The organism is Peribacillus sp. B2I2 (assembly GCF_041261685.1).
Taxonomy (GTDB): domain Bacteria; phylum Bacillota; class Bacilli; order Bacillales; family DSM-1321; genus Peribacillus.
In genome coordinates this window covers 57672-173014 of record NZ_JBGCCB010000002.1, presented here as the reverse complement: position 1 = coordinate 173014, position 115343 = coordinate 57672, and the positions used below count along the sequence as shown (strand labels likewise).

Annotated in this window: 95 protein-coding genes, 4 pseudogenes and 1 riboswitch; of the genes and pseudogenes, 63 read left to right on the top strand and 36 right to left on the bottom strand. The window is 37.0% G+C overall.

All coding sequences use genetic code 11. The features are described 5' to 3' along the window. The first annotated feature begins 14 nt into the window (after positions 1-14). Positions 15-500, top strand: coding sequence for a hypothetical protein (locus tag ABIE66_RS28780; protein WP_289323160.1), 486 nt, complete (start codon positions 15-17; stop codon positions 498-500). Further along, a complete protein-coding gene (locus ABIE66_RS28775; RefSeq protein WP_370017248.1) occupies positions 500-2155 on the top strand; it encodes a helix-turn-helix domain-containing protein in 1656 nt (551 codons plus the stop codon). The genes ABIE66_RS28780 and ABIE66_RS28775 overlap by 1 nt, the downstream gene beginning before the upstream one ends. A gap of 296 nt (positions 2156-2451) precedes the next feature. Here ABIE66_RS28775 and ABIE66_RS28770 read toward each other — a convergent pair whose 3' ends face one another. From ABIE66_RS28770 to ABIE66_RS28760, 3 genes are all read right to left on the bottom strand, one after another. After that, entirely contained in the window at positions 2452-3042 is a 591-nt protein-coding gene (locus ABIE66_RS28770) for a hypothetical protein (protein ID WP_289323162.1), read from the bottom strand. Continuing rightward, positions 3029-3439, bottom strand: a complete 411-nt coding sequence (locus tag ABIE66_RS28765; RefSeq protein ID WP_370017247.1) for a hypothetical protein — start codon at positions 3437-3439, stop codon at positions 3029-3031. Before ABIE66_RS28765 ends, ABIE66_RS28770 begins: the two co-directional genes overlap by 14 nt. Positions 3440-3676: 237 nt before the next feature. Beyond that, a complete protein-coding gene (locus ABIE66_RS28760) occupies positions 3677-3976 on the bottom strand; it encodes a hypothetical protein (protein ID WP_370017246.1) in 300 nt (99 codons plus the stop codon). Between the two features lie 1303 nt (positions 3977-5279). Between ABIE66_RS28760 and ltrA (ABIE66_RS28755) the strand changes: the two genes are divergently transcribed. Continuing rightward, on the top strand, positions 5280-6542 hold the full coding sequence (gene ltrA, locus ABIE66_RS28755; protein ID WP_289323195.1) for a group II intron reverse transcriptase/maturase: 1263 nt from the start codon (positions 5280-5282) through the stop codon (positions 6540-6542). 285 nt (positions 6543-6827) lie between these two features. Here ltrA (ABIE66_RS28755) and ABIE66_RS28750 read toward each other — a convergent pair whose 3' ends face one another. From ABIE66_RS28750 to ABIE66_RS28740, 3 genes are all read right to left on the bottom strand, one after another. Beyond that, the gene (locus ABIE66_RS28750; protein WP_370017245.1) at positions 6828-7025 is read right to left on the bottom strand and encodes a hypothetical protein; all 198 of its coding nucleotides are present in this window, start codon (positions 7023-7025) and stop codon (positions 6828-6830) included. 500 nt (positions 7026-7525) lie between these two features. Continuing rightward, positions 7526-9430, bottom strand: a complete 1905-nt coding sequence (locus tag ABIE66_RS28745; protein ID WP_370017244.1) for a hypothetical protein — start codon at positions 9428-9430, stop codon at positions 7526-7528. A 335-nt stretch (positions 9431-9765) separates the two neighbouring features. Next, on the bottom strand, positions 9766-10395 hold the full coding sequence (locus ABIE66_RS28740) for a serine/threonine protein kinase (RefSeq protein ID WP_370017243.1): 630 nt from the start codon (positions 10393-10395) through the stop codon (positions 9766-9768). Between the two features lie 169 nt (positions 10396-10564). Here ABIE66_RS28740 and ABIE66_RS28735 point away from each other — a divergent pair, with 169 nt between their 5' ends. Together ABIE66_RS28735 and ABIE66_RS28730 are read left to right on the top strand one after the other, a co-directional pair. Further along, entirely contained in the window at positions 10565-11161 is a 597-nt protein-coding gene (locus ABIE66_RS28735; RefSeq protein WP_370017242.1) for an RIO2 family protein, read from the top strand. Positions 11162-11195: 34 nt separating this feature from the next. Then, a complete protein-coding gene (locus ABIE66_RS28730) occupies positions 11196-11765 on the top strand; it encodes a serine/threonine-protein kinase (protein ID WP_370017241.1) in 570 nt (189 codons plus the stop codon). A gap of 64 nt (positions 11766-11829) precedes the next feature. Here the strand turns inward: ABIE66_RS28730 and ABIE66_RS28725 are convergent, their stop codons facing one another. From ABIE66_RS28725 to ABIE66_RS28710, 4 genes are read right to left on the bottom strand one after another with little or no spacing between them, the layout of a single operon-like run. Beyond that, a complete protein-coding gene (locus ABIE66_RS28725) occupies positions 11830-12618 on the bottom strand; it encodes a HipA family kinase (RefSeq protein WP_370017239.1) in 789 nt (262 codons plus the stop codon). Between the two features lie 35 nt (positions 12619-12653). Continuing rightward, positions 12654-13520 carry a HipA family kinase gene (locus tag ABIE66_RS28720; RefSeq protein ID WP_370017238.1) on the bottom strand — a complete coding sequence of 289 codons (867 nt, stop codon included), beginning with the start codon at positions 13518-13520 and terminating at the stop codon, positions 12654-12656. A 1-nt stretch (position 13521) separates the two neighbouring features. Beyond that, positions 13522-14610 carry a glycosyltransferase gene (locus tag ABIE66_RS28715; RefSeq protein ID WP_370017237.1) on the bottom strand — a complete coding sequence of 363 codons (1089 nt, stop codon included), beginning with the start codon at positions 14608-14610 and terminating at the stop codon, positions 13522-13524. Then, on the bottom strand, positions 14610-15083 hold the full coding sequence (locus ABIE66_RS28710) for an NUDIX hydrolase (protein ID WP_289323177.1): 474 nt from the start codon (positions 15081-15083) through the stop codon (positions 14610-14612). The genes ABIE66_RS28715 and ABIE66_RS28710 overlap by 1 nt, the downstream gene beginning before the upstream one ends. 320 nt (positions 15084-15403) lie before the next feature. Here ABIE66_RS28710 and ABIE66_RS28705 point away from each other — a divergent pair, with 320 nt between their 5' ends. From ABIE66_RS28705 to ABIE66_RS28650, 12 genes are all read left to right on the top strand, one after another. Then, positions 15404-16000 (top strand): serine/threonine protein kinase, encoded by a 597-nt coding sequence (locus tag ABIE66_RS28705; protein WP_370017236.1) that lies wholly within the window; start codon positions 15404-15406, stop codon positions 15998-16000. A gap of 377 nt (positions 16001-16377) precedes the next feature. Further along, positions 16378-16752 carry a hypothetical protein gene (locus tag ABIE66_RS28700; RefSeq protein ID WP_370017235.1) on the top strand — a complete coding sequence of 125 codons (375 nt, stop codon included), beginning with the start codon at positions 16378-16380 and terminating at the stop codon, positions 16750-16752. Between the two features lie 646 nt (positions 16753-17398). Further along, a complete protein-coding gene (locus tag ABIE66_RS28695) occupies positions 17399-17629 on the top strand; it encodes a hypothetical protein (protein WP_370017234.1) in 231 nt (76 codons plus the stop codon). 78 nt (positions 17630-17707) lie between these two features. Continuing rightward, entirely contained in the window at positions 17708-18673 is a 966-nt protein-coding gene (locus tag ABIE66_RS28690) for a CgeB family protein (RefSeq protein ID WP_370017233.1), read from the top strand. A gap of 41 nt (positions 18674-18714) precedes the next feature. Further along, on the top strand, positions 18715-19683 hold the full coding sequence (gene pseB, locus ABIE66_RS28685) for a UDP-N-acetylglucosamine 4,6-dehydratase (inverting) (RefSeq protein ID WP_370017232.1): 969 nt from the start codon (positions 18715-18717) through the stop codon (positions 19681-19683). A 40-nt stretch (positions 19684-19723) separates the two neighbouring features. Beyond that, entirely contained in the window at positions 19724-20896 is a 1173-nt protein-coding gene (gene pseC, locus ABIE66_RS28680; RefSeq protein ID WP_370017231.1) for a UDP-4-amino-4,6-dideoxy-N-acetyl-beta-L-altrosamine transaminase, read from the top strand. A gap of 15 nt (positions 20897-20911) precedes the next feature. Next, entirely contained in the window at positions 20912-21682 is a 771-nt protein-coding gene (locus ABIE66_RS28675) for a cytidylyltransferase domain-containing protein (protein ID WP_370017230.1), read from the top strand. 2 nt (positions 21683-21684) lie between these two features. Further along, on the top strand, positions 21685-22779 hold the full coding sequence (pseG, locus tag ABIE66_RS28670; RefSeq protein ID WP_370017229.1) for a UDP-2,4-diacetamido-2,4,6-trideoxy-beta-L-altropyranose hydrolase: 1095 nt from the start codon (positions 21685-21687) through the stop codon (positions 22777-22779). Beyond that, positions 22772-23323: a UDP-4-amino-4,6-dideoxy-N-acetyl-beta-L-altrosamine N-acetyltransferase gene (gene pseH / locus ABIE66_RS28665; RefSeq protein ID WP_370017228.1), complete on the top strand. Its 552-nt coding sequence runs from the start codon at positions 22772-22774 to the stop codon at positions 23321-23323. Before pseG ends, pseH begins: the two co-directional genes overlap by 8 nt. Before the next feature lie 4 nt (positions 23324-23327). Further along, positions 23328-24377 carry a pseudaminic acid synthase gene (pseI, locus tag ABIE66_RS28660; RefSeq protein ID WP_370017227.1) on the top strand — a complete coding sequence of 350 codons (1050 nt, stop codon included), beginning with the start codon at positions 23328-23330 and terminating at the stop codon, positions 24375-24377. A 191-nt stretch (positions 24378-24568) separates the two neighbouring features. Next, positions 24569-25348, top strand: a complete 780-nt coding sequence (locus ABIE66_RS28655; protein ID WP_370017226.1) for a glycosyltransferase family 2 protein — start codon at positions 24569-24571, stop codon at positions 25346-25348. Beyond that, complete coding sequence (locus tag ABIE66_RS28650) at positions 25345-26748, top strand: capsular polysaccharide export protein, LipB/KpsS family (protein ID WP_370017225.1); 1404 nt, start codon at positions 25345-25347, stop codon at positions 26746-26748. The genes ABIE66_RS28655 and ABIE66_RS28650 overlap by 4 nt, the downstream gene beginning before the upstream one ends. A gap of 660 nt (positions 26749-27408) precedes the next feature. On the opposite strand, the gene ABIE66_RS28645 is transcribed toward ABIE66_RS28650, so the two are convergent. After that, entirely contained in the window at positions 27409-28608 is a 1200-nt protein-coding gene (locus ABIE66_RS28645; RefSeq protein ID WP_370017224.1) for a hypothetical protein, read from the bottom strand. A gap of 509 nt (positions 28609-29117) precedes the next feature. Between ABIE66_RS28645 and ABIE66_RS28640 the strand changes: the two genes are divergently transcribed. Continuing rightward, a complete protein-coding gene (locus tag ABIE66_RS28640; RefSeq protein WP_370017223.1) occupies positions 29118-29282 on the top strand; it encodes a hypothetical protein in 165 nt (54 codons plus the stop codon). A gap of 134 nt (positions 29283-29416) precedes the next feature. Here ABIE66_RS28640 and ABIE66_RS28635 read toward each other — a convergent pair whose 3' ends face one another. After that, the gene (locus tag ABIE66_RS28635) at positions 29417-30649 is read right to left on the bottom strand and encodes an IS110 family RNA-guided transposase (RefSeq protein ID WP_370014498.1); all 1233 of its coding nucleotides are present in this window, start codon (positions 30647-30649) and stop codon (positions 29417-29419) included. A gap of 419 nt (positions 30650-31068) precedes the next feature. Continuing rightward, a complete protein-coding gene (locus ABIE66_RS28630) occupies positions 31069-32307 on the bottom strand; it encodes an IS110 family RNA-guided transposase (protein ID WP_241594839.1) in 1239 nt (412 codons plus the stop codon). Positions 32308-32764: 457 nt separating this feature from the next. On the opposite strand from ABIE66_RS28630, the gene ABIE66_RS28625 reads away from it, so the two are divergent. Then, positions 32765-33856, top strand: coding sequence for a GerAB/ArcD/ProY family transporter (locus ABIE66_RS28625; RefSeq protein ID WP_370017222.1), 1092 nt, complete (start codon positions 32765-32767; stop codon positions 33854-33856). 325 nt (positions 33857-34181) lie between these two features. Here the strand turns inward: ABIE66_RS28625 and ABIE66_RS28620 are convergent, their stop codons facing one another. After that, positions 34182-35417, bottom strand: coding sequence for an IS110 family RNA-guided transposase (locus tag ABIE66_RS28620; RefSeq protein WP_370016450.1), 1236 nt, complete (start codon positions 35415-35417; stop codon positions 34182-34184). A 1190-nt stretch (positions 35418-36607) separates the two neighbouring features. Here ABIE66_RS28620 and ABIE66_RS28615 point away from each other — a divergent pair. The 3 genes from ABIE66_RS28615 to ABIE66_RS28605 all read left to right on the top strand — a co-directional run bounded on the left by ABIE66_RS28615 (position 36608) and on the right by ABIE66_RS28605 (position 38469). After that, positions 36608-37216 (top strand): DUF4352 domain-containing protein, encoded by a 609-nt coding sequence (locus ABIE66_RS28615; RefSeq protein WP_370017221.1) that lies wholly within the window; start codon positions 36608-36610, stop codon positions 37214-37216. Between the two features lie 70 nt (positions 37217-37286). Further along, positions 37287-37676 (top strand): restriction endonuclease, encoded by a 390-nt coding sequence (locus ABIE66_RS28610; RefSeq protein WP_370017220.1) that lies wholly within the window; start codon positions 37287-37289, stop codon positions 37674-37676. 73 nt (positions 37677-37749) lie between these two features. Further along, a complete protein-coding gene (locus ABIE66_RS28605) occupies positions 37750-38469 on the top strand; it encodes a hypothetical protein (protein ID WP_370017219.1) in 720 nt (239 codons plus the stop codon). A gap of 411 nt (positions 38470-38880) precedes the next feature. On the opposite strand, the gene ABIE66_RS28600 is transcribed toward ABIE66_RS28605, so the two are convergent. After that, positions 38881-39717 (bottom strand): permease prefix domain 1-containing protein, encoded by an 837-nt coding sequence (locus ABIE66_RS28600; RefSeq protein WP_370017218.1) that lies wholly within the window; start codon positions 39715-39717, stop codon positions 38881-38883. After that, entirely contained in the window at positions 39714-40055 is a 342-nt protein-coding gene (locus ABIE66_RS28595) for a PadR family transcriptional regulator (RefSeq protein WP_370017217.1), read from the bottom strand. The genes ABIE66_RS28600 and ABIE66_RS28595 overlap by 4 nt, the downstream gene beginning before the upstream one ends. Before the next feature lie 269 nt (positions 40056-40324). Here ABIE66_RS28595 and ABIE66_RS28590 point away from each other — a divergent pair, with 269 nt between their 5' ends. From ABIE66_RS28590 to ltrA (ABIE66_RS28580), 3 genes are all read left to right on the top strand, one after another. Beyond that, on the top strand, positions 40325-40588 hold the full coding sequence (locus ABIE66_RS28590) for a hypothetical protein (protein WP_370017216.1): 264 nt from the start codon (positions 40325-40327) through the stop codon (positions 40586-40588). Positions 40589-40853: 265 nt separating this feature from the next. After that, positions 40854-42029, top strand: a complete 1176-nt coding sequence (locus ABIE66_RS28585; protein ID WP_370017292.1) for a serine hydrolase domain-containing protein — start codon at positions 40854-40856, stop codon at positions 42027-42029. Between the two features lie 1084 nt (positions 42030-43113). Further along, positions 43114-44376 carry a group II intron reverse transcriptase/maturase gene (gene ltrA / locus ABIE66_RS28580; protein WP_370017215.1) on the top strand — a complete coding sequence of 421 codons (1263 nt, stop codon included), beginning with the start codon at positions 43114-43116 and terminating at the stop codon, positions 44374-44376. Between the two features lie 348 nt (positions 44377-44724). On the opposite strand, the gene ABIE66_RS28575 is transcribed toward ltrA (ABIE66_RS28580), so the two are convergent. Beyond that, positions 44725-45360, bottom strand: coding sequence for a hypothetical protein (locus ABIE66_RS28575; protein WP_370017214.1), 636 nt, complete (start codon positions 45358-45360; stop codon positions 44725-44727). A gap of 1246 nt (positions 45361-46606) precedes the next feature. Between ABIE66_RS28575 and ABIE66_RS28570 the strand changes: the two genes are divergently transcribed. From ABIE66_RS28570 to ABIE66_RS28550, 5 genes are all read left to right on the top strand, one after another. After that, on the top strand, positions 46607-46705 hold the full coding sequence (locus tag ABIE66_RS28570) for a YjcZ family sporulation protein (protein ID WP_370017213.1): 99 nt from the start codon (positions 46607-46609) through the stop codon (positions 46703-46705). A gap of 1060 nt (positions 46706-47765) precedes the next feature. Then, positions 47766-48449 (top strand): response regulator, encoded by a 684-nt coding sequence (locus ABIE66_RS28565; RefSeq protein WP_214793634.1) that lies wholly within the window; start codon positions 47766-47768, stop codon positions 48447-48449. A gap of 249 nt (positions 48450-48698) precedes the next feature. Further along, entirely contained in the window at positions 48699-49973 is a 1275-nt protein-coding gene (locus tag ABIE66_RS28560; protein ID WP_370017212.1) for an IS110 family RNA-guided transposase, read from the top strand. Between the two features lie 814 nt (positions 49974-50787). Further along, positions 50788-51057, top strand: a complete 270-nt coding sequence (locus ABIE66_RS28555; RefSeq protein WP_370017211.1) for a hypothetical protein — start codon at positions 50788-50790, stop codon at positions 51055-51057. Positions 51058-51082: 25 nt separating this feature from the next. Continuing rightward, positions 51083-51373 (top strand): hypothetical protein, encoded by a 291-nt coding sequence (locus tag ABIE66_RS28550; RefSeq protein WP_370017210.1) that lies wholly within the window; start codon positions 51083-51085, stop codon positions 51371-51373. A gap of 267 nt (positions 51374-51640) precedes the next feature. Here ABIE66_RS28550 and ABIE66_RS28545 read toward each other — a convergent pair whose 3' ends face one another. Beyond that, positions 51641-53071 (bottom strand): IS4 family transposase, encoded by a 1431-nt coding sequence (locus ABIE66_RS28545; RefSeq protein WP_370017209.1) that lies wholly within the window; start codon positions 53069-53071, stop codon positions 51641-51643. Between the two features lie 809 nt (positions 53072-53880). On the opposite strand from ABIE66_RS28545, the gene ABIE66_RS28540 reads away from it, so the two are divergent. From ABIE66_RS28540 to ABIE66_RS28525, 4 genes are all read left to right on the top strand, one after another. Beyond that, complete coding sequence (locus tag ABIE66_RS28540) at positions 53881-55254, top strand: MFS transporter (RefSeq protein WP_370017208.1); 1374 nt, start codon at positions 53881-53883, stop codon at positions 55252-55254. A 98-nt stretch (positions 55255-55352) separates the two neighbouring features. Next, complete coding sequence (gene hutH / locus ABIE66_RS28535) at positions 55353-56912, top strand: histidine ammonia-lyase (protein ID WP_370017207.1); 1560 nt, start codon at positions 55353-55355, stop codon at positions 56910-56912. Positions 56913-58063: 1151 nt separating this feature from the next. Further along, the gene (locus ABIE66_RS28530; protein ID WP_370017206.1) at positions 58064-60784 is read left to right on the top strand and encodes a DUF3289 family protein; all 2721 of its coding nucleotides are present in this window, start codon (positions 58064-58066) and stop codon (positions 60782-60784) included. 22 nt (positions 60785-60806) lie between these two features. Next, the gene (locus ABIE66_RS28525; RefSeq protein ID WP_370017205.1) at positions 60807-61298 is read left to right on the top strand and encodes a hypothetical protein; all 492 of its coding nucleotides are present in this window, start codon (positions 60807-60809) and stop codon (positions 61296-61298) included. Between the two features lie 222 nt (positions 61299-61520). Here ABIE66_RS28525 and ABIE66_RS28520 read toward each other — a convergent pair whose 3' ends face one another. Further along, positions 61521-61811, bottom strand: a complete 291-nt coding sequence (locus ABIE66_RS28520; RefSeq protein ID WP_125163413.1) for a DUF2533 family protein — start codon at positions 61809-61811, stop codon at positions 61521-61523. 112 nt (positions 61812-61923) lie between these two features. Between ABIE66_RS28520 and ABIE66_RS28515 the strand changes: the two are divergent. Then, positions 61924-62465: pseudogene (locus tag ABIE66_RS28515) on the top strand (recombinase family protein). Positions 62466-62747: 282 nt separating this feature from the next. Here ABIE66_RS28515 and ABIE66_RS28510 read toward each other — a convergent pair. Beyond that, complete coding sequence (locus tag ABIE66_RS28510) at positions 62748-63620, bottom strand: LysR family transcriptional regulator (RefSeq protein WP_264639613.1); 873 nt, start codon at positions 63618-63620, stop codon at positions 62748-62750. Between the two features lie 107 nt (positions 63621-63727). Between ABIE66_RS28510 and ABIE66_RS28505 the strand changes: the two genes are divergently transcribed. Both ABIE66_RS28505 and ABIE66_RS28500 read left to right on the top strand, forming a co-directional pair. Next, positions 63728-64114, top strand: coding sequence for a tautomerase family protein (locus tag ABIE66_RS28505; protein ID WP_264639612.1), 387 nt, complete (start codon positions 63728-63730; stop codon positions 64112-64114). A gap of 41 nt (positions 64115-64155) precedes the next feature. Then, the gene (locus ABIE66_RS28500) at positions 64156-64482 is read left to right on the top strand and encodes a carboxymuconolactone decarboxylase family protein (protein WP_264639611.1); all 327 of its coding nucleotides are present in this window, start codon (positions 64156-64158) and stop codon (positions 64480-64482) included. Between the two features lie 458 nt (positions 64483-64940). Here the strand turns inward: ABIE66_RS28500 and ABIE66_RS28495 are convergent, their stop codons facing one another. Beyond that, positions 64941-65663, bottom strand: coding sequence for an NADPH-dependent F420 reductase (locus ABIE66_RS28495; RefSeq protein ID WP_370017204.1), 723 nt, complete (start codon positions 65661-65663; stop codon positions 64941-64943). Between the two features lie 252 nt (positions 65664-65915). Here ABIE66_RS28495 and ABIE66_RS28490 point away from each other — a divergent pair, with 252 nt between their 5' ends. The 5 genes and pseudogenes from ABIE66_RS28490 (at position 65916) to ABIE66_RS28470 (ending at position 69435) form a co-directional block, all read left to right on the top strand. Then, positions 65916-66275: a winged helix-turn-helix transcriptional regulator gene (locus tag ABIE66_RS28490; RefSeq protein ID WP_101226146.1), complete on the top strand. Its 360-nt coding sequence runs from the start codon at positions 65916-65918 to the stop codon at positions 66273-66275. A 586-nt stretch (positions 66276-66861) separates the two neighbouring features. Then, a riboswitch (SAM riboswitch) is annotated at positions 66862-66972 on the top strand. 99 nt (positions 66973-67071) lie between these two features. Further along, positions 67072-67317: pseudogene (locus tag ABIE66_RS28485) on the top strand (ABC transporter permease subunit); the annotation flags it as partial. Between the two features lie 14 nt (positions 67318-67331). Continuing rightward, on the top strand, positions 67332-68171 hold the full coding sequence (locus ABIE66_RS28480) for a MetQ/NlpA family ABC transporter substrate-binding protein (protein WP_214796060.1): 840 nt from the start codon (positions 67332-67334) through the stop codon (positions 68169-68171). Positions 68172-68786: 615 nt separating this feature from the next. Further along, positions 68787-69032: an AbrB/MazE/SpoVT family DNA-binding domain-containing protein gene (locus ABIE66_RS28475; RefSeq protein WP_048689328.1), complete on the top strand. Its 246-nt coding sequence runs from the start codon at positions 68787-68789 to the stop codon at positions 69030-69032. Between the two features lies 1 nt (position 69033). Next, entirely contained in the window at positions 69034-69435 is a 402-nt protein-coding gene (locus ABIE66_RS28470; protein WP_370017203.1) for a type II toxin-antitoxin system death-on-curing family toxin, read from the top strand. 496 nt (positions 69436-69931) lie between these two features. Here ABIE66_RS28470 and ABIE66_RS28465 read toward each other — a convergent pair whose 3' ends face one another. After that, positions 69932-71077: a tyrosine-type recombinase/integrase gene (locus tag ABIE66_RS28465; RefSeq protein ID WP_370017202.1), complete on the bottom strand. Its 1146-nt coding sequence runs from the start codon at positions 71075-71077 to the stop codon at positions 69932-69934. Positions 71078-71439: 362 nt separating this feature from the next. Between ABIE66_RS28465 and ABIE66_RS28460 the strand changes: the two genes are divergently transcribed. The 3 genes from ABIE66_RS28460 to sigH all read left to right on the top strand — a co-directional run bounded on the left by ABIE66_RS28460 (position 71440) and on the right by sigH (position 74848). Beyond that, on the top strand, positions 71440-72690 hold the full coding sequence (locus ABIE66_RS28460; RefSeq protein ID WP_370017201.1) for a helix-turn-helix domain-containing protein: 1251 nt from the start codon (positions 71440-71442) through the stop codon (positions 72688-72690). Between the two features lie 124 nt (positions 72691-72814). Next, the gene (locus ABIE66_RS28455) at positions 72815-73522 is read left to right on the top strand and encodes a DNA alkylation repair protein (protein ID WP_370017200.1); all 708 of its coding nucleotides are present in this window, start codon (positions 72815-72817) and stop codon (positions 73520-73522) included. A gap of 675 nt (positions 73523-74197) precedes the next feature. Next, positions 74198-74848, top strand: a complete 651-nt coding sequence (gene sigH / locus ABIE66_RS28450; protein ID WP_370017199.1) for an RNA polymerase sporulation sigma factor SigH — start codon at positions 74198-74200, stop codon at positions 74846-74848. A gap of 728 nt (positions 74849-75576) precedes the next feature. Here the strand turns inward: sigH and blaI are convergent. Beyond that, positions 75577-75957, bottom strand: coding sequence for a penicillinase repressor BlaI (blaI, locus tag ABIE66_RS28445; RefSeq protein WP_370017198.1), 381 nt, complete (start codon positions 75955-75957; stop codon positions 75577-75579). Continuing rightward, on the bottom strand, positions 75938-77749 hold the full coding sequence (locus tag ABIE66_RS28440; RefSeq protein ID WP_370017197.1) for a BlaR1 family beta-lactam sensor/signal transducer: 1812 nt from the start codon (positions 77747-77749) through the stop codon (positions 75938-75940). Before ABIE66_RS28440 ends, blaI begins: the two co-directional genes overlap by 20 nt. Positions 77750-77979: 230 nt before the next feature. Between ABIE66_RS28440 and bla the strand changes: the two genes are divergently transcribed. From bla to ABIE66_RS28425, 3 genes are all read left to right on the top strand, one after another. After that, positions 77980-78924: a class A beta-lactamase gene (gene bla, locus ABIE66_RS28435; protein ID WP_370017196.1), complete on the top strand. Its 945-nt coding sequence runs from the start codon at positions 77980-77982 to the stop codon at positions 78922-78924. Between the two features lie 269 nt (positions 78925-79193). After that, positions 79194-80489, top strand: coding sequence for an IS110 family RNA-guided transposase (locus ABIE66_RS28430; RefSeq protein WP_370017195.1), 1296 nt, complete (start codon positions 79194-79196; stop codon positions 80487-80489). Positions 80490-80866: 377 nt separating this feature from the next. After that, a complete protein-coding gene (locus tag ABIE66_RS28425) occupies positions 80867-81229 on the top strand; it encodes a cupin (protein WP_370017194.1) in 363 nt (120 codons plus the stop codon). A 168-nt stretch (positions 81230-81397) separates the two neighbouring features. Here the strand turns inward: ABIE66_RS28425 and ABIE66_RS28420 are convergent, their stop codons facing one another. Then, positions 81398-82630 carry an IS110 family RNA-guided transposase gene (locus tag ABIE66_RS28420; RefSeq protein WP_370017193.1) on the bottom strand — a complete coding sequence of 411 codons (1233 nt, stop codon included), beginning with the start codon at positions 82628-82630 and terminating at the stop codon, positions 81398-81400. 693 nt (positions 82631-83323) lie between these two features. Between ABIE66_RS28420 and ABIE66_RS28415 the strand changes: the two genes are divergently transcribed. Next, positions 83324-84043, top strand: coding sequence for a UTRA domain-containing protein (locus tag ABIE66_RS28415; protein ID WP_144553238.1), 720 nt, complete (start codon positions 83324-83326; stop codon positions 84041-84043). Between the two features lie 39 nt (positions 84044-84082). Here the strand turns inward: ABIE66_RS28415 and ABIE66_RS28410 are convergent, their stop codons facing one another. Continuing rightward, positions 84083-85810 (bottom strand): amylo-alpha-1,6-glucosidase, encoded by a 1728-nt coding sequence (locus ABIE66_RS28410; protein ID WP_370017192.1) that lies wholly within the window; start codon positions 85808-85810, stop codon positions 84083-84085. Between the two features lie 110 nt (positions 85811-85920). Between ABIE66_RS28410 and ABIE66_RS28405 the strand changes: the two genes are divergently transcribed. The 3 genes from ABIE66_RS28405 to ABIE66_RS28395 all read left to right on the top strand — a co-directional run bounded on the left by ABIE66_RS28405 (position 85921) and on the right by ABIE66_RS28395 (position 89837). Beyond that, the gene (locus ABIE66_RS28405) at positions 85921-87405 is read left to right on the top strand and encodes a PTS transporter subunit EIIC (RefSeq protein WP_370017191.1); all 1485 of its coding nucleotides are present in this window, start codon (positions 85921-85923) and stop codon (positions 87403-87405) included. A 333-nt stretch (positions 87406-87738) separates the two neighbouring features. After that, positions 87739-88734 carry an endonuclease/exonuclease/phosphatase family protein gene (locus ABIE66_RS28400; protein ID WP_370017190.1) on the top strand — a complete coding sequence of 332 codons (996 nt, stop codon included), beginning with the start codon at positions 87739-87741 and terminating at the stop codon, positions 88732-88734. A 530-nt stretch (positions 88735-89264) separates the two neighbouring features. Continuing rightward, positions 89265-89837, top strand: coding sequence for a recombinase family protein (locus ABIE66_RS28395; protein WP_370017189.1), 573 nt, complete (start codon positions 89265-89267; stop codon positions 89835-89837). 159 nt (positions 89838-89996) lie between these two features. Here the strand turns inward: ABIE66_RS28395 and ABIE66_RS28390 are convergent, their stop codons facing one another. The 5 genes from ABIE66_RS28390 to ABIE66_RS28370 form a co-directional block, all read right to left on the bottom strand. Next, positions 89997-90272, bottom strand: a complete 276-nt coding sequence (locus ABIE66_RS28390) for a DUF4397 domain-containing protein (RefSeq protein ID WP_370017188.1) — start codon at positions 90270-90272, stop codon at positions 89997-89999. A gap of 422 nt (positions 90273-90694) precedes the next feature. Further along, the gene (locus ABIE66_RS28385; RefSeq protein ID WP_370017187.1) at positions 90695-92041 is read right to left on the bottom strand and encodes a gluconate:H+ symporter; all 1347 of its coding nucleotides are present in this window, start codon (positions 92039-92041) and stop codon (positions 90695-90697) included. A 122-nt stretch (positions 92042-92163) separates the two neighbouring features. Beyond that, the gene (gene pdxA / locus ABIE66_RS28380) at positions 92164-93177 is read right to left on the bottom strand and encodes a 4-hydroxythreonine-4-phosphate dehydrogenase PdxA (protein WP_370017186.1); all 1014 of its coding nucleotides are present in this window, start codon (positions 93175-93177) and stop codon (positions 92164-92166) included. 13 nt (positions 93178-93190) lie between these two features. Then, complete coding sequence (locus tag ABIE66_RS28375) at positions 93191-94477, bottom strand: four-carbon acid sugar kinase family protein (protein ID WP_370017185.1); 1287 nt, start codon at positions 94475-94477, stop codon at positions 93191-93193. After that, positions 94474-95247 (bottom strand): DeoR/GlpR family DNA-binding transcription regulator, encoded by a 774-nt coding sequence (locus ABIE66_RS28370; protein ID WP_370017184.1) that lies wholly within the window; start codon positions 95245-95247, stop codon positions 94474-94476. Before ABIE66_RS28370 ends, ABIE66_RS28375 begins: the two co-directional genes overlap by 4 nt. A gap of 415 nt (positions 95248-95662) precedes the next feature. Here ABIE66_RS28370 and ABIE66_RS28365 point away from each other — a divergent pair, with 415 nt between their 5' ends. The 3 genes and pseudogenes from ABIE66_RS28365 to ABIE66_RS28355 all read left to right on the top strand — a co-directional run bounded on the left by ABIE66_RS28365 (position 95663) and on the right by ABIE66_RS28355 (position 98311). Next, the gene (locus ABIE66_RS28365) at positions 95663-95926 is read left to right on the top strand and encodes a hypothetical protein (protein WP_370017183.1); all 264 of its coding nucleotides are present in this window, start codon (positions 95663-95665) and stop codon (positions 95924-95926) included. Between the two features lie 732 nt (positions 95927-96658). After that, a pseudogene (gene ltrA / locus ABIE66_RS28360) lies at positions 96659-97920 on the top strand (group II intron reverse transcriptase/maturase). A 166-nt stretch (positions 97921-98086) separates the two neighbouring features. Further along, the gene (locus ABIE66_RS28355; protein ID WP_370017182.1) at positions 98087-98311 is read left to right on the top strand and encodes a hypothetical protein; all 225 of its coding nucleotides are present in this window, start codon (positions 98087-98089) and stop codon (positions 98309-98311) included. Positions 98312-98436: 125 nt separating this feature from the next. Here the strand turns inward: ABIE66_RS28355 and ABIE66_RS28350 are convergent, their stop codons facing one another. Further along, entirely contained in the window at positions 98437-99669 is a 1233-nt protein-coding gene (locus tag ABIE66_RS28350) for an IS110 family RNA-guided transposase (protein ID WP_370017181.1), read from the bottom strand. Positions 99670-100093: 424 nt separating this feature from the next. Then, a complete protein-coding gene (locus ABIE66_RS28345; RefSeq protein WP_370016450.1) occupies positions 100094-101329 on the bottom strand; it encodes an IS110 family RNA-guided transposase in 1236 nt (411 codons plus the stop codon). Between the two features lie 369 nt (positions 101330-101698). Between ABIE66_RS28345 and ABIE66_RS28340 the strand changes: the two genes are divergently transcribed. Beyond that, positions 101699-102973, top strand: a complete 1275-nt coding sequence (locus tag ABIE66_RS28340; protein ID WP_370017180.1) for an IS110 family RNA-guided transposase — start codon at positions 101699-101701, stop codon at positions 102971-102973. Positions 102974-103487: 514 nt separating this feature from the next. Beyond that, on the top strand, positions 103488-104165 hold the full coding sequence (locus ABIE66_RS28335) for a hypothetical protein (protein WP_370017179.1): 678 nt from the start codon (positions 103488-103490) through the stop codon (positions 104163-104165). Between the two features lie 144 nt (positions 104166-104309). Here ABIE66_RS28335 and ABIE66_RS28330 read toward each other — a convergent pair. Further along, positions 104310-105305: pseudogene (locus ABIE66_RS28330) on the bottom strand (IS110 family RNA-guided transposase); the annotation flags it as partial. Positions 105306-105656: 351 nt separating this feature from the next. Then, positions 105657-105815, bottom strand: coding sequence for a GNAT family N-acetyltransferase (locus ABIE66_RS28325; RefSeq protein ID WP_370017178.1), 159 nt, complete (start codon positions 105813-105815; stop codon positions 105657-105659). A gap of 500 nt (positions 105816-106315) precedes the next feature. Here ABIE66_RS28325 and ABIE66_RS28320 point away from each other — a divergent pair, with 500 nt between their 5' ends. From ABIE66_RS28320 to ABIE66_RS28300, 5 genes are all read left to right on the top strand, one after another. Further along, a complete protein-coding gene (locus ABIE66_RS28320) occupies positions 106316-107683 on the top strand; it encodes a purine-cytosine permease family protein (RefSeq protein WP_289318613.1) in 1368 nt (455 codons plus the stop codon). 154 nt (positions 107684-107837) lie between these two features. Then, positions 107838-108407 carry a cyclase family protein gene (locus ABIE66_RS28315; RefSeq protein WP_370017177.1) on the top strand — a complete coding sequence of 190 codons (570 nt, stop codon included), beginning with the start codon at positions 107838-107840 and terminating at the stop codon, positions 108405-108407. A 218-nt stretch (positions 108408-108625) separates the two neighbouring features. After that, a complete protein-coding gene (locus tag ABIE66_RS28310) occupies positions 108626-110095 on the top strand; it encodes an aldehyde dehydrogenase family protein (RefSeq protein ID WP_370017176.1) in 1470 nt (489 codons plus the stop codon). 223 nt (positions 110096-110318) lie between these two features. Further along, positions 110319-112145 carry a GMC family oxidoreductase gene (locus tag ABIE66_RS28305; RefSeq protein WP_370017175.1) on the top strand — a complete coding sequence of 609 codons (1827 nt, stop codon included), beginning with the start codon at positions 110319-110321 and terminating at the stop codon, positions 112143-112145. Between the two features lie 435 nt (positions 112146-112580). After that, positions 112581-113633, top strand: a complete 1053-nt coding sequence (locus tag ABIE66_RS28300) for an NHL repeat-containing protein (protein ID WP_370017174.1) — start codon at positions 112581-112583, stop codon at positions 113631-113633. A 443-nt stretch (positions 113634-114076) separates the two neighbouring features. Here the strand turns inward: ABIE66_RS28300 and ABIE66_RS28295 are convergent, their stop codons facing one another. Then, the gene (locus ABIE66_RS28295; RefSeq protein WP_370017173.1) at positions 114077-114535 is read right to left on the bottom strand and encodes a hypothetical protein; all 459 of its coding nucleotides are present in this window, start codon (positions 114533-114535) and stop codon (positions 114077-114079) included. A gap of 310 nt (positions 114536-114845) precedes the next feature. On the opposite strand from ABIE66_RS28295, the gene ABIE66_RS28290 reads away from it, so the two are divergent. After that, on the top strand, positions 114846-115322 hold the full coding sequence (locus ABIE66_RS28290; protein ID WP_214811456.1) for a GNAT family N-acetyltransferase: 477 nt from the start codon (positions 114846-114848) through the stop codon (positions 115320-115322). Positions 115323-115343: the final 21 nt, after the last annotated feature.

Sequence of the window (115343 nt, the reverse complement as noted above, 5' to 3'; positions counted from 1 at the left end):
AAAGGGGAACAGATATGGATTTTTTAGTTGGAGTTAAAGAGGTGGGGGAAATTCTCGGATGGGATCGGAGAAAGGTTTCCACCTATCAACTGCGTGGCGTGCTTCCTAAACCAGTGGTCCATTTATATAGTGGCCCCATTTGGTTTCGAAAACAAATCGAATTTTATAAAGCTGGGAAAGATTTTAGTGTCAGGACTTATTATATAAAAGGGGAGATGGTCTATGAATGTACGCATAATCAACCTTTTAAAGATACCAGCTATTCCCCTAACGACATCAAAGAACAGATGGGAAATTTTATCCTTTATCAGGAAAAGGACGTCCAACAGTTGAAAAATGCCATCCTAGAAAAAAAACCGATCGTTCAGTTTCTTTCTTTTGAGTCAATTAGCATTCTGCATGATTTGGGTATTTTGGAAACAGTGGTTTTTCAAGATTACATCCAACAGTACGCAATTGAATACCAAGAGTCAATAAAAGAAGGGTGGGTTAAAGAATAATGATACAAACCCTGCAAACTAAATTTTTGAATGTCATGAAAACGGTTTTTCCAGATTATCCTCAAATCTATGTTGAATGGAAAATGGATATCAATCATCTTATGTCAGGTCAAGATGATTACCAGCCTAGCCAAACATTAAAAGCATTTTTTGTGATTTTGGATAGCTTGGTGAAAGATTATGAATTGAAATTCGAGAATATGGAACAATGGGTCGATGATTACATAGAAGAAATTAGAAATTTTGTACTTCCATACATACAGACAGTAGAAGAAGAGAATTCACCCAGTTCTCCAAAGTCTAACAACAGGGAAGTGATAAATGCCCTGTTGAATCAAAATTTTGCCGAGTCCGGTTCGGCCTTGTTATTTCACAAATTAAGGGAGACCATCAGTAAAAATGAATTCGACATTGCTACTGAGATTCCTACTGCAAGAATTGCGGAAAGAGCGTTAGAGGCGACGGCTCAGGTTAGGGCAGAAAATGATTATCTGATGATGAAATCGAATGTAGCCATTGAACAATGGAAAAACCTCACCTCTCAAGCTATCACGTCGATGGATGACTTAACCGCAGACATTTTTGATATTGTCTCTATTCTTTGGATGCAACAGGCTACTCATAAGGACCAAATGATTCATTTCCATACAGATGACGCTTTGAATTTAAGGAGATTGCAAGGGAGGAAGGAAGATTTAGACGGCTACCAAATGTCTTACCGGAAAAAAGAGCGCGATGATATCATGAAAAGATTGGCCGCACTCACAACGATATGGATCAGAATTGAAAAAGAGAATTTGAGGTTCATCAATGAGGATCAGGGAGATTTTGAAGAAATTGGACAAGTGCAGTTCAATCCCTTGTTTTTGGTGGATAGCGTGACTGTAGCCTACCGGGGGGATAACCCGATTGGTATTTATGAATGTAGCATTCGCCCGGGGGAATTGCTTGCCAACTTCTTGTACGGTTCCCAAAGAAGCAGTGGGCTTCTTGCATTAAAGACTCTCGAATACCATCCTATTAAGCAAAAGTACCATAAACGGTTATCCAGGTACTTGTCCTGGCAATGGAGAATTCGCCAGAAGAGTGCGGATTATCTTAGGGCTTATCTTATCGGGGGAGATAAAGGTCTTTTAAAAGTCATGGATTTGGACGTGAACCCGAGATATGGTTCAAGGATTAAGGAACAATTTGAAGAAATATTGGATACTCTGCAGCAAGATGGAATAATTAAAGGTTGGAGCTATAAGGAAAACAACCTTGAGAAGCAAATAGAGCAGGAGAGAAATTGGTTCGCTAACACCTGGTTAAAGGCTCGTGTCCAAATCATCCCACCTAATGAAATCACGGGAATGGAAGATTACCAGGATTTATTATTGATTGAGGATCAGGACTATGACACAGAAAATTTATTAACTATGTTGAAGGGTATGACGGACAGGGAGGCTGTTGCAACTAGGGAGATGGTTGAAGAAAAACAGGTTTCCCCTGAGACGATTAATAAGGAAAGAATCGACCGGGGATTAAGCATTTTAGAGGCTGCTAAGGAAATGGGAATCTCCCATAGTACCTTGTCCAGATATGAAAGGAATTTAATTAAACGTCCATATACAGTCAGCTTAGATAAAATGAAAGAGTGGTTAAACGCAAAATAAGCATTTTAACAATGCTTATTTTTTTTGAAGATATTCCATCCAAACATATCATGCTCCATGAATATGGGTAGGTATATAAATGATCTGGTATTTCTTTTGTTAAAGTGGTGTTTGATATTTATGTTGATGTGAGTATTAGATTGTTAAACTTATTTAAGTTAAAGACGCAGGATAGGATAAGTGGTGAACCTAATATCTCAAACTCGCAACAAGAGAAGTTTTTGGTATGTGAGCTAAGCCTATCAACGGTATATGTGTGCCATACATTTTAAAGCATATAACCTTACGTGTATTTTCTATTCAATGTCATTATCAAGAAGGCGTAGGATATTTTCTACGGCACCTGCATGATTACCTTTTCGGAATTTATCAATAAAATCAATATAAAGAAGTTCAAATACCTTTTCTAATGTGTAGCCATGTTCTGGCTGAACTTCATCCATATCTGCAAGCAACACCTCTCCACGCAAAGCGAATTTTCTTCTCATTCGTAAATTCAACGTTTTCATTTCTTGGTTTTTATCTTTATGGATTAATTTAAAGGTAGTTTCCCCATACTTTTCAAGTCTTGAATCTTTACCAGCATACTGATCCAATGATGTGAGCAATCGGAATAAGGACTTCGAATCTGGATTCTTTTTCGCAAAAAGTAAGAAGTCATTATATAAAAGATTCATTAAGTCATTTTGTTCGAAATGCATGTCTGATAGGTCTTGAATATCTTCACAAAAAACTTCTGCTCTTAAAAATAGATTCAAGGGAACGTCTATACTCAGTAAGACGGTAGAAGATTTATTTACTCTATGGAGAAATTTCCCGATAAAGTTTGATGATCCAATCAAAGATAGTTCTTCATCAATAAGATTGGCTTGGCTATATTTCCCCATCGGTTACGCCCCCTAGTTGTTTCTTTTTGTATGCTTCTACAAATATTCGATGAGCTGCTTTTCGAACGCTACATTTCCAAACGTCCGCATAATCGCCTATTTTTTGATAAGTTGCATGATCTACTTTGCAATGAACCGTGTAAGGCTGGTCCGTATAGGTGACGTCAGGATATACGAGCACCTGTGTAAGTCCAAATAACAGTATCTCTGTGCCAAAGGCTGTTTTAGACCCATTCCAGTATCGTCGGGATTCCTTTCTTAATATCATGTCTACGGATTCGTCCACGGGAATCTTTATGTCATGCAGCTTATCCGAACGAACTTTTCTTTTTTGCGTTTCAATCATTTTTTTATTAGATGAAGATAGAACCGGATTCAAATGGTTAACCTTTCCCATTTGCTATTCCCCTTTCAAAATTGCCTTTTTCTTTGGGTTGGTTGGTTAGTTGGTTACGTCGTTTTGCTAAGCCAAGAGTGGAGGGAGGTATTTATTTCAGGATTTTTGGCAAGGCTTTTTTTAGTGAGGTGATACGAAATGAGTAAAGATATTTCAAAGGAACTGGCTGAAAAGCTTGCTAACAAGGCATCCACGCTACATTACGTAAAAAGCACAAATGAATCTAAAAAGAAATAATTAGCTCAAAGTAATCTTAATTTCACCCTGTTCAGTAATTTTGAATGGGGCTAGATTATGTTTTTTTATATAGTTTTGATCTTTCCAGCAACTTTCTTCATCCCGCCCCCAATGCGGGCAGGGGAGAGGGACGTCAGCAATTTTATGTTTTTGGAGAATACTTTTATATTCTTTTGAATGTGCGGCTATAAATAAGGCCAAACGGATAATTTGATTACGATCTAGATCAGTCACTTTATATACATTCTCTATATAATTTTTATAAACATCCGGGTATCTTACGGTAGGTCTATACACCAATTTCCTTCCTCCTTTGAAAATAGTATATGGACGTCTGCTGGTTAAAATGCCATTTGGTCAAATATAGATAGTTACAAGAAGTAAGGTTTTATCATGGAAATGAAAGAACAAATTTAGTCTAGTCTGGTTTTTTAGATTGTAATCTAGTCTAGATTAGATTTGACCAATTTTAGTATCTGTAAGATTGTTATTTAAGCCATGGTTTATCCTTGTAAAAAGGACAAGTCAGAAAAAAACAGAAGATAAGATCAGGTCTAATTTAGAATGACAATTAGTGGACTAGTTTTTCTGTAATGCAAAATTCACTTGTGTTTCAGCAAATAGCTTCTTGGAGCCCTACGAAAAAATTCCGTAGTTTCAGTCAAATCCCCATCCTTTACCAGTTCAAAAAAATGTTGCATGTTCTGAAAACTGTCGGATTAACCCCCGTAAAGATTTTATATATTTTAAAATATACCTCGATAGAATATATAATGTATATAACAGCCCCTAATAGTTTAATACTCACTATTCGTAGTTAGTAGGACTTATTGTTCAATATGTCCAGATTCAAGAATACTAAATCTTCTCTTTGCTAATTTATTGCAATGAATTCCGAATAAACCATGCTTACTTTTAACAACAATATCCTTTGTGGCTGTGTAAAACCAATTGCCCAACGTTTTGATGGGAAGGTTTAAATTGTTCTATAAATCTTAATCACGAAACAGGTGCTTTACTTCATAAGAGAGGTTGCTGCAGCAACCTGTTTTCGTGCGCCCGGCATGGGTGCAATCTATAGGGTGAAAGTCCCGAACCATGAAGGCAGTAGTAGTGGTTAGCTTAATGCAAGGGTGTCCACGGTGACGTGGAATCTGAAGGAAGCAAGCGGCAAACCTTCGGTCTGAGGAACACGAACTTCATATAAGGCTAGGTATCATTGGATGAGTTTGCGAAACAAAACAAAGTCCTTACTGCCGAAGGTGGTACAGAGTAAATGAAGCAGATAGATGGAGGGAAAGATTGCACTCTTACCCGGGGAGGTCTGATGACAGCCAAGTACACTTGGTAACCTGTCCAGTGATGGACAGCTGAATCATCAGAAGTCAGCAGAGGTCATAGTACTTGTCTACTCGAGAAGATAAGGAAGGACCGAACAGATTAAGGAGGATGAATACTAGGCGTTCGTTATCTGCGAAGAAGCAAACAATTCCTAACGGAACTTATTTGAAGGAAGATGTGGTGAATACACGGGGAACTTCAAAAGGGTGGAGCAGATAAAGGCACAAATAGACCATTTATCCACGTAGAAAGGATATCAACGATGTTAATGGAACAGATACTAGAGAGGGAAAACTTAATACAGGCATTGAAGCGTGTAGAAAGAAATAAGGGAAGCCATGGTGTAGATGGAATGCCGGTTCAAAACCTGAGACCGCACCTCGCAACCGAATGGTACAACATGAAAACTGCCCTTTTACAGGGTACCTATCAACCGAAGCCCGTCCGTCGTATCGAAATCCCGAAACCAAACGGCGGAGTTCGGCTATTGGGTATTCCAACCGTTCTAGACCGTTTCATTCAACAAGCCATTGCCCAAATATTAACCAGGATATATGACTCAACCTTTTCGGAGAATAGCTATGGTTTTCGCCCTAACAAACAAGGGCACCAGGCGGTTCGAAAGGCAAAGTCCTATATAACCGAAGGTTATACATGGGTAGTGGATATGGACTTGGAGAAGTTCTTCGATAAAGTGAATCATGACAAGCTCATGGGAATGTTAGAGCGGAAAATTGAAGATAAACGAGTTCTCAAACTGATTCGTAGATTCCTTCAAGCAGGCATTATGATAGGCGGACTTTTTCATAAAAGTGAGGAGGGAACTCCGCAAGGAGGTCCGTTAAGTCCTTTATTATCTAATATCATGTTAGACGATTTAGATAAAGAACTAGAGAAACGCAATCTTCGATTCGTAAGGTATGCGGATGACAGTACTATCTTTGTGAAGACACGAAAAGCCGCCAAACGTGCAATGGGAAATATCTCAAGCTTCATTGAAAATAAACTGAAGCTAAAGGTCAACTACGAGAAGTCGAAGTATGATCGCCCTTGGAACAGAACGTTTCTCGGTTTTAGTTTCACGAAGTCAAAGAAGAACCCGAAGGTTCTACTGGCTAAACAAACGGTGAAGAGAGTAAAGAAACGAATCAGGGAAATGACCTCGAGAAAATTACCGAAACCCATGAAACTCCGAATAAATAAGTTAAAGCAATACCTTAGAGGTTGGATGGGTTATTTCGCCCTCATTGATACTCCGAACGTTTTGAAGAATTTAGATTCATGGATTCGAAGAAGACTCAGGATGTGCCTATGGAAGCAATGGAAATTGCCAAGAACGAGAGTGAGGAAACTCAAAGGATTAGGCGCCCCATTTGGAAAAGCGTATGAATGGGGAAATAGCAGAAAGGGTTATTGGCGCATAGCGCATAGTCCTATTCTAGACAAAACCCTTAATAATGTTTATTGGCACCACCAAGGGTTAGTAAATCTATATGAACGATATACAAAACTACGTCAGACTTAAACTGAACCGCCGTATACCGAACGGTATGTACGGTGGTGTGAGAGGTCGGAGGCTAGGCGCCTCCTCCTACTCGATTTACCGAACTAAAGACCAGTATATTTGAATAAGATTCAGGATTCATGGAATTCATTCTACAAATTCTAAAATCGTCAAGACAATCTCAAAGACAATGAGAATCACAATATCCATTCAACGAAGAGTCCCTGATCGAATGGCTGATGTTAGAAAACTCATCCATTTATATGGAAATTTCAGCATCCAATTGGAAAAAATTTTGGCTATTGGTTATAAACCAGTGAGTTTCACAATGTCTTTTACATTTAATCCATTCGTGTTTCTACTATTATATCTTAGGAGGGCCTCTTCTATATTTTTTCTCGGTTGTGAAGGGCGCCCCATGTGTTTACCTCTTGATTTTGCTCTTTCTCTATCTTCAGATGTTCGTTCAACTATTATATCCAAGGTCACGAAGGATATTGCCATGCTGTAACGGATTCTGCATCATTCCCATTCTTCGTGATTGGGTCTTTTTCCTAATTAGAGCCATACGATGATATAACCCACTTAAGTTCCTCCTTGAAAATAAATAAGGAGGTGTTCTATATGTCAGGTTGTGACCACGATTTTGACCATGGTTTTGGATTTTTTAAAATTTCCTCCATGATTATAAAAAGGATGAAGAGAGGATGTATGTGAGGCCATCCGTCTCTAAGAAAATTGGGTACAGGATGGTTTAATCCTGGGTGACGTACATTTTCAGCCCTCTTTCAGATGGTCCAGTCACTCGAGATTCCAAGTAACCACAGAAGTCCCCTTTTTTGCTATATCTATAGACTCTCCATGGTCTTTTTGATCATAAAATTAAAACCTGTCATATAAATGACAGGTTAATTCCTTAGTTCGGAATATTTCCAACTGCGGCAGTTCATTTCCGAATCGTTTACCCATCCATGAAATAAATGGAGTATTACAATGCTGGAGGCTTATGAAGGAGTATAAGATAGACTGGCGCTAAATGAGAGTTGGGTGATAGCAGCTGCTGAGGGATCAGACCCTACACGCGTCCTTATACGAATACCAATACGATCACCCTCAGCGACTACTAATGATTCGAGATTTATATTGGTTGCTGTATAGAAAGTACCCTCAGTAACCGTATTACCTGGACCTCCAAAAGTAAGCGAGCTAGTCAGCGTAGTTGTCTCGTAAAATGAAGAAAGATGACTAATCCCATCATTAGGAGATGACGGTGCGCGGAAAACTGTAAAATCATATACAAGAGCTGTCACATTTATAGAAACTTCTGAAGCTACAAATAAATCTGCGCTTATTTGTAAATTTTGTACGGTTCCCGCAAAGGGAATTGGGAAAGCAAAACCACCTGCTTCTGGTGGACTAGTTGATTCGCCAGAAGCGTTAATAACTTCAACCGTGTGATTACCAAAACCCATTAAAATTGGGGCAGCTGAGACTACTGTAGCACCACTGATGATAATACCCGTTGAAAATGGAATTAATCCTCCAGATCCTGGAGCACCAGTAGCTCCAGTAGCACCAGTCGGACCAGTTGGTCCAGTCGGTCCAGTTGGTCCAGTCGGTCCAGTCGGTCCTGTTGGTCCTGTTTCTCCAGTCGGTCCAGTCGGTCCTGTTGGTCCTGTTTCTCCAGTCGGTCCAGTCGGTCCAGTCGGTCCAGTCGGTCCAGTCGGTCCAGTCGGTCCAGTCGGTCCAGTCGGTGCTGTTGGTCCAGTTGGTCCAGTCGGTCCAGTCGGTCCAGTCGGTCCAGTCGGTCCAGTCGGTCCAGTCGGTCCTGTTGGTCCAGTTGGTCCAGTTGGTCCAGTTGGTCCAGTTGGTCCAGTTGGTCCAGTTGGTCCAGTTGGTCCAGTTGGTCCAGTTGGTCCAGTTGGTCCAGTTGGTCCAGTTGGTCCTGTTGGTGCTGTCGGTCCAGTTGGTCCAGTTGGTCCAGTTGGTCCAGTTGGTCCAGTTGGTCCAGTTGGTCCAGTTGGTCCAGTTGGTCCAGTTGGTCCTGTTGGTGCTGTCGGTCCAGTCGGTCCAGTCGGTCCAGTCGGTCCAGTCGGTCCTGTTGGTGCTGTCGGTCCAGTTGGTCCAGTCGGTCCTGTTGGTGCTGTCGGTCCAGTCGGTCCTGTTGGTCCAGTCGGTCCAGTCGGTCCAGTTGGTCCAGTTGGTCCAGTTGGTCCAGTTGGTGCTGTCGGTCCAGTCGGTCCAGTCGGCCCTGTCGGCCCTGTCGGTCCAGTTGGTCCAGTCGGTCCTGTCGGTCCAGTCGGTCCAGTTGGTCCAGTTGGTGCTGTCGGTCCAGTCGGTCCAGTCGGCCCTGTCGGCCCTGTCGGTCCAGTTGGTCCAGTCGGTCCTGTCGGTCCAGTCGGTCCAGTTGGTCCAGTCGGTCCAGTCGGTCCTGTTGGTCCTTGAGGTCCTTGAGCACCTTGAGCACCTTGAGCACCTTGAGCACCTTGAGCGCCTTGAGCACCTTGAGCACCTTGAGCACCTTGAGCGCCTTGAGCACCTTGAGCACCTTGAGCGCCTTGAGCACCTTGAGCACCTTGAGCGCCTTGAGCACCTTGAGCACCTTGAGCACCTTGAGCACCTTGAGCGCCTTGAGCGCCTTGAGCACCTTGAGCGCCTTGAGGTCCCTGAGGTCCTTGAGGTCCTTGAGGTCCTTGAGGTCCTTGAGGTCCCTGATTACCTTGATTACCTTGAGCAGGTACGTTTACTTTCACTTCAATGTTTTGCTCTACCTTTTGTTCTTGTTTAGATGAGCATTTGCATTGGCTATGTCCACAATCCTTACACTTTTTATGATCACTTTTATGATCACATTTGCATTTACTATGGCCGCAATCTTTACATTTTTTATCTTTTTTATCCTTACCCAATTTTGTATCCTCCTTTTCCAACGCATTACTTTTAATTTATGGAATTCCAACTAAATTGGATTGGGTTGGTCAAGTATCTATCCAATAGGTTCTACGCGCCATTGTTCGGAACGTGATTAAATGCTCTTTGTATTAGAACTGCGATAGGCGTGTCGGTGTTCCCACGCAGCAGATCCTTCAACTCCAAGGCAAAAAAATGATTCTAAGGGCAGAAAGATGCAGGCCGTAAAAAATTCGCGACATGTTTATCGCGAATTGCTTCCAAGAGGGATCATTTAATTACTTGTAAGGGTTGGGTCTATAATTAACTCAAGCTTGAAAATAGCTCGTCACCTTCACTTGCGCGGCTTTGACAGGAAGTTCTTCCATTCGGAATAGAGTTCAGAGTCCAAAACTTTGACTTGCTGCAAAAAGGGGTCAATTAATCCTAGTTCGGATAAGGAATCTAAAAGCCGAACCGGTATGGGTTTCCAATCATAAGAATTCGCATGATCTACGACTTTCAGAACCTGCTGATTATCAACAAATATGTGACGAATGACGCAGCGATCCAAATTAGTAAACCCTAAGCGCTTCATTTCCTTTTTCATACTAACCAGCTGCTGGGTAATAGATTCGGATATCGTCCCTTGTTCCTTAAGATAATCACGTAATGAAGGACCATCGATGTATTCCATAATGATATAATTTGGGCCTGATTCAAAAAACTTCGGCATAAATGGCAAACCTTGACCTTTGATCATCGCCTCTTTTTCCTTCTTAACATTTTTCGGTTTTAAAAATATCTTCACACAACGATCTTCCGTTAACTTGAATACAGCTCCCTGTATCCCTTTGCCTATCAATGGGTATGAAGTCGGATTATTAACAACCAACTCCTCTTCTTTTCCTCTGCGAGTCACAGTAATAGAGCTGAAATCATTCATGCTGTTCGCTTCCTTTTCACTAAAATTCTTGTTATTCATGGGGTCAAGATATATTGACGAGAAAAGGATTTCATAAATTCATTATATGATGACAATAGGACAAGGAAACGGCGCTTGACTATAGCAAACTCTAATCATTTACATAAAATATAGTAAGCTATGGACCTCAATCAAGGAGCCCAAACATATAAAAAGGAGTTGATCGATATTGGAGGATTTTAAATCTATTATTGTTTCAAGTGGTAAAAAAACAGTAACCGTTGTTGACAATCCAACATCGTATCCGATGATAGGGAAGGGAAAACAAGGCGCTGTTTTTAGAATTTCTCCTGATCGCTGTGTGAAGATTTTTCCGGACCCAGAACGTTGTCTAAATGAGAGTCAAGCGTTAAGAGCTGCACAGGAAGCGCGCATAGTTCCAAGGCTTTTTGAAGTCGGATCCCATTATATCGTAATGGAATACATTGACGGTCCTTCTTTAGACCAATTACTTGCATCAAAAGATTTCTTACCAGAAGATATGACGAAGAAAATCCTATTCTTGCTAAAAGAAATGAAACGTTTAAAGTTTACACGGCTGGACGCAAAATTAAGACATATCTTCGTGAATACTCAAGAAGAGCTTATAGTAATAGACCATGCGAATTCTTTTATAAAAATTGACTCCGTACCTACAGAGCTGTTCAAAGATTTGAATGAAAAGGGTCTATTTTCATCATTTTTGGAACAAGTAAAACAAGCAGATCCAGAATCCTATATGGAATGGAGAAACTTAGAGAAAAAGAAAAAAAAGGATAAAAAGTAATATCATGATAGGAAATGTGAAGGAGTGATAGAAAGTGGAGGACTTTAAATCTATTAGGGTTACTGAAGGGATTAAAAAAGTAGATGTAATAAAAAATCCAACGTCGTTTCCGCTGATTGGTAAGGGGGCGCAAGGAGCCGTTTTTAAAATTTCTTCAGACAAATGCGTGAAAATTTGTGCAAAACCAGAATATGCCGTTAAAGAGGGGGATGTATTAAAAATTGCACAGAATTCTCCCACAATTCCCCGGCTTTACGAGGTTGGGCAAAACTATATTATTATGGAATATATTGAGGGGCCAACTTTATTCCAGTATTTAGAGTCTGGAGGGGTCCTATCCGAAAAAATGATGAGGCAAATTCTTTTTGTGCTAAATGAAATGAAGCGTTTAAAGTTTACCAGATTGGATGCCGATTTGCGCCACATTATTGTAACAAAGGAAGAGGAATTAAAAGTAATAGATCATTATAGCTCCTATACAAGGGTTCGATACCGGCCAGAGTTGATATTCAAAGGTTTAAAAAAGTTGGGTCTATTACCGTTGTTCTTGGAACAGTTAAAAGAAATGGACCCGGAATCCTATATGGAATGGAAAGATTTATAGACAAAAAAAGTAACTCCCTTAAAGCTGATAAGGAGTTACTTTATTCTGTGGAAAAAAACCCACGTTATTTTGGATTGCTATGATGATGGATGATACGATCCACGATATCTGGCAATTTATTTTTCTGTTCTAAAAGAAACTGGTAAAGAGCATCTCTATCCTTCGTACCCACATTCCACTCTTTAGGGATGGATTGGATCACTTCATAAATCGATTCGTTCGGCAAATTCACTATTTTTTCTATAAACGATGTAAGCTCTTTGTGATCATCGAGAAGAGAGAAGGTCCATTTATAAAAAGGCCAGTGGTAGTTATATACCGGTGTTTCACTTAGCGTTTGAGCAGACCATTGGTAGCGACCCGGAAAAACTCTGCCATGATCAATCATATGGACATAATAGCCTCCATCATTGAGAATTTCCAAAATGACATTCATCGTACCTCGGTCAGAATTATTCACCCATTGGTCGAATACCGTTATACCGGCAAGCATATCTCGGTTTTTAACATCCGTCTTAGTGGGAGGATTTACTCTAACATTCTCGAAAACTGTACTGTTTTCAATAAAAACACAGCCATACTGGTATCCAGAACTATAGTTGAGTTTAGTAGATTGTAATTCAGGAGTCTTCTTGATAAATTCTTCCGGTATAAATACAAGGTCAAATGGGATAACGGGAAGTGAAAGGAGCTCTGCCAATTTGCCGATCAGGTACTCATTGACTACTTCTTTTTCTCTTCCTTTCTTAGTATCGAACCACTTCACTACATATTCTTTGCCATCACTGAAAAGAATGACATGAGCGGTTCCGCCCCTTAAGGTTTGTACATATTTAACTGGGTATTTTGTCATATCACTTTGTCTCCTTTAGAAATATTTGTCTAGCTCTATTTCTTTTTATTTTTCTTATCTTTTTTATTCTTTACCTTTTTCTCTTTATCTTTTTTATTAACTATATTGCTCTTGTATTGATTGATGAAATTGGTTATAAGATTCGGTAAATGACTTTTCTGTTCTACAAGAAAATTGTACAGCGCTGCACTTTCCTCGTTCGAGACTCCCCACTCTTCAGGGATGGATTGGGTAACTTCATAGATTAATTCGTTTGGAAGGGATACAATTTTATCTACAAACGATGTAAAATCTTCTTCATTAAGCATTGAGAAGGCCCATCGGTAAGTTTCTTGGTAAGGGAAATCATAATTCAGTTTCTGAGTAAGCGTTTTTGCAGACCATTGATATCCACCCGGAAAACATATACCATGATCAATCAAATGGACAAAATAGCTGCCATCACTAAGATGTTCCAGAAGTAAATTGCTCATAGTCCGATCGATGTTATTCACCCAAAGATCGAATACCACCATTGCGGCAAGCATATCTTGATTTTTCACTTCCGTCTTGGATGGAAAAGCTTTAACCACTTCATCTGGTACCATACTGTTTTCGATAAATAAACACGCATATTGGTATCCAGAACTGAATTTGTATTTTTTTGAATGTAATTTAGGAGTATTCTTTATGAATTCTTCTGGGATAAATACTAGTTCGAAGGGGACAACAGGAAGGGAAAGAAACATTGCTAATTTACCGACCACATACTCATTTACTACTTCTTTGGCTCTTTTATTCTGAGTACCGTTCCATTTCACTACATATTTTTTACCGTCGCTAAAAAGAATGACATGAGCCGTTCCACCCACTAAAGTTTGTACGAGCTCAACTGGATATTTGGACTGTCCCATGGTTTCCATGTCAATTATCTCCGTTATTTTTTTCTATTAAGCTGTATAGCCTTTGTTGTTCGATGATTTGCTTATTCAAATCAAAATTTTCATCAATAACCTGTCTTGCACTTCTAGTATATCTTTTCCATACTCTTGGATGACTCAGGAAATATTTTATACCTTGAGCCAATTTTAAATCATCTTTCTCAGGAACAAGGAATCCTGATTTTTTATGCTCAATCAATTCTGGAATCCCTCCGTGAAAGGTGGAGATGACCGGTAAACCGCTTGCCATGGCTTCTTTTAATGCATTTGGAATCCCTTCTACATCGCCATCTTCGCCCGTTTCACTAGCAAGGCAAAAGAGATGGGAATCTCTTAATTCCTTAGAAATTTGGTTGGAATCCATTGGTCCTCTTAGAAAAACGTGTTTGTTTAATTGGTTTTCATCAATAAAAACTCTTATCTTCTCTTCATCTTCACCTGTCCCAATAATATGCAGGGTCGTTCTTGGGAATTCCTGATGAATCCGTTGAAAAGCCTTCAAAAGCGTAAGAAATCCTTTTTTCTCGACAAGTCTGGCTACAGACAAGATTCTAATTTCTCCTTCCTTAGGTAGGGAACGTTGGAAATATGGGTATAAATCTAAATCTAGACCGCCATATAATACATGTATTTTATCTTCTTTAAACCCTAATTTTTTTAATTCATCCGCAAGAAAATGGCAAACTGCAAAACAACCAGCTCCATGTTTTACTAAATTTTGATATCGGAGGACATTTTTGCGAAATCTCTTATATGTTTGAGTGGATGAATCACGTCCTCGAAAATGCACAATCAAAGGAATATCATACTCTACAGCTGTTGGTAAAATATCGATGGAATGTTTCCCTTGATGAGCGTGAATTGCAACTACATTTTGCTCCTTAAAGAAGGCTCCAAGGTCTTGAATATCGTTCAAATTATAATAATGTTCAAACTGATATTGAACATTGTCGCTATTTGGGTAAGGGCCTATTACAATAGGCCGATATTGATCCAACATAATGATCTGATTGTACATAAATCCTTGATTTATTTTAATAGGTTCTCTAATGTAAAAAGCGATTGTCTTCACTATTTCAATCCCTTCCTTCCCTCTAAAATCAAATTTTCGATAAAACTTTGAAATATTTGTCGATCTCTTTCAGTTAAATCTTTCGGAAAGGCGGACCATTTAAAAAATTGAACCTTTTGTATTTCTATATCATCAGGTTTTAAATCCCCGCTGAGTATGTCTTCGGTCACGTAAGCAATGTTGACTGGAAAGTATTGATCACCATTAGGCAGCTTCGTAAAATATTCCTTCCCTGAAAAAACGCCAATTAATTGAAGGTTACCGATATTAATTCCTGTTTCCTCCAAAATTTCACGCCTGCATGCTTCTTCCGCAGATTCTCCTAATTCGATAAAGCCGCCTGGCAATTTCCACATTTTATCGGATTGTACCATCAGAAAACGGCTGTTCTGATCGATAACCAAAACGGTGACCCCTGTAAGTATCAAAGCTCTTGGCCCAACGAGCGCACGTAAATCTTCAATGTATCCCATGTAAAGTCTCCTTTCTGATCAGTTCCTTTCTGGTTATTCCTCTTTTATAGTAAATGCAAATTGGAAAGGATTTGAAACGGACAAGTACATATATTTGTATGTTTTTTGTAAAGTTCTTAATTGTAGTGTATGAGCATAAGACACTGAAGAAATCCTGGGAAAAGCTTTCCTTTAGGATCTTTTCGTCAATAAGAACCTTGTAAAAGAGGGTATGACTTAATTTTGTGAAAAAGTGTGTTATTAACCTAAAGCAACAAATCGATGATTTCATATTATAGATATTAGGGTTATCAAAAAGAAGAAAAGAGGTGGTAGATTAGATGAATGATTTTAAATTAATTAAGGTAGAAAGAATAGAAAAGAACGGTGCAAAAGAGCTTATTATTCATAATCCAACCACATTAAAACTAATTGGGGAAGGAACTCAAGGTGCTGTTTTCCAGCTTGATAAAGATCTTTGCGTAAAGATTTATGTCAATCCAAATGCAGCAACTAAAGAGGGGAAAGCACTTGAAGCAGCGAAGGAAACTCATATTGTTCCGAGGTTATATGAAGTTGGACCAAACTATGTAATTATGGAGTATTTAAAAGGTCCAAATTTAAAAGATTACTTGAAAGAAATTCAAGATATTCCCGAATCGTTTACAGAACAAATCATAATGATTCGAAAGGAACTAAAGAGAGTTGGATTTATTAGGATCAAGACCTCAATCGGACATTTTGTTGTAACAGAGGGGAATGTGCTGAAAGCAATCGATCATTCAGATGGTCTCACAATGAATGATCCATATAATCCGAAGATGTTTCGTGATCTAAAGAAATTGGGGTTATTGGATAAATTCCTGGAACAAGCAAAGAAAATCGATCCTGAATCATATGAAGACTGGCAGAAAAATATCGATTTCAATGCGATATAGGAACCTACCCGATAGGATGACAATATGGGAAAATTGGTGCTTCAAAGGATTTAAGTGGGGCAAATATGGCATAGGTCAAAAAAATGCATGATGATTTCCTCACAAAACCAATTATGTTGTACAAGCAGGGAAATCTAAAAGAGTAAAGTCGAGCCCTTAACGTAGAGGAGTTCGACTTTTTAGGTTGGAATTCTACTAACCTATAAAATTTGAGAAATGGGCGGTAAAGCATTGTTACTCCCGTTCGTAAAAGTCGAGGAGTTCCCTCTATGAATGTTAGTACATCGATTCCACTTTTGTACGTGTCAATTTTCTTTTTGAGACATATATTATGAAGATTGCTTGTCCAAATTTTTTAAAAAAGAGAGGGATTTAATATGAGTAAAAGTGATGTTCTATCAACCGGTGTATTACGAAGAAACTCTGATACTTTATTTCTCACTGTTGAAGCCATAAATGTTGATCCAGATGACTTTCGTACAGTAACCGTTCAAATGTTTGACTGGTCATCAGGTTCACCTGTTTTATTACAAATGGAAGATCCTGCTTCACAAACACTAGCCCCTAATCAATATGTAACTTTTAGATCAACAGCTCTTCCTGATACGACTTATGCTTATGAAGTAAGAATAATCCATCCAGATGACAAAGATGTTGTTACAAATGTTTTTGGACTTAATGCTGTTGTGTTTAATCCGCAAGAAGGAAATAATGTTTTACATCATGACTTAGCGGAATTGAAATTAAAATAAAACATTCTTGCAAAGAATATATTTTTGTAGAACGAAATGCTTAGCATGGACTATGTAATGAAGGATCAGTAAACCCTAGATTTAGGTATGATCTTTTTTTATATTTTTATGTATTTACCTATTCACCTGATTTAAATTCCAGTTAAATTAATTACAGTATCAGGCTGATATTTTAAGTGAATTTGGACGGACATGCATGATAACTCCAAATAATGACTACTTTTGCAAATGATGTGGAACCAAGGCATTCCTGTGTCCAAACTGATCTTATTTTTCGAACATTATGAAATCACGATCCAAAAGATTAAATAAATCCAGGATAGGTTATTTAATCGGGACTTCCGGGGATTTAAGGTTCTAAATATAGAAGAAACATACAAAACATGGGTGGTTTCTCTTGCGATTTTGTTTTTGTTAGATAAGGAACTAGTCAATTAGTTTTTCATTTTACTTTTGCATGTGCCCTCACACGCTCGTCCTCTTATGAATACATTACCAAGAAACAAAAAGTAAAGTCCCCCATCTACAGGACACTATTTTGAATTTTATAAGACCGGGCTAGTTTATCGTTTCTTTTTCATAAACCTATTTTAGTCTCCTCATTTCGTGTCTAGTTATTATGGAATATAAAAAAGGAGTGATAATAATGTTTTTTTCTAAAAAAGACTGTTTATGTGAATTAATGGAAAAATATGTAGGGCAAAACGTTACTATACGAACAAAGTCTGGCGACATTATAGAGGGGGAGCTAAAAAAGGTGAATGATTGCGTCGTACAAATTTTGGAGCAAGAACAGATTTCACCATTTCTGGAAACGCAATTAACAGCAGTACGTTGTGAAGACATAGAATCCTTTTCAGTAACCTTGCCTGGATAATGGGATGTTGTTCTTTGGGAAAAATATATAAAAGGTTTTATATTTTCCCCTTTTCAAGATAGAGGAGTATTTTATTCTATGAAAATCTTACTAATTTCATCTGGCTATAGGGGTATATACCCTTATTTTGAACAAGCAATAGAAGAAGCATTTATGTTCTTTGATCATACCCTTACTAAAATAAACCCAGTTTATACTCAAGAAACAATTGAAAAGGTCAAAGATTTTGCACCAGATTTAGTCATATCACTTGTTGGTTATAAGGTAGATAAACAATTAATGGAGTTCTTAAAAAAAAGTGGTTCGATTTTGAGTATTTGGTTAACAGAAGATCCTTTTTATATTGATAGCTCAATAGAAGTAGTTAAGGAGTATGATTATGTATTTACAATAGATTTAGGGGCTTTGGAGTTTTATAAGAAGAAGTTTCCCGAAAAAAACTTTTTCCACCTTCCTTTAGGGACAGATCCTATCCTGTATCAACCTTCTGCTACTCCTAACAAGTATTTATATGACTTATGTCTCGTTGGCTATCCATACCCGGAGAGGATTGAATTAGTTAATCACATTCTAAATCATACACATTATGGTTTGATTCTTGTTGGACCACGGTGGAGGAAATATATAGCAAACAGTAATAACGCAGAAAGATTGACTATTATCAATAAATGGGTTGTTCCTGAAGTTGTAAGAAACATATTTACTAGTTCAAAAATTATGTTAAACCCTCATCGTACTTACGACTTTGATAAAAATATAAATACACTTGGTATTGAAAGTAAAAGTGTAAATAATAGAACTTTTGATATCGCAGCCTGTGGTGGCTTTCAACTAATTCCTAATAAACCTGATTTAGATATGCATTTTAATGTTTCTAATGAAATTGTTTCCTATGAAAATAATGATCATTGTATAGAATTGATTAATCATTTTCTGAATAACGAAAAGGCAAGAAGTCAATATAGTAAAAATGCAAAAGAAAGGGTTTTGAATGGTCATACCTTTTTTCATAGAATTCAATTTATCCTAGAGAAAATATTATGATACTTTCAATAATCAAAAAAGTAAAAAAAGAGGGGGAAGGTATGTTTTATTTGAAAGGTAAAACAATCTTGGTAACTGGTGGTACGGGTTCATTTGGGAAAAAATTTGTCAGTAAGGTATTGGAGATGGATGTTAAGAAAGTCATTATATTCAGTCGGGATGAATTAAAGCAATATGAAATGGCTCAAGAATATACCGATCCCAGAATTCGCTTTTTTATAGGGGATGTACGAGATAAAGAGAGATTATTTCGTGCATTTGACGGTGTCGATGTTGTAATTCATTCTGCTGCCTTAAAACATGTGGGTGTCTGTGAATATAATCCGTTTGAAGCCATTAAGACAAATATCAATGGTGCCCAAAATATTATTGAGGCTGCTATTGACAGAGGGGTAGAAAAAGTCATAGCTTTAAGCACTGATAAGGCTGCAAGCCCGGTTAACCTATATGGGGCAACAAAATTAGCGTCAGATAAATTATTTGTTGCAGCAAATTCGTATGCTGGAAATAAGAAGACTCGTTTTAGTGTGGTTCGTTATGGGAATGTCGTTGGCAGTCGGGGTAGTGTAGTTCCATTTTTTAAGAAAATTAGAGTTACTGGTAAAATACCGATTACAGATGAGCGTATGACACGATTCTGGATTACATTAGATCAAGGTGTACAGTTTGTTATTGATAACCTCAATAGAATGAAGGGCGGAGAAATTTTCGTTCCGAAAATTCCTAGTATGAAAGTTACGGATCTAGCAATAGCGATCGCTCCGGAATGTGAAGTTGAGTTTAAGGGTATTCGCCCAGGTGAAAAATTACATGAAGCGATGATAACGGAAGATGATGCTCGTCGGACATTAGACTACGGCACATACTATGTAATTCAACCGGAATTTCCGTGGTGGAATACTGAATCTTCCAAAGGTGGAAAACCATTACCTGATGGCTTTAGCTATGTAAGCAATAAGAATGACCAATGGCTAACTGTCGAAGAGTTAAGAAACCTAGTACGAGATTAAAAGTTCTTAGTTAATAAAAAGCGGAAGGAGGGAGGCTATATTGAATAATAGACCAATTAGGGATACTTATCTTCCTTACGGACGACAATGGATCGATGATGAAGATATCGATTCGGTTGTTAATGTTTTAAAAGGAGATTATCTTACTACTGGTCCTTACGTTTCAGACTTTGAACGGGATATAGCTGATTATGTAGGAGCAAAGTATGCTGTAACGTTCTCCAATGGAACGGCAGCATTACATGGCGCATGCTTTGCAGCCGGTATAGGTGAAGGGGACGAAGTGATTACAACCCCCTTAACGTTTGCAGCTAGTGCAAACTGTGTTTTATATCAAGGTGGACAGCCAGTTTTTGCTGATATTGATGATAAAACATATAATATCGATCCAAAAGAAATTGAGCGGAAGATTACCAATAAAACAAAAGCGATTATTCCTGTTCATTTTACGGGAGCACCTGCTTCAATGGACGAAATACATGATATCGCAACAAAACATAACTTAATTATTATTGAAGATGCAGCACATGCATTAGGGGCAACATATAAACAGAAAAAGATAGGTTCGAATAGCGATATGACCATGTTTAGTTTTCACCCTGTTAAACATATTACGTCCGGTGAAGGTGGCATCATTACAACAAATAATAAAGAGTATTATGACAAGCTATTACAATTCCGTTCGCATGGAATCACTCGTGATTCTGGCAAAATGTTTGAAAATCATGGCCCTTGGTATTATGAGATGCATTTTTTGGGTTATAACTATCGGATGACAGATATTCAGGCAGCCCTTGCATCTAGCCAGTTAAAGAAATTAGATACATTTTTGAGTTTACGAAAGAAATACGTCTCGATGTATAATCAGGCGTTTAAAAAAATTAGTGCAATTACTATTCCGTATCATAATGAGGATAGTAGTTCAAGCTGGCATTTGTATGTCATTCGGCTTCATTTAGAGCAATTAACAGGAAATAGAAAGGATATATTCAACGCCTTGGTTCAAGAAAATATCGGGGTGAATGTGCATTATATTCCGGTTTACTTTTTACCGTATTATCAAGGGTTAGGTTTTCAAAAGGGACTTTGTCCACATGCTGAAAAGCTGTATGAAGAAGTCCTTACATTACCCCTTTTTCCAGCAATGACAGAAAATGATGTACTCGACGTTATTAATGCTGTGTATAAGGTTATCACCCATTACTCTAGTTGATTAGAAGGTGATTCTTTGAAGGTAGTAGCTATTATTCAAGCAAGAATGGGATCAACAAGGTTACCGGGGAAGGTCATGAAGGAAGTTTTAGGTAAACCTTTGCTTGAATATCAAATTGAAAGAGTAAGAAGGTCCAAATTAATCAATAAAATAGTTGTGGCAACAACTACAAAGGAAACGGAACAGCCAATTGTTGATCTATGTGAAAGGTTATCGGTAGTCTATTTTCGAGGTTCGGAAGATGATGTTTTAATGAGGTTTTTTGAAGCATCAAATAAATACGAAGCCGAAGTGGTGGTTCGCCTTACATCAGATTGCCCGTTAATCGATCCTAATATTATTGATAAAGTCATATATAAATACCTATCGAATATAAGTCTGTACGATTATATTTCAAATACGATCGAAAGAACTTATCCTCGTGGATTCGATGTTGAGGTGTTCTCAAAAAGGGCACTAGAACAAGCGTATAGGGAAGCAATAGATACCGTTTATCGTGAACATGTTACACCGTATATTTATCATCATCCTGATAAGTTTAAATTAGGATGTGTTAAACATCATATCGATTTGAGCTCTTTTCGCTTAACCGTTGATACAGATGAAGATTTAGTGTTGATTACACTATTAATTAACAGCCTTTATGAAAAGAATAAAAAATTTTTTACATTCGAAGATATTATTAATTTGTTACAAGATAAACCTGAGTGGGTATTAATAAATTCCCATATTGAACAAAAGAAAGTAACGAAAAGTAAAATATGTAATTCAGAATTAGAGGATTAAATATGAATGTATTTATACGTGTCGATGCCTCAATTGACATTGGAGTAGGTCATGTTATGAGATGTTTAGCTCTTGCAGGAAGGTTAAGGAAACAAGGTAACAGTGTCAGTTTTATTTGTAGAGAACATAACGGGCATTTATGTGATTTTATCGAAATAAACGGATATAAAGTTTTAAGACTTCCAGCTTCTCAAGTGAATGTCAAAATTCCAAGTTACACGCAACATTCTAAATGGTTAGGTGTTCCAGTGAGTGTTGATGCTATACAAACAAAAAAGTTACTAAGGAAGGGCTTCGTTGATTTGTTAATTGTCGATCATTATGCAATTAACGAAGTCTGGGAAGGAAGTCTTAGAGAAATTTCAAATAAAATTTTGGTTATTGATGATTTGGCGGACCGTAAGCATGATTGTGATTTTTTAATAGATCAAAATTATTATGAGGATTATCCCAGTCGGTATCATTGTCTCGTACCACCACATTGTAAAACGTTTTTAGGACCGAGTTACGTCTTGTTGAGAGATGAGTTTTATGACCAGTGGAGAAAGCAGAGGATACGAAGTGGCTCTGTGAAACGGATTGTAATTTTTTTTGGTGGAATCGATCAAACGAATGAAACTGGTAAAGCTCTAGCCGCTTTTCTAAAAATGGGCCGTAATGACATCCAAGTAGATGTTATTGTTGGTCGGTCTAACCTTCATAAAACTGAGCTTGCATCAATTTGCAAACAGTATGATTTTCTGCATTTTTATTGCCAAGTGACTAATATCGCCGAATTGATGTGTCAAGCTGATCTGTCAATTGGGGCAGGTGGAACCACTACATGGGAACGGTGTTTTCTTAGTTTGCCTTCTATAGTGTGGAGTGTTGCCGATAATCAGTTGGAAATTTGCAAAACACTAGGGAGAAAAAAAATCATTAAATATTTAGGGGAAAAGGAAACGCTTGAGCAGACATTTTTAACGCAACAATTGGAAAACTTGATAGGAAATGAAGTGGAACGAAATGAAATGTCAAGATTATCATATCTCTTAATGAAAGATAATATTGTAAACCAGCAAACAATGATAAAAGAAATAGTGAGATTGGATGAATAGTATGGATTATTGTTTAAGGCAGTTATCAGAAAGAGATAAGGAAATGATCTTTAACTGGAGAAATACGGAGCATATTCGTATGAACATGTATAATGATCAACCAATTGCCTATGAAGATCATAGTCGATGGTTTGAAGATATGCTGAAAAATCAAAAGGATTATTATCGACTTTTTATTTATAAGCAAAAACCATTGGGTCTCATCTCTTTCAAGAATATTAACCAACAAAATCAAACTTGTGTCTGGGGATTTTATATTGGAGAAAGTAATGCACCTAAAGGCTCTGGTACGATAATGGGGTGTTTAGGATTAGATTACGCCTTTCATTGTTTATTCATGAGAAAAGTTATTGGTGAAGTCTTGTCATTTAATAAAAAAAGTGAAAGGTTTCATCTGAAATTAGGTTTTAAGCATGAGGGGATTTATAAAAATAAACTTAGCAGAGAAGATCAGATTATCGATGTAATCAGTTTTGGATTACAAAAAGAAGTGTGGGAAATGCATAAAGGGAAATTAAACTTGAATTTTACAGCAGAGGCGTGATCACATGAATGATATCAATCTTGAAGGAAGATTGATTGGACCTAATCATCCTCCTTTTATTATAGCGGAAATGTCAGGAAATCATAATCAATCTTTGGAACGTGCTTTAGAAATAGTTGAATCTGCAGCTAAAGCTGGCGTCCATGCATTGAAAATACAGACCTATACTGCCGATACAATGACATTGAATATAGATAATAAAGATTTTAAAATTGAAGATAAAAATAGTTTATGGAATGAAAATAACCTCTACAAACTTTATCAACAAGCCTATACTCCGTGGGAGTGGCATAAGCCAATTTTTGAAAGATGCAGAAAACTGGGACTTATCCCCTTTAGCACTCCATTTGATGAAACAGCAGTTGATTTCCTTGAAGAGTTAAACCCACCGATGTATAAAATAGCCTCGTTTGAAAACAATGATATCCCCCTTATTAAAAAGGTCGCTTCCACAGGCAAGCCAATGATTATTTCTACAGGCATGGCAACTTTGGCTGAGTTAGATGAAACGGTTCGTTCGGCAAGAGATGCTGGGTGTAAAAATATTATTCTTTTAAAATGTACGAGTACTTATCCAGCTTCACCTATAAATACAAACATATCGATGATTCCACACATGCAAGAGCTTTTCAACTGCCAAATAGGGTTATCTGATCATACGATGGGTACTGCAGTTTCTGTGGCAAGTGTTGCACTTGGCGCGACTGTTATTGAGAAGCATTTTACTACATCTCGAGCCGATGGTGGTGTGGACGCTGCTTTTTCTATGGAACCAAATGAAATGCAGGCTTTAGTAGTAGATACTGAAAAAGCATGGCAAGCTTTGGGGCATATAACTTATGGTCCAACTGAAGAAGAGCAAAAATCAATGAAATTTAGAAGATCTATCTATATTGTAAAGGACTTAAAGGCCGGAGACGTTTTGACAAAAGATAATTTAAGGGTCATAAGACCAGGTTATGGATTAGCTCCTAAATATTACGAACATTTATTGGGGAAAAAGGTAGATAAAGAAATAAAAGCAGGTACACCTGTGGATTGGAGTATTTTATAGTATTTGTATATAGGAAATAATAAATGACCTTGCAGGCGTTACTTCCTTTTGCGGCCTTCCTGTTTTAAAAATGCCCGTTTCCTCAAGGACCAAGTTTCTTATCCACTCATAGTCCCCCATACTAACAGTTCTGCTCATGCTAGTTTAAATTCCTGAGGAATCAAATATCTTATATAGAGGAGGAAATTTTTTTGCCAAAAGTTACGGTAATATTAACAAGTTTTAATAAACAAGAATATGTGTCGGATTCTATTCGTTCAATTTTAGACCAAACTTATCAGGATTTTGAATTGTTTATTATGGATGATAATTCAAATGACGAAACTAGAAGTGTTATTGAACAATTTTTAAATGATGATAGAGTAAAATTTTTCAAGAGTGATATTCAATCAATCGAGGAAAGGGTAGAGAAAACAAGATATGCGGTTTTAATCAATAAAGCACTAGAATTAGCACAGGGAGAGTATGTTACTTATGCTACGGATGATAATGTTCACCACAGGCAGAAAATTGAGAAAATGGTAGAGTACTTAGATAACCAACCTAAAGCAATGGTAGTATACTCAGCATCAAAAACTTTTCATCTAAATGAGAAGGGGGAAATTACCGACCACATTGTTAGACCCGCAAAATCAGTTTCATGGATTGCTTCTTGTATGACCGACCATTGTTCAATAATGCACCGAATGTCCATTCTTCCTAAAATAAAAGAAACCTTTGATTCATATTGGGATGAGGATCCTCAATTTTATAGAATAGGCGATGCTAGGTTTTTTTGGAGGATCAATCACTTCTGGCCATTTTACCCCATTAATGAGATTCTGGATTTTAATTATATAACTCCTAAATCTATCCATGCTCAATTATTTAATGATACCCCAAATGATTTTTCAAAAATGTTACCACAACAAAGAACTTGTAAAGAACTGAGAGAATCCATTAGAGCCTTTAGACGGAGGGAGGGAGGATGAACACCTATTTATCAAACTATTGGACACTTTATCAGGAGTTTGTTGAAAAATTTATTCATTTAAAATTCAGAGAAATCCCTATTGTATTATTAACTAACTTTTATCAACAAATTGATAATGAACTTAAAAGCAAAATGGAGAATAAAGACTTTCAGACAAATTTAAAATCACCTAAATTGAATCAAGAGATGATCCAACCATATTTTGAAAAATGGCTTGAAAAAATTAGGGTACCTTTAAAGTCTAATAATGGGAAAATTTTAGTCAATTCTGATTATACTCGAATACCTGAACTAACATATAATAAATGGTTTAATCTTAATGAAACGATTATTCTTTCTCGTTCAAAAAGTTCACATATTTATGGGATCCCAAGCGAGGGTATTGCGAAATATGAAGAGATAAATACTAAGGATTCTGAAGAAATCGTAAAAAATGCTACCTCCTTATTTGAAAAGTTAAAAAATCATCCGGCATTTGGGAATGAATTCTTTCAACAGACATTCCTAAATCGAATACCCTTAATCGTGAAAACCCTTAGTACAGTATTTAACCTTTTTAATAAACTTGATATTTCCTCTGTCGTTGTGGGAACTACTGAAGATATGCAAAGTCGAGCTCTTTCTATCGTTGGCTCAATGCGAGGTATCAAAAGTATCTGTTTACAGCACGGGATATTAATGGGCGAAGAAGCGTTTATGCCAGTTTTTACAACAGTAGTTGGGGTCTATGGCGATTATGAGAAAAGATGGTATTCTAATAGAGGACTAACAATAAATCGAATATCAGAATTAGGCCATCCTAAATTTGATGAGATTTTTACAAATTCTTGGACAGACAAAGAAACCTTTTTTAAAAAGTATGAACTTGACCCTAATAAACAAACCTTATTAGTAATTACTGGGCCACAACTAGATTTTATTAAATTAGAAACTCTAATTAAGAATATTTTAGACAACCAAAATTTCCAAATAATAATAAAACCCCATCCGTGGGAGATGGGAAAGAAGAAATATGAAGTTTATTTAGAACTTGAAAAAAAATACAAATTAATTAAAGTCTACACTTCAAGAGAAAATAACCTATACGAATTAATTTCTCATGTCGACGGGGTGGTTTCTTCTTTATCTACAGTCGTTTTAGAAAGTATATTACTTAATAAACCTGTGTTTATTTATAACTTTTTAAATAGTAATCGAACATATGATTATTTCGACGATTTAGGTGATTATATACAGTCAGATCCTAATCAACTTTCCAAAGTTGTGAATAATTATTATATTTCTAGCAAGCATAAAGGTATATATGAAAATATTAGAAACCAGTATTTATCCGATTCCTATAACGACGGATTTTCTGGGAAGAAATTAATCGATTTAATTAATAATTCTAATATGTGAGTGCACGGTAATAAGCTAAACAGAATGCCTTTAATCTACCCTTACATGACAGACCTACTAAAAAAATTATCAGATTATTTTTTCAAGGTACACCTATTATCCAATACAGGTTGATAATAAGCAGGTGGTTACTATAGGTGTGGTAAGGAACAATGTAATGCTGAAATAGATTTTATTTCTGTTGGCCAAGTAATGCTCCATTACAAGAGAGAATGAATGTTACTTCTTGAAGAAGTAATAAACATTTCCAGTTATGGAAATGTATAAAGACAAAAATAAAATAGTTAATAAATAAGAAAAAGTTAACTTTTTATCACACCTCCCAGGAGGTTTTTTGTCGTTTTGCTAGTCGAACCATCAAAAGATTACTTGTTGTTTTGTGTCGCGTTAAATGTCTAAAATTTAACTACCAATAATAATTCTTTTGCATACAAGATATTTATTGCAACGTAAAAAGGCAGTATACTTCCCTTTTATTATCCACACTTAATACAGCTTTGAATTTATGAAGATCTAGTCCGATTATTCTATTTTAAAAGAGGTTGTTAAAAAATAATGACTAAAACCACAAAAAAACCACGTTCAACTCTCAAAAGTGGTTTTTTTCCCGTTTTTCTTTAAATATATTTATAGACATGTTAGCTTGGGGGTATCGTTTCCCTATACTGGATAAGCGGTTCCAACAAAAACAATTGGACCGTTAATTTCAGCTGTAGAACCTGGGGACAATACAGGATCGATTTGTGCAGTCAATTCATAAGTAACGGGCCCCAATCCAGGAGAAGTATCTATATTTAAAATGGAACTCAAAAATGGAGTTTGCTCATCAGTATCAACACTAGTTCCATCATGACCTTCCCAAATAATTGGTCCTCCGACTCCTCTGCGGATCCTAAAAATTATCACAAGATCAAAAAAGTTAGGTGAAATCATCGCTAAACTGGCAAAGTTAGGTGAACTCCACCCTACTATACCCCGTAATTCTACCACAGCATTTTGGGAGATAGTGACAGTAAGGGATGTAATTGGGACTTCCACATTGGTCACTGTTAATCCTAGAGAAGGTTCGCTTGCCGGTACGGAAAAAGCAAAACCAGCGATTCCTGTGGCTCCAGTTGGTCCAGTCGGTCCAGTTGGTCCAGTTGGTCCAGTTGCCCCCGTTGGCCCAGACGGTCCAGTCGGTCCAGTCGGTCCAGTTGGTCCAGTTGCCCCCGTTGGCCCAGACGGTCCAGTCGGTCCAGTCGGTCCAGTTGGTCCAGTTGGTCCAGACGGTCCAGTTGGTCCAGACGGTCCAGTTGGTCCAGACGGTCCAGTCGGTCCAGTCGGTCCAGTCGGTCCAGTCGGTCCAGTCGGTCCAGTCGGTCCAGTCGGTCCAGTCGGTCCAGTCGGTCCAGTCGGTCCAGTCGGTCCAGTCGGTCCAGTCGGTCCAGTCGGTCCAGTTGGTCCAGTCGGTCCAGTCGGTCCAGTTGGTCCAGTCGGTCCAGTTGGTCCAGTTGGTCCAGTTGGTCCAGACGGTCCAGTCGGTCCAGTTGGTCCAGTCGGTCCAGTTGGTCCAGTTGGTCCAGTTGCCCCCGTTGGCCCAGTCGGTCCAGTCGGTCCAGTTGGTCCAGTTGCCCCCGTTGGCCCAGACGGTCCAGTCGGTCCAGTCGGTCCAGTTGGTCCAGTTGGCCCAGTCGGTCCAGTTGGTCCTTGAGGTCCCTGAGGTCCCGGATTACCTTGAGCAGGTACGTTTACTTTTACTTCAATTTTTTGCTCTACCTTTTGGTTCTTGTTTAGATGAGCATTTGCATTGGCTATGTCCACAATCCTTACACTTTTTGTGATCACTTTTATGATCGCATTTACATTTACTATGTCCACAATCTTTACATTTTTTATCTTTTTTATCCTTACCCAATTTGTATCCTCCTTAAAACACATGCTACATTATCATATGAATTTAGAACTAAATTGGATTGGACAAAACCTGAAATAAAAACCTAATTATTTTAAAATACGGAACACTATTAAATACCTTGGAAAATGCTTACATTAACTTGACTACGTCACACTTTATCTAGCATTTATTGTAGCTAATAAAAGCTACATCAGAAATAGAACAATGTAGTAAATATTGTAGTATGGTACTGGGTCTAGAAACATGAAAAGACAGCAATACATCCTTGAAAAACGGTGCTGCTCTTTTTGTCTCTTTATTCCTGATCTGAAAAACCAGTGTTGTTCTGTTCCCTGTCAATATCAATTATTAATACGTATGATCTAGAAGGGAATTTTATCGTGGTGATGGATAGGCCTTTGCTGGACACGACTAACTTAAAGATAGTCTTGGTACAATCATTGCAGATTTAGTTTTGCAGATCCTTTCCTAGATGGCGGAAGAAGAACTGGACCTCATTCCCAAACGGCAGCGTGAAGGAATTGATGTGGCTTTGAAATATGGTGTGTCTTTCGGACGACCGAAAGCTCAAGTAACAGAAGATTTTAGTGAAGAGTATCCAAGGTTTAGTTATGCAACTAACGAGTGCGTTAGCTGAAGATCGGAGCTGTCTTTAAGGCAGCTTTTTTTGTATGAAAATACATTAGTAAAAAAGCCATGCTAAAATAAACCCTCCATATTCTCATTATTTTTTTGATGGGGGTAAATGTACTATTGCGTTATTTTAACTGGTTATGCAGTTTGTTGTTCAGATGGAGCAATTGTATAGCCTTTCTTTTTTAGGTATTCGATCATTTTTAATTCTTTGTTGTTTTGTTTTTCTTCAAGGTAATTTGAGCCTAGTTCATGATAAGGTTCTCCTGTTTTTAAGATGTTGTAAGCAATCGTTACTAGTAAATGGGCAGAAGCGATTCGTCCCTTCATTTTTCCCTGTCGTTTGGTAATCCTTTTTCGATGTGAAGCAATTCGATTATTTTGCCTTGATGTCGCTAATACACATTCTACGGCCATCGTTTTTAAAGCTTTATTTCCTTGTGTGGTTTTACTCGTTTTTTTTTTACCAGCACTTTCGTAATTTCCAGGACTCACACCAGCCCAAGAGGCAAGATGTTTAGCTGACTTAAATACGGACATATCAACACCCATCTCCGCAATAAAAGTAGCTGCCGCAGCTTTGTTCACACCAGGTATACCATCCAATAATTCTACTTCCTTACGATAAGGGGACAGGAGTTGATCAATTTGTTTTTCTAATTCTTCTATGGTTTCTTCTAAATAACCCATATGCTCCCAATGGTAACGCAACATATCACGATGATGACGGCGAATACGGCCATTAATTGCATGGGCAATGTCAGTAATACTTGCTTTTGTTCGCCAATCCACCATTTTTCGAAGACCATCGGTCTCTATTTTTTCACCGTTTAGAATGGCTTCAAGTATACGGCGTCCCGATACACCAAAAATGTCTGATAGAACGGATGTTAGCTTGATATTAGCATCTTGAAGAATTTTGTGAATGCGATTCTGCTCTGATGTGCGATGATGAATCAATTTTTTTCGATAACGAGTAAGATCTCGTAAATCACGAATATCCTCTGGTGGGACAAAATTGCTTTCAATAAGTCCGCATCTTAGAAGCTTGGCAAGCCATTCGGCATCTTTTACATCAGTTTTACGCCCTGGAACATTTTTGACATGCCTGGCATTGGCCAGAACAAGGTGAAAAGATCCTTCGAGTATATTCCATATTGGTTTCCAGTAGACTCCGGTACTTTCCATCACAACATCGGATACCTGAAGGGTAGCTAGCCAATCACTTAAAGCCAAGAGTCCTGTTGTTGTAGTCGAAAACGTTTCAATAGAGATTTTTGGCTTTTTATCTAATGGACCAAATAATACACAGGCTACTACTGTTTCTTGGTGTACATCTAGGCCAGCACACCGTTCAATCATTGCTTCCATAGGAGAATCACCTCAAAAAAAGATTAACAATACATATGACAGGAGATTTGTTACAAAAAATTTTGTATACGTACTAGCAGTACACTAAATGGTTCTTCCATACTGTCACAACCAGTTTCTTATACAGGGTATCTTCCTTAAGATCCACCAAAAAAAGCTCAGCCTGGTTGTATTGTTATCATCCATTATCGTCAAGGGGTTAATGGGTTAGACTCTATTTTTGAGTGTAGATTTTCGTAGTAGATGGTGGCGGCGAGGAGCGCCGCCATTGGAGTTTCTTATGGAACTAAACCAGCCAATAGTTTGTCAATATTTTTCAATAAAACCTTAAAATATTTCATGCTATACTAAATTTGTGCATACCAAATAACCTTCCAAGTTTCTGTGTTTGGAAAGTTCTGGGTGGTTTAGTTATACTTTCAAACTAGGCTATCTTGGAAAGGTGAGTTGCTTTTTAAAAGTGCATAAATCCAATGTAAGAGTTTATTGGCACATGCTATCACAGCTACTTTAAAGGGCTTTCCTTCTTCACGTTTCTTATCATAAAACTCTCGTAATCGCTTGTTACGAGGGATGATTTCATCTGTCGTTTTCTTCTTGCGACAATCACGAATGGCACATTTAACAGCCATATACAAGGCGTGTCTTAGTCTGCCAGAACCTCTTTTGGTAATCCGATTTACTGTGCCTTTAAATTTACCTGATTCAAAGATACTTGGATCAATTCCGGCAAATGCCACTAGTTTTTTAGGGTGATTAAACCGTTCAATCTCTCCAATTTCAGAAATAATCGTTGCAGCGATTTTTTCACCGATTCCAGGGATGGATTGGATAATCTTATATTCTTCAATTTCTTTTGCCAAAGCATCTATCTCGTCTTCAAATTTGGATAGGTGCTTTTGGTATTCTAGAAGCATTTTTATATACATTTCAAGGCTTAAAATGTGACTCTGATATAAGGTTCTCTGAAAAGGGTTTCGAGCTGAGGCAGCCGTAAGTTTCTCTGCCTGTGTATTCGCCCACTTTTTAGAACGACTTGGACAAAGTTCATTAATCCTATTTGCTACAGTTTCTTCACCGACTGCTAATATGTCTTCAGAAGTAGGGAATTCTAATAGAGTAAGCAAAGAAACAACCGAATACAAATCTCCAAAAACCCCTCTATATTCAGGAAATACTTGATCAAGAACAGCCTGGAACTGTAGTTTTGTTTGTACATAGATACCTGTTATATTTTCGTGTTGTCTTGAAAGATTACGAAGATTTAAGAGTTGTATCCCTCGTTTTTTATAAGGCTCTAAATCCTCTTTATAGTACAGCTCGCAGAGGTGACGTGCATCGATTATATCTGTCTTTACTTTGCGTAAACTTGAGCTCTTCGCACGATAAGAAATGAGTGGGTTAACGACAATTAATAAGTAGCCTCTCTCCTCAAAATACTGTACAACTGGCGTATGATAATGCCCCGTGGATTCCAATACAATCGGAGGTTTGATTCCTGTTTTATTTTCTATTTTTCTCAGAAACTGAAATAGCGTTTCTAATCCTTCAATGGTATGTGTAACTTTGAAACTGCCTTGATAAGGCTTCTTCTTTTCCAAGAATGCTTGAACCTGACTTTCACCTTTAGCTACATCCAGACCAACCACTGGATTCATTTTTTATCTCCTCCAAAAACATAATATTTGCCGGTAACCCCTAATCCTTCTTGCAGTATCATAGCTTCGCTTGTTATACGAGATCTTGGTCCCAACCAGCCAAATCATGTTTAAGCAAGTAGGGGGCGAACTGTTTAGTTGACGGGATCTTAAGCCCCACGGGCAGGTACGTTCTACCCCGGCTACCGTTATAATAAAACTATATAAAAATTGGTCAACCAGAAATATCTGGCTGACCTAATAATACGAACGGGGCAGGTTAGTTGCATTATTACAAAGTTTACTCGCACAGTGAATGACGTTTGCTGTCACAATGAGACTTTATGGATATGTGTAGTACTGTCTCTCGGTTTATTCGTACTGTGTACTTAAAGTTTGTAACTTTTTGAATAAAACTCACCTATAAAAGCCAGATTATAAAAATGATAAATTCGACTGATACAAATGAGGTTCCTTTATGAACCAAGTTGGTGTTAATGAAAAGGATAAAGTATCTCCATTGTATGTATTTTTTTTAGTGCATTCTATGCAAACAGGATTAGGCGTGTTGAATTTTCAAAGAGATTTAGCAAAGGCGACGGGAAGGGATGGATGGATCTCCATACTTCTAGCCGGACTGATGGTTCAGATATTCATTTGGCTTATATATAAGATTTTTAGTATTGTTCCTGGTGATATCATTTCTGCTAATAATTATGCATTGGGTAAATGGATAGGGAATTTTTTCAGTCTCTTATTCATTATTTATTTTTTTGTCCTTGGAATGACGATCATTATCGGCTATATAAATGTTGTTCATATTTGGATGTTTGAGGAGGTACCTTCTTGGGCGTTAGCTTTGGTTTTCCTGATCCTGATTTATTATATTCACACGGGAGGGTTCCGAACCGTTACTGGTATCGCCTTTTTAACTGTTATCGTTTCATACTGGCTTTTAATTGTACCTATATATGGGTTTAAATACGCTGATTTCACCAGTCTTTTTCCTGTTTTCAATCATACTTTAATCGAAATAATGAAAGGTACTAGAAGCGTTTCGTTAGCAATGCTTGGTTTTGAAATGCTCCTGATGTTTTATCCATTCATCAAGAATGCTGAAACATCAAAAAAGTATGCTCACGGAGGAGCCTTAGCCACTACGTTATTGCTCCTATTAATTTATTTTGTTTCAACAGTCTTTTATTCACAGAAACAGTTGGTCATTTCCCTATGGCCAACACTCACAATGACCAGCGTCATTGAATTACCCTTTATTCAACGTTTCGAATACATAACTGTTTCTTGGTGGGCCATTGTTATCATACCCAATATGGTCATTCCTTTGTGGGCTGCCAGCAGGGGTGTCAAACGCTTATTCAATGTCCAACAAAAGTATCCCTTATGGGTAATGTCTATAATCATACTACTTATCAGTATATTTTTTTTCGATGTCGATTCCTTATATATATTAGATAAAATAATCAATCCATACTGCGTGTGTTTCATTGTTTTATACTTGCCTCTTCTTTTGGTTTTCATAAGTATAAAAAAATGGAGGAAACTTTTATGACAAAGTTACATTTATATAAAAAGCAGAATAAAATGTAAGATATTACTTTGATTATTCTTTTAGTTGATGCTATGACACAGAATTTCTATCTCACAGTTTGTGTCAACTCTGTGATAAGTTTTATAGAACCTAACGGGTCCTTTACTTCAATAAGGGAGGTTGCTGCGGCAGCCTTTTTCTTATGGCACTAAACCAGCTAATAGTTAGTCAACATTTTTCAATGAAAACTTAAAATATTTCATGCTATACTAAATTTGTGCATGCCAAATAACCTTCCAATGAACCGTATTTGGAAAGTTTTGTGCTATTTAGTTATACTTTTAAACTAGGTTAGATCTTGGAAAGTCGAGTTATTTTGTAATAGTGCATAAATCCATTGTAGAAGCTTATTAGCACATGCTATCACAGCTACTTTAAAGGGCTTTCCTTCTTCACGTTTCTTATCATAGAACTCTCGTAATCTCTTGTTCCGAGGGATGATTTCATCTGTCGTTTTCTTCTTGCGACAATCACGAATGGCACAACGAACGGCCATATATAAGGCATGTCGTAGTCTGCCAGAACCTCTTTTGGTAATTCGATTTACTGAGCCTTTAAATTTACCTGATTCAAAGATACTTGGATCAATTCCGGCAAATGCCACTAGTTTTTTAGGGTGATTAAACCGATCAATCTCACCAATTTCAGAAATAATCGTTGTAGCGATTTTTTCACCGATACCAGGGATGGATTGGATAATCTTATATTCTTCAATTTCTTTTGCCAAAGCATTTATCTCTTCTTCAAATTTGGATAGGTGCTTTTGGTATTCTAGAAGCATTTTTATATACATCTCTAGGCTTAAAATGTGACTCTGATATAAAGTTCTCTGAAAAGGATTTCGAGCTGAGGCAGCCATAAGTTTCTCTGCCTGTGTATTCGCCCACTTTCTAGAACGACTTGGACAAAGCTCATTAATCCTATTTGCTACAGTTTCTTCACCGACTGCTAATATGTCTTCAGAAGTAGGGAATTCTAATAGAGTAAGCAAAGAAACAACCGAATACAAATCTCCAAAAACCCCTCTATATTCAGGAAATACTTGATCAAGAACAGCCTGAAACTGTAGTTTTGTTTGTACATAGATACCTGTTATATTTGCATGTTGTCTTGAAAGATTACGAAGATTTAAGAGTTGTATCCCTCGTTTTTTATAAGGCTCTAAATCCTCTTTATAGTACAGCTCGCAGAGGTGACGTGCATCGATTAAATCTGTCTTTACTTTCCGTAAACTAGAGCTCTTCGCACGATAAGAAATGAGTGGGTTAACGATAATTAATAAGTAACCTCTCTCCTCAAAATACTGCACAATGGGCGTATGATAATGCCCAGTAGACTCTAAAACGACCGGAGGTCGAATTCCTGTTGCGTTTTCTATCTCTCTAAGATATTGGTGTAAGCTCTCTAGTCCTTCAATGGTATGTGCTACTTTAAAACTTCTTTTATAAGGCTTCTTTTTATCCAAGAACGCTTGAACCTGACTTTCACCTTTCGCTATATCCAGACCAACCACTGGATTCATTTTTTATCTCCTCCAAAAACATATTATTGCCGGTAACCCCTAATCCTTCTTGCAGTATCATAGCTTCGCTTGTTATACGAGATCTTTGTCCCAACCAGCCTAATCATGTTTCTACAAGTAGGGGGCGAACTGTTTAGTTGACGGGGTCCAAGCCCCACGGGCAGGAACGTTCTACCCCGGCTACCGTTATCATATATCGATATAAAAATTGTTCAACCAGAAATAACTGGCTGACCTTTATAATACGAACGGGGCAGGATAGTTCAAGAAGCAGAGTGTATGCGTACAGTTCGCTAAAGTTTTGTTTATCATGAATACCATTCAATTGTTAAAGCCAGATTATTAATATGATGAAAAATATAAAACGACTTCCTATCCTAATAAAAGTTTTTTCAATTTACATATTTGTATTTCTCTTTATTTTCAGTGGTTTGTTTCTCTTTGAAAAATATGGACTTTAACATTAAGTGGAACACCACAGTTTCGTTTCGTTCACACCAGATAAAAACAAAAACTGAGGTGGAGTTTAATGTATGATACATGGATTTATAGTCATTTCATAAATACAGGGTTCTTCCCTGTTTTAGTGCTTTGTGTAGCGATAATAATATCAGCTATCTTTATTCATTTTGCAACTAAAAATAATATAAAAATCTAAATCATTTTTTAGGAGTTTTTCCTGATGAGAATATTCACAATTTGTATGTTTATCATTATTACTGGAATTCTTTTTACCACTATGTGGTTATACCTTTAACCTTAAAATAACAATATCTCTTACTAGCACTTTAATCCCTCCATGTACTTTTATTTTAAAAGTTGTTTATATGATAAATTAGGTAATACACTATATTATTCAATGCTAGCCATTTACTTTCCTTTCTACTGGTATTCTTTCATGCAAGGTTCGGGTAGTATTTTTCGGGAAGACCACCACGAAAAATCTCCACCCTTTTCCCCCTGCATTCCTCACGCCACAGTTTTGAAAAGTAAACTTACAAATAACGGAAAAAAGTCTGACGATAGACCGCAGCCGGACTAATTGTGAGGTATTTCCTAGGTAGGGTGTCGTTGAGGTGGACTAATGTTCGGTAAAAAAGTAATTACCTTACTATTCAATACAGGGATATGGTGGTATAGTAATATAGTCGTAGATATATAAAACTGCAACTAAAGGAGAACGAGTCAAGATGAGTAAGGAAAAGAAAATCAAGGTAAAGAAGCCATTTTATAAGAAGTGGTGGGTATGGGTTATTGCCATTATCGTTATTGTTAACATAGCAAGTGGTGGAGATGAAGAAGAGTCCACTACTGAAACTAAGGCAGACACTAAGGCTACTGAAACTAAGGCCAAGCCGGAAGAGAAAAAAGAAGCTAAGAAAGAAGCTCCTAAACAGCACCAAGTTGGTGACGTTGTAAAGGTAGGCAAACTTGAATATACAGTAAAAGGCGTGGAAGAAACGCAAAAGATCAGTAACGTTCTTGGAGACAAAACAACTTCAGGTAAATTCGTAATCGTTGAAATGGCAATTAAGAACCTTGATAAAAAGGAACGTATGGCTGATTCAAACATGTTCAAAGTAAAAGCTGACGGTGCTGAATACGGTGCTGATGCTGAACTGGACATGTACGTGAATGAAGGGGGAATCGGGTTCTTCCTAGAATCTATTAACCCTAATATCTCTAAAACTGGTAAGGTAGTATTCGAACTTCCTGCTGAAGCTAAAGCATACAACATCGAAGTATCTAGTGGAGCAGGTTGGTCCGGTGGAGAATACGAGCAAATTAAATTGAAGTAACACCCAGGGAGGCTCCGGCCTTCCTATTTTTTTACATATTTAGTTATCCATAATGAGGGGATTTTCCAGAGTGTATTATGAAGACTTGTTATTTTCATATTTCATCATTGGGATAGTGATGGTGATAGGCACAGTTTGGTTTATAAAAGAGGACCTACGTGCAAAGAAGCGTAGGAAAGAGTGGGAGCAAAAACTTAGAAACTCAGGCATATATGAAGTAGACCAGATGAAGGGCTCAGAATTTGAAGTGTTCCTGAAATTCCTATTAGAGTCCCACGGGTACCAGGCACGGGTAACAAAAACCTCCGGTGATTTCGGTGCGGACCTGGTACTGAACACGCCAGGGAAGACTATAGTAGTCCAAGCGAAACGCTATAGTAAAAAGGTGGGCCTGAAGGCCGTCCAAGAAGTTGTATCAGCAAAGAGCTATTACAGGGGTCCCACCAACATTTTGACGTAAAACCCACGCTAATACATTTTTTGGTAGAAAAATAGGTGTTTTAGTAGAATTATTTAAGGAGTTGTATAGGCCTATGAAAACAAACGACGTGGCCCTTTTTTATCAAAATCTAGGAATTGACAGGAGTAATCCACCAGAGTATCTACTGAAAAAAATGAATGATTGGCCAAAATTTGAATCATTCTGTTGTACTAAGACTGAAGTAGAAAAATTGGTTAATCCTCAACAAATCTTTAGTACATTTCACTCTAAATACTCAGAGTATTCAGTTATAGAAGCTTTTGAAACGTCTAATCAACCTGAGCGCTGTAGTATGTTTCTAGAGAATCCCGAGTACTTTTTTAAATATATGACAAGTACTCCAGAGCAACGTAGAGAGATGAATGGGTGTGGTCTAGGATCCAATACAATTACCCTCAAGGAATATAAAGAGAAATTTTATATTCTTGACGGGAACCATCGTGTGCTATTTGCAAAGGTCGCTGATATTCCACTTGTTTATGCTGAAGTAACAGTCTATACCCCTGATCCTAAAAGAACTAATTTGTTTAGAAGAGCAAAAGAAATGGGAATAATTTTAGATGATTATGTGTTAGATTCTGAATCTGCTGCGGCATACTTTGCAGATGAATTGGACGATAATTCATATTGTAAACCATTTAAAACGTTTGAAAACTTACAGGAGGTAGAAGTTTTTCTGCTAGAGGAACAAAAGATGCTAGCAAGGGTTCAAGTGAATGAATCTAGTGAGTCCAAATTTAGACGAATAATTAATTGGATTTTCTCCAGATAGATGACCTCCTAATGTTTTCATTTTGAATTAAAACAAAAACATTACTTCAGAGCGAAAGGGACCCACATGGGTAATGTTGTGACCCCTAATTGCCATTATCAAGGGTTTTTGCCTTAGCGTGGGAAATGTGATAAATAGTTGGCGCTACCCCTATATGGAGATATATCCTGCGGATTTCTTAATGAACTAACGGGGCAGGTTAGTTGAACAAGGGTAATTCATAATATGTATAGAATATGTAGAAGCAAGAGGGTTTTGGCCTAGAGAAGATTGTCCATCCCTTAATGCTCCCTTCGGTCGGCTTACCATTGACAATCGCCAGATGTGGCAGCACTCCTTTTTATGAGGACTATGGCCACATTTATAAAAACTGAAAAACACCGTCGATTATTCAAACGGTGTTAAAAATAATCAACTAATTGTGTTCGAATAAACCTTTCTTTCAACTAAACGATAAACCAAATAACCTAACACGTTAAATAAAGCAAATACAATTATCCAACCAAAGTGTATTCGTTTATGATGATACGTATTGATCGTTGCCCAAATCGTAAACAAGGCTGCATATACCGCAACACCTACAAATAAAACTAAAGTCATAAATGAACCAATATGTCTTGTTTTCATATCAACATACCATTCAGCATCACCGTTCCCATATGGAGAAAAATCAACAAGCAACCATTCGGGAGCCCACACTTTTCTTTCATATTGGTAGTTTGGTTTTGCCTTTTCTACATATTCGAATATAGATGTAACGTTTTCAGCTTCTCTCTCTACGTCTCTAACATTATAGATTTCAACTTTCGAAATTTGATCTGTTTCTTGCACTAAGGCTTCTATCTCCCTTTTCATATCTTCAGTAATCGCTTCTTTGTTTTCTAAAATATCGAATATATTTGTAGCGACAATAGAGTTTTCATTGGCATTTTTTTCTTCTGTTGTCCATATAAATCCAAATACAGTTGAAGCAGTAACAAGGAATATTACGGCTAAGTAAAGCACCCATTTTGCAAATACTTTTTGCGCTTTAAACAATTGACCGACAACAGAACGCATCTCATCTTCTCCGCCGAAACGCTCGATGGCAATATCAATAGCTTCTTGCTCTGATTTTCCCTCTTTTTTTAATTCTTGAACAGCTTCTAACAAATGACTTTTCATTTCAGCTTTTAACTCTTGGATTTCTTTTTCATTACCTCTTACACTGTAATAAACCGAATCTACAAATGCTTCAATTTGATTCATTTTTTTCTTCCCCCATCTAAAAACGAATCAATCACATCTCTAACAAACTCCCATTCCAAACGCTTTTCTTCAAATCCTTCTTCCCCCATTGATGTAAGTTTGTAATATTTCCTTCTTCCTCCTGGTCCTTGCTCATCCCCCCAGTAAGAAGAAATCCATTCATTCTTTTCTAATCTCTTTAAAGACAGATAAAGCGTACCTTCTTTTAATTCAAATTGATCATCACTTTTTGCTCGAACAATTTTGGCTAATTCATAGCCGTACATATCCCTCCTATGTAAAAGTGACAGGATGAGTGTGTCTATATGACCTTTTAACACTTCTTTATTAACTTCCAAATTCTCCACCACCTGGAAATAATATATTTTATATTACCACATAATGCAAGGTATTAATTTAAAAATTATTTCTGATTTTCAATAAGCTAGTAGGTTATTGCGGAACTGCTGTAAAAAGCTAATATAATATACATATTCCCTAGATTGTTAGGGTTTCAAATTGGAAAAACAATTATTAACTATGGCTCAAGTTGCAAGAGTGTAGGTTCATTTGAAGGAAATGAGGTGCTATCATAAAGAAAATTCTTAGTTTATTATTATTGTTTGTATTGTTTATTGGTGTAGTTGCTTGTAACAAGGATGTGGCCAAAGAAGGCGTAGCGAAAGAGGCTGATATAGAAAAATTCGTTAAAGATGATGATAGAACAATTGATTATAAATACACTATAAAATTTAAGCTTTATGACGAGGATTCATCTAAAGTTTATGATAAAGAAGGAGAGCTAACTATCTCCACAAAAGATAATGTATTAAAAATCACTCGTGATTGGAGTAGAGGGGTGAAAATTGACGGTTTAGATGGTGGACTTTAATAAGAGCTTAATGAACTAACGGGTGCTTTACTTCAATAAGATTTGATTAATAATCTTCATCGGGCGCTTTTCTGTAACAAGGAAAGTGCCTTTCTTTATGTAAAGGGCCATTTAATGGAATAAGGCTTAATAAACGGGCAGTAAAGTTAAAAAAGTATTATTAATATCCCATTAATTAAAAGGTAAATTATGGTAATATAGACAAAGGTACTTAGACTTAATTATCCAAGGAGAGGAAAATACGTAGTCAAATTACATTTGCATGATTAAACTACGTAGTCAAAGTTACATTTATCTAGCAAGTCTGGCCCTATTAATAACTGGAAGTTCCCTGCTATACACATCGCCAACCTCAATAGTAAAAGTAGTGCCCACTCAAAATGTATCTAGTTCGTTACAAACAAGCACTCAACGAGATCATAATTCCGTCAAGCAAGCAATGCGGGATACATTGCAACTTGGATTCCCGGGGATACTTGCTAAAACTTCTGAGGATGGAAAAACGTGGGGTTATGCCGCTGGGGTAGCGAATCTGAGCACCAAGAAACCAATGAAAACAGATTTTCGCTTTCGCATTGGCAGCGTGACGAAGACGTTCTCCGCAACGGTTGTACTTCAATTAGCTGGAGAGAACCGCTTGAATCTAGACGACTCCATCGAAAAATGGTTGCCTGGTGTCATTCAAGGAAACGGATATAATGGTAAACAGATTACCATCCGGCAGATATTGAACCATACAAGTGGTATCGCTGAATACTCAAGGTCAAAAGACGCTGATTTTATGGATACAAAAAAATCGTATACGGCTGAAGAACTAGTGAAGATGGGGATTTCTCTGCCCCCAGACTTTGCCCCAGGAAAGGGCTGGTCTTATTCAAACACAGGATACGTATTACTGGGTATTCTTATTGAAAAAGTAACCGGAAACAGCTACGCGGAAGAGATTGAAAATCGGATTATTGAACCGCTTGAATTGTCGGATACATTCCTACCTGGCAATTCAAGCGTTATTCCAGGCACCAATCATGCTCGGGGATATTCCCAACCAGACGAAGCAAGTGAGATAAAAGACGTTACTTATTATAACCCAAGTGCAGGTAGCTCGGCTGGAGATATGATTTCTACTGCTGACGACTTAAATAAATTCTTCTCTTCCTTGCTCGGTGGCAAATTACTGAAGGAACATCAACTAAAACAAATGCTTACTACAGTTCCTACAGGAAGAGCAGGAATTGATGGATATGGTCTTGGAATCTTTGAAACTAAGCTTCCAAACGGTGTCTCGATATGGGGACACACAGGAGGCATTCTAGGGTTTTCTACTATTGCTGGAGGTACACTTGGAGGCAAGCATACGTTGGTCGTCAGTTTGAACAGTTTGGGTAGAGATAACAGTCCTAATCCTTTTAAAAATATTTTACTTGCTGAATTTAGCAAGTAGGCAAAAAGGAAACACGGAAAAAACGGAAAAATTTTGTCATAGTTTTTATAGTTAAAAATATACCTCTCTGGTTCAAAAGCCCCAACTTACTTTTAAAAACAGTTAGCTATTAAGCAAGAAAAAGTAAAAAAACCTAGGATCTGTAGCTTTGTAAAAAAGTTTGATTATTTATAATAAAGATTGATAATTTGTAATAAAGTTCGATCAAAATCATCTCTCCTCTATAGATTTCTTATAGGTGAGATGATTTTTTTTATTGGATATTTATGTTGATATCACTATAAAGATTGTGAAGAAATGTACTTAAACTAAAGGGGCAGGATAGTTCCATAAAGACATTGGATTTTTATGGTAAAATAAATCGAGGGGATGGTTATTTGAGTACAGAAAAAAGAGGTTCGAAAAATAGACAGGCTATTTTTTGGGCTATAATCACTATTGTTTTATTTGTAATTTGGCTTTTAACAAAATAATTTTTATTCAACTAAAGGTGTGTTAGCTGAAGATCAGAGCTGTCTTTAAGGCAGCTTTTTCGTGCGCCCGGCATGGGTGCAATCTATAGGGTGTGAGTCCCGAACCATGAAGGCAGTAGTAATGGTTAGCTTAATGCAAGGGTGTCCACGGTGACGTGGAATCTGAAGGAAGCAAGCGGCAAACCTCCGGTCTGAGGAACACGAACTTCATATAAGGCTAGGTATCATTGGATGAGTTTGCGAAACAAAACAAAGTCCTTACTGCCGAAGGTGGTACAGAGTAAATGAAGCAGATAGATGGAGGGAAAGATTGCACTCTTACTCGGGGAGGTCTGATGACAGCCAAGTACACTTGGTAACCTGTCCAGTGATGGACAGCTGAATCATCAGAAGTCAGCAGAGGTCATAGTACTTGTCTACTCGAGAAGATAAGGAAGGACCGAACAGATTAAGGAGGATGAATACTAGGCGTTCGTTATCTGCGAAGAAGCAAACAATTCCTAACGGAACTTATTTGAAGGAAGAAGTGGTGAATACACGGGGAACTTCAAAAGGGTGGAGCAGATAAAGGCACAAATAGACCATTTATCCACGTAGAAAGGATATCAACGATGTTAATGGAACAGATACTAGAGAGGGAAAACTTAATACAGGCATTGAAGCGTGTAGAAAGAAATAAGGGAAGCCATGGTGTAGATGGAATGCCGGTTCAAAACCTGAGACCGCACCTCGCAACTGAATGGTACAACATGAAAACTGCCCTTTTACAGGGTTCCTATCAACCGCAGCCCGTCCGTCGTATCGAAATCCCGAAACCAAACGGCGGAGTTCGGCTATTGGGTATTCCAACCGTTCTAGACCGTTTCATTCAACAAGCCATTGCCCAAATATTGACCAAGATATATGACTCAACCTTTTCGGAGAATAGCTATGGATTTCGCCCTAACAAACAAGGGCACCAGGCGGTTCGAAAGGCAAAGTCCTATATAACCGAAGGTTATACATGGGTAGTGGATATGGACTTGGAGAAGTTCTTCGATAAAGTGAATCATGACAAGCTCATGGGAATGTTAGAGCGGAAAATTGAAGATAAACGAGTTCTCAAACTGATTCGTAAATTCCTTCAAGCAGGCATTATGATAGGCGGACTTTTTCATAAAAGTGAGGAGGGAACTCCGCAAGGAGGCCCGTTAAGTCCTTTATTATCTAATATAATGTTAGACGATTTAGATAAAGAACTAGAGAAACGCAATCTTCGATTCGTAAGGTATGCGGATGACAGTACTATCTTTGTGAAGACACGAAAAGCCGCCAAACGTGCAATGGGAAATATCTCAAGCTTCATTGAAAATAAACTGAAGCTAAAGGTCAACTACGAGAAGTCGAAGTATGATCGCCCTTGGAACAGAACGTTTCTCGGTTTTAGTTTCACGAAGTCAAAGAAGAACCCGAAGGTTCTACTGGCTAAACAAACGGTGAAGAGAGTAAAGAAACGAATCAGGGAAATGACCTTGAGAAAATTACCGACACCCATGAAACTCCGAATAAATAAGTTAAAGCAATACCTTAGAGGTTGGATGGGTTATTTCGCCCTCATTGATACTCCGAACGTATTGAAGAATTTAGATTCATGGATTCGAAGAAGACTCAGGATGTGCCTATGGAAGCAATGGAAATTGCCAAGAACGAGAGTGAGGAAACTCAAAGGATTAGGCGTCCCAATTGGAAAAGCATATGAATGGGGAAATAGTAGAAAGGGTTATTGGCGCATAGCGCATAGTCCTATTCTAGACAAAACCCTTAATAATGTTTATTGGCACCACCAAGGGTTAGTAAATCTATATGAACGATATACAAAACTACGTCAGACTTAAACTGAACCGCCGTATACCGAACGGTATGTACGGTGGTGTGAGAGGTCGGAGGCTAGGCGCCTCCTCCTACTCGATTTTATTCAACTAATATGAACGAAACTGTAAATCCACCACACCCAAACGAAATTCTTATAGGGTGTGACAATAGATCTGGATAATTCCGTGATATATAAGATGAACCATATCAAGATTATAGTTAAAAATCAGTATAGAAGATATCCAAATCGAATCTAGACATGTGATGCCGGCACAGGCCCTTGTACGTGTTATGTAAAATCATAAAAAGCCCATCTATATAAAGATGAGCCATTAAATAAAAGAGCAAAACTAATTACTTTCTCTCTTTATTTATTTTTTAACTTGGTTTTGAGGTTGCTTATGATCATTTATTTCTTTCTTTAATTGATCTGGATTTTTACCATTTGGTTTAATACCAAGTTTTTTAGCTTGGCTTTGAAGGTCTTTGCCCTTATTAATTTCTTTCTTTAATTGATTCGGATTTTTACCATCTGGTTTAATACCAAGTTTTTTAGCTTGGCTTTGAAGGTCTTTGCCCTTATTAATTTCTTTCTTTAATTGGTCCGGACTTTTACCATCTGGTTTAATACCAAGTTTTTTAGCTTGGCTTTGAAGGTCTTTGCCCTTATTAATTTCTTTCTTTAATTGATCCGGATTTTTACCATCTGGTTTAATACCAAGTTTTTTAGCCTGGCTTTGAAGGTCTTTGCAATCATTAATTTCTTTCTTTAACTGATCTACAGTTTTCCCTTCTACTTTAATGCTAAATCCTTTTGCTTGGCTCTGAAGTTTTTTGAGTTCTGAATTTTGTTTAGTAGATACTTGGTGTGAAACGGATGTTTCCACTTGCGTCTTGGAAGCTGTATTATGGATATCATTGCTTGCAGCAAACGTCGTAGAAGCTGCCCCTAGAATATTAACTCCTAATGCTCCTGCCATTACATAACCAAATAATTTTTTCTTCATATAAATTCCTCCTAAAAAGTTTGTTTTTAATTAAGTTATCTATTTATTGTTCTCGTTTTTAAATGTGTCGGCTTAACAACTAAACTGTTTCTTTTAATACGAAAGACAATTTCCCTCCTAATTACCTCTCACTATTACATATTTACATAATCACTTTGCTCCTTTCTCCCTTCATTGAAACTAGTATCCCGAAAGAAGCTTAATTTTTCCTTAAGGGTTGTTTTCATAAAAGAGACCGAGAAGAAGCTTCAAAGGAATATTATAGTCGCCCCGATAAAAAAGATAATATATTTGAAAGAGTAAATATTCAGGTGAATTAGCTAAATGAACTTGGTTTTAACCATACAGATTGCTATTTTAAGTGGATGAAACTTGGTGTTTTTGGTGGAGTTAAATAGAAAACATATTTTTTTTTTACAAATAGGTACATTGCAATCAAAAGGGTACTTATTTCGATTTCCTTTAGGAATGTAGTAAGATTGCCGATTCCAAAATCTTTCTTCCAATATGACGAGAAAGTAAGAGAGTTTTTTGAGTAATAGAGGGAGTAAGTTCTTTGTAGTTATCCTTAACGCAAAATATCCCTGCATCGGCTTCTTTATGGCTGATACAGGGGAGGGCTTCCATGAATACTATCTCACCGAAATGGAGTTTTTATTCAATCCTAATTTTGCCAGGACAAACACAAATGACCCTCGTACCAACTTTTTAGGGTTGATACAAGGGCGCCTCGGAAGCTGTACAACGCCCACCTGAATGTGTTTCTCACATTGTAACTTACCAGGACAATAAAACTACCCCTGCACCAGGCAGCTGATAACAGGGATAGACAGCATTTAGGTGTATCACTATTATCCCACCGAACGGGAGTTATTATTCAAACTGTTCAATGACTGCCAGGCAAAACGAAAATCCCTGCAAACCAACCTTGGGAAAATTAAGGCCGGTCACAGAGGCAATCTCAACTAAACATCAATGTAGGTGAAGTTTATCTCATATGTATATTCCTGAACTAAAGCATTTGCATCCAATAAACAAAAAAATAAACCCCCAGCCAACCGAATATTTTAGGCCGCCAATTGAAAAAACTTTTGGCTATTGGTTTTACAAGGCCACGAAGATGAGAATGATGCAGAATCCGTTGCATCATTCTCATCCTTCGTTTGGGTCATTTTCCTAATTAGTGCATACGATGATATTACCCATTTAAGTTCCTCCTTAAAAATAAATAAGGAGATGTTTCTATATGTCAGGTTGTGACAGCGGTTTTGGATTTGGTGGAGGTTTCGCCTTTATAGTCGTATTGTTTATACTCTTAATTATTGTTGGATGTAGTTGTTTTTAAAACGAATGTGTGCCTTAATTACGGAAATGGCGGCTTCTGTTAAAAATAGTATGAAAAAAACCGACCGTTATTGGTCGGTTTCTTCAAATTTATTTTACCCGCCAGGCTTTTCGCCACTTGGCAAAGTTTCCGGACGAAGATAGTACCATGCTCGTAAAAGTACACTTTTATAAACAAAAAAGCACGGCGCAGAGCTTCTTCCAAGTGACTGTCATTATAATCAGTATTTTGAAGGAGAATTAATAGAATCTTTCAAGCCTTCCCATGTAACTCTGTACTTCCACCAAATCCATCCTACGAAGTTCTGGTGATCTATCCAAGTGACCCTCTTCCCAACTGACCCCATCAATGTACGATTCTTTCAATTATCATACATTCGGACTGCTTAAAAAAATATTGAGGGGAAACCTTTTTGTATTTTCTTTTTAAGTAAGAAATGGGAGGTAAACGAAAAATAACCCCGATACATCTATTAACTGTACAGGGGCATATTGATGGTTGTTTCATAAAGGAATATATGCAACTCAATAACAAAAAATATGCCTCTGCTACAGAGTTAGGGCTTATTGGTACTATATATAATTTTACTAGTTATACCTCAACTAGAATTAACATCCAGTTTGTGTCAACAACTCTACAATAAGTCTTATAACTAGCAGGTGCGTTAGCGCCATAAGAAGGCCGCCAATTGGCGGCCTTTTGAATTACAATAATCATACATTCGAATTAAAGTGAAAAAGTACCCTTAATAAAGGGACAGTTTAGTTTAATTAGTTCACGATTTATTCGTACTGTGTGCAATGAAGATTCAGTTTTGTTCCGTATGTGTTAAGAAACTTTAATATAAGAAAAATTTGTACGTGTTATAATTATATTCTTCCAATCAAAAAGAGGGTTCATTTGGCTTGGTAGGCATAAGGGAAAGAGTCGAGCTGCTTGAAGGCGAAATGACGATTGATTCACAATCAGGGGCAGGCACTTTGGTGTTTATACAAATTCCCTATCATTTATAAATTTTTAGAGAATAGGCATTTAAATAGAAATTAGGAGGAAGAAGTCGTTGAAGACTAGTATCATCATTATCGATGACCATCAGCTTTTCCGTGAAGGCGTTAAGCGTATATTAGATTTTGAATCATCCTTTGATGTTGTTGCCGAAGGCGATGACGGAAGTGAGGCTATGGATCTTGTTGAAACACACAAACCAGATGTTGTTATCATGGATATCAACATGCCGAATATGAACGGGGTAGAAGCGACAAAAATGATTGTAAACCGTTACCCTGAAACGAAAGTCACCATTTTATCGATTCATGATGATGAAAACTATGTACAGCACGCATTGAAAACAGGAGCACAAGGTTACCTGTTAAAAGAAATGGACGCAGATGCGTTAATTGATGCTGTTCGTGTAGTCGCAGAAGGTGGCTCATACCTTCATCCGAAGGTGACACATAATCTAGTCAAAGGATATCGCCGTTTAGCTGCTGAAAAGGGTGCTGATCGTGATTCCGTGCATGCTGTTGAAATCAGAAGACCGATTCACCTATTGACTCGACGTGAGTGTGAAGTTCTTCAACTTTTAGCAGACGGAAAGAGCAACCGTGCCATCGGCGAAACTTTATACATCAGTGAAAAAACAGTCAAAAACCATGTGAGTAACATTCTTCAAAAAATGCATGTAAACGACCGTACACAAGCTGTTGTTCTAGCTATTAAAAACGGCTGGGTAGAAGTCAAATAAATTCAACCTATGATAAGTCCGTCTCTTCAGTTTTCACAATGTGTGCTGAAGAGACGGACTTTTTTGGTTAGATGCCGAACTCGGCATAAAACTATTCAACCATTTTTGTTTTACGTATTTATGGTAAAAGAGAAGGGCAGGTTAGCATTCCTGTAGTTCGTTATTTTTCAGCTTTGAAAAAAATAGGGCTCCTCAGTAAGATATGAGTAAGACACCACTCTAACTCAAACCCTAAGGAGGAACCCTAATATGAAGTTTAAAATGCAAGATAAACAAAATCAACTAATAGAAAGAATTTCAGATAAACACCTTGTTGTTGGAGTGGATATTGCCCAACAATTACATGTGGCTAGAGCAGTGAATTTCCGTGGAATTGTAGTCGGAGATCCACTTACATTTGAAAATAATGAAGATGGGTTTGCTAGTTTATTAAAATGGATGGATAAGCTTCAAAGATTAAATAAACTTGAGGTAGCCATCGTGGGAATGGAACCTACAGGACATTACTGGATTAATCTTGCAAAATGGCTATTTAAACAAGGAATTGAGGTAGTAACGGTAAACCCCCACTTAGTAAAAAGGAATAAAGAAAACCGTGATAATACTCAGTCGAAAAGTGATAAGAAAGATGCCCTGGTCATCGCTGATATGGTGAAGAACGGTTACTACGCCTTTGTCAGGGACACTTCAGAATCATTTGAGATACTTAGGGTCCTTATGTCTAACCGTGATGTGGTAGTTAAACGACTCGTTAGCACGATTAATCAATTAAACCGTTGGGTTGATATTGTCTTTCCCGAACTCAGGCAAGTATTTAAAGACATTACTGCTAAAGGGGCTATTGCCACACTTCGTTTATTTCCATCTCCAATGGAACTGCGTTCCCTGAAACCTGATGATGTTGTTTCAGGATGGAAATCAATAATGAAGAGGCAGCCTGGATTAAAGAAAGCTCAATTACTTCTTCAGTTAGCTAGGAAATCTGTCGGCACAAGACAAGCACTTGAAGCGTATAAATTTCATTTGGAACAATTATTAGAGGAGTATGATCTCGCAGTCTTACAACTCGAAAGAGTGGAACAAGAGGTTAAGGATGTATTAAAACAAATACCTTTTGCCAAGAAGCTGCTTGCCATAAAGGGAATTAGTGAAATTTCTTTAGCCGGAATATTAGGTGAAGCAGGAGATCTAAGTGGTTTTTCACACGGTAATTCTTTACTTCGGCACGCTGGGTTGCATCTGGCTGAAGCAAGCTCTGGAAAGTGGAAAGGCCAAATTGTCATCTCTAAGCGAGGGCGATCCAGGCTAAGGCGTTTCCTTTACTTAGCCACCATGAGCCTTGTGATGAATAACACGGAATTTCAAGCCATTCACTCCCATAATGTTAAAGTGAAAAAAATGAAGAAAATGAAATCGATTATGAAATTGGTAGGTAAGCTAGCTAGAATATTTGTTGGAATAGCACGCAGAAACGAGTCTTATTGTGCAGATAAAGTTCAACCTATAACTGAACTGGTTGCGTAGTTTTAAAGGGGGATGTCTTAATAGGGTTCTCGAAGGGAACCTTTAAAAACTGATGTTCATAGTTTTCGTTTTACTAATGTTGGCTTATTCGTAGGATTTCAAATATGTACGGAGTACCAGATTTCTTGAACAAAAGGGCACCGACCCATCAGGTTAGCATAACTGGCCTCCACCCCTTGGATAGGCATGACGAAGGAATGATAGGGCAATTGACCCGTTGAGACATGGGAGGGAAAGCCTCCAAGGGCGGCGTGGAGAATGTACATTATATGGTAAAATGTGGAGTGTTGTACAACTCCTTTATTTCACTATGCCTTCACGAAATCTTCATGTCCTGAAATCACTCCATATAACCGTGAACTTAAATTCAAGGGTGATGAAATCCTGCGAATAAGTGAGCATTCGAGAGATATTCGCATCAAACTGAGGGAGTTCAACAATTTAATTGATTTTTTTGGTAATATCGATAAAGAGATGGTGAGGAATTATGAAAAAGAATTATACGGTTTTCTTTTTACTTTTGTTTATTGTAGCTATTTCTAGTGGCATGGCACTTAAAAATCATTTCGACTATTCTATGATTATTGGAGTAGGATTAGCTACGATATTTCTTTTAGCTTCTGCCTTTTCTCTTGGGAAAAGGAACAGGGAAAATAACTCACATAATTAAATTGTTTGTTAAATTAACGCGTGCTTTACTACAATAAGGAAGGTTGCTGAGGCAGCCTTTTTCTTATGGCACTAACGGGGCAGTTTAGTGGATTAACAAATATGGGTTATTATGGTAATGTAAGGTTGTAAAGGGGGGGGCTAAATGAAGCTGGTTTTTCAAGCATTTATTGGTTCAATTGCAATTCATATAATCTATTTAGTCGGTATGATGTTAGTCGGATATATAAAAACAAGGAACTATAAACCAGATATTGCAAGTGCATGGGATAAAGTAGAAACACTTCAAAATGAAGTAGTTTTTGGTAAGGTTAATTCTCCTTTTCTTTACTTATTCACATTTGTAGGAGTAACTGTGATTTGTGGAATTATAATATTTTCATATAAAAAATTGTTCAACTTAAGGTTGCTTTAGTTAAAGATGAGGGAGTTTAAAACAAATGAACGAAAAATACAGCAAAAGATCTGCGATATTAAGCATTATAAGTGCAATAACAATGTTTACTGCTTATGAATTTGCTCCTGATAAACCTGAAGGTATGATGGTTGTTTTCCTAAAAGTATTATTTTTTAGTTCTATTATTATAGGTGTACTTAGCCTGGTTTTTAGTTATATAAGTTTTAAAAACAAAGAAGAAGGATTTCTAAAGAAGATAGCTCCTTTAATGATCTTATTTATTTTATTAGTATTTTCTTTTTCAATTATTGGGGTAGTAATAGGTTTAATGTAAATAATTTCAATATCACTTATTGTGCGAACGGGTGCTTTAGTTGAACAAGCCACTTTAAAAGCCAAATCCCTTAACGTACAGGAATTTGGCTATATTTATGTCAAAAATTGCTTAGCGTACAAAATTTCTGAAATGTTGGCTGTACCCCATCGCCATCAAGCTAAGTGCGCAAGAGATAATATAAAAGTGTGTTCTCTTTAATTTGCTATGGTAACACTAAAAATGCGCATGACAAAAAAACCATCAAATAGGTTTTTAAAAAAAATATTAGGCAGCTTTAAGTTTTTGTGACGTACAATCATACACAATACCTAAGATATCAAAGACCGTTTTCTTGTTATAACGATGACATTTCCGTCCGTTTTTCTCCAAAAGGTGAAACAGACGTAGAAAAATTTTTGATAATTCTTTGGCGTCCTTTTGTAATCCTTGATAAAACAATAAATAATAGTCTTTTATCATATAGATGGATTTATATTCACTTAACTCCTTCTTTTTCTTATCTAAAAGTAACTGACGCATTCTAAACATCGTAGATGAACAGAGTAAAATGCTAATAAGTTGCCCATACAAGTGACACTCTAAGCGTTCCCTCTTAATCTCTTTGCACTTGTCAATTTGAAAGAAAGATTTCCATGTCTTAAATAGAATTTCAATCTGCCAACGTAACGAATACAGTTCATGAATATGTTCCGTTGGAACGTCTTCTAAAGAAAGATTTGTAATATATACGTTCATTCCACTTAATCGTTTGCTTCGGTCTCTATAGGTAATGCCCTTCTTCTTTTCTTTTTTTGCTTGTTCTTTCAATCTTTTCTCTGTTTGTACCTCAGTTAGTCTATGAATAATCACTCGGGCGGGTAGTTTTTGATACAGCCCAATGTATGCTTCTGAAATTTCAAGTGTTTGACCAGGTTGTAATTGATTCATAAGCTCTTCCATGTCTAACTGAATAAAGAGAGTACCTTTCTTCACAGTCCCATTCCGAAAAAACTCTGGTTCATCATTCTTACGATATATACGAGAATTCAACTTCAAACGTGAGACATAGTAAGCACCTTCATCATTCATTTTCTGTAAGTCGTGTAAGTCGAAATACCCTAAATCCCTTATGTATAAGTCTTTCGGTTGAATGGTTAGTAGACTTGTGGAACTGAAGGTTTTATCATTTTCTCTCCCTTCTCCTACATAAACGTGAAGGAACTTCCCACTCAATAAGTCATATTCAAGCTGGATTTTAACACCTGCGGTATGGCTACTTCCGCCAGAACCTTGATAATGTGAAGCAAACTTATCTGGAAGTTGAAATGTTGTAGAATCTAGGATCCGAATACGTTTAAAAGTCGTGGAGTATGGATGAAGTATTTCTTGTGTTGAATGAATTCTTTGAGTGAGAAGATTAGCTAGAACTTGTTGAAGAAACTGTACGGCTGAACCATTAAATCGTTGATTAAGCCCTTCGGGGCTCATGAGGACACCTGTAGATGCTTCGAGACGGCTACACAATTGTGTGAGTGGTGTACTCGCGACTTGTTGACTAAGCCATACACATAAAGCAATTAATTCTTGTGCTTGATATTTACTTGTACGTTGAACAAAACCAACTTCTTTAGCTAATTGTTGTAGAGAAGATGGAGATAAGTAGTTTTGAAGTTCTTGAGAAAAGAGATTCATTTCGTCTGAAACAGAAAAACTCATAGAAAACGCCATCCTTCCTGTATATTTCTACAAAAAGAATAGCGTTTTTTTCGTTATGATGATACAAATTCACCTTAGCTTGATGGCACCCCATAGAGCACTAGATACTTTAAAGAAAGATAGCATCAGTATGTCCAAGATTTAGAGATTACTTGCAATTATCTTGAAGTTTTTGCACTAGAACCAGAATTCCAGCCTTAGCGAATAACTTTTTCAAAAAGTTGGTCGGAACCCGATTAAAAGTATAATATTCACTATTTTTTCAAAAAAAAACAAAATATGTTGAAATAAATTATAAAATAATTATTAATTCATAATAATTTTTCCGTTATATTCGTTATACAATTAAAGCAATAAAGTGAGGAGGCAAAACAAATGAAAGCGATTACAAATGATTAAATAGTAAATTACAAAGGTATAGAAGGCAGTGCTACCTATGTTGATGAATAATTTAGATTCATTCAGCAATCAAAGGAAGAGGATCTGTAAGGAGTTGAACCAAAATACACAAGAGCAAACAAAAAAGTAAAGTAAAACTTAAATCTGTGCAAGTTTTTTGTATATAGTTTTATCGGTGCTTTCATTTTTCCATATCGATAACTATTAATCAAAGAAGCTCTATTATGCTTGGTCATATTGTCTCGCAAATTCAATTGCACACTGCGCCAGTTTTGCATAGCATTTCTTCATTATAGCAACAGGTACCATTTATTCGTTTGTCGGGAATTAGGTACAGATATTAATGTATATCGTTGAAAAGAATTTTTATAAGTTACTATATCTGGAAATTAAAAATGGAGGGAATTCTTTTGAGCGAACAAAAATACACGATTGACGATGTGCCATTTAATAAATTTCATCTTCGAATTACCGGACTTACTTTTGGTTCAAACTTTTGTGATGGTTATGCTCTTGGAATCATTGCGATGGCTCTGACAGTATTTGGTCCTCAAATGGAACTAAATGCAATGTGGACGGGATTGCTCGGAAGCTCTGCGTTAATTGGTCTTTTTGTGGGATCTTTGGTACTTGGAAGGCTGTCTGACCGTATAGGCAGGCAGAAAATCTTCCTTGTTACCTATTTATTAATCACTATTGCTACCATTTTGCAATTTTTTGTTAGTGGCCCTGCAGAGCTGTTTGTTTTACGATTACTGATAGGTTTTGGGCTTGGAGGAGATTACGCAGTCGGCTCGACTTTACTCGTCGAGTTTTCACCAAAAAAGTATCGGGCCTCGCTACTCGCTTCTTTAAACGGAGTATGGACACTTGGATATGTAGTATCAAACTTTGTTGGTTATTATTTAGAACAGACGGGTTCAGACTCATGGCGTTGGATGCTTGTTAGTGCTGCTATTCCTTCTATTGTGGTGTTAATCTTGCGAATTGGAACGCCTGAATCGCCAAGATGGCTTGTCGGCATGGGACGTGTCGAAGAAGCACGCCAGATTGTAAAGAAACACATTGGCCCTAACGTTGAAATGGGAGAAACGATTACTGGTAGCCAAACGATTTTAGGGTTTCGAGGACTTTTCAGCAAAAGGCTTCGTAAGCGTATGGCTTTTGGTGGAATATTCAAATTAACTCTAGTTCTTCCGTATTATGCTATCTATACATTTCTTCCGTCCATCTTACGTACGATGGGTTTTGAACAAAACTTTTTTGCCGATACGATGCTAAATCTATTCTTACTTGTGGGGTCATTTACCGGTCTTTGGTTCCTAGCAAAATTTTCTCGTAGAGGATTTACCATTGGATCTTTTGCGATACTTACTGTCTCTTTGTTTACACTCAGCATCATAAACAATGGGTCCCAATTCTTGATGTTGACAGCCTTCTTGGTCTTTACCTTTGTTTTGGCAGCAGCTAACAATCTTACGATAGTATATCCAGCTGAGATTTTCCCAACTGAGATTCGGGGCTCAGGAATAGGTATGGTTACGGCAATTAGTCGGATTGGTGCTGTAATCGGAACATTCCTGCTGCCTGTTACTCTCAATTCTTTCGGATTAAGTACTGCAATGATTGGAATGTCGGTCGTTCTGCTAATCGGTATGATTGTGTCGATTGCTTGGGCGCCTGAGACCAAGTCTCTTTCACTGAATGAAGCTAGTAACCCTTTACTTGAAGCAGGGCACTCTTCACAGGAAACAGGTATCCCTTTACAGGAAGCAAGAAAATAACATAAGATTATTTTCCAACAATTAACAGATAAAAAACATCTCTTTAGTCCCCTTGTTTTATCTTGAAGATTGGTTTTGAAAGGAGAAGGGTTTCAATCATGACAACAAACGTTTGTTTACATCCTAAAGACATTAGAGAGGTTGCACTTGGAGATAGTACTATCTCCATTCCTGAAGTGATTGCGGTTGCTAGATATGGGGCAATCGTTTCCTTCACACAAGCTTACTGTGATAGGGTGAATAAATCTCGGAGTCTAATAGAAAAGTTTTTAGAAGAAGATCGATTAATCTATGGTGTAACAACAGGATTTGGTAGCAATATGACAAAGGTAATTTCTTCTCAGGATGCCGAAAAGCTTCAACGGAATATTGTTCGTTCGCATGCAGTTTCTGTTGGAGAACCTTTAGAAAGAGAAGTAGTAAGAGCAATTCAACTGATGATCCTTGTGAATTTAGGTCAAGGTTTTTCGGGAGTCAGATTAGAGGTATTAGAGCTTATTGCTTCACTTTTAAATCACGATATTACTCCATTTGCTCCAGGTGATGGTTCAGTGGGATATATTTCTCCTGAAGCACACATGGCCTTGGTGTTGATCGGGGAGGGGAAGGCGTGGTATAACGGCGAGCTTATTCCCGGAATGGAAACCTTAGAGAAGGCCGGATTAAAGCCTGTTACCTTGGGTTGTAAAGAAGGATTGGCACTTACAAGTGGGACGACTTCCGTCACAGCAATAGCTGTCTTGGCGTTGTACAATGCCATGAAAGCAGCGAAAACCGCCGATATTGCGGGTGCTATGTCCTTAGAAGTGCTAAAAGGGACAATAAAAGCATTTGATCCTCGTTCCCATACTGTAAAAAAACATGAGGAACAGGCAAAGACAGCTAGAAATGTGACAAGAATTCTCGAGGACAGCCAAATCATTGAGACATACAAGGAACATAGATTACAAGATGCGCTTAGTATACGATGTATTCCACAAGTTCATGGTGCTATAAAGAGAGTATTGAAGGACGCTGCGGTCACTATTGAAAATGAAATGAACTCTGCAAGTGATAATCCTATTATTTTTCCGGAAGAGGAAGATGGAATTGCGCTCATGGCCGGAAATTTCGATGGTTCATACGTCGGGATTTATGCCGATACGATGTGTATCGCTATGGCCAACTTGGCGAAAATATCCGAGAGAAGAATCGATCGCCTAGTGAATCATCATCTTAGTGAGCTTCCTAGTTTCTTAGTCGAAAACCCCGGATTAAATAGCGGCTACATGATTCCACAATATACAGCTGCGGGGCTATTGAATGAGATTAGGGTGCTCTCTCATCCTGCAACTATCGACAATGTCCCTACATGTGCTAACCAAGAAGACCTGATAAGCTTTGCCTATTTTGCTTCGAAGAAAGCGTATCAGATTTCAAAGAAACTTGAATACATCTTAGCCATTGAGCTTATGACGGCAGCACAAGCCATGGATTTTCATCAACCCTTGAAACCATCACCGGTTACGGAGAGTGTGTACCATTTACTACGGAGCCAAGTGCCAACGGTAAAAGAAGATCGTTTTTTTTATCCTGATATCGAAACGATTTATAGTCAAATTCATGAAGGAGAAATAGTCAATCTTGTCGAAATGGCGATTGGAGAAATTGAATTTTAAATCTATAAAGGAAGCCTCCTTACTCTAACTAATTAGAGTAAGGAGGCTTCCTTTTTCATCAAATATTTATTCTTCAACAATCAAGCGCAATTACGGAATGAAAATAAATGACGTTAGCATTTGGAATCCCTCATTTTGAAAAAGGGTAGTTATTATTGAAGTATTCGCTGTAGGGGTACCTTTACATGTCCATCAACCCAACAAACATAAACCACCCCAAAACGATAAAATTGACTAATTTACACAAAATCTTTGTTTTGGGGTAATTCTAAATTCTTAACTTGATGGGCAAGGGGTCCTACCAGCAAAACGCGGAAAACATACGCTAAGGAAAATATTGTAGAAAACAATGGTTATTGGCTGTGAATTTATACCAATAACGGTTATTAAACTGCTATTTCGGTTATTTGTTTTTGGTTTTTCTTTTGGTTATAGAAAACCTTCTAGAAAGCCACACTACGAACTGCATCTTAAAAATCACCAAAAACGAGCGTTTATGGTGATTTAATCCATGAACTAATGAATTAAATGGCTTTTTTAATTTTATTCAACAATCGGGCCATTTTCTTGAACAAAAGTTTTTAAAAAAATTGGCTGTATATATAGGTTCAATCTCTAAAGAAAGATCAATGATTCATAAGTCTGATAAAAATATTCAGGAGTTTTTTACCTTATATTCAATATTTTTCCTATGTAAACTGATACTGAGTTGATAAATAAATTTTTTAGGGAGGGAAAGGAGAAAAATGAATTTATTCCTCAAGGAACGATAAGAGCTGTTACTGTTTTTTTATGCTCTTAAATGCTTTTGTATTTTCGCCACAGTCTAAGGACCAAAAAGCATCATCCCCTGAACATTTTATATAAACGGTGGGAGCGAAACGGGGTCCATTCATTGGTTTACAGTTCGAAAATAGATTGGGGCAAAGATTTATTGATGTTCGGTAAATTTAAGTGTCATTCTGGCTCGAAAATTTTTGTAAAATTCAAATATCTTTTGATAAAGAAAACAAGTTGCTATTAAAAAATAACACTTGTAAGGGAGTTGATCTAATGACATGATTTCAAGGATTTTGACAATATTTCTTCGGTTGGGAACCACGATAACGTCAATAGGTTAAATAAATATTTTAATAGAGGAGATTATCACGGTGAGAAAAAAATTAAAAAGGATGTTGAGTTTTTTATTGATCTTTGCAATGATTTTTAGCGGTTTTGGGCAAGCGGTCGTTGCCAAGAGCAATAACCAAGCTAATCAAGGAAAAAATAAGATTTCTAGTGAGCAAAATGTAAAACAGTGGTTAAGTGAATATGAATTCTATGAGGACACAAGAATTGCAAAAATCTATGATCAGATTGCAATAAAAGAATTAAAGCGTTTTGCCACAGTCATAAAAAAAACGAATGCGAAGTTTGATTCTAAACTGATAGCGGAAATGGATGAAACTGGAGACTTTAAACAAAAAGAGATAAATGAACCTGATGTACTTCAACAATTGATTAACGAATATGAACAAGCTGTTGAAGAGGAGTACATAAAAGAGGTGGTTCTTAAAAGTGATCGGCTCTTGAAAATCAAACATAAGTTAACCATAGGTCTATGGGGGTATGTAAAAGAAAACGATTTTAATGAACCAACTGAAGCATTACTTGCAGACATACTCTTTAATTTTTATTTATCTGATAAAATTGTCAATAAAAATGCTATCGGCATTTTAAAGGATATCTCTGATCAAACGGATCACAAAGGAAATAAAATAAAAGCTCATTTGAATAACGCTGTGAAAATGTCTGAAAAAGCGAATGGGTTTCTAGAAAAAGATCTAGCTATCCCTGCATCAAAATCCTATCAAAATGCATATAAACAAGTGTTATTCGGACTTGAAAAAGCAGGCTATCAATTTAACACAGAATTCTTTGGATCTACTTCTGACACGGATGGTGACACGATAACCGATGGAATAGAATTCCTAGAGGGAATGAATCCATTTGAAAAGGATACAGATGGTGATGGATTAAAGGACAATATTGAATATGAGATGAAATCCTCTATTTCCCCTTTAAAATATGATACAGATGATAATGGCATAAGTGATGCAGATGAAGATAGCGATGAAGACGGCCTGAAAAATAAAGATGAGCAGGCTTATCAAACAAATTTGATGAAGAAAGATTCAGACCAAGATGGTTTAACTGACGGATTTGAAGTTCAACAGTTTGATTCATTACCTAATAAGGATGATACAGATAGCGATGGATTAAGTGATGGAGATGAACATGCTTTAAAGACAAACCCGAATGCTGCAGACAGTGATAATGACGAGACCACGGATTCACAAGAACTCCATCAACAATCTATTCGTCAATCATTGAAACCGTCTGGTAAATCAGAAATTACAAGTGTAGAAGTTAGTTTTAGTGCAAAGGATAATATTAATAAAACGACTAGAATTAGCACAAACAAAGGCAATATGAAAACAACTAATTTACACGGTATTATTGGTTCTCCTATTAGGATCAATACGCAATCAGAATTTGAGAAAGCAAGCATTACATTTACTTATGATGAATCAAAGCTAGGAGACACGTTGGAAGATGATCTAGCCATCGTTTGGTATAATGAAGAGGAAGAAATGTTTGAAAGCCTTAACGCTGTGTTAGATACAAGTAAGAATACAATAAGTGTGGAAACGACTCAGCTTAGTGAATATATGGTTGTTGATAAGAAAAAATGGTTGGAGCTTTGGAGTAAGGAAATAGACTACTTAAGCAGAGATAAGAATATAGTTTCTAGTAGCGATGATTCAAGTGGTGGAGAGACAGATCCAAAAGATTCAGATGGGGATGGCTTATACGATACCTATGAAACTGAAGGAATGAAAACACCATACGGTATCATCTACTCAGATCCTAACAAGAAAGATAGTGACGGAGATGGATTAACCGATGGGCAAGAAATGGGTCCATTCAAAACATTCACGACGGAATTTTTTGGAACTACTATTCATTTTGAAGGTTTCTTTCCAACCAGTTTTCCTGACCAAAAAGATAGTGATGGAGATGGAATTTTTGATAAAGAGGATGAAAGACCGTTGTTGTACTCTGATTTATCCAATTTAGTAATTTATCAATCAGATAGACCAGAAGGCTATGATGAAAATGGAGATGTAGCGAATGATATGAAAACAAATGATTATACTGGAGATGAAATGACTGACATTAGCTGGATGTTCAACTTCCAATTATGGGAATCTGATTGGCCAGATATTCTCTTTGATGAGTTCGAGTGGATGTCAACAAGCTTATTTTCTACGGGAGAAATGGAAGATGTTATTTTAGATATGATTGATCATTTTGAGGAAGGAAATGGTACTGATTATCGCAATCAGACTTTAACGAAAAAAGCGAGGGAGCATGAGACAACAAAAGCCTATATTGAATTCCTCAAAAATGCTTTAGTTGATGAGTTAAAGAAAAATGGAGGTAATTTGGCAGCACTTCAGTTTGATAAAAGTACAAAGGATACAGATAAATTTTATCAATATATACAGGATAATGCTGTTTACCCGACGTTTAGCACTTGGGGCGATAGAACAGGTGGACTTACAATTTCAGTAAATGATACTTGGGGGAATACCGTATCCGTAAAAGACTTTTCAGTAGAGAACAATCACTTTAAAGGTGTTATGCATGTTCGTTTATATGATCATTTTGGGTTAGATCAGCCAGATGTGGAGAAGGAGTATGTCAACTTAGCAGGATTTCGTGCCTGGTTTGTCTTACAGCATTATGATGATTATGATGGGGAATATAAGCCTTTTGTTACTTTAATGGAAATGGATATACCTTTCGAGGGGGAATTCAGCAATTAAAGTTAATTTAAAAATTCTAGTTTTGATTATTGGCATATGCTTCATTCCATTATACTTAATTGGATGTACAAAGAATGAGGAATCAAGCGGGGAAACAAAGATTTTCGAAATTGATAATACAGAACAGATCGTTGGTAAAAAGGATGAAGAAGAGGTGACTCTTAGAAAACATTATATGATTCTGAATCCACCAACAGATTTAATAGATTTAAAAGAATTAGTTGAAAAATACATTAAGAATCATCCAGTTGAAGGTGAAATTAAAGTAATAGAAGGAAAAAACAGGATTTTTTATATGTCCTTCTATAGGGAAAGTGACGATTTGCCAAGAGACTGGCAGTCTGATGAAAGTTATATGAATACGGATCGGATGGAACATCATAAGCATGATCTCATTGCATCGATCATTTGGTCAGATGCTGAACCACAAAAAGAATACAATGTTTATGATAAAAGTAAGGAAGGAAAGGTCCTGAAGCGGATGCATTTTAATGAGGATCAGCTTGTTGAGTGATTAGACTGGGGATCACTATTCCCATATGACCCTCATTACTCGAATCGTTTCCATGTTCCGTTAAAGGGCGCTTTAATGAAGTAATTAAAGCCTAATTTCTCGGTGTTAAAAGCGAGAAATTAGGCTTTTTTATATTTGGATTTCCTTACCATTGTAAATCCGTATTTTCCTGATGTTACTCCTTAGCGTAGGAAAAATCGGATTTTTTATCCTGAATTTCTCTTAGCGTATGTTTTCCGCGTTTTGTTGGTAGGACCCCTTTAATGACTCCACATATGAATGAACCATTTCTGGGGTAACTAATTTACGAGTAGGTATTAGCCTTTGGTTTGCAAGAACATTGATTTGCATAGTGATTTGATTAATATGGTCTGTTGTAAAATCCTTTTCAGCCTTACATAATTCTATAGCTCCTTGAATATAATCTTCACGTTGTTGGTCTAATAGGGAAAATTCAGTAAAAAGTTGATTTTGTTTTTGAGCATGTAACGTAAGGGCTTTATGTACACTCATTGTCCTTCACTCCTATAATTTTTTCTAATAGCTACTTCTATATTAACATCATCATTTTTTTAGCAATAGCAAAAACTATAAAAGATAAATCCAAAAGGTAGTTGTTTCACGCATCGGATGTGATTATGAATACGGACGAGTAAGCACCATTGATCAATCATTAGATTTACAGGAAGAGAAGTTAAAAGAATATGGCTGTGAGAAGATATTCATGGAGAAACAAAGTGGTGCTAAAAGTGATCGTGAGGAACTGATTAAGGCGTTAGACTTTTTAAGGGAAGGAGACTAGCTAGGAGTACATTTGATTTACAAAAGATTGCTAAGGAACTAGAAGAACGGGGAATAGCTTTAGTATTCATCAAAGAACAGATTGATTTTAGTACACCATCTGGAAAGCTAATGTTTACTATGCTGGGGGCTATTGCTGAGTTTGAACGTGATTTAATCAAAGATAGGACCACTGAGGGACGTGAAAGGGCAAAAGCTAAAGGAACTCATATGGGACGTAAAGGAAAGGACGAGAAGGACGTTAAAAAGGCTTTGAAGCTGTTTCAGGAGAGAGAATCTAACGGATTAAGTGTAAATGAGATAGCTAAAATGACAGGCGTTCCACGTTCCACTATTTACGCTAAAGCGAAAGAGACGAGACTTTAATAGTGTTAGCCTTTTTCTTTATGCAACTAACGGGGCAGTTTAGTTCATTAAGGTTTATGAATCCTACGATAACAAGATTTATTGCAGATACAATATTATTGAAGTTAAAATAACGGTTAATTCACTAACGATGTTGGTTCGATTTCTTTCAGGGGTGCCAACATCTCGGAAATTTTGTACGCTAAGCAAATTCTAACCTCAAAAACCGATTCCTTCTATTTATAAGGAATCGATTTTATTTTTCTTACTCAACAACTCACACGTTAGCCCATTATATATATTCTATTCCCTATCAAATGAATCTCTTATTAAGTCTAGGAATAACTTCTTTATATTAGAAAGGTACTTATTATCCTTCTTTTGTATTATCCCAATAGGAATGAAAGGATTCTTCAATTCTAAGGGCACTTTAACGATATTATCAGAAAGCTTTGAAGATGATAAGACTACACCAATGGAAGGAAAGTTATGAATATATAAAGGTATGGATAGTATCTGACTAACTGTGTAATAAAAGGGTTTCGAATCTAAATGTGAAAGCTCTTCTTCAAACTTTGTATAGTATAAACAATTTTCCCCACCAATAAAAACAGGGTATTCAGTTATATCATGCAACGATTGGATGGTAATAGGATCTTGATAATATTTTTTGGAAAATATTACGGATATTTCTTCTTCATATAAATGGATGAATGAATATCCATTTTCTTTGTACGGTTTTCCACCTATTGCAAAGTCGATCATACCACTATCTAAAAGATTTATTAGAGTGTCTGTATTTCCTACAGTAATATTACAAGTCACATTAGGTTTTATTTCCCGAAACTGGCTTATAGTAGATGGCAAAACTGTTGCTGCTGTTTCAATTGCCCCGATATTTATTGTGCCAACTTCTTCTTTTTCTATTGCTTTTGATTGCTCTAAAACAAAATCCCAATGTTTAATCAGAGAATGAATCTCCTTAGCGAAAATTTCTCCGGATTCTGTTAACTTTGCTTCCCATCCTCGTTCGAATAACTTAAATCCAATTTCATTTTCTAGTTTTTGTATATGGCTCGTTATAGTTGATTGAGCATAGTTTAATTTTTGAGCTGCTTTTGAAAATGTCCCTTCCCTTAAAATTGCTTGGAATGTCTTAACTTCTTTTAAATCCATATCCAGTAATCTCCATTCGTTTTTATGAACTTTTCATTCGATTATTTCAATTATACAAATAACATTAGTGGAGGTAAAATTAACTTGTTATCAAAAGGAGGGGGAAAATGCCATTCGTTCAAATTAGTTATTTGGAAAATGAATATAATCACAAAGATTTACAGCTAATCAGTAGAAATGTTATGGCCGCACTTATTGAAGAATTTCATGTACCCAAAAAGGATTATTTTCAAATTTTCCAGTCGCATAAGGTGGATGAGTTTTATTTTGATCCGAATTATCTTATTAGTAGTAAAAGAACAAACCAACTGCTTTACATCTTAATCACATGCGGTCCAGGCAGATCTAAACAGCAAAAAGAATTACTGTATAAGAGTATTGCTAACAAATTGCACAATAATTGTAATGTAGTTAAAGAAAATGTATTTATAATTCTATCGGAAACAAATCTTGAAAACTGGTCATTTGGAGACGGAATTGCTCAAATGATTTAGTGTTTTAATATCATACTTAATAATCGAGAGGAGCAAGAGATATGAACAAACCCATTACTCCTACTGTAAGAAATTCATTAGGGCATTTTGCACCAGATTTTGTTAGATACTCTGAAGACATACTTTTCGGAGATTTATGGAGACGAGATAATTTAAATTTAAGAGACCGAAGCCTAATTACTGTTACAGCGCTAGTAACTGGAGAAAACCTAAATCAGCTTCCATATCATTTAGAACTTGCGAAACAAAACGGTCTAACAGAGGAGGAACTTATAGAGACTATTACTCATTTAAGTTTTTACGTTGGATGGCCGCGATCCGCATCAGCATTAGAAGTAGCTAAGGAAACATTCGGAAGAGGAAAGTAGTAAACCGTATGAACGGCTAAGAAGGTAATAAATCAATTTCGTTTCAAGTGATTACCTCCTTTTTCTTTAATTGAGTAAATTTTACCAGCTTCTAAAGAAGAAGTTACCAACTCTCTAGATTTTGAGGCAATTTCTCGATTGACCTTAATAAACTAACGGGTGCGTTAGCTGAAGAACGCAGCTGTCTTAAAGACAGCTTTATCTTATGGAACTAAGGGGTCAGTTTAGTGTAACAACAATACAGTTTTTTTACGGCGATGAAAATTGTTAACAACGTCTAAATATTTTTAAAGTGTTACATCCAAGGTGGATGAACAGAGTTTACTGTAAAAGATTTAAAATATGCAAAAATAGTGATCAAGGTTATTTTGATCACTATTTTTGGTTCCAAATTTCCTATGTCTTCTATTCAATTTAAAATTAAATACCAGAGCAATGATCAATATGGGTTTCCTAAATTATGAATTATATGTTTCTCTGTTTAGATTCACAATATCTTTATGTGAAAATCCAGCTGAAAATTTCTCTATTGCCTTATCCCGTAGGAATGGGGCTTTTTCTTTATTTGCCTTTTTCAATGCTTCCGTTAGTTCCTCTTTTGTTAGTTCTGTGCAGTATGCAGGAGTTCCTGGCTGTTGTCTCCACGAATCACTTAAAGAACCACTATCTACTGCGTCGAAGCCTAGCTCGTTTACTACGTCCATGATTATTTGTTTTTGTGATAGGTCATTACCAGCAATAGCCATGGCAATGCGACCACTAGTACCTTCGGGGGTTCCTTTATTTTCTAAAGTATAAGCTAATTGATTGTTGAAAGCTTTAATGATAGGTCTACCTAATTGATTTGAAACCCAAACACTTTCAACCATCCCGTTCTCAATTTCTTCAATTTTATTGTCTCTAAAAGGATAATAATTTGAAGTGTCTACAGCGATTACTTCCTCTCCAGCTTTATCTACAATGTTGCGAATGCTTGGCATTACATGAAAAGGGATAGATATTATAAGAACATCAATATTTGTTATTACATCTTCTACACTCACAGGTGTTCCAGCAATCTCTTTTCCTTCTAAACGTTCAATTCCTCGAGCATCTGCAATTTTGACATCATGTCCATTCTTAACTAATTTTTTAGAAATAATTGTCCCTATTGGTCCTGCACCTATAATTCCAAATCTCATTATTGTTCCTCCTAAATATAATTTTGTTCGATTATGATTCAATATCAGCTATGGAATTTTCCAATTGCCTCAACGCGAAATCGTCTACATTCCTTTTTTTGCAAGCATTAAGGTAATTGAGAGGTAATTGTGTGTTTTGGTTATAAATAATATATTAGATATAATAAACTCATTACTCTTACTTTTGAAGTAGGCAATAAAAAATGATATAGTACACTTTTTTGTACTTTATAGAAGAAAAGGGATGTAAGTATGGCTAGAATATGCAAGGATGGATTTGAAAAAGAGTTTATTAAGGAGCAAAGAGACGTTTATGGTATTGCGTATACCCAAAATATGCTTTCAGGACGCTGGAAGTATCTTATTCTTTGGTTTTTAAAAACAAAAGAACGTCGTTATAGCGAAATTAAAGCTTTTTTATGGGACATTTCACAAGGTTCTCTTACAAAACAGTTGAGAGAATTAGAAACAGATGGATTAATTAAACGAGAGGTTTTTCCTGAGGTACCTCCACGTGTTGAATATTCATTAACAACTAAAGGGCGTGAATTTATCCCAATACTTGATATGATGGAGAATTTCGGCAAAAAATTCGGGGAGAAACCTGAGTGAAATAATAAAATGATATTTTTTATTAATTGGGCCGATATTGTGAAGTGTTGTACTTAAATTAACGGGGGTGTTTCTGAAACAACGGAAACGCACTTTTCTTCTTTAAGTAACCAGCTAATAGAAGCTCGATCTTATTCCATTATAGGGAGCGATTCTTTAATAAGAATCGCTTTTCTTAATGAACTAACGGGTGCGTTAGTTGATTAGGGATCACTAAAAATAATCAATTTTATAAAAACTGTATACTAAATCACTAGAAAAGATTCCATTTTGAACATCTTTTTTCAAAATGGATTCTTTTTATTTACGCTAATATGGGGGTTCAGGAGGACCTTTTGATCAATCCCTAGAGTTGATCTTTCTTATACGCTTAAACGTTGGATTCGAGCATATCGATGATTTAATTGAGGAGCAGGGACAAGCAATCGCAAAGGGTACGGAGTAAAGCATTTAATGCAATCATCCATCAATTCAAATTAATTAAACAATTTTTTATTGACACTACCATTTGGTCATGATAGAATCACTCTCGTACTATATTCACCTGAATTTAAAAATCTTACTTTTAATTGAATATAATGTTTGACTCTTATCAAGAGAGGTGGAGGGACTGTGCCCTGTGAAGCCCGGCAACCGTCAGTTAATTAACTGAAATGGTGCCAATTCCTGCAAAGCAATGTGCTTTGGAAGATGAGAGAAAGGATTGTTTAACCAACCTTTCTACTCATGTGTAGAAAGGTTTTTTTGAGAAAAAAAACTTTCCTTTCCCCTGTATAATAACTTCGGACAAACTAACATAATAAGGGCTCTGCTGCCACCATTAATTTCAGGTCTTACAGTTACAACAATTGCTCTAGTTGGTTATACAGCTATTGCTGGGGTAATTGGTGCAGATGGTTTAGGTAATTTGTTATATCTTGAAAGTTTTCAGCGCAATAATAATGATGTTACATTGGTAGCAACTGTATTAATTTTATTCATTGTTTTTATCATACAATTTATAGGTGATATATTTTTTACATCAAAAATAGATAGACAATAAGGGAGAAATGAATTATGAAAAAATGGATATCAACTTTAGCAGTTTCCTCAGCTTTATTATTAGGTTTAGCAGCTTGTGGTACATCTAACGGCGGATCGGATTCTTCAGACAAAGAAAAGAAAATCCTTGTGGGTGCATCAAACATTCCGCATGCTGAAATTTTAGAAGAGGCAAAGCCATTATTAAAGGAAAAGGGAATTGATTTAGAAATTAAAACATTCCAAGATTATATTATACCGAACACAGCGTTAGCTGATGAAGAGATTGATGCGAATTATTTCCAACACGTTCCATATCTTAAATCAGTGTTAAAAGAAAATCCAGACTATGACTTTGTAAATGCGGGTGCTATTCATATTGAGCCAATCGGTATTTACTCTAAAAAGTATGATAGCTTAAAAGATCTTCCAAAAAACGGTACAGTTATTATGCGTAATGCTGTAGCTGAACAAGGTCGTATTCTATCTATTTTTGAAAAAGAAGGCGTTATTAAGCTAAAAGAAGGCCTCAATAAAACAGAAGCTACTATTAATGATATTGTAGAAAATCCTAAAAACTTAACTTTTAATGCAGATATAGAAGGTGGCCTATTACCTCAAATTTATAATAACAACGAAGGTGATGCGGTTGTTATTAATGCTAACTATGCGTTAGATGCAGGGCTAGATCCGCTTAAAGACCCAATCGCTGTTGAATCGGGTGAAGATAATCCATATGGAAACATTATCACTGTACGTAAGGGTGATGAAAATAAAGAGACAGTAAAAGCGTTAGTTGAAGTACTTCACTCTAAAGAAATACAAGACTTCATTACTGAAAAATATAAAGGTGCAGTCATACCTGTATCTAAATAAAAAATCACCCTTTCATGAACTATACCCCAAATAATGGAGACTTCGAAAAAGGTCCCTTATTCGGGGTTTTTCTATGTCTATATACTAGAAACCCGTTTATTAGGTTCTGATGCAAAAATCCATTATAATTACAATTAATCTCTTAATCATGAACATACTGATACTATTACTCTAAAAAGGTGCTGCATGGATGGCTAACAGGTGCGTTAGTTCATTAAAAAGAAGGAAATTAAGTCGATTCCTTAACGTAGAGGAGATGGACTTTTTAGGTTGGAATTCTCTTAGTGTATAAAATTTCCGAAATGGGAGGTATAGCATTGTTGCTACCGTTCATAAAAGTACACTTTTACGAACGGTTTTTTAAAAAATAAAATCCCCTATTTTAACGTTTGTTAAAGATGGAGAGGGATTTACGGACGTTCGTGGTTTTACAACCATTTTCACGAACGTTTTTTATAGAATAAGACGAAAAAATAAAAAAAGGAGTAAAGAAATGGATGATCGAATGATCGCAGGCTAAAAATAACAGATTTAAGATAAAAGTAGTATAAACAATAAAAACAAATGTTATAATAGTAATAACAATTAGAACTTCATTTGAAGGAGGAACGAATAATGGCTATTAGGAAATTAACTAAAGTCGGAAATAGCTTGGGTATTACGTTTCCAGTTGAAATGTTGAAAACTGCAAATTTAGCTTTTGGAGACGAATTAGAGGTTGAGTTCAAGGGTGAAGAAATCATTTTAAGGAAAAATAAAAATGTGAAATTACCTAAAGGTGTAGATGCAGAATTTATGGAAATGTTATCAGACGTTATTAAAGAACATGACGAAGCATTCAAGGGTTTGGTGGATAGATAATATGACGTTTGATATTATCTATCTTTCCACTAATCAAATTATTGCTATCAATGCCATTCAAATAAAAGTTTATTCTCCTAAAGAACAAATCGGAGTGAAAGATCCCGGTCTACTTGATTCTGCAGTGAACAGACCCAAACAAACTGTTTTCGAAAGTGATGCTTACCCATCTATTCATGAAAAGGCTGCAGCATTATTCGAATCCATTTCAAAAAATCATGCTTTCCACAACGCAAACAAGAGAACAGCACTCGCTTCCCTTATTATGTTTCTGAAGATCAATCATTATCAATGGATAATGGGAATAGAAGAAGAACAGGATTTTGTTGTAGATGTCGTCAACCATAAGTATGATTTTAAAGCTATCTCAAGAATCATCCAAGAGAACATAAAGGCTTTATAAAATGTTCGATTCATGGAGCATTTTAGCAATTTTGTCTTTACTGAAGGTTGGTTTTATAACATTGGAAAAATATAAAGTTGATGATAAGCACTAACTCATGATGGGCATTGGAATAAAATAAGTGATTATTCTAAAAAAGGAGGAACAAGTCATCTGAATTACTTGTTCCTCCTTTTGATTTTCTATTTCTTTATAAAAGAAGAAGCTAAGTAATACTAAATTAGATTTAACAACTTTAGACATTATCTCTTTGGTCATAGATAGTTGTATAAGGCGTTATCCACTTTTCCTAATAATTTTTAAATTATTGGACCTGGAAGTCTGTATAAACGTTTGAATAAACTACTTGCAAGGTATGGAAGTATCTTTTATTAAATCTCGACCTTTTTTATATCTTCAATCTTTCAACCATTTTCGAAACGGATCTTTAAAGGGGTGCCATTCAATTGGAATCCAAAAATCAGCAAAAACTTCTGAATATGACGACTTTCTTCTATTATATATACTCCCCAAACACATCTGATTTCCACAAATGAATCGCATGGCGTTCTTTTTCAAAAACCTTCTCCAAATAAATTTCTGTTGTGGAGAGCTGCTCATGGCCCAGACTCTTCATAATCTGATAGACATCCACTCCATTTAAGTGAGAAATGATGGCAAAGGCATGCCTAAAGGTATGAGGACCAATGGAAGAAGAACGAAACTTCAAAAAAGGCACTCCACTCTCTTTAATGGCTTTTGTTATGTATTGAGACAAATAAGAGGGAGAGTAGGCACGGCCGGTATTGGTCGTAAAGAGCGGGTCGTCTCCTCCTGCTGTCTCTATATCGTCGATTCCTCTAGCTGAACGGAACATTCGAATACTATTCATTCCTTTTTCCTTCAATGGTATTTGCCTTCTTTTATTTCCTTTACCTAGGACCTCTAAATAATACGTGCTGGTAATGGAATCATATTGAAGATCCTTGACTCGGAGTCTTGTAAACTCTTCATTGCGCATGCCTGTCATCGTAAGGATATGAATGATCGAAAAAACGATGGGGTGGTTGATTTCCCTGAAATAATCAAGTAGCTGAATGACTTCCTTCGGTCCCAAATCACGGTTCGGCCGATCATCTTTACGAATATTGATCTTAAAGAAACCTTCATGAATTGGCTCCGTGATATAGCCTGATTCGAACAGGAATGTCAAGAAATTCTTAATGATGGTTGTCTTTCTGGATAATGTGGCAACAGAATAAGCTCCTTTTTTTAAAACATAGGGGCTTTTTTCTGATAACCATTCTTGATATCTTCGAATGTGCCGGGTAGATAGAGATTTAAAGAGGGAACCGTCCGCAACTTTTTCAAAGTCTACATTGATTTCTACCGAATAAGTGAGCAATTGTTCAATAAATTGAATGAGGTCCCGCTCATAGGCTTGGACGGTGCGGGTGGATTTTTCGTGTTGCCGTTTTAAATGCTCTCGTCGTTGTAGAAACCACTGTAGCATCTCTATATCGCTAAAATCCGAAAAAGGATGTTCTCCATTTATTTCTGTCGTATCTAATCGTTCTTGTAAAGTGTGGATAGAAATTTCTGACAAACTTTTTTTCCAAGCACTATTCTGAAGCTCTTTCGTTTTCTCTACCAGTTCATGCATCCCTGTAACCTCACTTTTATAATGCACCTATTAATAAGATAAACTATATATGTAGTACTTACCTTTTCATTAACATTACTTACATTATAACAAATTACTAGAGTTAAATAATTATGTATAACCTAAATAAATTCTATATTTATTTAGGTAATCCTTAATTAATTATATAACTAGATTCGAAAATTATAATAATAATGTAGGGTTTAAATAATAAATTTATAAGGGTAAATATAAGATGAATCTAAAATTATACTTATTTAAATCAATATTATATATTATGATAGATATATGAAATAAATAGTTAATCATGAGATAGACATATAACAATTAAAGATAAGATATGAAAGGTAACTAGACAAATAATGAATAAACTAAACCATGAAAAACACACACAAACTACATCCTATGAAATTGGGGAATCTGTTTATGTTCTTCAAACATGTACGGAAGAAGAAGACGCAGAGAGTTTTTACTACTATAAACAATTTGAAAAAAAAGAAGGAGTGATTTTGGAAGTAATCGAACACCCACGTCTCCAATATCGTGTAAAATTTGGCCAGGCGGTAGCAGTCTTGTATCATGAGGAATTGACGAATGGGAACCAACGAGATTTTCCAATAAAATTAACGGTTAATCAAGAAGGATGGGAGGGGGATAAAGTGGAATGGTATACACAAAAAGAAGTAGCTGATTTATTAGGAGTATCCAAGGCAACTGTCTATCATTATGGGAAACAGAAGAAAATCATTAAAATTCTGGATCCACATCGATTACATAAAGAGGCACGTTATGGAAAAGCGGAAGTGGATCGATTAGTGTATGAAAAGCAATCTTTACCTACAGGTATGAGTCCAAATGATGTTGCAAAGAAATTGGGATTATCTGTACAAAGTGTTTATAAGTATATACAGGATGGTTCGATAAAAGCTAAGGCCGTCCCTTATGGTGATGAAAGAATCACTTATGTAATTTCGGAAACAGCCTATCATGAAGCAGAGAAATCACTCAAACCATCTGAAACACAGCGACCAAAAAAATATGAATATTATGATTCAAAAAATGACATTGTTTTGTATCAAAAATTTCATTCAACTAAAATACCAGAGGCACGTGTGGTTCGTAATGAAGATAATGTATTTGGTTTCTACCTACCCAATATCCAAAAGTGGTTGACGTATGAAGAAGGAGTTAAAAATTATGCATTAAAGCCATCATACTCGATCCACCAACCTACTTTGGATTATAAAGGCTATGTTGAGCTTCAGGTACCAAAAAACGAAGTTGTATTTTATCCCTTCATTGACTATTTATATAAAAACTGGGGTGTTGAAAACGTAAGAATGAGAGAGCAAGATAGTTCAGTTTTACTCTTCATTCGGGCAGGGGAAAGACCGTTAATGCCAGAGATGATTAGTATTGCTGATATCTTACCGTATTTAACCAATGGAGAAATGCACCATGAAGATGATACTTTGATATTACGTAGTCCAAATAGAAAAACTAGTTTTGAATTACCTAATAATTTGTTAGAAACGATTTCTGATTTAGCTGAACAAGAAGGGATTAGTATCAGTAAATGGGTCGAGCAAAAATTATCGTCGATAATTAAATAACTATCCTATTTGCGTTTGACCTTCGAGCTATAAAATGTAAAGATTTGTTATAGGATAATGGGGATGGATTTGATGGGCTTAAATCTTAAGAGGGAAAACCTCCAAAATAAGGAAGTGTTAAACGATGAATTTACAAATTATTATGCAGGAGCTTGAAGCTCTCGGCAAGGAACGAACCAAGAAAATTTACGAATCCAATGGTGCGCACGAGCCGCTTTTTGGCGTGGCTACAGGCGCTATGAAGCCAATCGCCAAGAAAATAAAAAACAATCAACTTTTGGCTGATCAGCTTTACGCCACAGGAAACTACGACGCAATGTACTTTGCAGGCATAATTGCAGACCCAAAAGCAATGGAAGAGGCGGATTTTGAGCGTTGGATGGATGCGGCGTATTTTTATATGCTGTCCGATTATGTGGTTGCAGTAACTTTAGCTGAAACAAATATTGCACAAGACGTTTCCGATAAATGGATCGCAAGCGGTGAAGAGCTGAGAATGTCAGCGGGATGGAGTTGCTACTGCTGGCTATTGGGCAATCGCCCGGACAGTGAATTTTCCGAAAGCAAGATTGTTAATATGCTTGAAAATGTGGAAAATATGATTCACGATTCTCCAGAACGAACTAAATACGCTATGAATAATTTTATATACACAGTGGGGATTTCATATTTGCCGCTACATGATAAGGCGGTCGAGACCGCAAAGGCAGTAGGCCCAGTAGAGTTCAAACGGGACAAGAAAAAAAGCAGTTTCCTACTAGCTTCCGAAAGTATTCAAAAGGCAGTAGATAAAGGGCAGCTTGGATTCAAACGCAAAAATGTAAGATGTTAATAAATTGCCTTGCATCGCGAGCGATCTTCAATTAGGTGTTGTGGCTACAATAGTGTCTGGATTAATTAGTAGAATAATCTGGATAGGTACACCTCTAAAAAAACAATCTTTGGAATTGTTTTCTCTCTATTGTTTCCAGATAAAAATAATGAAAATAAATTAAGATGAATCTTCCAAAAGTAAGCATTAATTATTCAACATAAGTAAGGTAAAGGAATGGATAGCCATTATAAAGCGTAATCGAAAAAAAACCAATCGGAATTAACAAATCCAGATCATCATAGATCTGGATTTTTTTTTGATCGCATCAAGCTTTCTTATGAATCTAAAAAAATTCTGCTAAGAAAAATGCCTTTTTCCCAATGTAAATCTAATTGCAATAACTGCTAAACTCCCTACTATTATACTCTAATTGTTCATTATCTCCTTTTCTTACCTCTGATCATCCTTTTATAGGTGTAAATGCATCAATTGATTATACGTTACGTGGAATTAGTTTTAGAGCAGTACTTTTTAATAGGAATAACTATAGGTTTTTTTGTAGGAAAATGTCGATATTTGCGAATATCTTTATCGTCATTTCTGAGATATTATTATATTGTATGGTCTTTAATACATTGAAGTGATAATGCAACTTTTATGTCGGTGCTCAACTTAGTGAGTGGGGGAAATTAAATGAGTGTAATCATCGAGAAGAACCGAGTGGAAAACTATACTCATATGGAAGATGTAATGTTGGTTGGAAAAATACAAAATGGTGATGAAGATGCACTGAACTATTTAATCAAAAAATACAGATGTGTTGTCCAATCCAAAGCTATGAATTATTTTTTAACGGGTGGAGATAAGGAAGACGTCTTTCAAGAGGGTATGATTGGACTATTTAAGGCCATTCGCGACTATAAGGACTGCAAAAAATCGTCTTTTAGGTCATTTGCGGAGCTGTGCATTACCAGACAAATCATAACGGCTGTTAAAGCCGCTATTCGCCAAAAGCATTCTCCGTTAAATGATTATGTTTCATTGTATAGGCCTATCTATCAAGGAGAGTCGGAACAATCCCTAATTGAAATAATCCCTGAACAGAGACAAATCGACCCTGTCACAATCCTAATAAAATCAGAAGAAATTTCTGATATTGAACTAAATTTAGCGGAAGTCCTTAGTGAGTTGGAAAGTAGTGTTGTGGACTTATACCTGGAAGGACAAACTTATTATGAAATATCAAAGAAACTTAATGTTCAAATAAAGACGGTCGATAATGCACTTCAACGGGTTAAAAGGAAGTTGGAGCGGTATTTGGAGTCAAGGAACTTGGAAGAATAATACCTAAATCGAGCATATTGTCGCCGTAAATACACCGGATAGGATTTGTTTTAAATGAACCCTGATCTGGTAATTAAGCATCTAATATTGACAAAAAATTCGGGAAATACAACCAGTTTAACATTGATTTACTTAAAATTTCGAAGTGTATACAATGGTGTGATGAAAAAAGGATGAAGAAAGATATCAAAATATAGCAAGGAATTAAAAAACTTACTAATATAATTGAAAAAGACTATAAAATTTCTATATGCAATTGCTGCAAAGCCTAAAATAAGGGGAACCAAAGCCAAAGAAAGCGTATATAATACGCTTTTTTGCGTTCAGTATCGTTCTGAAGGTGTTCCACAATATGGACAAGGACAGATATTAATTTGGTGAATGGACTGATAATCTGGTTTATTACATAAATTCGAAATAGAAAATTCTTAACTGAATAGGTGCGTTAGTTGAGATCCGAGGTAGCTATTTGGTGACTTTTTGCTTAATGAACTAAAGGGGCAGTTAGTTGAATAAATACATCCTTAATAGTTATTGGCTCCTTTCGCGTATAGATCTACACTTGTTTTTTAGTTTATGACTAACGGGCGTAGTATTTACAGAGAAGAAAGCAATTCTTTTTTAATCTGAGCAAGAAAGCGATAATTACATGACAAAAATGTCTCCGCTATTTCGATTTCGACCGAAAAAAAACGATTTGGAAACATTCCAAATCGACTTTTTAAATATTACTTTTTAGGTTTCTTATTTAAAATAAAGCGTAGTTCATTTATATCATCATCAGTTAGGGTATCTTCCTGAATGAATTGGACAAGCATGGATTTCAGGGTACCCCCATAGATACGGTTGATAAATGATTCGGTCTCGGCACGCTGGCACTCTTCCTGTGTATAGAGCGGGTAAAAGGTGTAAACTCTTAGATTTTTATTGACACCTACTACATCTTTTTGAACCAATCGATCGAGAAGAGTGCGTATGGTTTTCGGCTTCCAATCGGTACTCTCCTGTAAGGAAAATATGATGTCATTCGCTGTTTGAGGGGCTTTATCCCAAAGCACATTCATGATTTCCCATTCTGATTCTGATATACTAGGAATGTTTTTTTCCATATTTCTCCCCTCCATTTTCTTTATAGATTCCTAAATCTTTTAAAATTGATAAAGTAATTTCTCCCGCCTTGCTTCCAGATGAATCATCTTCATTTTGTATATTGGTAGCAAAGAAATAAGTATTGTTCTTCGTCTCTACATACCCGATAAACCAACCATTGATGCTTTTTCCATTCACTGCTCCTGTACCTGTTTTTCCTGATAGGCGAGCTTCTTCATTCTTTTCTAAGAGTAGTGCTTCCTTCACAGTTTGGATATGCGTTTCCTTATATCCCAATTGATTGTTATAAAAGGCTTGCAGCAGTTGGACTTGCTCGATTGGAGAAATTTTTAATGAGGATTCGTTCCAGAATTCGCCAAATTCCCCAGATATATCGGAATTTCCATAGTTTATCTCTTGTAGATTGGATTGTATTGTTTCAAATCCTGTTCTACGATCTAATTCTTGGAAATACCAGTTTACAGATTTTTGCAAAGCAGATGAGACATCCTGATCCATTTTCCAAGCGTCATAGGGTTGCTCCGTCCCATCCCATGAAAGGGTGGATTCTTCGGGTGATATCACATTTGATTCTAGTGCAAATAAGGCACTATAGATTTTGTATGTGGAATCAGGTGATACCCGCAACGTACTTTTCTCTTCATTATAAATGCGATATTGCTGTGCGTTATGATCATATAAAACAAAGCTTCCTTCATACCCTTTAAAGAATTGATTTAAATCCTCATAAACTGCTCCGTCATTATTAAAATAGTATCGGTCGTTTTCCGTCGCTAATGCGGAAACGAAAGGTAATTGGATTGTCAAAATGATACTGGCCAACACATAAATAAAGACGCTTTTTCTTATTGATTTTTTTGCGGAATGCTTATAGGCAGAAATTTGTTCAATTCGTTTTTTGACTTGAAGCTTAGAACCGTTTAATTGTGTCACTAACAGTAGCTTACTTGACCGTTTTGAAAGATCCAAAAAATTAATGATTGTATTTCCATATTCACTAAATGAATTATCATCTAGTAACTGTAAAACAGATGTATCACATGCGATTTCCCGATCCAATCTCATTTTTCTAAAAGCAAGCCAGACAAGGGGATTAAACCAATAAATGATTTGATAGAACAATATCGCGTAATTTGTCACCAAATCCTTGTTTTTATAGTGACTCAGTTCATGAAGAAAGATATACTCGTAATTTTTCAAGCTAAGCCAGTTTTCATGTTGAGATGGTAAGACGATATATGTTTGAAAAAGTCCGAATATCATTGGAGATTGGACTCTTTTCGAAATAACAATCTTTATTGATTTTTTAATCTGTAGTCTTTTCTTGCATTCTTCGAAAAGCACGAGAACTTCTTGATTGGAAAACGCAGAAGAATAATTCTTTATCCTTCTAAGTGTGAGCCATCCACGAACCATAGTAAAGGTAAATAAAAGCATCCCTGACATCCATAAACCCATTACTCCCATATTAAGTAAGGACAGGTCCGGCCGATTGACCGATAAAGAAAAGTCTTGTATCAGGTGTAGGCCCTGCATCATATCAGTACCATTTATTTCCTTAGTAGAGCTAGGTGCATTAGTCTGATATGCATCCCCACCGCTAAAGAGAGAACTAAAATTATATAAATCAGTAGGTATGAATGGAAGTGCTAAAGCCATAAAAAGAAACATCCACAAATGATAGTACCATTTTGCGGTTAATTGTCTTCCAAACCATTTTCGTATAAGTAGAATAACAGTAACGGAAAATGAAGACACCAATAGACCTATTATAAAATGTGTTAAAAACATGTCCTTCAATACCACCTCTCTTGATTTTTAAATTTTAAAAAACAGGTATATAGCATATTTATAGTAGCTTGATGGTAAAAAATAAAGAATTGACTTTATTTGATTACATATGTAATACTATACTACAGATGTAATCAGACTACAAATGTAATCTGTAAAAACTCCTTGCATGAGGTTGTTTTTTCAATTCGTACATAAGAGTCTAATCAAATAATTAGGAGGTTTACATCATGAACAAAAGATGGTTTTATCAAATACTAGCACCAATAGGCTTGGTGCTTATGGTTGCAGGCTGCTCAGATGAGAAAAAACAGGTTGTACAACAATCAGAAACAGAGCATACGGGGGGAACTAATCAAACGTCAGAAAATATAACGGCAAAAGAAACCACAATTGATAAGTTTGAACAACTTGAGAAGGAATATGATGCGAGGCTTGGGGTCTATGCCATTGATACAGGAACAAAAGAAACCGTGGAATTTCGTGAGAACGAACGTTTTGCGTACACATCTACATTCAAAGCCCTAGCCGCAGCTGTTTTGTTAAAGCAAAATCCGATATCAATGCTTGAGGAAATAAGGACATTCACCAATGAAGATATTGTTACCTATTCTCCGATTACAGAAGACTTTGTGAACAAAGGGATGAGTCTCGGAAAAATAGCTGAAGCAGCGATGCAGTATAGTGATAATACAGCAGGTAATCTTCTGTTCGAAGAATTAGGCGGACCAGATGGATTTGAAAAGGCGTTACGAGAAAGTGGCGATACTATCACAATGGCTGACCGTATTGAACCCGATTTGAACGAAGCTATTCCAGGGGAATCACGGGATACCAGTACCCCTAAAGCACTTGCAACTACCCTTGAGGTGTTTGGAATCAGTGAGTACCTTCCTACCGATAAGCAAGAAATTTTCACAAATTGGCTAAAAGGGAATACTACAGGTGATTCCCTCATTCGAGCTGGTGTACCAGAAAGTTGGGAGGTTGGAGATAAGAGCGGAGCCGGTGGCTATGGAACTCGAAATGATATAGCGATTGTGTGGCCACCAAATCGAGAACCGATTATTATAGCGATCATGTCAAGTCGCAATGAAGAGAAAGCAAGCTTTAATGATGAACTCATCGCTAAGGCTGCAAAAGTGATTGCTCAGGCATACTCTAACAACAAATAGATTAACATTATAGAGAATGAGGACGACTCTTCGGGTGACGATCGTTTTTTACTACAATAAAGTTTGTGAAATAATATACTTCAATTAAAGGGTGCAAGAGTAAAAGAGCCGGCTGCTATCCCAGCCGGCTTTTTTTATTAAACTAAAGGGGCAGCATTCCTGTAATAACTGAAAATGAGGTTTGAACGAAAAAAGACCTCTTGATAAGATGAATGTGTCCTAAGCTGGCCAGCTAAAAAAGGACAAAACATCTATTTGGAGGTCTCACAATGAGTTATAACCAAAATCATAAAATCACTCAAATTACTTCTGAAACCTTAATTGTCGGAGTAGATATAGCCAAGCACAATCATGTCGCGAGAGCACAGGATTTTAGAGGATTGGAACTGGGTAAAACGTGTTTCTTTGAAAATACGAATGCAGGATTTCATTCGTTTCTAGATTGGATTACCCAACTTGTTAAAGAGTGTAAGTTAAATCAAGTGATTATAGGCATGGAGCCAACCGGTCACTACTGGTTAAATCTAGCTCATTTTCTAAAAGAGAATAATATTAAGTTTGTATCTGTCAATCCACTACATGTTAAACGAAGTAAAGAATTAGACGATAATTCACCTACAAAGAATGACGTGAAAGATGCAAAAGTCATCGCACAATTAGTCAAAGACGGAAGATACGCCGAACCGACAATTCCCCAAGGAATTTATGCAGAACTCCGAGTGGCCAAAAAACTTCGCGATCTTCTCAACGTTGACTTACAGGTCGTTCAGGGACAAGTTCATAACTGGCTTGATCGTTACTTTCCCGAATTTTTGACAGTGTTCAAAAGTTGGGAAGGCAAGGCAGCTATTCATTTTCTAAAGCTAGAAGCCTTGCCACATGAACTTGTAAATTATACGGAAGAGGAGCTCTTACTTTCCTTAAGACAAGTGGTAAAACGCAGTATAGGCTTAAAGAAGATACGAGCACTCAAAGAAGCAGCCAATCGTTCGATTGGTATTCGTCAAGGGGCAGCTATGGCGAAATTAGAGTTGAGAGCTTTACTAGAGAAGTATGATTTTATTCAAATGAAATTCGAAGAATTAGATCATCAATTAGATCAGTTATTAGACCATATCCCAGGTGTCACACAGATGTTAGAGGTGTCAGGAATCGGTCGAGATACAGTAGCAGGGTTTTTCGCAGAGGTCGGCGACCTCAGAGACTATCAACATCCTCGCCAAATCGTAAAATTAGCAGGTTTAAGTTTAAAAGAAAACACATCCGGAAAGCACAAAGGTCAGACCAAGATTACCAAACGGGGACGAAAGAAATTAAGGGCTCTCTTATTCCGGGCAGCCATGATACTGGTGGCAAAGAACAAGGCTTTTAAAGCTCTTCATATATATTACACAACACGTTCTCACAATCCCTTAAAGAAAATGCAATCTCTGATAGCCTTGTGTAACAAGCTTATTCGAATTCTGTTTTCAATCGGTAAAAAACAATTTACGTTTCAAGAAGACAAGATGTTAAAGGATATCCCTCATATGGCAACATTTGTAGTCCATCAAACAGTCGCATAGTTCATTGAATTTTAAGGGTACACGGTCATTTAATTAACACTCATTTAAAAGTGAAGCACGGATTAGTCGGCAAAGCAACTAACGTGAGGACTTAGATCCTGTGGGGCAGCATGACCGACATCCACCTCATGGAAAGGTTGAACGAAGGAATGTAGGAGCATCGACTCTGTGAGACATGGAAGGGTTGACCTCCATGAGACATGTGGATATCCTAAAGTGGGTTAATGATATGACTATGAAATCCTAAGAATTCTAGAGCAATCGTGAGATTGTGTTTAGTTTATTGAGGGAGGTTAGTGAAAGAATAAATTTTAAACAGGACTATTGATTAAGTACGTAGTATTTAAAAAGTGAATGTAAAAAGAGGGGGAATCTTTTTGGGATTTTTTAGATTTGACAAAGAAGTAGGGAAAAACGTTTCTCATTTTAATTCAAATTTCATTATGTCTCGAATTGTAAAAACAGAAAAACCTACACAAATTGGTTGTATGCATTTAGAAGCTAACGGAATTGTAGGTTTCCATCAAGCTGTTATCCCACAATTACTCATTGTTGTAGATGGGGAAGGATGGGTTCGTGGTGATGATGAATTAAAAGTAAATATAAAAGCTAACGATGTGGTCTTTTGGGAAAAAGGTGAAGGACACGAAACAGCAACTGCCACTGGACTAACTGCAATTGTAATTGAATCTGAAGAATTAACCCCTTTTAATTTTATGCCAATTAAAGAACACAAATAAAAAAATCTTGTTCAACTAACGGGTGCGTTAGCTGAAGATCGGAGCTGTCTTTAAGGCAGCTTTTTTGTATGAAAATACATTAGTAAAAAAGCCATGCTAAAATAAACCCTCCATATTCTCATTATTTTTTTGATGGGGGTAAATGTACTATTGCGTTATTTTAACTGGTTATGCAGTTTGTTGTTCAGATGGAGCGATTGTATAGCCTTTCTTTTTTAGGTATTCGATCATTTTTAATTCTTTGTTGTTTTGTTTTTCTTCAAGGTAATTTGAGCCTAGTTCATGATAAGGTTCTCCTGTTTTTAAGATGTTGTAAGCAATCGTTACTAGTAAATGGGCAGAAGCGATTCGTCCCTTCATTTTTCCCTGTCGTTTGGTAATTCTTTTTCGATGTGAAGCAATTCGATTATTTTGCCTTGAAGTCGCTAATACACACTCTACGGCCATCGTTTTCAAAGCTTTGTTACCTTGTGTGGTTTTACTCGTTTTTTTTTTACCAGCACTTTCGTAATTTCCGGGACTTACACCAGCCCAAGAGGCAAGATGTTTAGCCGACTTAAATACGGACATATCAATGCCCATCTCTGCAATAAAAGTGGCTGCAGCAGCTTTGTTCACACCAGGTATACCATCCAATAATTCTACTTCCTTATGATATGGGGACAGGAGTTGATCAATTTGTTTTTCCAATTCTTCTATGGCTTTTTCTAAATAACCCATATGCTCCCAATGGTAACGCAACATATCACGATGATGACGGCGAATACGACCATTAATTGCATGGGCAATGTCAGTAATACTTGCTTTTGTTCGCCAATCCACCATTTTTCGAAGACCATCGGTCTCTATTTTTTCACCGTTTAGAATGGCTTCAAGGATACGGCGTCCCGATACACCAAAAATGTCTGATAGAACGGATGTTAGCTTGATATTAGCATCTTGAAGAATTTTGTGAATGCGATTCTGCTCTGATGTGCGATGATGAATCAATTTTTTTCGATAACGAGTAAGATCTCGTAAATCACGAATATCCTCTGGTGGGACAAAATTGCTTTCAATAAGTCCGCATCTTAGAAGCTTGGCAAGCCATTCGGCATCTTTTACATCAGTTTTACGCCCTGGAACATTTTTGACATGCCTGGCATTGGCCAGAACAAGGTGAAAAGATCCTTCGAGTATATTCCATATTGGTTTCCAGTAGACTCCGGTACTTTCCATCAAAACATCGGATACCTGAAGGGTAGTTAACCAATCACTTAAAGCCAAGAGTCCTGTTGTTGTAGTCGAAAACGTTTCAATAGAGATTTTTGGCTTTTTATCTAATGGACCAAATAATACACAGGCTACTACTGTTTCTTGGTGTACATCTAGGCCAGCACACCGTTCAATCATTGCTTCCATAGGAGAATCACCTCAAAAAAAGATTAACAATACATATGACAGGAGATTTGTTACAAAAATTTTTGTATACGTACTAGCAGTACACTAAATGGTTCTTCCATACTGTCACAACCAGTTTCTTATACAGGGTATCTCCTTAAGATCCACCAAAAAAGGTTCAGCCTGGTTGTATTGTTATCATCCATTATCGTCAAGGGGTTAATGGGTTAGACTCTATTTTTGAGTGTAGATTTTCGTAGTAGATGGTGGCGGCGAGGAGCGCCGCCATGGGAGTTTCTTATGGAACTAACGGGGCAGGTATTGAAGGGGTACCACCAGCAAAACGCGGATTTACTACGTTAAGGGAATTCGGATACAAAAATAGCCGGTTTTCACCACGATAAAGTGTAACCGGCTGATAGCTATCATTGGTTTAACGGTCGTAATGACTCTAAGGTAGTAACTCCTTTTGGGTCAAAACGATACTCGCCAAGAAAGTTGATATGCTCCCATCCCAATGGAGCTTTCAACTTTTTTGAGCTGAAACTGTAGATCAGGGCCAATTAATTGAATAAGGTTTATTGAATAAACAGGCATCATTAACTTAAGAAAAGTAATGTATAAAGTTTTAATGATATACTTAAAAAAGGAAAGTGGGGAGATATTATGTGTACTCCAAACTTACTACATACAGATAGGGCATAGGAGGCTGTCATGCCAAGAACAAAGTACGTAGAAATATATGAAGATTTAAAAAAGAAAATTGAACAGAATGATTATCAGTATCAACAACTCCTTCCTTCAGAGAATACATTAATCATAGAGTATGACTGCTCAAGAAACACATTACGAAGAGCAATCGGAAATCTTGTAAACGAAGGGTATGTACAAACCAAGCATGGGAAAGGTGCCCGCGTGATTTATCAAGATTTTAAGGGAAATGAATATATGTTTGGTGAGACGGAAACGTTTAAGGAGTTTGCTATTCGAAACAATAAGAAACATCGGACAGACGTCACCGTCTTTGAGGAATTGGTTGTAGATGAAGGCATTCATGAGCATACCAGGTTTCCAATCGGTGTTGAAGTGTATCACCTGAAGCGTGTCCGTTATTTAGAAGGCAATCCCGTAATTATGGATTATAATTATTTTAGGAAAGATATTGCTAAAGGATTAACGATTGAGGTAGCAGAGGATTCCATTTATGAATACTTAGATAGAGAGCTGAACCAACGGGCGGTCACTGCAAAGCGGAAAATGGTGGTAGAAAGAACTACTGAGATGGATGAGAAATATTTAAAATTAGATGGGTTTAATAGTGTTGTCGTTGTGACCAGTCATGTTTTTAATGCGGATGGAGTGATGTTTGAACATACTCAATCAAGGCATACTCCGGGTAACTTTGTGTTCTTCGATCAAACACAGCGAAAATAAGAAAAGTGTATGAGATGAAGTTCTCATACACTTTTTTAATTAATTTTCCAGTTTTGATGCTAAATGGATAAACACGCTGGACGTCCACGTATGGGCAAGGTCTCGCAATCCTTCCCCCGTTTCAGCATGAAAGTTTTCCGCAAACCCTCCATATTTACAAAGCTCTAGGAACTTCTCGGTTACTTCATTTGCTAATTGTTGTTCGCCGCATTCTTCAAATGCTTCTATAAACAAGAGAGTGGTAGGAGCCCAGATTGGTCCTCTCCAGTAAGCGTCCTCCTCATAATAAGGACTGTCGATGGCTTCCGACGCAATTCCCCACTTTGTTAAATACCTTTCGCTCTTTAGAAGATTGAGGATGTTCTTTTTAGCAGCTTCAGGAAGTTTGTTTCCCAAGATAATTGACATTAAAGGCAGGATTCCTTGGCAATCAATTACTTTACCGTCTCTTGTAAAGCGAGCAAATGGAAGGTCCTCAATAAGGAAATAGTCGCAAAATTTCTGCATGTATTTTGTGGATTGTTCTTCCCAATATTTCTTATCTTCTACTTTATCAAGTTTTTCTGCCACAACAGCCAGCATATCCATTGACTTAATCAAGAATGCTGTTAAGTCTGGTGAGTCGATGATGTTTGCATCTCTGAACACCGTGCTGTTATCCTGTCCGGAATCATTCCCGTGATGGTACTCGCAAATCCCGTCGCCATTGAAATCTTTGTACTGAAGATAAAATTCTACATGTCTCTTGATTTGAGTATATATTCTCTTTAATTGTTCAGTAGTCAATGTCATTTTTTCCATCATTTTCAACACGAATAACCCTTGTACGGGAGGCTTGGAGAAATTCCAACGGATGGTCGAATCGCTGATGGAACCTGGAATTTGTCCGTTTACGTCCTGATAATCGAATAATAACTGAATTTGATCCCATGCAAGCTCATTATCAACACCAGCAAGTGCTAATGCGTTGAAGGCATTATCCCAACTCCAAACACCTGGGAAATTTGTATTCGACATATACAAGGCTTTTCTCTTCAACAGCCCTTGTTCATTCACAATACATGTCCAATTCAGATAAGCAGCTTCCCTTAGGGTTTTTTGATACCTTTCGGGAACAGCAGGCTGTTTAGATAAGAATTCTAGAAAATGATTCGTGCTCTTATCCAATGCTTCTTCAAATTTATACTCCCTTTTTACGGGAATTGCCCCACTTGTAGGAATGTCTTCAATGACACATAAAAATTTATCTGACTCATCCGTTGAGGTGATTTGGATAATCGACAGGTTATCTGCTTTGTTTGTGCTGCCTGTCGTATCCATGAATACGTTTTGTTGAAGCATGACTGATCCTTGAGGTGCAAAGATCATGTATTTGGTCAGATTCTTATAGCTATTGACAATGCAGTAGTCTTCACCGGTTTTTCCCAAAAGATAGTTATATTCGAAATTGAAGATTGGCTGGGAATCAAGTGTTAGACCTACTTTTTTCCCTCGGCCTTGTACAAAGATTCTTTCAGCATCTTCAAAGCATACAAAGATTTCCCCACCATTAAATGTCAGGACAATCTTAAATTCATCGGCTTCATAGGTGTACTCAACTGGAGTTCCATTTATTGTTGGGATGATTTTAAGAGCATTTTGATGCTGTTTTGATTTGCCTCTTACTGAATTAATATAGAGCCCATTTTTCTCTGGGGTCTGGCTTTCTTGGTAAGTGAGAGCCATGTAAGAACCATAATGACTCATAGGTGTAATTCGTATATCCAAAGTGAGCACTCCTTTTTACAATTTTTCTTGACAATTTATACTGTACTAAAATAAACTTGTTTAAACAAGTTAAAAATTCATGTAAACGCTTAAGTAGAGGAGGTTATCAAATGGATTTTAAAGATCATGTATCCAGCATCATAAATAATATCGGCGGGTCAAAAAACGTCATTAATGCATCCCACTGCGTGACAAGGCTACGCCTGGTATTAGTAAATGAAAGCCTGATCAATAAAGAGGCGTTAGAGGAAAATGAACTGGTGAAGGGGACTTTCTCAGTGAATGGCCAGTTTCAAGTCATTATTGGTCCAGGGCTTGTAGAGAAAGTGTACAATGAGTTTGTAAATCAGACCGGTACAGAAGAAGTAAGTAAAGATGAAATGAAGAAGATTACTAGTGAAAAAGGGAACATCATTCAAAAAGGTGTCCGGGTCTTGGCAGACATCTTCATTCCGATCCTACCGGCAATCGTTGCTGCAGGTCTTTTATTAGGATTAAATAACCTTCTGGCAAACTCTGGTATTTTCTATGACAAAAAATCCTTGTTGGATGTGTATACGGGCTGGACAGGATTTGCAGAATTTATCAATGTCATTGCCAATACGGCATTTACATTCCTTCCTGTACTCATCGCGTGGTCTACTGCTAAGAAATTTGGTGGGAATCCATTATTAGGAATCGTGTTAGGTCTATTATTAGTGCATCCTTCATTAATGTCTGCTTATGCGTATGCAGAAAATCCAAGTGAAGTGGAATACTGGAGTCTATTTGGATGGGACATTGCCAAAATCGGTTATCAAGGACAGGTTCTTCCTGTTATTTTTGCGACATGGGTTTTAACATGGTCTGAGAAACGTTTGAAAAGCTTCATTCCAGATAATTTACAAATGTTATTTGTGGCACCGATTTCATTAGTCTTCGCTGGCCTCTTAACATTCGGAGTCATCGGGCCGATTACGATGACAGGTTCAAACTGGATTACGGATGGTATTCTTTATCTGTTTGAAGTATCCCCTGCGTTTGCCGGAGGTGTGTATGGATTTATTTCCGGTCCTCTTGTCATTACTGGAATGCACCACATCTTCTTAGGAGTGAATTTGCAAATGGCCGGTACACTTGGCTATGTTACTTTATGGCCGATAGGGGAAACGGTTACACTAGCTCAAGGCGCTGCTGCGTTGACCATGTTCTTTATTCTGAAGCAAAATCAAAAATTAAAAGGTGTGTCACTTACTGCAACGTTATCCGCATGGCTTGGGGTTACTGAACCAGCGATTTACGGGATCAATCTTCGATTCAGGTATCCTTTCATTGCCGTTATGGTAGGAAGTGCATTCGGAAGTGCGTATCTAGCAGCACAAGGTGTGAAAGCTACTTCTGTCGGAGTGGGAGGAGTTCTATCTTTCCTTTCAGTTTATCCGGAACATTGGAGCGTCTATTTCATTGGGATGGCCATTACATTTATCATCACCGTTACGTTAACTTTTGGGTTCTTTAAAAGTAATTTATTTAAGGCTGATAAAACTATTGAAAAAAAAACAGAGGATAAGGGTAAAAAATCTTTAGAATTAAAAACGCTATCAAAAAACGTTTAAAGGAAAATGATTAAAAACTTTTTGGATGAAGTAAACCTAAAAGAGATCTTTTGTTCACATAATGTATCTTAGAAGAAGTAACAATCAAAAAAAGTTCGTAAAGATACACTTTTACGAACTTTTTTTGATTGTTACTTCTTTTAAATATACTCTGTTAAACAATGCTGTTGATTTTTCTTTTTCAACTAAAATAATCATTCAAAGGTCAAATCTTTTTTTGCTGTATCAAAAAGAAGTTCTGATTATAACAAAAACAGTAGTATAACTGCCGTTTCAATTCTCCATCAATTTCATCTACTACTAGTAGATGAAATTGATGGGAGTGAAGTGTAAATGAATTCAAGAAGCAAACTTGATGTTTCGTTCCTAACATGGAATCTTTATTTAGGTGCGGATCTGACACCGATTTTAACCGCAACGCCAGCACAAATTCCCCAGCGGGTAACAGAAGTGTTTCGACAATTTCTTGCGACCAATTTTCCTGTTCGTGCGAAGGCAATTGCTAGAGCTATCGCTTTGGAAAAACCTGATCTTATCGGTTTGCAAGAAGCTGAGCTATGGCAACTTATTATCCCTACTTTCGGAATTGTTACCTACGACTTTATAGAATTATTATTGAAAGAGTTAGAGGAAATGGGGTTGAACTACGAAGTTGCAGCTAAGAACCGAAATTTATCGGTGGAACTTCCTGATAGCAATGGAAATTTAGTTCGATTTTTGGATAGGGATGTAATATTGATTCGAAAAGAAAAAAATTTGAAGGTAATTAGACGCCAAGAAGCTAATTTCCAAACAAATCTAATTGTACCCGTAGGAGGACAACCTGTAACAGTACTTCGAGGATGGTCCTCTGTAGATGTTAAGATAGATGGACAAGTTTTCAGGATGATCAACACACATTTGGATCCAACTGTTGAAGCAATACGGAATGCTCAAGCAAATGAAATTCTTCAGGGACCTGCAAATACACGGTTACCCGTGGTTATTACGGGAGATTTAAACTCCATCCCTAATAGCACCACTTATAATTTGTTTATTAATGCAGGCTTTCATGATGTATGGAGTAAAGTTGGTAAAGGACCAGAGTTTACCTGTTGTCAAGCTCCTGATTTATTAAATGCAGTTTCTATGTTGAACCAAAGAATAGATTATATTTTATTTAAAAACGGCTGGAAACCAATAGAAGCAGAATTAGTAGGAGAATCGCAGAAAGACCGAACAGAAACAGGGCTTTGGCCATCCGATCACGCAGGAGTATCAGCAAGGTTAAATTTAGAGGATCATCATGACCATCACCATGATGAAAGCAGTGATGAAATCAGCAGTTAACAATTGAATAAGAATGAAAAGACCGTTACTCTTAAAGAGACGGTCTTTTTTAGGGGGCAAAGTGTGACGTGATTTCTGAAAATATGCTAATGGTGTGGGACAGAGACCCATCGTTGGCTTACCTTATATTAAATAAAAGGTACGTTAGTTTTTATAAGAAGAAGTAAAAAAGTGATTCCTTAACGTAGAGGAGATCGACTTTTCAGGTGGAATTCTCTTAGCGTATAAAACTTCCAAATAGGCGGTATAGCATTGTTGCTACCGTTCGTAAAAGTAGACTTTCTCGAACGGTTCGTTTTTATATTGAATTGTACGGTATAAGTCGTTCGGAAAAGTCTGTTTTGAGTTTACTGACGTTCGCTGGTTGTTATGTACATTTACGAACGTGTCTAAAAGTTACAAGTTCTGGAGACTTGAAAAAACACCTCAATTTCCACTCAAAATAATCCTTTTCAATGTTTAGAAGTTAGTCTAGAATATAACTACAGAAGTTAATTAACTTTTAGACAGATGGAATGAGGTTATACATAATGGCTATTATTGGGTATGGACGTGTTTCAACTAAAGATCAGGACTTGACTTTACAGGAAGAGAAGTTAAAAGAGTATGGTTGCGAGAAGATATTCATGGAGAAACAAAGTGGTGCTAAATCTGAAAGGGAAGAACTTGCTAAGGCGTTGGACTATTTAAGGGAAGGTGACAAGCTGGTTGTTTACAAGTTGGATAGATTAGCACGTTCCACTTTTGACCTACAAAAGATTGCTAAGGAACTAGAAGAACGGGGAATAGCTTTAGCATTTATCAAAGAACAGATTGATTTTAGTACACCATCAGGAAAGCTAATGTTTACTATGCTGGGGGCTATTGCTGAGTTTGAACGTGATCTAATTAAAGATAGAACGGCAGAAGGCAGGGAACGTGCTAAGGCACAGGGGAAACATATGGGTAGGAAAGGGAAGGACGAGAAGGACGTTAAGAAGGCTTTAAAGCTGTACGATGAAAGAGAATATAACGGTTTAAGCGTTAATGATATAGCCAAAATGACAGGTGTCCCACGTTCCACTATTTATGCTAAGGTGAAAGAGGTGACTAGCAATAGCTAATCGTCTTTTTTCTTGTGGCATTGTTGTAGTTATAAAATAAAGTCGTACCGTATATAAAAATGATAAACCTACAATGTCCCCTTCCCTCAAACAAAGGAAGGGAGCTGTCTTTTACATTGGCTTATTAATTTTACATTGTATTAAAAAAGAAAATTTATCTTATCCGATCGCGAATAAGGCTTCCAGAGGAGGCGTGTTGTTCGCGAAGCCTACTGCAAAAATTGTATGGGTTGTATCTGCTTTAAATTGTAAATTTGGAATAGTCAGTACAATATTATCAGTGCCGGTAATACGAACTTCTAAGTCAGCCCTTCCTGGAGACACATTTATATTTTTAGTATCTTCTAAGAATGAAACGTTATTAAATAGGATGTCTCCGTTTTTAACTGCTACATCTACAGCAGGGGCATCAGGAGATAAGTGAATGAATTTCACACTCGATTCTCCGGTAGGGACAAAGGTTCTATCTACGAAAGGAATCAGAAAAGAAAAGATCAACTTTATCAATTCAAATCTCAAAAACAAGTAAATATATATAGTTTATGAGGACACATAAATTACATTTCTATTTCATTTTAGAACCGTCCCAAAAGTGGACGGTTCTTTTGTCTACAACAAGAAAGTAGGGACGCTTTTTCTTAATGAATTAACGGGTGCGTTCGTATTATAAGGTTAGCCAGTTTATTTTACTGGTTGACCTTTTTTTAATAGAATCTATTATATCAGTAGCCAGGGTAGGACGTACGGGTGCGTGGGACTTGATCCCGTGAACTAAACTGTCCCCCCCCTACTTGTAGAAACATGTTTGAGGCTGGTTGGGACGTAGATCTCGTCTATTATATTAACAATCTGTTCCTTTAAATAATTAGATCTAATAATAGCGTAAATACTAATCCTGATACAGCAACAATGGTCGAAAGTACGGTATAAGTTCCAAATGCTTCTTTCAAGGTCATTCCCAGAGACTCTTTAACCATCCAAAATCCAGCATCATTAACATGTGATGCAATTGCACTACCAGCTCCAGTTGCAAGTGCAACTAGTTCTAAGTTAACGTCGGGCATTGTAGCGAGTAATGGAAGAACTAACCCTGCAGTCGTTAAAGTTGCAACAGTTCCTGAGCCTAAGCAAATACGTAATATTGCTGCGACACTCCAGGCAAAGAATACTGGTGACATAGCAGATCCTTCAAATAATTTAGCGACATAATCACCAACGCCGCCATCAATAAGTACTTGTTTTAAAGCACCGCCGCCACCAATAATTAATAGCAGCATACCTAAGGAATTAATTGCAGAAGAACAAGAATTCATCAAAATTTTTATCGGAACATTTCTTCTCAATCCCATTGTGTAGAGTGCTAGCAATAAAGAAAGTAACATTGCAGTTGAAGAGTTACCAATAAAACCAATAATTTTTATTATCATATTATCTTCAAAACCCATAGCTGGTTGAATCATATCAACAGCTGCACCAAAAGCCATTAAAATAACAGGAAATAATGCTGTAAATACACTGATACCAAAACCTGGTGTTTCTTCTAATTTGAATGTTTTTTGTACACCAAAAGACTCACTGCCTTCTCTAGTCCATGCAGTCGGCACAATTTTTTTAGCAAGCTTAGGATACAAAATACCTGCTAAAATAACAGTTGGTATTGCGACAATAATTCCGTAAACTAAAACTAAGCCAATATTTGCACCATATTCTGATGCGACTGCTGTTGGTCCAGGGTGTGGAGGTAAGAAAGCGTGTGTCGCTAAGGCCGCTGTAACCATAGGAAGACCTAAGTGTACAATAGAAACTTTTAATTCTTTTGCTATTGAAAATATAATTGGCACTAATAATACAATTGTTACTTCAAGAAATAAAGCGATACCTACAATAAATGAAGCAAATAAAACAGCCCATTGAATTCTTTTTTCTCCAAATTTGTCAATTAGGGTTGTGGCAATACGATTAGCTCCACCTGCATCTGCAATTAACCTGCCAAGCATTGCGCCCATTCCAAATATTAAAGCAATATGACCAAGCGTTCCGCCTAAACCGCTTTCAATTGAACCAACAACATCTGTCATAGGCATTCCCAATGCTAATGCTACGATGAATGAAACAATGATTAATGAAACAAATGTGTTTAATTTGAAGCCCATAATTAAAATAAGTAACAATATAACTCCAATAGCAATAATTATTAACGGCATTGTTGTTCCCCCGAATCACCCTTTTTTTGTAAGTGCTTTCATTTATTAGAGTTGAAATGAAGGACAAGAAACATCCTCCATTTCAATTATTAACTTATCAAGTATTATTGGTTTTCTATTTTCTATAAATTATTTCTTGTAAAGTTTGGGGCATATTGTGCAGCAAGCTTAATGCACTCTTCCATGCTTACGCTTGCTGCAATGTTTTTACCTGCAATATCAAATGCTGTACCGTGATCGACAGAAGTTCTTAAGAACGGTAGACCATTTGTAATAGATATTGTTCTGTGGAAGTCCGTCATTTTTGCAGCGATATGTCCTTGGTCATGGTACAAAGATAGAACAGCATCATATTTTCCATTTAAAGCTTGGAAGAATACGGAATCAGCTGGAACTGGTCCTACAGCATTAATACCATCCTTTACAGCTGCTTCAATACCCGGTTTAATTTGTTCTACTTCTTCCCAACCAAATAAACCGCCTTCACCACTATGCGGATTTAACCCAGCAACTGCGAATTTTCTATTTTCTACACCTAATCTTTGAAGAGCCTTGTCACATCGAATAAGATAATCACGGACTCTTTCTTTCGTCATTTGTCCAATAGCATCTTTTAAAGATAAGTGACGAGTTAAGAAGAAGATCCTCATTCCGTTTACTTCAAACATTGTTAATGGGTCGTCTGAACCTGCTAAATCTTCAAGCATTTCAGTGTGTCCAATATAAGGAACTTTCGCTGCTTTTAAAGATTCTTTGTTGATTGGTGTTGTAGCAAGTGCTTTGACTTCTCCTGCCAAAGCCAATTCCACCGATTTTTTAATATATTCAAAAGCTCCTTGGCCGCATTGTGCAGATACTTGACCGTATTCAAGCTTATCCATGTCGATATTATTTAAGTTCATGACATCAACAGTACCAAACTCATACTTTCCTTCTGCTGGAGAATTCACTTCATTAATTTTCAAATTCGCTTCAACAATGGAAATCGCTTTTTCAAGGACAGCTGAATCACCAATGACTAACGGTTTACACACATCATAAATCTCTTGTTTAGCTAAAGATTTCATTGAAATTTCTGGGCCTATACCTGCTGCGTCACCCATTGGGATTGCAATAATTGCTCTTTCAATATTCATTTATTATTCCTCCTTAAAATTTTGCCTCCAAATATTTAACACTTGTATATATTGCTTTTTTATCTCCAGCCGTGCCACCTTTAGTGACAAGCGGAATACCATCAAAATACCCTCCAATAAACTGGCCGTACGCCACAAGAGGTAAAATTTCATCTATCAATTTAATTCCTTCTGCCCTCACTATCGAACATAAGGAGGCAGTTACATCTCCACCGCTGGAAAAACATCCGCCAATCTCATATTTGCTATTTTGAACAACTACTCTAGTGATTTTCCCTAACCCATCAGCTATTCTTTTTGCTAGTGAATCCTGGCTAAACCCTAGTTCTTTTGATAATTCATTAAGATTAAGTACTTTAGCGGTTGGGGAATCTGTTGTGATAATTAAAATGTCTTGTTTATCCATTTCCTCCAAAGTCTTATTAATGACTCTTGCTACCTCTTCATCCCATCTGCTATCTAAAGTAGCCAATTTTTCCGGATCTACATAGATTGAACGAGAATTTGTTTTTTCCATTAAATAATTCAATTGCATGGTGCTATTGGATGTAACACTGCCGACTGTAACAATAATTTTTTTATCTTTAATATGCTGGCGGCTGAACGCTTTAGAATATGCAGCTGTTAATGGTCCTGGATCTGCCGGAATCATCTGATATTCTTTAATCTTTGCCATTGCACCAGCAAGAGCATCTATATCTTCATTTGTAATGGCATCTAAAACAAGAATACGATCTCCCAGTTCGATTTTTTCTCTAATTGCTTTTTCAATTTCATCTTTTCCGGCCAGCACAGTTTCAAGATCAATATGTGAAACAGGGTATTTGCTTTGCTTTTGAACAATTTCTGGTACATATGATTGAGTAACTGGAATAACAGGATCCTTTGCTACATCTGTCAACTGTACTGGCACACCATGTACTAATAAATAGCCTCCTGCCGTAATTCTTCCTGAATCAGGGAAAGATGGGACAACAACCGCAATAGCTTTTTCACCAAGCTCTGTCAATAATGTATCAATTTCAATTCCAATATTACCTCTCCCTGTACTATCAATCCGTTTGCAAATTACATTTACGCCCCATTTTGTCAGATTCTCAATAACTTTTTTCACTCTCATCTGAGCAATATCTTCTCTTGCATATCTGCTATCTGTATCTACGATAATAGCATTGATAGAATCAGAAGAAGGAAGGTTGTCATATTGAACCATTGTTGCTACATCAAAGCCTAATTTAGTGAGCCTTACACCAGTTCCATTTCCACCTGTCAAATCATCTGCAATGACTCCTATTTTCATTTGGCTTCACTCCCTTCAACAGTAACAACTTGCAAATGTTCTTTTAATATCTCCTCACAGACATCAGTTATGCCATCATCCGTAATCACTCCATCAATACATGAAAGGTGGCAAACCTTTGTGAGAGATTTTTGGCCAAACTTGCTCGAATCAGCCACTAACCATGTCGTTTCTGCCGATTCTATCATTAATTTTTTTATGGAGGCTTTTTCAAATGTAGGTGCTGTAATTCCTGCTTCTAGATGGACAGCATGTGCTCCTAAGAAAAATAAATCAACATGCAAATTTCTCAAAACTTGTTCCGTTAATGGACCGAATAAGGCCCCAATATTATTTTGAAGTTCCCCACCTGCTACAATTACTTTTACTTCACTATCCATGAGTTCAGCTGCAATTTTTATATCATTTGTGACAACTGTTAAGTCCTTTTTTTCTTTCAGCAACTTTGCTATTTCAAGTGTCGTCGTTCCTGAATCTAATAAAATTGTGGAGTGGCTTTGAATAAAGTTCATCGCTTTCTGAGCAATTTGCCTTTTTTGGTAACTGTATTTTCCTTCTTTTACTTGGAATGATGTTTCAATAACCAATGGCTTATTCAGAACCGCCCCTCCGTGAGTCCGGATGAGCTTTTCCTGAGCTTCTAAATAATTTAAATCTCTGCGAATGGTCATAGCTGAGACATTTAAATGATCAACTAACTGTTCAATATCCATTTTTTCGTTCATACTTAATTGCTCTAAAATAAATTTTCTTCGGTCATTTGGTAACATTTAAACCACCCTTGTTAGTTATAAACATATTATGTTTGTTTAAAACAATAATGTCAAGAATTTCATCTAATTATTGTTCAGAATTAACATTTTAGGTTTATATTGAATATTAAATGTTGTTTTAAAATAAAGAAAACATGAATTAAATGATTCTATACTGTGCATGTCAACGAACGTTTTGGTGCTTAATCAAGTTGAATTTTTACCATCAAGACGCAAAAAAATAAAGAAGCCCTATTCCGGATTTCCTTATTTTTCACTAATATGATATAGCCTATACATTTAACTTGAAATACAGTAATCTTCTAATCTTTCAATTTGGTTATGACTTTGTCCAAATTAGTTGTAAGGTTGTTTAGATCTTAGAGAGGCACTAAAGGTCTACCTAAACGCTGTTCGCAAGGGTGCTCTTACAATGGAGATAATTTCAGATGTGATGGCACGTTTGGGTGAACTGAAAATGCATCCTAATTTTGAAAAAATCAACATTGTACTTTCAATGGAGGAGTTGGATGTGCTTTTGAATCGAATGTTTGAGTATACAAAAAAACTTGCAGCAGATAATGCGATTGAACTAACCAGTCTAGAGAAAGAAACACCTTCGCAATCTGAGAATCCAATTATTAATCTGCAGCGTTATCTTGAAGCACAAAAGCGCATTTTTGAACTGGCTTCTTAGATTATAGCAAGAGTAAGCAAGCCATCTTATGGAACAATTATGAAACTATAGTTACTTTATTTAATGAATTGGGATATTTGAGTTTATCGTTTTATTGAAAAAAGGTTCAATCGGTTGAAGTTCTTGTTCAATTAACGGGTGCGTTAGCTGAAAATCGAAGCTGTCTTTAAGGCAGCTTTTTCGTGCGCCCGGCATGGGTGCAATCTATAGGGTGAAAGTCCCGAACCATGAAGGCAGTAGTAGTGGTTAGCTTAATGCAAGGGTGTCCACGGTGACGTGGAATCTGAAGGAAGCAAGCGGCAAACCTCCGGTCTGAGGAACACGAACTTCATATAAGGCTAGGTATCATTGGATGAGTTTGCGAAACAAAACAAAGTCCTTACTGCCGAAGGTGGTACAGAGTAAATGAAGCAGATAGTTGGAGGGAAAGATTGCACTCTTACCCGGGGAGGTCTGATGACAGCCAAGTACACTTGGTAACCTGTCCAGTGATGGACAGCTGAATCATCAGAAGTCAGCAGAGGTCATAGTACTTGTCTACTCGAGAAGATAAGGAAGGACCGAACAGATTAAGGAGGATGAATACTAGGCGTTCGTTATCTGCGAAGAAGCAAACAATTCCTAACGGAACTTATTTGAAGGAAGAAGTGGTGAATACACGGGGAACTTCAAAAGGGTGGAGCAGATAAAGGCACAAATAGACCATTTATCCACGTAGAAAGGATATCAACGATGTTAATGGAACAGATACTAGGAGGGAAAACTTAATACAGGCATTGAAGCGTGTAGAAAGAAATAAGGGAAGCCATGGTGTAGATGGAATGCCGGTTCAAAACCTGAGACCGCACCTCGCAACTGAATGGTACAACATGAAAACTGCCCTTTTACAGGGTACCTATCAACCGCAGCCCGTCCGTCGTATCGAAATCCCGAAACCAAACGGCGGAGTTCGGCTATTGGGTATTCCAACCGTTCTAGACCGTTTCATTCAACAAGCCATTGCCCAAATATTGACCAAGATATATGACTCAACCTTTTCGGAGAATAGCTATGGATTTCGCCCTAACAAACAAGGGCACCAGGCGGTTCGAAAGGCAAAGTCCTATATAACCGAAGGTTATACATGGGTAGTGGATATGGACTTGGAGAAGTTCTTCGATAAAGTGAATCATGACAAGCTCATGGGAATGTTAGAGCGGAAAATTGAAGATAAACGAATTCTCAAACTGATTCGTAAATTCCTTCAAGCAGGCATTATGATAGGCGGACTTTTTCATAAAAGTGAGGAGGGAACTCCGCAAGGAGGCCCGTTAAGTCCTTTATTATCTAATATAATGTTAGACGATTTAGATAAAGAACTAGAGAAACGCAATCTTCGATTCGTAAGGTATGCGGATGACAGTACTATCTTTGTGAAGACACGAAAAGCCGCCAAACGTGCAATGGGAAATATCTCAAGCTTCATTGAAAATAAACTGAAGCTAAAGGTCAACTACGAGAAGTCGAAGTATGATCGCCCTTGGAACAGAACGTTTCTCGGTTTTAGTTTCACGAAGTCAAAGAAGAACCCGAAGGTTCTACTGGCTAAACAAACGGTGAAGAGAGTAAAGAAACGAATCAGGGAAATGACCTTGAGAAAATTACCGAAACCCATGAAACTCCGAATAAATAAGTTAAAGCAATACCTTAGAGGTTGGATGGGTTATTTCGCCCTCATTGATACTCCGAACGTATTGAAGAATTTAGATTCATGGATTCGAAGAAGACTCAGGATGTGCCTATGGAAGCAATGGAAATTGCCAAGAACGAGAGTGAGGAAACTCAAAGGATTAGGCGTCCCAATTGGAAAAGCATATGAATGGGGAAATAGTAGAAAGGGTTATTGGCGCATAGCGCATAGTCCTATTCTAGACAAAACCCTTAATAATGTTTATTGGCACCACCAAGGGTTAGTAAATCTATATGAACGATATACAAAACTACGTCAGACTTAAACTGAACCGCCGTATACCGAACGGTATGTACGGTGGTGTGAGAGGTCGGAGGCTAGGCGCCTCCTCCTACTCGATTTTATGCAACTATAGGGGCGGGTTAGTTCAACAAGGAATAATGCATTTGAAATAGAATTTATATAGTACGTCAATTAAGGAAGAAGGCTCAATGATATTGATTAATACAGTTTTTTCATATGTTCTTCTCGGTGTGATAATTTTCTACGCCTTGGAATGGGCAGCTGTTGGTTCAGGTTTTAAGGTACTAATTGGTGGGGGTTTGGGTTTACTTTTATATATAGCTATTCATTTTAGTAAGAACCAAAAAATAATGAGTGATATGGCAGGCTCGATGACAGGCAATAATATCCTAACAGGTGCCTTACTTCAATAAGGGAGTTGCTTTGGCAGCTCTTTTTTGTATGAAAACACAATAGTAAAAAAGCCATGCTAAAATAAACCCTCCATATTCTCATTTTTTTTGATGGGGGTAAATGTACTATGTCGTTATTTAACTGGTTATGCAGTTTGTTGTTCAGATGGAGCGATTGTATAGCCTTTCTTTTTTAGGTATTCGATCATTTTTAATTCTTTGTTATTTTGTTTTTCTTCAAGGTAATTTGAGCCTAGTTCATGATAAGGTTCTCCTGTTTTTAAGATGTTGTAAGCAATCGTTAATAGTAAATGGGCAGAAGCGATTCGTCCCTTCAATTTTCCTTGCCGTTTGGTAATCCTTTTTCGATGTGAAGCAATTCGATTATTTTGCCTTGATGTCGCTAATACACATTCTACGGCCATCGTTTTTAAAGCTTTATTTCCTTGTGTGGTTTTACTCGTTTTTTTTTTACCAGCACTTTCGTAATTTCCAGGACTCACACCAGCCCAAGAGGCAAGATGTTTAGCTGACTTAAATACGGACATATCAACACCCATCTCCGCAATAAAAGTAGCTGCCGCAGCTTTGTTCACACCAGGTATACCATCCAATAATTCTACTTCCTTACGATAAGGGGACAGGAGTTGATCAATTTGTTTTTCTAATTCTTCTATGGTTTCTTCTAAATAACCCATATGCTCCCAATGGTAACGCAACATATCACGATGATGGCGGCGAATACGACCATTAATTGCATGGGCAATGTCAGTAATACTTGCTTTTGTTCGCCAATCCACCATTTTTCGAAGACCATCGGTCTCTATTTTTTCACCATTTAGAATCGCTTCAAGGATACGGCGTCCCGATACACCAAAAATGTCTGATAGAACGGATGTTAGCTTGATATTAGCATCTTGAAGAATTTTGTGAATGCGATTCTGCTCTGATGTGCGATGATGAATCAATTTTTTTCGATAACGAGTAAGATCTCGTAAATCACGAATATCCTCTGGTGGGACAAAATTGCTTTCAATAAGTCCGCATCTTAGAAGCTTGGCAAGCCATTCGGCATCTTTTACATCAGTTTTACGCCCTGGAACATTTTTGACATGCCTGGCATTGGCCAGAACAAGGTGAAAAGATCCTTCGAGTATATTCCATATTGGTTTCCAGTAGACTCCGGTACTTTCCATCACAACATCGGATACCTGAAGGGTAGTTAACCAATCACTTAAAGCCAAGAGTCCTGTTGTTGTAGTCGAAAACGTTTCAATAGAGATTTTTGGCTTTTTATCTAATGGACCAAATAATACACAGGCTACTACTGTTTCTTGGTGTACATCTAGGCCAGCACACCGTTCAATCATTGCTTCCATAGGAGAATCACCTCAAAAAAAGATTAACAATACATATGATAGGAGATTTGTTACAAAAAATTTTGTATACGTACTAGCAGTACACTAAATGGTTCTTCCATACTGTCACAACCAGTTTCTTATACAGGGTATCTTCCTTAAGATCCACCAAAAAAAGCTCAGCCTGGTTGTATTGTTATCATCCATTATCGTCAAGGGGTTAATGGGTTAGACTCTATTTTTGAGTGTAGATTTTCGTAGTAGATGGTGGCGGCGAGGAGCGCCGCCATAGGAGTTTCTTATGGAACTAAACCAGCTAATAGTTAGTCAACATTTTTCAATGAAAACTTAAAATATTTCATGCTATACTAAATTTGTGCATGCCAAATAACCTTCCAATGAACCGTATTTGGAAAGTTTTGTGCTATTTAGTTATACTTTTAAACTAGGTTAGATCTTGGAAAGTCGAGTTATTTTGTAATAGTGCATAAATCCATTGTAGAAGCTTATTAGCACATGCTATCACAGCTACTTTAAAGGGCTTTCCTTCTTCACGTTTCTTATCATAGAACTCTCGTAATCTCTTGTTCCGAGGGATGATTTCATCTGTCGTTTTCTTCTTGCGACAATCACGAATGGCACAACGAACGGCCATATATAAGGCATGTCGTAGTCTGCCAGAACCTCTTTTGGTAATTCGATTTACTGAGCCTTTAAATTTACCTGATTCAAAGATACTTGGATCAATTCCGGCAAATGCCACTAGTTTTTTAGGGTGATTAAACCGATCAATCTCACCAATTTCAGAAATAATCGTTGTAGCGATTTTTTCACCGATACCAGGGATGGATTGGATAATCTTATATTCTTCAATTTCTTTTGCCAAAGCATTTATCTCTTCTTCAAATTTGGATAGGTGCTTTTGGTATTCTAGAAGCATTTTTATATACATCTCTAGGCTTAAAATGTGACTCTGATATAAAGTTCTCTGAAAAGGATTTCGAGCTGAGGCAGCCATAAGTTTCTCTGCCTGTGTATTCGCCCACTTTCTAGAACGACTTGGACAAAGCTCATTAATCCTATTTGCTACAGTTTCTTCACCGACTGCTAATATGTCTTCAGAAGTAGGGAATTCTAATAGAGTAAGCAAAGAAACAACCGAATACAAATCTCCAAAAACCCCTCTATATTCAGGAAATACTTGATCAAGAACAGCCTGAAACTGTAGTTTTGTTTGTACATAGATACCTGTTATATTTGCATGTTGTCTTGAAAGATTACGAAGATTTAAGAGTTGTATCCCTCGTTTTTTATAAGGCTCTAAATCCTCTTTATAGTACAGCTCGCAGAGGTGACGTGCATCGATTAAATCTGTCTTTACTTTCCGTAAACTAGAGCTCTTCGCACGATAAGAAATGAGTGGGTTAACGATAATTAATAAGTAACCTCTCTCCTCAAAATACTGCACAATGGGCGTATGATAATGCCCAGTAGACTCTAAAACGACCGGAGGTCGAATTCCTGTTGCGTTTTCTATCTCTCTAAGATATTGGTGTAAGCTCTCTAGTCCTTCAATGGTATGTGCTACTTTAAAACTTCTTTTATAAGGCTTCTTTTTATCCAAGAACGCTTGAACCTGACTTTCACCTTTCGCTATATCCAGACCAACCACTGGATTCATTTTTTATCTCCTCCAAAAACATATTATTGCCGGTAACCCCTAATCCTTCTTGCAGTATCATAGCTTCGCTTGTTATACGAGATCTTTGTCCCAACCAGCCTAATCATGTTTCTACAAGTAGGGGGCGAACTGTTTAGTTGACGGGGTCCAAGCCCCACGGGCAGGAACGTTCTACCCCGGCTACCGTTATCATATATCGATATAAAAATTGTTCAACCAGAAATAACTGGCTGACCTTTATAATACGAAAGGGGCAGGTTAGCATTCCTGTAGATCGTTAAATATCAGGTTTGAAAAAAATAGAGCCCCTCAGTAAGATATGAGTATAGAGTCCAATCTAACTCAGAATCTTAAGGAGGAAGCCCTACTATGAATTTTAAAATGCAAGACAAACAAAATCAACTAATAGAAAGAATTTCCGATACACACCTTATTGTTGGTGTGGATATCGCTCAACAACTACACGTTGCAAGAGCAGTTAACTTCCGTGGAATTGTAGTTGGAGACCCTCTTACATTTGAAAATAATGAAGAGGGGTTCCTTAAACTATTAAAATGGATTCATGATTTAAAAAGATTAAAAAACTTAGATGCAGCAATAGTAGGTATGGAGCCTACAGGCCATTACTGGATTAACCTTTCAAAATGGTTATATAACCAAAACATTGAGGTTGTAACAGTCAATCCCCACTTAGTAAAAAGGAATAAAGAGAATCGTGATAATACCCAATCTAAGAGTGATAAAAAAGATGCGCTCGTTATCGCGGATATGGTCAAAAACGGCTACTATTCCTTTATTCGCCCATCATCAGAATCATTTGAGAAGCTTAGAGTTCTAATGTCTAATCGTGATGTGATTGTTAAACGTCTCGTGATGTCTTTTAATCAAGTAAATCGATGGGTGGATGTGGTCTTTCCTGAACTCAGACAAGTGTTTAAAGATGTAACGTGCAAAGGGGCGATCGCAACCCTTCGTTTATTTCCTACACCGGATGAAATATCTTCACTAGAAACACTAGATGTCATGAGGGGTTGGAAGTCTTTAATGAAACGACAACCAGGACCCAAGAAGGCTCAATTACTAATCAATCTAGCAAAATCCTCTATTGGGACCGGACAAGCTCTTGATGCTTATAAATTCCATTTAGAACAATTATTAGAGGAATATGACCTCGCTGTCAAACAACTCGAAAGAGTTGAACAACAAGTTAAAGAAGTTCTCTACAAAATACCATTTGCAAAAAAACTACTTATGATTAAAGGAATAAGTGAAATTTCATTAGCCGGGATACTGGGTGAATCAGGAGATCTAAGTGGTTTCTCTCACGGAAACTCTCTATTACGGCATGCGGGATTACATCTAGCTGAAGCAAGTTCAGGCAAATGGAAAGGTCAGATTGTCATTTCAAAGCGTGGAAGGTCAAGACTACGACGATTCCTCTACTTAGCAACTATGAGCCTTGTGATGAATAACCCTGAGTTTAAGGCCGTCCATTCCCATAATGTGAAGGTAAAGAAGATAAAGAAAATGAAATCAATCATGAAACTCATAGGTAAACTAGCAAGGATTTTTGTAGGAATAGCACGACGAAACGAGTCTTATTGTCCAAATAAAGTCCAAGTATTGATCCCATTAGCAGCATAGAAATAAAACATTAGTTATATAGAATGTATCATTCAAAATAGTTAACTTTAATTTTGAATGTTGTCTTATTCGTAGGATTTCAAATATGTACGAGTACCAGGTTTCTTAAACAAAAGGGCACTGTGACCCATCAGGTTAGCATAACTGGCCTCCACCCCTTGGATAGGCATGACGAAGGAATGAGAGGGCAATTGACCCGTTGAGACATGGGAGGGAAAGCCTCCAGGGGCGGCGTGGAGATGTACATTATATGGTAAAATGTGGAGTGGTAGCTGACTCCTTTATTTAACTATGCCTTCACGAAGCCTAACTTATCTGAACTCAATTCATTTACCCGTAAGTCTAATTACAGGGGGTATGAAATCCTGCGAATAAGTGAGCATTCGAGAGATATTCGCATCAAACTGAGGGAGTTCAAGAAGCTGATAATACTAATAAGCCAGCGAAAAACAACTGTGTCAAGTGGTATATAATAAGAATAAACGATTCAAACCTATTAAGAGAGGCGATTAAAATGAAGGTAGAAATAAGCTACTTCCCTCCTGAAAAAATAATAACTGTGCCGGTGGAAGAAGCCACTTATCCCTTTGAGATTAACGATGAGTTCCAATATATCGTAAATTTTTTTTGTTATAATGATAGTGATTATACATATACCCATGAAGAATTCTTTTGTAATTGGATGGATAGCTCAGATTATTACCCTATTTATTCACTTGCGGAAATCTATGATTTTCAACAAGCAGAGTACGAAGAGCTGTTTAAGATGCAAAATATAGAGTTTAATTATATGAAGGGGAGTCGTAAAAACACGTTCTTTGTAAAGGCAATTATACGCAACCCGCAGCAATTTAAAGAATATTATCCTTATTTGTACGGGAATGGAAGCATGTTGAACTTATCATTATGGTCCTTAAAACAGGATGTATTCAGACTAGAGGAAAGGGAATATGAGTCACCTTATCCTGTAAAAAGGACTAAAAATAACCGAACCAGACTAGTTAAATTAAAGTGGATAGCCAATGCTTTGAGAGCAACTTTAACTGAAAGTTCCACTATGTTTTGGGTAGGGTATGATGGTGACTATATTACCGCGTTCTCAAATGATGAACACTTTTCAACAATAGACTCTCTTCAAAAAATAATACCAGAAAAGGTCGAGCTGGTAACTGATGATGATGAGTGGGAGTAGTGTTCTCCCATTACTTAACCGGGCTTTACTTTAATAAGAGGGTTGCTTTTGCAGCTCTTTGTCATATGGAACTATCGGGGCAGGTTAGTTCCATAAGAACTTCTATGGCGGCGATCCTCGCCGCCACCATCTACCACGAAAATCTCTTTTAGTAATACGATTAATGGTTTCCGTAAACTTACCCGATGAGTAAACACTTGGATTTACTCCAGCAAAGGCAACCAGTTTTTTCGGATGATTAAACCGAACGATTTCACCAACTTCAGAGATAATCGTGGCTGCGATTTTTTCTCCTATACCGGGAATCGATTGGATAATCTTATATTCTTCCAGTTCATTTGCCAAGGTCACTATACGATCTTCCAAATCAGAAAGGTGTCCCTGGTAATGAAAAAGCAACTCAATATACATACGAAGATTGATTACGTGACTATCATACACGTTTTTTTGAAATGGATTTCGAGATGCGGAATCCATTATTTTTTTTGCTTTTTCCCATGCCCATTCATCCGATCCGCTAGTACAGAACTCCATTACACTCTCTGCTAGTTTACTTTCCCCGGCTATTAATACAGCCTCTGAAGTAGGGTATTCCTTTAACATCAATAATGAAACCTTTGAAAATAAATCGCCAAAAACCTTCCGGTATTCAGGAAACAGTTGATCTAAAATGGTGTGAAACTGAAGTTTAGCTTCCACATACATATTCGTTACGATTTCCTGTTGTCTTGACAAATTCCGAAGGTCTAAAAGCCGAATTCCTCTTATTTTATGAGATTCAAAATCCTCTTTGTAATACAGCACACACAACTGGTACGCATCGATTGCGTCTGTTTTTACCTTTCGTAAACTAGACTTCTTTGCCTGATAAGAAATAATCGGATTTAGTAAGATATATAGAACTCCTTGTTCCTCCAAGAATTGAATAACGGGAGTATGGTAATGCCCTGTAGATTCTAAAATGATCATAGGCATCTGCCCTGTCACCTCTTCAATTTCTTTTAGAAATCCAATAAAATGATCTAATTCCTCTCTAGTATGCTTTATTGAGAAGCTCTTTCCATACGGTTTAGATTGATCTAAAAATACCTGAACCTGACTCTCTCCTTTTGCCACATCCAGACCAACAACTGGATTCATTGTTTTTTCCTCTTCTACTTACTAATCAGTACCCCTAGTCCTCCATGTAGTCCCAACCAGCCTCAAACATGTTTCTACAAGTAGGGGCGGACAGTTTATAGTTCACGGGATCAATTTCCACGCACCCGTACGTCCTACCCTGGCTACTGATAGAATAGGTTCTATTAAAAAAGATCAACAGTAATTTTTACTGGCCGACCTTATAATACGAACGCACCTGTTAGTTGAACAAGACTTAAGAATTTAGTTGTTTAAAATTTGTGTTTGTAAACCCAAATACGTCAACGTCTTCATATAGTTCAGCCTGATAGATATGTTGTTTTATTGAACCTTCATTTTTTATTCCAAGTTTTAACATAACTTTGCAGCAGCTGGGTTTTTAGATATAGCCATTGCCCATATACGATTAAGGTTTAACTGTTCGAAACCAAATAGAACAATTTCTTTGGTTGCTTCTGTAGCATAAGCTAGTTCCCCTTTATTATGTTGCTGATCAACCCGAATTGTCATTCCATCATCAAATAGGTTCCCCTCCTTTTATGTCTATAGATGTTGATTAAAATATAAATTAAAAAGAGGAAATAATTAAAATTTAAATCAGAAAATAAGAAATTGATTAGATTTTAAATCAATATATCAAAAAAACTAGCGGAATTGGCTGTAAATATCTGTGTAGTAAATTGGCGCGAATCTTGCTTAAGTAATATGTAAATTGATACTTTTCAGACGTTATTCAAGAAAAAGGAGTGTTTACATACTTATGAAAAACATGGGGGCGTTCAATATGCTGTAGATAGAAGCCGTTGCAAGTCCGTCTACAATAGTGTTGATAACGTGATGACTTAACGTCGTCCAAAGCTATTAAAGGCTATTATCAGACTGAAATGCACACAAAGCATTGTCAAAAAAAATCAATACAATTGAAGGTAAAGACCTAATAAGCAGAAAATTGATTAAAGCCAAATGATAAAATTTACTGCGGAATTTTAGTGGAATAGGGAGAGAATTGGATGTCGAATTCACCTGAAACAAATGGCATGGATCGTATGAGACCAATCGCTATGAATGAAAGGTCAATGAGTTGGTTCTCTACTTTATTTCTTTGGTTAGGCTCTAATGTTGTAGTAACCACAGTATTTTCTGGCATGCTGTTTGTTCCTGACATGGCATATCCAAAAGCGCTTACAATAATTATAATCGGAACGTTAGTAGGTGGAATACCATTAATTTTAATGGGGAATATAGGGACTCGCACCGGCTTACCCACCATGATATTGGCTCGAGGAGCCTTCGGTCAGCGAGGAGCAGTATTGCCTACAGCCGTGAACACTCTTGTTCTCATCGGCTGGAGTTGGGTACAGGCATATATGGGGGCTCTGAGCCTAAATCAAGCGGTATTTTATTTGACAGGATACACCAATATTAATTTATTTACGATTCTAACTGAAGCGCTAGTTGTTCTATTGGCTATGTACGGCCACCGTGTAATTGAGAGCGCGGAAAAATTTATCGTTAGTTTAATGGTTATACTGGTTGTTATCGTTTTTGGTTATATGTTTATTAAATTTGATGCAGGAAGTTTAATTCAAATGACAACAATTGATAATACGTCCATAACTGCTATAGTGGCATTTGATATTGTAGTTGCAACTGTTTTTTCCTGGATGCTTATGGTAAGTGATCATAATTGCCATTGTAAAACAGAAAAAGGCGGTATGATTGGAACTTATTTTGGGTTTAGTACCGCAACAATTATTGCGATGACACTTGGGGCAACTGTCTCTGGATTTTCACTATTGAATAATATGACACGAACGTATGACCCAACTGTTTTAATCGGAGAATCCAATCCTGTTTTTGGTCTTGTTGCTGCGCTAGTTATCTTCATCTCTGTTGTATCAACGAACACAATGGTTTTATATAGTGCCACGATTTCTTACTTAGCGATTTTTAAGAAACAGCGATTCTGGAAAGTTGCGCTAACAATAGGAATCATTTGTATATGCGGTGCCCTGCTTAAAGATTGGTTACTTTCGAATTTCCAAGGCTTCCTAATAATGATCGGAAGTCTTTTTATACCAGTTGTATCTATTATGTTGACAGATTACTACCTTCTTAAACGCAGCCTGTATGATGCTTCTGAGATTATTTCTGGCGAGAACAAGCTTTACTGGTATCGGAATGGGATTAACTATGTTGCTTATATTTCTTTTATTATCGGAGCTGGATTCTCTTATTACTTTACCTACGTACAACCTCTTTCCATAGGAACTACAATAGTAACCTTCCTGCTTACCTGCGTAGTTTATTCAGGGCTAATGAAAGTTACGGGAAAAATCAGGGTGCAGGAAGAAAGCAAAGAATCTGAAGTCATATAAAAAATAACAAATAAATATGCGTGTGACGCAGAAAGGGAGGCAGAGTTATGCTTAAAATTGAAAAAATTGTTGATTTATCACTCCAATTAACGAATGATACACCTATTTATCCTGGAGATCCTGACCGAACATTAGTGTTGCTACAACTCTAGAAATGGACGGGTATAATCTTCTTCATATACATCTTGGTTCACAAACAGGCTCTCATGTAGATGCACCATACCATTTTATTGGTGAGGGCCAACGTATTGATGAATCAGATTTGCGTTTATTTATTGGGATTGGAGTAATAATTCCAGTAACAGAAAAAGGGGAGGAAGAAGCTATTACCCTGAAAGATGTGGAACCTTACTTGGATCAACTCGCATCTGGAAAAATCGTTTTGTTTTATACAGGTTGGTCACGATATGTAGCGAAGGAATCATTTTTTCGTCATCCTTATGTTCATGAAGATGTTATTCATGAAATGATAAAAAGGGGAATTCGCACATTTTTCATCGATACAATCAATATCGATCGTACAGGTGGTACAGAATTTCCTATCCACGATGCAGTGGCCAAGGTAAACGGAATCATCGCGGAAAATCTAACTAATTTTGGAGCGATAGATTTTCCTAATCCTCTCATCAGCGCTTTTCCTTTACGGATTGTAGGTGCGGATGGTTCACCTGTACGAGCGGTAGCAATGAAAGTTGATTATAAAATCGATACACAAAAAAATTGATAGATAAGGATTCGATCTCCTTACTTTCAAGCTATTAATAAAGATTATCCTCAAATAATGTCAGGTCATAAAAGTATCCTAAGAAGGTAGTAAGTACCTTTATACCAATTTTGGACACTATTACTACACAAGGAAACTTCAGCATGCTATGTTTCAGCTACCGAAGTTGTAGAGGATTTAGCAGATTAATAAATAAATTTTTAGGGAGAGTGCATCATTTGAAAAAACTATTAGAAAAATGCGACCAATTATACATTAACGGACACTGGCTGAAGGGTGAAGGAGAAAAAAGAGTTCTGTCCAATCCAGCTAATGAGGAATTTTTGACTGAAATACACGAAGCGAGTGTTGAACAGGTTGAACTGGCCATACAGGCAGCTTTCGATGCTTTCCGAACAAACGATTGGGCAATCAATAAAGGAAAAAGAATTGAAACTCTGAAAAGAATAGCCCAACGCTTGGAAGACGCAAAAGACGATTTGACTAAATTGGAAGTTATTAATACAGGCAAGCCATATAATGAAGCAAAACTAGACATAGATGATTCAATTGCATGTTTGCGCTATTATGTGGATTTAATAGTTGACAAGCAGCCAAGGCGTATCAAAATGGAAGATGGGTCTGTCAGTGAAGTTCACAAAGAACCTATCGGTGTCTGTTCGTTAATTGTTCCTTGGAACTTTCCATTTTTACTTGGGATGTGGAAAATAGCACCGGCTCTAGCAGCTGGAAATACAATCGTGTTTAAACCCTCAGAAATAACTCCTTTATCATCAATTCTGTTTACAGAACTGTTAGATCAATGCGATGTGCCGGATGGTGTGTTTAATTTAGTTTTAGGTGCTGGTAATGGACCCGGTGAAGCTCTGGTGACTAGCGATAAAGTGGATAAAGTCTCATTTACTGGTGGTTCGGAAACTGGAAGAAAAGTTATCGAATTATGTGCTCAATCGTTTAAACGGGTATCTTTAGAGCTTGGTGGAAAATCACCTTTTCTTATTTTTGATGACGTGGATGCTGATTTAGCAGCTGAATTGGCTATTTATGGTGCATTTTTAAATCAAGGGGAGGTTTGTGTGGCCTCTTCCCGATTACTTGTGCATGAAAACCTTTATGAAACATTTTTAGGAAAACTTAATGAAAAGCTTCAAAAATTGAGAATTGGTGACCCATTTGACGAAAATACGGAAATGGGTGCCATTATTTCAAAAGAACATTTGGCCAAAATTGAGCGGTATATTTCCATTGGAAAAGAAGAAGGAGCAACCCTATTATTCGGTGGAGAGCGTTTAAATCGCAAAGGTCTATTTATCACTCCGGCAGTGTTTACGAACGTAAAACAAAATATGAGAATTGTGCAAGAGGAAATATTTGGTCCAGTTGTAACAGTTCAATCTTTCCGCACGGAAAAAGAAGCCATTGAATTAGCAAATGATACGAAATTTGGCCTTGCTGCGGGGATTTTATCTGGTAATCAGGAACGAGCACAAAAAATAGCTGGGGAACTTAAAGCGGGAACGATTTGGATTAACAGCTATCATACACCATACGTGGAAGCGCCTTGGGGAGGGTACAAACAAAGCGGAATTGGGAGAGAGCTTGGCCCAGAAGGATTGGACAGTTTTTTGGAAACAAAACACGTAAATACACAAAAAAGTGTAGAATCACTTGGTTGGTATAAATTTTAGAGGGTTAGAAGTTCTTCAAAAAGAAAGAATACTACTTTATATTTATATTTCATTGCGGTAATACCTATTGAGTGTTACCGCTCTTAAACGCCCTTTCTTCCCCGTTTCTTATGGAACTAAAGGGGCAGTTTAGTTGAAGAAAAATAGGTTGTTTAACGGATATACTTGCCCTTACTATTATTAATCAAATTTCATCTAATGGTATAAAGGAGATGATGAAATTTTGTCAAAAGATAAAAAGAAAAAAAAAGATAACAATAAATTTGATTATATTGTCATTGGTGCCGGAACTGCCGGAGGGGTAATTGCTAAAAAATTAACAGATGACAAAAAAACTTCCTTACTAGTCCTTGAAGCAGGAACAAATTTGACACACGAACTAAGTAGTCCTTCTGTTTTAGATTCAGTTACTTTTTCATTTGATAATAAGTTTTCATTTAATTTACTTTCTAAACTGGAGTTAAACATTGGACGTCAGCTTCGATTATCAGGTGGCAGAGTAATTGGGGGAAGCTCAGAACATAATGCGATGTATGCAGATCGTGGAAGCAGTAACCTTTATGATGAGTGGGCAAATCTCGTCGGAGATCAATGGAGTTACGAGAATGTTCGTCCTTTATTCATAAAAAATGAAACTTATACAGGAACGACAAAAGACCCAAACGAACGAGGAACAAAAGGTCCGATTTTTATTAGACAACAAATCATTCCTGATGGTGGTGGGATTATAAAAACTTTAGCTGAAGCAACATCAGCTGTTTTGGGTATCCCAATTGTTAAAGATTACAATACAGGTATAAGAGATTGTACATTTTTTAAATCGCAATTTACCCAACAAAAAGTAGATGGAATGTTTGTCCGTTCATCTACTGCAACTGGGTATTTAAACAAAAATATTGTTACACAGGGGACTGAAGTCCACCCAGATGAGTTTGGGGTCGGTCAGAGAAAATTGGTCATTTTCGCAAAAACTACAGTGAATAAAATTCTATTTAAAGAAAAAAAGGGGGTTAACATTGCTGTTGGAGTTGAATATGTCAGAGACGGAGTGTCAGAAAGATCTTTTGCCCGAAAAGGAATCATTGTCTCTGCAGGTAATTTCTCATCGGTCATTCTACAACGTTCAGGAATCGGAAGACCGACTGAGTTGGCTGAAGCAGGGATATCAACTTTGGTAGAGAGCCCAAATGTTGGTCACAATTTTCAGGCTCATTCTTTTGTTGGAATGGGAGTAAGAGTAGAAACAAGCCGACTTCTGCAGGTATTGGCTGCTGATCCTAACCAGCCATTTGCACTAGGTGCGTTTAAAAAGGATAATGGAGATGGACGCCGCCTTCATCTATTAGGGGTTCCACTAACATTTTTTGTCCCGATTCAAGATGTGTTTATTAATCAATGGCAATTTGATGACAAAAAATCGAGCAATATCATGAGTTTTGCGATAGTAGACCTTAACCCCAAAAGCAGGGGCACTATGACGGTAGCACACAGCGACCCCGAAGCTTATCCATCGGTTACCTTGAATCCACTCGAAAATCCGGATGACTTAAATTTTATGGTGGATCAATATATTGAAACGTTCAATATTATGATGAAGGCTCGTGAACTAGACCCAAGTGGCATTTATAATGTGGTATACCCTCCTGAGAATATCTTCCTGAACCCGAATGAAGAAGAAAAACGAAATCAACTTGCATCTTTTGTCAGGGCTTCATATACAAGTTTCGATCACTTTGGAGGACAATGTAAAATGGGGAGGAATATTCAACAAGGAGTTGTTGATGGATTCCTGAATGTTTTTGGTACCAAAAATCTTAAAGTCGCTGATCTTTCCGTCTCTCCTATTTTACCAGATGCTAATACTTGCATGCCTGCTCAGATGATCGGTTTAAATGCAGTGAGGTTCATTCAAAACGATTCCCATTCTTACGTTTTTGATGATGATGAAATTGAGGATAGTTATGAAGAAAGTAGCGACAATCATAATCATAGTCACCATAATTCACACCAAAGACATCATGATGAAAGTAGTGACGAGGGCAGTAGTTAGAATTTAAAAGTACAAGGAAAGACCGTTTCGACGGTAGGGGCGGTCTTTTGGATTTGGCTTTTATGAGTGTTTGTGAAGAATTACACTTAAACTATCGGGTGCTTTACTTCAACAAGGGAGTTGCTTTGGCAGCTCTTTTTTCTTATGGAATAAAGGGGCAGGATAATTGATGTATTTAAGACAGCTTTTTCTTATGGCACTAACGGGGCAGTTTAATTGAAGTAGGCATCTCACATCTACCTCATCTCATTAACAATGAAAGGAGCAAGGTAAGAGTTAGTTGACCATTAGGCGTGACTACCTAAAGTTAAAATTGTGTTTTTTATCAGAGTGTTTGTCTTATACAAAAAGCTCTCAAACGAATAGATTAATAATAGATTTAAGTATATTTTTTAAATCTAAAACAATATTAATAGAAGGGAGTTTTTATCTAGAATGAAACGACATGACTATCTCTACATTGGAGACGGCTTCGACAACACCGTGAAGACATTTGATGCAGAATCGGGCAGGTTCCTTGGAAGATTTGTTCCATCAGGTGACAACGGCTTAAATGGTCCCCGGGGACTTATCTTCGATCATAATGGTAATCTCCTTGTTACTAACCAAAACGTACTGCCTCCTCCTCCTCCAGCACCTCAAAATGGAAGCATTTTAAAGTACGACGCACACACTGGACAGTTTCAAGGATATCTCGTCAATCCCAATGATCCTAACGCTCCGTTCGCCCCGCGCGGTATCGTCCTTTCGAAACAAAATATTCTGTTTGTGGCAGACATTATTGTAGAGACCGGCCTTAATGGAGAAGTGAGGACATATCATGGTATCACTGGGGTGTTTCAGGGAAATCTTGAACACCCGCCTGGAGTACAGTTTTTTCCCCGAAGTGTAGTAATTGGTCCGGACGGCTTGTTATATGTGTCCGTCAGTAACAACCCTACTACTGCAGAAGGTCAGCTCGGTGGACGGGTAGTGCGCTATAATCCGAAAACCGGGGAATTCATTGATGTGTTCATTGAGGGCGATTCCATTCCAGATTTTAACCGTTCGGAAGGTTTGGTCTTCGGTCCTGATGGCAACCTCTATATCACCAGTTTCAGAAGGGACCCGAGTGACACGGACAAAATTCTTATCTTCGACCGTAAGGGCAGGTTTCTTGATAAGATTGATCTCTATGCCGTCGGACAGCCCCGCGCCTTTGCGCAGGCAATCCTGTTTGGTCCAAACGGTAAACTATTTGTCCCTATTACAGGACCGGGTCCCGTTAATGGCCAGCCTTTGGGACCTGATACAGGTTCTGTACGTCGCTACAACGTTAAGAGCAAAACATTTGATGTGTTTGTACGTCCAGCTCTTCTGGGAGGACCGTTAACGGAGCCGTGGTATCTGACATTTGGCAAAACGGACCCCGCAACACTAGCTTACAGGCAGGACAAGGAAGAAAGCAGCGACGATGATCACCACCATGATGATGAAAGCAGTGACTAGAATAGTAGTTAAAATTTGAATATATAAGGAAAGACCGCCACTTGTGTTTAGATAGCGGTCTTTCTTTGGACAAGGTGTAACTTTTCTAAAAGGTCTTTGATTTGTTTTAAAATATTCCTTACAGCGAGGTGAGTTCGCCAAGTTTCTAACATCACACAGGTCAAGGTGGTTCTCACGATACAGGTATTACGTCTTTAGAGTGTGAAGAAATGTACTTACGCTAACGGGTGCGTTAATTCATTAAGGAACACAAAAATGATCAAACTTTGTTTCAAAGCTAAATAAGGCGGTCTTTAAAAGGACCGTCTTATTTTAAATTCTTGTTTCACTTTTCTAAACTTCTTTGTAATTGTTGATTTAAGCTCTACATTAGTAATATTTATACGAGTAATAGATCCTTTTTGTCATAAAAATTATTTACCATACTCTCTAATCTTAGGTATTCACTTTAGCTGTTCGAGTACAACAACTTTGTCCCATTCTTTGTTTTTATAATCGGATTCTTCCCAACCCACGCGGTAAATACTACCAAAGTCTGGCTGGAATCCCCTGGTAGTAAATACCTTTTTATCAAAAGTAATGTCTTCTCCCTCGCCTCGCAAATTCTCCCCAAGGAGTTTACCATTGTCGATATCACTGATTTCAAATGTCTCAGAAATGATATTCTCTTCACCCTCATTAGCAATCAGTTTTTCTCTACCCATATATACTTCAGATGTTTGCTCGTCCAGGTGTACTATTGGCATTTCCTTAATTTTTGAGAGACGGTTTATTTCTGCGATAATCTTTTCATTTTGCTTTTCATCTTGCCTTTCGTCCGCATTGTAAAAACCGATTGCGTATCCCCCACTTAATCCTACTAACGTTCCTGCGATTGTGAAAGCTAATACTGTCTTCTTCATATGTATTTCCACCTTTTCTATTGCTCTTATCTACTTACTTATTAATAATAACATGCAAATTATTTACCATACTCTCCAATCCTCGGCATATTACTAGCTGAAGCCCACTTTTCAGTAGATTTTGATTCACTGGTGTGCTCTGTAATAAAGTTTGATAATTTATATTAAAATTTTGGATATTAATGTTAAAAACATATAGAGATTGTGAAAGAATGTACTTAAACTATCGGGGCAGGTTAGTTGACTAACAATAATTTACAAATGTATGTTCGGATGATAATCTGTAAATAAATTGAGGGGGAGTAAGGTTATGGAAAAAGTTGATTACGTTGAGTTAAAACATTTTTCGAATGAATATTTAGATGTATTAAATTCTTTTGAACTTCCTGAAGAACAAGTGCAGTTCACTGCATTACCAAACAAGATTTTAGAGGCGACAGAAGGGCAACATCGGATTGTTATTTTAAGTGAGAATGAACCTGTAGGTTTCTTTTTATTACATTCAACTGAACGAGTAAAGGAGTATTCAGATAATCCGAAAGCTATGTTGTTAACTGCATTATCTGTTAATCATGCGAAGCAAGGAAAAGGTTATGCTAAACAAGGTATGCTCTTACTAAGTGATTTTGTTAAATCTGAATTTCCTAACTGTGATGAAATCGTTTTAGTTGTAAATCATAAAAATCTTCCTGCCCAGCAACTGTATTTGAAAGTGGGTTTTCAAGATACTGGCAAGAGAAAAATAGGTCCAATTGGTGAACAGTTTATAATGAATTTATCGGTGTAAAATACATAGTGCTTAATGAAC

Bases quoted from the DNA above. Each gene is read 5' to 3' on its own strand.
- ABIE66_RS28780 (WP_289323160.1), top strand. From the start codon at position 15: ATGGATTTTTTAGTTGGAGTTAAAGAGGTGGGGGAAATTCTCGGATGG.
- ABIE66_RS28775 (WP_370017248.1), top strand. From the start codon at position 500: ATGATACAAACCCTGCAAACTAAATTTTTGAATGTCATGAAAACGGTT.
- ABIE66_RS28770 (WP_289323162.1), bottom strand. From the start codon at position 3,042: ATGGGGAAATATAGCCAAGCCAATCTTATTGATGAAGAACTATCTTTG.
- ABIE66_RS28765 (WP_370017247.1), bottom strand. From the start codon at position 3,439: ATGGGAAAGGTTAACCATTTGAATCCGGTTCTATCTTCATCTAATAAA.
- ltrA (WP_289323195.1), top strand. From the start codon at position 5,280: ATGTTAATGGAACAGATACTAGAGAGGGAAAACTTAATACAGGCATTG.
- ABIE66_RS28750 (WP_370017245.1), bottom strand. From the start codon at position 7,025: ATGGCAATATCCTTCGTGACCTTGGATATAATAGTTGAACGAACATCT.
- ABIE66_RS28740 (WP_370017243.1), bottom strand. From the start codon at position 10,395: ATGAATAACAAGAATTTTAGTGAAAAGGAAGCGAACAGCATGAATGAT.
- ABIE66_RS28725 (WP_370017239.1), bottom strand. From the start codon at position 12,618: ATGACAAAATACCCAGTTAAATATGTACAAACCTTAAGGGGCGGAACC.
- ABIE66_RS28720 (WP_370017238.1), bottom strand. From the start codon at position 13,520: ATGGAAACCATGGGACAGTCCAAATATCCAGTTGAGCTCGTACAAACT.
- ABIE66_RS28710 (WP_289323177.1), bottom strand. From the start codon at position 15,083: ATGGGATACATTGAAGATTTACGTGCGCTCGTTGGGCCAAGAGCTTTG.
- ABIE66_RS28705 (WP_370017236.1), top strand. From the start codon at position 15,404: ATGAATGATTTTAAATTAATTAAGGTAGAAAGAATAGAAAAGAACGGT.
- ABIE66_RS28700 (WP_370017235.1), top strand. From the start codon at position 16,378: ATGAGTAAAAGTGATGTTCTATCAACCGGTGTATTACGAAGAAACTCT.
- ABIE66_RS28695 (WP_370017234.1), top strand. From the start codon at position 17,399: ATGTTTTTTTCTAAAAAAGACTGTTTATGTGAATTAATGGAAAAATAT.
- ABIE66_RS28690 (WP_370017233.1), top strand. From the start codon at position 17,708: ATGAAAATCTTACTAATTTCATCTGGCTATAGGGGTATATACCCTTAT.
- pseB (WP_370017232.1), top strand. From the start codon at position 18,715: ATGTTTTATTTGAAAGGTAAAACAATCTTGGTAACTGGTGGTACGGGT.
- pseG (WP_370017229.1), top strand. From the start codon at position 21,685: ATGAATGTATTTATACGTGTCGATGCCTCAATTGACATTGGAGTAGGT.
- pseH (WP_370017228.1), top strand. From the start codon at position 22,772: ATGAATAGTATGGATTATTGTTTAAGGCAGTTATCAGAAAGAGATAAG.
- pseI (WP_370017227.1), top strand. From the start codon at position 23,328: ATGAATGATATCAATCTTGAAGGAAGATTGATTGGACCTAATCATCCT.
- ABIE66_RS28650 (WP_370017225.1), top strand. From the start codon at position 25,345: ATGAACACCTATTTATCAAACTATTGGACACTTTATCAGGAGTTTGTT.
- ABIE66_RS28640 (WP_370017223.1), top strand. From the start codon at position 29,118: ATGGCGGAAGAAGAACTGGACCTCATTCCCAAACGGCAGCGTGAAGGA.
- ABIE66_RS28635 (WP_370014498.1), bottom strand. From the start codon at position 30,649: ATGGAAGCAATGATTGAACGGTGTGCTGGCCTAGATGTACACCAAGAA.
- ABIE66_RS28630 (WP_241594839.1), bottom strand. From the start codon at position 32,307: ATGAATCCAGTGGTTGGTCTGGATGTAGCTAAAGGTGAAAGTCAGGTT.
- ABIE66_RS28625 (WP_370017222.1), top strand. From the start codon at position 32,765: ATGAACCAAGTTGGTGTTAATGAAAAGGATAAAGTATCTCCATTGTAT.
- ABIE66_RS28620 (WP_370016450.1), bottom strand. From the start codon at position 35,417: ATGAATCCAGTGGTTGGTCTGGATATAGCGAAAGGTGAAAGTCAGGTT.
- ABIE66_RS28615 (WP_370017221.1), top strand. From the start codon at position 36,608: ATGAGTAAGGAAAAGAAAATCAAGGTAAAGAAGCCATTTTATAAGAAG.
- ABIE66_RS28605 (WP_370017219.1), top strand. From the start codon at position 37,750: ATGAAAACAAACGACGTGGCCCTTTTTTATCAAAATCTAGGAATTGAC.
- ABIE66_RS28600 (WP_370017218.1), bottom strand. From the start codon at position 39,717: ATGAATCAAATTGAAGCATTTGTAGATTCGGTTTATTACAGTGTAAGA.
- ltrA (WP_370017215.1), top strand. From the start codon at position 43,114: ATGTTAATGGAACAGATACTAGAGAGGGAAAACTTAATACAGGCATTG.
- ABIE66_RS28575 (WP_370017214.1), bottom strand. From the start codon at position 45,360: ATGAAGAAAAAATTATTTGGTTATGTAATGGCAGGAGCATTAGGAGTT.
- ABIE66_RS28570 (WP_370017213.1), top strand. From the start codon at position 46,607: ATGTCAGGTTGTGACAGCGGTTTTGGATTTGGTGGAGGTTTCGCCTTT.
- ABIE66_RS28560 (WP_370017212.1), top strand. From the start codon at position 48,699: ATGAAGTTTAAAATGCAAGATAAACAAAATCAACTAATAGAAAGAATT.
- ABIE66_RS28555 (WP_370017211.1), top strand. From the start codon at position 50,788: ATGAAGCTGGTTTTTCAAGCATTTATTGGTTCAATTGCAATTCATATA.
- ABIE66_RS28550 (WP_370017210.1), top strand. From the start codon at position 51,083: ATGAACGAAAAATACAGCAAAAGATCTGCGATATTAAGCATTATAAGT.
- ABIE66_RS28545 (WP_370017209.1), bottom strand. From the start codon at position 53,071: ATGAGTTTTTCTGTTTCAGACGAAATGAATCTCTTTTCTCAAGAACTT.
- hutH (WP_370017207.1), top strand. From the start codon at position 55,353: ATGACAACAAACGTTTGTTTACATCCTAAAGACATTAGAGAGGTTGCA.
- ABIE66_RS28520 (WP_125163413.1), bottom strand. From the start codon at position 61,811: ATGAGTGTACATAAAGCCCTTACGTTACATGCTCAAAAACAAAATCAA.
- ABIE66_RS28510 (WP_264639613.1), bottom strand. From the start codon at position 63,620: ATGGATTTAAAAGAAGTTAAGACATTCCAAGCAATTTTAAGGGAAGGG.
- ABIE66_RS28505 (WP_264639612.1), top strand. From the start codon at position 63,728: ATGCCATTCGTTCAAATTAGTTATTTGGAAAATGAATATAATCACAAA.
- ABIE66_RS28500 (WP_264639611.1), top strand. From the start codon at position 64,156: ATGAACAAACCCATTACTCCTACTGTAAGAAATTCATTAGGGCATTTT.
- ABIE66_RS28495 (WP_370017204.1), bottom strand. From the start codon at position 65,663: ATGAGATTTGGAATTATAGGTGCAGGACCAATAGGGACAATTATTTCT.
- ABIE66_RS28490 (WP_101226146.1), top strand. From the start codon at position 65,916: ATGGCTAGAATATGCAAGGATGGATTTGAAAAAGAGTTTATTAAGGAG.
- ABIE66_RS28480 (WP_214796060.1), top strand. From the start codon at position 67,332: ATGAAAAAATGGATATCAACTTTAGCAGTTTCCTCAGCTTTATTATTA.
- ABIE66_RS28475 (WP_048689328.1), top strand. From the start codon at position 68,787: ATGGCTATTAGGAAATTAACTAAAGTCGGAAATAGCTTGGGTATTACG.
- ABIE66_RS28470 (WP_370017203.1), top strand. From the start codon at position 69,034: ATGACGTTTGATATTATCTATCTTTCCACTAATCAAATTATTGCTATC.
- ABIE66_RS28465 (WP_370017202.1), bottom strand. From the start codon at position 71,077: ATGCATGAACTGGTAGAGAAAACGAAAGAGCTTCAGAATAGTGCTTGG.
- ABIE66_RS28460 (WP_370017201.1), top strand. From the start codon at position 71,440: ATGAATAAACTAAACCATGAAAAACACACACAAACTACATCCTATGAA.
- ABIE66_RS28455 (WP_370017200.1), top strand. From the start codon at position 72,815: ATGAATTTACAAATTATTATGCAGGAGCTTGAAGCTCTCGGCAAGGAA.
- sigH (WP_370017199.1), top strand. From the start codon at position 74,198: ATGAGTGTAATCATCGAGAAGAACCGAGTGGAAAACTATACTCATATG.
- blaI (WP_370017198.1), bottom strand. From the start codon at position 75,957: ATGGAAAAAAACATTCCTAGTATATCAGAATCAGAATGGGAAATCATG.
- ABIE66_RS28440 (WP_370017197.1), bottom strand. From the start codon at position 77,749: ATGTTTTTAACACATTTTATAATAGGTCTATTGGTGTCTTCATTTTCC.
- bla (WP_370017196.1), top strand. From the start codon at position 77,980: ATGAACAAAAGATGGTTTTATCAAATACTAGCACCAATAGGCTTGGTG.
- ABIE66_RS28430 (WP_370017195.1), top strand. From the start codon at position 79,194: ATGAGTTATAACCAAAATCATAAAATCACTCAAATTACTTCTGAAACC.
- ABIE66_RS28420 (WP_370017193.1), bottom strand. From the start codon at position 82,630: ATGGAAGCAATGATTGAACGGTGTGCTGGCCTAGATGTACACCAAGAA.
- ABIE66_RS28415 (WP_144553238.1), top strand. From the start codon at position 83,324: ATGCCAAGAACAAAGTACGTAGAAATATATGAAGATTTAAAAAAGAAA.
- ABIE66_RS28405 (WP_370017191.1), top strand. From the start codon at position 85,921: ATGGATTTTAAAGATCATGTATCCAGCATCATAAATAATATCGGCGGG.
- ABIE66_RS28400 (WP_370017190.1), top strand. From the start codon at position 87,739: ATGAATTCAAGAAGCAAACTTGATGTTTCGTTCCTAACATGGAATCTT.
- ABIE66_RS28395 (WP_370017189.1), top strand. From the start codon at position 89,265: ATGGCTATTATTGGGTATGGACGTGTTTCAACTAAAGATCAGGACTTG.
- ABIE66_RS28385 (WP_370017187.1), bottom strand. From the start codon at position 92,041: ATGCCGTTAATAATTATTGCTATTGGAGTTATATTGTTACTTATTTTA.
- pdxA (WP_370017186.1), bottom strand. From the start codon at position 93,177: ATGAATATTGAAAGAGCAATTATTGCAATCCCAATGGGTGACGCAGCA.
- ABIE66_RS28375 (WP_370017185.1), bottom strand. From the start codon at position 94,477: ATGAAAATAGGAGTCATTGCAGATGATTTGACAGGTGGAAATGGAACT.
- ABIE66_RS28370 (WP_370017184.1), bottom strand. From the start codon at position 95,247: ATGTTACCAAATGACCGAAGAAAATTTATTTTAGAGCAATTAAGTATG.
- ABIE66_RS28365 (WP_370017183.1), top strand. From the start codon at position 95,663: ATGGAGATAATTTCAGATGTGATGGCACGTTTGGGTGAACTGAAAATG.
- ABIE66_RS28355 (WP_370017182.1), top strand. From the start codon at position 98,087: ATGATATTGATTAATACAGTTTTTTCATATGTTCTTCTCGGTGTGATA.
- ABIE66_RS28350 (WP_370017181.1), bottom strand. From the start codon at position 99,669: ATGGAAGCAATGATTGAACGGTGTGCTGGCCTAGATGTACACCAAGAA.
- ABIE66_RS28345 (WP_370016450.1), bottom strand. From the start codon at position 101,329: ATGAATCCAGTGGTTGGTCTGGATATAGCGAAAGGTGAAAGTCAGGTT.
- ABIE66_RS28340 (WP_370017180.1), top strand. From the start codon at position 101,699: ATGAATTTTAAAATGCAAGACAAACAAAATCAACTAATAGAAAGAATT.
- ABIE66_RS28335 (WP_370017179.1), top strand. From the start codon at position 103,488: ATGAAGGTAGAAATAAGCTACTTCCCTCCTGAAAAAATAATAACTGTG.
- ABIE66_RS28325 (WP_370017178.1), bottom strand. From the start codon at position 105,815: ATGACAATTCGGGTTGATCAGCAACATAATAAAGGGGAACTAGCTTAT.
- ABIE66_RS28320 (WP_289318613.1), top strand. From the start codon at position 106,316: ATGTCGAATTCACCTGAAACAAATGGCATGGATCGTATGAGACCAATC.
- ABIE66_RS28315 (WP_370017177.1), top strand. From the start codon at position 107,838: ATGGACGGGTATAATCTTCTTCATATACATCTTGGTTCACAAACAGGC.
- ABIE66_RS28300 (WP_370017174.1), top strand. From the start codon at position 112,581: ATGAAACGACATGACTATCTCTACATTGGAGACGGCTTCGACAACACC.
- ABIE66_RS28295 (WP_370017173.1), bottom strand. From the start codon at position 114,535: ATGAAGAAGACAGTATTAGCTTTCACAATCGCAGGAACGTTAGTAGGA.
- ABIE66_RS28290 (WP_214811456.1), top strand. From the start codon at position 114,846: ATGGAAAAAGTTGATTACGTTGAGTTAAAACATTTTTCGAATGAATAT.